A 115,343-nucleotide genomic window follows, 5' to 3' on the forward strand; every position below is an offset into this window, starting at 1 on the left:
GGTGATACTTATACTATTGCAGATATTGCGATATGGTCTTGGTACGGACGTTTAGCTTTAGGAAAATTGTATGAAGGCTCATATGAATTTTTAAACATGGAGGAATATACCCATCTCTTGGAATGGTCTCATCGCATTGCGAACAGACCAGGCGTTCAAAAAGGTCTTGCCGCAGAGTATCAGTCGCTTGGGGAGTAGTTTCTTAAAAAACAATGTATGAAGGATTTTCTCCTTAAAAATACAATTAAAACCTTATATAGACCTATCAAAGAAAATGGTATCGTAAATAGGAAGAGTGGTTTAATTAGCAAAAGGGCGCATTTATTGAGGAAGCTTCTCTGAAGTCGGTTAGTTGTTCTTCGCTACAGCCGGCGACTCCCGAGAGGATCAGCGAGAGCTGTAACGAAGAACGGCTTTTGCGAGTGAGGCGAAGCGAGGGGTATGGTTCACCGCCCCGCCCATAAGACACGCGTCCAGCTACAGCGTGGATCAACAAGTTGCAAACACTTAACCCCCTGCCAAAAAGGCCATTATGAAAAACAATCTTTACGAATAAAAATAAAGCACTAGCAGTACACTTTTTAGTGACAGTTCTCACAAGATGACGAAACATCTCACTTCGTTTATTATTTTTTCTTCTTCTGCATCAATATCGCCTGTCGTGCAAGCGTATCCGCCGTCTTGTTTGTGCTGTCCGCAATCCACTTAATAAAGAAAAAATCAAACGTCGCTACGAGTTTCAATGCCGCCTTCAAATAAGGCGCATACTGCTCGTTCTTCACAAACTCTTTCTCCATCGACTGCACGACCACTGTCGAATCAGACCTTACCGACACCATGCCCGTCGTTAGCTTAGAGGCCTCCTCAAGCCCTCTCACCAGCGCTTGAAACTCTGCGTGATGATTGTTCGTTGGCTCAATCGGCTCACTAATCCGAACGTCCTGTCCTTCTCCTTTAATATACACACCAATTCCGCTCAACCCAGGATTGCCTGCGCTAGCACCGTCTATGTACACTTCCAACATGAGATTTATCTCTCCAATCTGGTAATGAATTGTAAAAAATGTAGAAACACTTGCAACATCCCGTCAGCCAACTTAAAATAGAAGGAAGAAAGGTGGGAGTTCTTTTCTAATGGATAAAGTAGTTGTCATGAAAGAAATTAATCAATTGCTCGATATATATTGTGAAGGTTGTTACGTCAAAAAACAACTAACAAACGAACGCGGCAAAACAGGCGCGCATCAATTTTGTATTGCCGACTGTACTGTAGGAGACCAGCTACAATTCCTTGGAAGAGAAATCAACAAGATCAGTACGGCTCCAAATAAATAATGAAAAAGCATCCCGCAACTGCGTGGATGCTTTGTTTATGTTAGAAATTCAGCTGTTTGCGCCGAGATGAGGTTACACTTCATCCTCAAGAGTCGATACGTTAGCCGCCTGTGGACCACGATTTCCTTCAATTACTTCAAAAGAAACTGTTTGACCTTCAGCCAGTGTCTTGAATCCATCCGTAGCAATTCCGGTAAAATGTACAAATACATCTTCACCATCATCCGCTTCGATAAACCCATATCCTTTGTCACTGCTGAACCACTTCACTTTACCTTGGTGCATAATAATTCCTCCTCGGCAATTAGAAATCCATCTCCACACGTAACGTGCAAGCCTATTATTGACAACTTGCCCAATACGGCTTCTTACACTATACATGAGTAGGTTGGAAGTGTCAACGCTAGAATGAATACTCTGAATACTGCTCGGTAATCACAAGGAAAGTATTGGTTTTTATCTGACTATTCCCTATAATGAAGAGGTATTCATTTTTTCTACATATACGAATTAGATAAGGAAGTGTTGGAGTGAAAATTAGTATCACACTTTTGCAAGTAGGATTTTTATACATATTATTTCTAGCAGGAGAGTTTTTACGGGCGAAACTTTCCATTCCGTTGCCGGGAAGCATTATCGGTTTGCTCGTGTTATGGGGACTGTTATCGATCCGAGTCATTCCACTTCGCTGGGTGGAAAAAGGCGCGTATGTCTTTCTATCGACTTTGCCGCTGTATCTAATTCCCGCTACGGTGGGTGTGATGGATTATGGCCATGTATTTGCGGGCAAAGGCAGTCTCCTAATCTTGATCACAATCGGTAGTACATTGATCACGATGGTCGTCGCAAGTTTAGTGAGCCAAGCTATGGCCAAGCGTCATGTGAAAGAGGAGGGAACTCTTTCATGAATACAGTAGTACTGGCTTTGACCATGATCTTGTTGGCAGTTATCCTATATTTTGTAATGAACGCCGTCTACGTCAGGTTACGTTCGCCTTTTCTAGTCCCTATTATGACAACGACTATTGTGGTGATTATCGTGTTGTCGTTATTCAATGCATCCTATGAAACGTATATGGTAGGAGGCAAATGGATCGACGCATTGCTTGGTCCCGCCATCGTCTCACTGTGCATTCCTCTTTATAAACAGAGAGATATTATCAAGAAAAATCTGTTGCCGATCTTTGGTGGAGTCGTAGTAGGAGGAATTGTCGGGATGATGACAGGTGTCTTAGCAGCGAGACTCGCCGGGTTTTCAACCGAACTTTTAGCGAGTATTTTACCGAAGTCTATTACGTCGCCTATCGCTATGCAAATAGCTGAAGAACTCGGTGGCATTCCTTCGCTAGCGACGGTGTTAGTCATTATCGCCGGACTCGCTGGAATCCTTATGGGTCCGTGGATCAATCGCTGGTTGAAGATTGATACAGCCATTGGGCAAGGCATTGGTCTCGGAGTCGGTGCGCATGCTATTGGAACTTCTAAAGCGCTCGAATACGGAGAACAAACGGCTTCCATGAGTTCGGTTGCCATGACGTTATCTGCGATTATCGGTGCACTTGCGGGACCTTTATTCGGTATTTGGTTATTTCCATAAAAAAGCGGAATTCCTATTCGACTAGGAATCCCGCTTTTTTTAATGCTTCTTCTGCATCGTGTAGTTGTTCTGCTCGTGGAGCGGAAATAGCATGTAAATGAATGCCGCCTTCGTCTAAATTCAATAGATAAGGAGCTTGTGCTTGTTGAATTTGTTCAATGAATGTCTTCACTTCTTGTCGGTTCGATACCATGATGGATGCACGCACATCACCATACACAGGATGTTCTACCCGGACATCTCTCACGGTTACGCCGTGGTCGACTAAAATGTGCAACTCTTCTTCCGTTTGACTAGGCGTATGTTTGCAGACGATGATCTTTTCTACGTCTTTTACTTTCTTAGTTGACCGTGTGTATAGGTATCCTTGATTGGTCGCCATGATCGGTTCGTCTTTTGCCTTCAATAAATTAATATCACTGACGATCACTTGTCTGCTGACTTTTGTCAGTTCACCTAATTCTGCACCCGTTACGGGGTGATTTGCTTCTTTTAATGTCTGGAGAATTACATCACGGCGCTGTTCTCCTGCCACTTTTACTTTTTTTCTCAAAACACTCACCTGCTATCTATAAAATATCTATCGGGGTTTGTGCAGATACCGCCACTTCGAGCAACGCTTTTGCTAATTGGGTAACGCTTTCGCTAGTCGACGTCTCGCCAAATGAAATCCGAACAAATCCTTTTGCTACGTGGGCGGGTATATTCATCGCGCTCATCGTCATAGATGACTGTTGCTGACCGACTTGACAAGCACTGCCTGTCGACACCGCAAATCCTCTTCTATTTAATTCTAACATAATGCGCTGTCCTTCTGAGTGTTTGGCGCATAGACCGATAATTTGCGGAAGTTGTTCAGACGACTGCGGACTACTATAGATAGTAAATGCTTTAGGATGTGCAGAGAGTATGTTCAGGAAAAGAGCGCGCAAGGCACGATACTTCTCTACATTAGGATGTGCCAGTTCAGCTGCCGTAACGAATGCAGCAATTCCAGGTACATTCACCGTTCCGCCTCTAAATCCTTTCTCTTGCGTAGCACCTGGAAATAGCGGGACTGCACGAATGCGTGGATCGATATAGACGGCACCAACGCCTTTTGGACCGTGCACTTTATGGCTGGATACCGACAAGCTGTCTACATATGGAGAGATGTCACGCACAGATAATTTACCGAATGATTGTACACAGTCGCTATGCAAATAAATGCCTTTAGGTTTTAGTAATTCCGATATGGATCGGATGGGTTGAATGGTACCGATCTCTGGATTGCAGTGTTGCACGGACACGACAGTCGTTTGGTCCGTAATAGCATCTTCAAGCGCTTGTAAATCGATGATGCCTGCCGTTGTATATGGGATTGTCGTCGTACGGAAGCCTTGTCTTTCCAGATACGCTGCAGCTGAATGCAGAGAAGGGTGTTCCGCGGCCGAAAGAATTATATGCTGTCCGTTGTTCTTTGCCGACTCCGCTAAAGATACTAGGGCAAGCGTGTTGCTTTCCGTCCCGCCTGAAGTAAAGTATAGCCCTTCAGAACGTACACCAAGAAGTGCAGACAAGTTTTGTCTACTATGGGCCAATACGTTTTGTGCAGCCCCTCCTACGTCGTGCAAGCTCGTCGTGTTGCCAAACTGTTGTTGAGAGACTGACACATAGACTGAAGCGGCTTCTTCACGAAGAGGTGTCGTGGCAGCGTAATCAAAGTAATGCAATTGAATGACCTCCTGCAATAAATAATATATTCATCTTGTCATATAACGGCATATATGTAAAGATAGATGTAAAGACACCTGGTGAAAAGGAAGGTTATGAGAATGCAGATGAACAGAATCAAATTGGTCTCGATGCTTGAACAGTTTTTCATTGAAGATGTAGGAGATGGCGATCTATCAGCTCATACATTATTTCCTGCGAACGCAATAGGTGAAATGCACATCATCTCTAAAACTTCGGGTGTATTTTGCGGAGTAGATGTCATCACGACAGGTTTTCACGTGATGGATCCTTCTGTAGAAGTCACGTGCCAAGTAGAGGATGGCGATAAAATAGTAGACAGACAAGTACTCGCGAAAATAAAAGGTTCTGTCAGAAGTCTGTTGACTGCGGAACGTGTCATCTTAAATTGTATCCAGCGAATGACTGCGATTGCGACGAAAACGGCTGACCTCACCGCGTTATTAGCGGAAACGGAAACTAGAGTGTGTGATACACGCAAGACAGCGCCAGGGCTTCGCATGCTCGATAAATATGCGGTTCGTACGGGTGGCGGATTTAATCACCGGAATGGTTTATACGACGCCGTGATGCTAAAAGATAATCACTTAGCGTATGCAGGCTCTATTACACATGCTGTGCAACTGCTGAGGACCCGATTAGGTCATACCGTGAAAATAGAAGTAGAAATCGAATCGCTAGCGCAACTACAGGAAGCTATTGAAGCAAACGTAGATATTATTATGTTTGATAACCGGACGCCCGAACAAATTACGGACTGGTTACCACTCGTACCTCCGCATATCATAACCGAAGCATCTGGCATGATTACGGAGGAGACGATCGCTTCTTACGGCAAGACAGGAGTTGATTACATATCGGTCGGCGCATTGACGCATTCTGTCATTGCGGCGGACATTAGTGCTACTATACAACTCACTACACAGGGGGACTGAAGAATATGTCGATGTTGGAACTGATAAAAGAACAAGCAAACGCTATGTTACCCGAACGATATAAACAGTATACGGTTAGCGAAATGGAAGAAAAGATTCGGACGATTAAGCAAACACTAGGAAATAAATTATTTATTCCTGGCCATCACTACCAGAAAAATGAAGTGATTCAATTTGCGGATGCTACAGGAGATTCATTGCAACTAGCACAAATTTGTGCCGCGAACGAACAAGCGGAACATATCGTGTTTTGTGGCGTGCACTTCATGGCGGAAACAGCGGATATCTTAACAACGGAAAATCAAACCGTCTATTTACCGGATATGCGTGCCGGCTGTTCGATGGCAGACATGGCGGATATCTACCAGACGGAACGAGCGTGGAAAGACTTGCAAGAACGTTTTGGCGATACGATTCTTCCACTAACATACGTGAATTCAACGGCAGCCATTAAGGCGTTCGTTGGTCGTAATGGAGGCGCAACCGTCACTTCGTCGAACGCGAAAGAAATCGTCCAATGGGCTTTCACACAGAAAAAGCGGATTTTATTCTTACCAGATCAGCATTTGGGACGTAACACAGCGTATGGACTTGGTGTGCCTCTTGAGCATATGGGGGTATGGAATCCTGTGATCGATAGACTTGAATACGATGGATTAGACGAAGAGTGTCAAGTGATTTTGTGGAAAGGCCATTGCTCCGTTCATGAAAACTTTACAGTAGAAAATATTCGTCAGCTACGTGAAAATGATCCTGATCGTCGAATTATTGTTCATCCTGAATGTTCACATGAAGTCGTGATGCAGTCTGATGATAATGGCTCAACCAAGTATATTATTGATCAAATTGAAGCAGCCGCTCCTGGTACGAAATGGGCAATTGGCACAGAAATGAATTTAGTTAATCGGTTGATAGAAAATCATCCTGATCTAGATATCATTTCATTGAATCCTTTAATGTGTCCTTGTTTAACGATGAACCGTATTGATTTGCCACATTTACTATGGAGTCTCGAAAGTATAATGGAAGGCGCTGAGCAAAATATTATCAAAGTCGATGCGGCTACTTCGGCGGATGCGATCGATGCACTAGACCGTATGCTACAGCGAAAGTAACGTAGCAGTGCTTGACAATTACTCTGAATATTGTATGATTGGGGAAATGATATGGAACGTTGAAGAAGGATCAGTAGATAAAATAGCATGTGCTAGAGAGCGGAAATCATCGGCTGGAAGTTTCCGTCGCAATGCCTTGTCGAACCTGCCTTTTGAGTCCTGTGTAAACACAGGCGCGCACCTTGGCGTTAGAAGGAAAGCGGGATTTGTGAAAATGAATCCAATGATGGTGGCACCGCGGAAGTTATGTCCTTTCGTCCTGATTAGATCGGGACGATTGGGCTTTTTTTATTGTATATAGGTAGATGATATGTAGAAATGGAAGGCGAATTTATATGAAGAGACAGCGAATTGTTGTGAAAATCGGTAGCAGCTCGTTAACGAATGATAGTGGAGAAATCGATCAGGTAAAATTCAATGACCATGTCGATGCCTTGGCGATGCTAAAAAACGTAGGGCATGAAGTTATTGTCGTCTCGTCGGGAGCCGTAGCGGCAGGCTTTGCGCGTCTCGGCTATTCCTCCCGTCCGCAGACGATCAAAGGGAAACAAGCCGCAGCAGCGGTTGGGCAGAGTTTGTTAATACAGTCTTATATCGAAAGGTTCAGCTCGCATAAAGTCATTCCGGCACAAATTTTATTGACACGTCATGACTTTGCCGATCGTGATCGATACCGCAATGCATTTGCGGCGATGTCTGAATTACTTGACCGTGGCATCATGCCGATCATTAACGAAAATGATACGGTATCCATTGACGAGTTAACGTTCGGTGATAATGATATGCTATCCGCATTAGTCAGTGGCTTTTTGCACGCGGATCAATTGATTATTTTAACCGATGTCAACGGCATCTACACGAGTAATCCACGAACAGATCCAGATGCTGTACGATTGAGTAAGTTGGATGAAATTTCAGATGAACTGCTTGGTGGTGCGGATGACGTCGGCTCGAAAGTCGGTACAGGCGGTATGCGTTCGAAATTACTAGCTGCCCGAACGGCTCATACGCTAGCCGTTCCGGTCTTCATCGGAACAGGTCGCGGCCCATCAAAATTGCTAGATATTTTAAAAGGGTATGGAGACGGCACGTATATTTCCAGTCCGGCTGCCAACACGATCAATACGAATCGCCAATGGATTGCACTTCATTCTGAATCGACAGGCCGTTTGTACGTAGATCAAGGTGCCGAAGAAGCGATTGTCCATAATGGACGCAGTTTATTGCCGGCAGGCGTCTTTAAAGTACAAGGGAATTTTGGAGTTGGAGAAGTTGTGGAAGTATTCGGTTTAGATGGTTTGATCGGTAAGGGCGAAGTCACTTATTCGTCTGAACAATTAAAACAAACGATTTCTAATAAAGATAAATTGGAAGAATTCAAGCCGATGCTAGAAGTCATTCACCGAGACCGCTGGGTACAAGTATAATCAAAGAGGAGAATGGGATATGAGTGAGATTAGAGATAAAGGTAAAGCTGCAAAAGAAGCGAGTATCGTATTGAACGTGGCAACAACTGAAGAGAAAAACCAAGCATTGCAATGGATCGCTGAGCAATTACTAGAAGAACAAGATCAGTTGCTTGCAGAGAATAAAAAAGATATCGATGAAGGGCGCGAAAAAGGAATTGAATCAGCAGTTCTCGATCGAATTTTATTAACACCTGAAAGAATTGAAGCGATGGCGGAAGGCGTTCGTCTACTGATCGACTTACATGATCCGATTGGAGAAACGTTAGAAGAAATCCATAAGGAAAATGGCTTGCATATTGTGAAGAAGCGCGTGCCGATCGGTGTCATCGCCATGATTTATGAAGCGCGTCCGAATGTTACGATGGATGCAGCGTCTTTGGCACTGAAAACAGGCAACGCGGTCGTATTGCGCGGAAGTTCTTCTGCTAAATATTCCAATTTAGCGCTATGGCGTGTTATTCAACGTGGACTTGAAAAAAGTTCATTGCCAGTTGATTCTGTTCAGTTAATAGAAGACACAAGTCGAGAAACGGCGAAAGAATTGTTCACACTCAATGACTATATAGATGTCTTGATTCCGCGTGGAGGAGCCAAGCTGATCCAAACTGTCATTCGTGAATCTACAGTACCCGTCATCGAAACAGGTGCAGGGAACTGTCACGTATTTATCGATGCATCCGCTGATGAGAAAATGGCAATCGATATAGTCGTCAATGCGAAAACACATCGTCCATCGGTTTGTAACGCAATTGAAACCGTTTTGATCGATTCCAACTGGTTAGCGCAACACGGCAAGCGTTTAATCCACGCATTACAAGAGCAAGGCGTTCAATTACAGGGCGACGAAAAACTACAGGCATTTGATCCAACTATCGCAGCTGTTGAGCAAAATGATTGGTCAAGAGAATACTTGGACTTGACAGTACGCGTAAAGAGCGTGGAAAATGTACAGCAAGCACTAGAACATATTGCTACATATAGTACGAAGCATTCGGAAAGCATTATTACCCAGACGGATGCGCATGCTGAGCAATTTTTGAATAGCGTAGATGCGGCAGCTGTTTACGTCAATGCCTCCACTCGCTTTACGGATGGTTTCGAATTCGGGTATGGTGCAGAAATTGGTATTAGCACACAAAAGCTTCACGCGAGAGGTCCGATGGGATTAGAAGCACTGACTTCTTCGAAATTTGTGATTCGAGGAACCGGACAAATTAGATAATATGTAGGAGGGGTTAGGTATGTCAACTGAAAAACATATTTTACACTATGAAACTTCCGCGCCAAAAGACAAGCCGGCAGCGGATGATCCACTTGCTTTCGGAACGATTTTTACTGATCACATGTTTGTGATGGATTATACGGATGGAACGGGATGGCATGATCCTCGTATTGAGCCGTACAAGCCGTTTCTGCTAGATCCAGCCGCGATCGTATTACATTATGGACAAACTGTATTTGAAGGATTAAAAGCGTATGTAAATGAAGACAAGGAAGTAGTGTTATTCCGTCCAGAGGAAAACATGAAACGTTTGAATCGCTCAAATGATAGATTATGCATGCCGATGTTTGATGAAAAATTCGTATTAACTGCCTTGAAAGAATTGATTTCATTAGATAAGGATTGGATTCCGGATAGAGAGGGGACTTCCCTTTACGTTCGTCCATTCATTTTTGCGACACAGCCTTATTTAGGTGTCGCTCCTTCTAAAACGTACCGACTGATGATCATTTTGTCTCCAGTAGGTCCGTATTATAAAGAAGGAGTCAATCCTGTTAAAATTGCGGTTGAATCACAGTATGTCCGTGCTGCAGTAGGTGGTACAGGCTCTGCGAAAACGGCTGGTAACTATGCAGGCGCGATGAAAGCACAAGAAGTGGCGGAAGCGGAAGGGTATTCGCAAGTTCTTTGGCTCGATGCGAAAGAACATCAGTATATCGAAGAAGTAGGCGCGATGAATGTGTTCTTCAAAATCAATGGAGAAGTTATTACGCCAAGCCTCAATGGTAGTATTTTGGAAGGCATCACACGTAAATCAGTGATCGAATTATTGATCGACTGGGATATTCCCGTTACTGAACGTAAAGTGTCAATCGATGAAATTATGGAAGCTAACCGAGCAGGCACATTGGAAGAAGCATTTGGTACAGGAACAGCCGCTGTTATTTCCCCAATAGGAGAACTGTTCTATGAAGGAGAAAAATGCGAGATCAATCATAACGAAATTGGTGAACTTTCATTGAAATTATATGAAACGATTACAGGCATCCAGACGGGTAAAATGGAAGATCCATATAACTGGGTTGTGCCGGTAGACTAATTTCCCCATAAATCAGGTGGAATGGTTCGTGACAACTGCGTTGCTGTGAAGTACACTGTTAATAGTTTTGATTGAAGGGGAGTTTCCTGATGAACAAAAGTTTGATCGTTCTATTCCTGGCGGTACTGCTATTTACAGTGACAGGATGCGGAAAAACGTCTTCTGCCCCGTCGAGCGCGGAAGATTTATTGGAGAAAGCGGAACAAGCGATGAATGAATTGGACTCGGTCCATGCCGATATCGCGTATGATGAAAGTAGCGTCACATCCGATCCTGCAAAACGTACAAGTAAAAATGTACAAGTTCAGGCGGATATTGAACAGAATCCACTGAAGGTTTCAGAAGAAGTCGTCTGGAAAATTCCAAAACAAGGCGCGAAAACTATTCAACTATTCCGCCAAGGTAATCAATTGGCTATGCAAGAAACGTTGGAAGAAGAAAAAAGTGAATGGCAAGAGATGACGGAAGAGCAACGCACGGAATTACTTGGTGTGTGGGTGCCGTTCGTTTCTCCTGTAATGGACTTGTCGCTGTTGAAACCTTTTATCCATGATGCGGAAATAGCGAAAATTGATTACGGCTATGCGGTAGAATTTTCCCTATCTCCTGCAGACTATCGTCAGATGATGGAAGTGATTTCAGTGAATAGCCCACAACCGGAAAATTTTGTACATACGCATAGTGGATTTCCGGTAGTAGAGAAGCTGGATGTTGAGTTGACGGTAAATGAGGAGACGATGTTTGTGACGGGCATGAAAATGTCAGCAAATGTCACAAGTTATTTTGGCCGAGATTATATCCGTTATAAACAAAAACTCGATGCAAAGTATAGTTATTTTAACGATATTGATGCGATCTCCACGCCGAAAGATGCGGAGATGTTCGAGTAATACGAAAAAATCCACGTTGACCTACTATAGGTTGGCGTGGATTTTTGTATCTAGCTAGATGTTTAACGTGGGTTCTTTTTCCCTTTGAATGATTGAAGCCGTTGGTGAATGGCGGCCATTCTAGTTTCCTCGCCTGCTTCTACAGGCGTGTAGAATTTAGAATGTACTAGACTGTCAGGCAAGTATTGCTGATCTGTCCAACCACCGAAAGTACCAACAGGTGTTGCGTGTGGGTAGACGTAGCCCCCATGACCGAGCGCTGCAGAACCGCTATAGTGTGTGTCCCGTAAATGCATCGGAATTTCGCCAGTAGGCTTTTCATGCAATGTTTTGGTGGCGGCGTCGATCGCTTTATAAGCAGAGTTTGATTTGGAAGCCAAACACATCTCGATAATGGCCGTAGCAAGTGGAATACGCGCTTCAGGCATACCGAGACGCTGTGCTGCATCTGTGGCCGCAAGAACACGGCTCCCGACATCGGGTGCTGCCAAACCAATATCTTCATAACTCATGACGAGCATACGTCTGGTAACAGCAGTTAAATCGCCAATTTCGAGTAATTGGGCCAAATAATAAAGCGCTGCATCGACATCACTTCCGCGTACACTTTTTTGTAAAGCAGATAATAAATTAAAATGATGCGAACCCTTTTTATCACCTAGTAAACTAATTCTAGTCAGTAATTGAGCAAGCAATGCATCTTCTACGATAATCTTGCCGTCTTCTTCGTCACTTGCAGCAAGTAATGATTCGAGGAACGTTAGCGCTTTTCGCGCATCTCCATTGACACCTTCTGAAATTTTCTCCAGTTGCTCGGTAGTGATTTCGATCGTTTCCTTACCCAGCCCTTTTTTCTCGTCTTTCAGTGTGCGCTCGAGCAATTCCAGTAAATCTTTTGGCTGCAATCGTTTCAATTGGACAATTTCCCCACAGCGCGAACGAATAGCGGGATTGACGTCGTGAAACGGATTTTCCGTCGTGGCACCGATCAAAACAATCGAACCGCTTTCTACGTGCGGAAGGAGCGTATCTTGTTGTAATTTATTGAAACGATGGATTTCATCTAAGAATAATAATACTTTACCTGTCATTCGTGCTTCTTTCACTACATCTTCTACATCTTTCTTGCCTGCCACGGTCGCATTTAACGCAATAAAAGGTAGTTTTGACGTACCTGCAATTGCGTAGGCTAGTGACGTTTTTCCGATACCTGGTTCACCATATAATAAAAGAGACGGGACATGCCCGTTCTTGATCATCCGATATAAGGGAGTAGTGTTGCCGATGACGTGGTCTTGTCCGATCACTTCATCAATCGTCTCGGGCCGCATGCGAAAGGCCAAAGGTTCGTTATGCATGTACATCCTCCTAGCGTACGTTTGTTCTTTCATTATACCGTAAAACATTAGTGAAGTCATTTGCAAGAACCAGTGATACAATTATGCTATACTGATTTCAGCAATTTTAGTAAAGGACGATGCCCAATGAAAATATCCACTAAAGGACGATACGGACTTACAGTAATAGTAGAATTAGGACGAAAATATGGAGAAGGTCCAGTGCCTTTGCGTCTGATCGCAGAAGAGCAAGATCTCTCTGAAGCATATCTGGAACAACTGATCCCGCCACTACGCAACAGCGGAATGGTGAAGAGTGTTCGCGGGGCCTACGGTGGCTATAAACTCGCAAAAGATCCTTCCGAAATTATGGCAGGAGACGTCATCCGTTTGCTTGAAGGACCCATTCAATTAGTCGAAGGATTGGATGACGACGATATTCCGCAACGAGAACTATGGAAACGAATCGGAGACGCAATCCGAGGGGTATTAGATCATACGACGATCAAAGATTTAATTGAATTCGAAGATACGTCCACTACTGATGAATACATGTTTTATATTTAAAGGAGTTTAGTTATGAAACCAGCTATATATTTAGACTATGCCGCTACGACACCGATGCATCCAGCTGTATTGGAGCGATTCACCAATGCGTTGCAAGATACATACGGGAATCCTTCAAGTACACATCAATTTGGTCGTCACGCAAAAAAAGTGCTGGAAGATGCACGCAAAACCCTAGCCTCCTCGATCAATGCGTCACCCAATGAAATCATAGTGACTTCTGGAGGGACAGAAGCGGATAACTTGGCGATTTTCGGGTACGTACAGTCGTTGAACTCAAAAGGTAAACATATTATTACAACGGAAATCGAACATCATGCAGTGTTAAACCCGTGTAAACAACTGGAGTCACAAGGCTATAACGTGACGTACCTTTCACCTGACAATCATGGAGTCATTACAATGGAACAAGTTCAGGCTGCGTTAACGGATGAAACGATTTTAGTGTCTATCATGTATGGAAACAATGAAGTGGGAACGGTCCAACCGATTGCAGAAATCGGCCAGTTGCTCTCTACACATCCATGCGTATTCCACACAGACGCGGTACAAGCTTACGGGACTTGCTCACTTGACGTAGAAGAACTGCAAGTCGATTTATTATCCGTTTCAGCACATAAACTGAATGGACCTAAAGGGATCGGCTTCCTTTATCAGCGAAATGGTAAGTTACTATCGAGCCAAGTACTTGGAGGTTCGCAAGAGAAAAAGCGACGTGCAGGTACTGAAAATGTGCCAGCAATCGTTGCGTTTGCAGAAGCGGTCTCCATTGCCGAGCAAACCAAACTAGAAAAGCAAACAGACTATTCAACGTATAAACAAAAAATGGCGGACGTCTTTGAAAATCATCAAATCGATTTCCAACCGACCATTCCCCCCGCAGTAGCATCTTTACCACATATTTATCATGTATCGTTTCCAGGCACTGATGTGGAGACATTTTTGATGAGTTTAGATTTAGAAGGGGTAGCTGTATCAAGTGGTTCGGCTTGTATGGCGGGATCATTTGAACCGTCACATGTCGTAACGGCCATGTTCGGTACAGAATCAGATAAAGCTAGAAACTCGATCCGCATCAGTTTCGGCTATAACTTGGATGAATCTATGGTAGAAGAAGCAGCCAATCGAATTGCGAATGTAGTGAAACGACTAGTGAAATGAATTAAGAAAAGGATGAACAATATGACAACGAAAAAAGCACCTGCCGATACACGTGTAGTCATTGGAATGTCAGGCGGAGTGGACTCTTCGGTTGCAGCATTACTCTTGAAACAGCAAGGCTATGAAGTGATCGGAATCTTTATGAAAAACTGGGATGACACGGACGAATCCGGACATTGCACCGCGACAGAAGACTTTGAAGACGTACGTAGTGTCTGTGATCAGATCGGCATTCCGTATTACTCTGTTAATTTTGAAAAACAATATTGGGATAAAGTATTTACGTATTTCTTAGATGAATACAAAAAAGGCCGCACGCCGAATCCAGATGTCATGTGTAATAAAGAAATCAAATTCAAAGCATTCCTCGAGCACGCCAAAAGTTTAGGTGCCGATTATTTGGCGACTGGACATTATGCACAAGTCGTAGAACGGGAAAACGGAGTAGCAATGCTTCGTGGCGTGGACAATAACAAAGATCAAACGTACTTCTTGAATCAATTAACGCAACAACAACTTCAGCAAGTATTATTCCCTCTAGGTCATATGGAGAAAAGTGAAGTCCGCGAAATCGCGGAACAAGCAGGACTTGCCACAGCGAAGAAAAAAGATTCAACAGGAATCTGTTTCATCGGTGAACGTAATTTTAAAGAATTCCTAGGGGAGTACTTACCAGCACGTCCAGGCGAGATGCAGACAATGGCTGGAGTGAAGATGGGTAATCATGACGGATTGATGTATCACACAATTGGTCAGCGTCACGGTCTAGGTATTGGCGGAGCCGGAGAACCTTGGTTTGCGGTCGGTAAAGACTTGGAGCGCAATGTATTGCTAGTTGAGCAAGGCTTTTATCACGACACACTGTTCTCAACGAGTCTACAAGCAACGGATATGAATATTTGTACACCGAAAGAATTACCGGAGACGTTTACGTGCACAGCTAAATTCCGTTACCGTCAACCCGATACGAAAGTAACTGTGCAATTATCCGGTGACGAAGCGACCGTAACTTTTGCTGAACCTGTTCGCGCAGTCACGCCAGGACAAGCGGTCGTGCTATATGACGGGGATGAGTGCCTAGGTGGCGGAACCATCAATGAAGTATTCAAAGACGGCAAGAAACTGACATACGTAGGATAAGGAGGCAACAGCATGTCGATTCATCAAGATGCGATTAAAGAAATGCAAGAAGGCAATTATGAGAAAGCCATTGAGCTTTTCATGAAGGCAGTAGAAGAAAATCCAGAAGAGCCTACAGGCTATATCAATATCGGGAACATTTTTGCATCACTTGGAGATGCTGAGCAAGCGGAGCCATTTTTCCAAAAAGCATTGACGCTTGACGAAAATGCCGGAACCGCTTTTTACGGACTGGCGAATCTATATTACAATCAAGAACGCTTTGAAGAAGCGGCAAAATTATATGAAAAAGCGATTAACGCGGGATTGGACTCCGCTGACGCTTATTTCATGCTCGGTAAAAGTATGGAACAAACAGGGAATGACCGCTTAGCATTACCCTATATACAGCGTGCTGTTGAATTAAATTCTGACGATCAGGAAATTGCGTTGTCCTACGGAATTTTACTAGCTAAGCTCGAGCTATTTAAAGAGGCGAAGCCTGTATTTGAATCCATCTTGGCGGTAGTTCCGGACCATGCAGATAGCCACTATAATTTAGGCGTTTTATATGCCGTTTCAACAGAAGACAAGGCGAGTGCACTGTCACACTTAGAGCAAGCATTCACTGCGGAACCTGACCATACACAGGCGCGTTATTTATTCGATATGATCAAGCTCGGAGAACAAGGCGAGTAATACATCAGCTAAAAAGGAGGGAATCCTTCGATGAGTGAAACAGAACCATATATTATCGGCAGGCCGGTCGTGACGATTTTTCATAATACGACGAACTTATTTTCCATCGTCAAATTGAAAGTCACTTCCACCAATACCGATTACCGCGACAGTGAAATAGTGATCAAAGGGTCATTCCCTCCTTTAGTGGCGGAAGAAGATTATAAATTTACAGGTCGACTTGTCAACCATCCGGTACATGGCCAGCAGTTCGATGTGCAGACGTTCTCAAAAGAGTTACCTGCGACAGAAGCGGGTCTGATTCATTACTTATCCGGAGATTTATTTCCTGGCATTGGAAAGAAAACCGCCACGGACATCGTCAAGACACTCGGCAATAACGTAATTCAGAAAGTGCTCGAAGACCGTAGTGTTCTTGACCAGATCCCGCGCTTGAGTGACGAGCGGAAAGATACGCTTGTTTCGGTCTTGCAAGAAAATCTAGGCCTTGAACGTACAATGGTGCAACTGAATGAATGGGGCTTCGGTCCACAAGTAGCTATGCGGATTTATCAAGCTTATCAAGACGACGCCATCACGATTCTGACGGAGAATCCCTATCGTTTGATCAAAGAAATTGAAGGCATCGGCTTTCAACGTGCAGACGATCTGGCGAAGCAACTCGGGCTTGTAGGCGATCATCCCGCGCGTATTAAGGCAGCTGTTTATTACAGCGTACATAATGAAGTACAGTCAGCAGGGCATGTCTATGTCGAGTCAGAAGTGATTTTGCCACAAGCGAAACAGTTACTTGAATCAAGTCAATCACACATCATCTCGTACGAAGCAATCACCCAAGCAGTAATTGAACTCGTTGAAGAAGGCGCATTGTCTGCTGAAATGCAGCGTCTTTACTTGCCCTCTCTGTATTTTTCAGAAATCGGCATTGCCACTAAAGTGAATAAAATTCTCGAAAGTGAAGTCGCTGAACAATTTCCGGCTTCTGAAATTAGAAAAGCAATCGGTGAAATTGAAGAACGTTTGGAAGTGCAATATGCCGAAACGCAAGTCGAAGCGATTGAACGTGCGCTTCATTCTTCATTGCTCGTACTAACGGGTGGACCAGGGACAGGGAAGACAACCGTGATTAGAGGCTTAGTTGAGGCGTACGCAGAACTGCACGGTATTTCACTTGACTTGGAAGAATATGCTCGTAAAAAAGAGCCGTTCCCGATTATTTTAGCAGCACCTACTGGACGCGCCGCGAAGCGGATGTCCGAATCGACTGGATTACCTGCCATGACGATCCACCGTTTACTTGGTTTTACGGGGCAGGAAGACGAAGAAGAGACAGAGCGGGAAGTGGATGGAAATCTCATTATCATTGATGAAACGTCTATGGTAGATACTTGGCTCATGCATCAGCTGTTAAAAGCTGTCCGCGACGACGCACAGTTATTATTCGTTGGAGACCAAGACCAACTACCTTCTGTTGGACCCGGACAAGTGTTGCATGACTTTATGCAGTCAGGGAAAATTCCCGTCGTGGAATTGACCGATATTTTCCGCCAAAGTGAAGGCTCGACAATCATTGAAATGGCGCATATGATCAAGCAAAAAGAATGGACGATGGACGTCACAAAGAAAACGTCTGATCGCTCATTTATTAAAGCATCGAGTGAACAAATTTTACCTGTAGTCAAACAAATCGTCCAAAATGCGACATCAAAAGGGCATTCCATTAAAGACATCCAAGTGCTGGCTCCGATGTATAAAGGTCCGGCAGGTATAGATGGCTTGAATAAAATGATCCAAGACGTGACGAATCCACCTGCAGAGGGAAGAAAAGAAATGGTTTTCGGTGAAACGACTTATCGCGTCGGAGATAAAGTACTGCAACTCGTCAATCAACCGGAAAGCAATGTTTTTAACGGAGATATGGGGGAAGTCGTCGCGATCATGCTAGCGAAAGAAACTACTGACAAAAAAGCGATCATGGTCGTTTCGTATGATGGCAATGAAGTGCAGTATGAACGGAGCGACTTAAATCAGCTGACACTTGCATATTGTTGTTCTATCCATAAATCCCAAGGTAGTGAATTTCCGATTGTCGTCATGCCGATCGTCAGAAGTCAGCGGAAAATGTTACGTCGTAATCTACTGTACACAGGAATTACACGAGCGAAGAATTTCTTAATATTGTGCGGGGAAGCGGAAGAATTTAAAGCAGGGATTGCGCGCACAGACGAAACAGAACGACAGACGACGCTACAAGAACGCATTACAGGAGAAACACAAGAAGTTCAAACATCAACGCTTAAGGAAACCAGTACGCGCCATACAGCACCTGCAAAAGAGACAGTTGAACCACGTGATACGTCGCAAGCAAAGTTAACGATGGACAATTTTACTGGAATCGATCCCCTCATTGGCATGCACAACGTATCGCCATTCGACTTTCTTGAAGTGACGGATTGACAAAGCGAAAGAACTTTCCTATAATTCGTTTAGAAATAATGAAAAACGTTGAAGGAACAAGTACCTGTTTACTCTGTGTTATAGAAAAGAGCTTCTTGGCTGAAAAAGCTCTCTCAGATTTACAGCGAACGCTATTCCGAAGTTGCAGGTTAATCCCTGCCGTCTTGCCGCGTTAAGGCAACTCGAGATACCGCGTCATGCGGTAATTAGGGTGGTACCGCGATCAATAAAATCTTCGCCCCTTTATACAAGGGGGGGAGTTTTTTTAATTTTAGGAGGAACAAAACGATGAGAAAACTTACGGCATCTGAAATTCGCCAAATGTTTTTAGACTATTTTCAAGAGCACGGACATACTGTAGAACCATCAGCTGCATTAGTGCCAGTTGATGATGCATCACTACTATGGATCAACAGTGGAGTCGCCACATTGAAGAAATACTTTGATGGACGAGTGATTCCTGAAAATCCGCGGATTACGAATGCACAAAAATCCATCCGCACAAACGATATTGAAAATGTCGGCTACACAGCACGTCACCATACGTTCTTTGAAATGCTCGGCAACTTTTCTATTGGTGATTATTTCAAAGAAGAAGCCATTGTGCGTGCGTGGGATTTCCTGACAAATGAACAATGGATTGGTTTTGATCCAGAACGATTATCCATTACTATCCATCCGGAAGATGAAGAAGCGTACGCAATCTGGAAAAATCAGATCGGTATTCCAGAAGAGCGTATCATTCGTCTTGAAGGAAACTTCTGGGATATCGGCGAAGGTCCGAGTGGTCCGAACTCTGAAATCTTCTACGATCGTGGCCCCACTTACGGCGACGATTTCTCAGATCCTGAATTATATCCAGGTGGAGAAAACGAACGCTATTTGGAAATTTGGAACTTAGTATTCTCTGAGTTCAATCATAATCCTGATCACACGTACACACCGCTTCCGAAGAAAAACATCGATACAGGAATGGGTCTTGAGCGTATGGCATCGGTGATCCAAGACGTGCCTACAAACTTCGATACAGACTTGTTCTTGCCGATCATTGAAGCCGTTGAAAATGTATCAGGCAGAAAATACGGTGAATCTACGCAAGTAGACACAGCATTTAAAGTAATCTCGGATCATATCCGCACAGTAGCATTCGCTATCGGAGATGGAGCACTTCCATCCAATGAAGGCCGCGGCTATGTTTTACGTCGTCTATTAAGAAGAGCAGTTCGTTTCGCGAAACAACTAGGCATTGATAAGCCGTTCATGTACATGCTGGTGCCAATTGTCGGGGATATCATGAAAGACTTCTACCCTGAAGTCCATGAGAAACAAGCATTCATTATGAAAGTCGTGAAAAACGAAGAAGATCGTTTCCACGAAACCTTGCATGATGGTATGGCGATTCTAACGACAATCATTGAAAAGGCAAAAGCTTCAGGCTTGCCAATCGTTTCAGGCAGCGACGCATTCAAACTCTATGACACATACGGCTTCCCGTTTGAACTGACAGAGGAATTCGCTCTTGAAGAAGATGTGGCAGTCGATCGTATCGGATTTGACGAAGAAATGGCTGCACAACGAAATCGTGCACGTGCTGCGCGTGCTGCTTCAGACTCTATGCATGTTCAATCGGGCGTACTTGGTGAAATTCATGAAGCAAGTGAATTCATTGGCTATGGTCAACTAGAAACAACCGCGATCGTCAACGTCCTAGTTCAAGATGGTCAACGGATCGCGCATGCATCTGAAGGAGAAACCGTACAACTTATGCTAGACCAGACGCCTTTCTACGCGGAAAGTGGCGGTCAAATAGCTGATAAAGGAACGATCTCCAACGAATCGTTTATAGCGGAAGTTCGCGACGTGAAAAAAGCACCGAATGGACAGAACTTGCACACGGTCTTCATCAGTTCAGGTGAATTGAATGAAGGCGCATCAGTTAGCGCAAAAGTGGACGAGTATTCACGAAGTCTGACAGTCAAAAATCATACAGCTACACACTTATTGCATCGCGCTTTGAAAGATGTTCTAGGGGAACATGTCAATCAAGCAGGGTCATATGTTGGACCGGATCGCCTTCGCTTTGACTTCTCCCATTTTGGACAAGTGACAAAGGAAGAACTGGAGCGCATTGAATTCCAAGTGAATGAACAAGTTTGGGCAGGTACTCCTGTCAATACGATCATTTCACCTATTGCGGAAGCGAAAGAAATGGGTGCGATGGCATTGTTCGGCGAAAAGTACGGCGATATCGTTCGCGTAGTCAAGGTCGGAGACTACTCTGTAGAGCTTTGTGGAGGTTGTCACGTTCGCAACACGTCCGACATCAACGTATTCAAAATCGTTTCAGAAAGCGGTATTGGAGCGGGCACGCGACGTATTGAAGCCTTCACGGGCGGACAAGCATTCCGTTCATTTAAAGAAGATCAAGCGATCATCGATGAGATAGCAGCAACTGCGAAAGCGACTCCGAAAACAGTCGTGACGAAAGTCGAATCAATTCTCGCTGACTTCAAAGAACTTCAACGGGAAAATGAATCGCTACAAGCGAAGATGGGCAACAGCCAATTGGCGAGTGTCATGGAAACGGCCCAGCAGATCGAAGACGTGACAGTCATTTCTGCACATGTTGAAGTGAAAGACAATAACGGTTTACGTCAATTGATTGATGAAATGAAACAAAAAACTTCCAAAGGCGTCATTGTACTTGGTACAGTAACGGATGGGAAAGTAATGCTGGCGGCGGGTGTGACCGATGATTTAAAAGGCGGCAACTACCACGCAGGCAAAATCGTCAACCATGTTGCGTCGCTTTGTGACGGAAAAGGCGGCGGACGTCCTGATATGGCGATGGCAGGAGCGAAAGACGCGTCAAAACTTGATGAAGCGCTTCAATCCGTGTATGATTATGTAAAATCTGTTTAACCATTATGTAGAGCGATAAATCATAAAATATAGATACATGTTACTAGTGAGTTTGCATTTGGATGCCCATAGTATACGTCCAGTTGTAAGAGCCAGACTAGAAATGGATATGAACGGCGGTTGATCCACCACTCTATGTACTATGTAGATCGTAACGGTAGATCGTTGCAGACATAAATGGAAATCGGAAAGCGGGGTGTCGAGTATGAATTCGTCCGATGAAACGATGAAGTTTAACTTTCCTGAAGAGTCGATGGAGGAAGAAGTCAAAACAGTCATGCTCCACGTTTACAAATCATTAGAAGAAAAAGGTTACAACCCAATTAATCAGATGGTCGGCTATTTACTATCTGGAGATCCAGCCTACATTCCACGACACGAAGACGCACGCAGTCTGATTCGGAAACTGGAACGAGACGAAATTCTAGAAGAATTAGTCAAGTTCTATATCCGAGAAAACAGAGGGAATACAAAATGAGAATTATGGGCTTGGATGTGGGTACGAAAACCGTAGGCATTGCGATCAGCGATAGTCTTGGTTGGACAGCCCAAGGAATCGAAACGATCAAAATTGATGAGGCGGTAGGTTCTTTCGGGATGAAACGAGTTAAACAGCTGACAGAAGAATATGCGGTGACGGAGTTTGTCGTCGGGTACCCGAAGAATATGAATAATACGATTGGGCCCCGTGGGGAGGCGTCCGAACAGTACGCGGAAAAGTTACGCGAAAAGTTTGGACTACCTGTCGTTTTATGGGACGAACGATTAACTACCATGGCTGCTGAACGCGTTTTAATTGATGCAGATGTCAGCCGTAAAAAACGTAAATCCGTCATCGATAAAATGGCAGCTGTTATGATTTTACAAGGTTATTTGGATTCACAAAAAAATTAGAGGTGATTACACAATGGAACACGGACAAGAGACAATGACAATCGTAGATGAGAACGGCGAAGAGCACGTATGTGAGGTAATTTTAACATTTGATTCAAAAGAATATGAAAGATCTTATGTGCTTTACCACATTTTAGATGGCGAAGAGAGAGACGATGACGAGGAAGTTGAAATCCATGCATCCGCCTTTATTCCAACTGAAGAAGGACAAGACGGTGGATCACTTCTTGAAATCGAATCCGATGAAGAATGGGATATGATTGAAGAAGTATTGAACACATTCCTTGAAGAAGAAGACGAGTAAGCGATAATATCATGGGACGGGCGGAATGGTGCTGACCGTTCCGTCTTTTTCATGGACTGATCTTTAGTGGAAGAAGAGGTGAGGCTTGTGGAAAAAGAGCCCCAGAGAAAAAAAGATGTCATGTTTGAACGCATGTTAGAACAGAAGGAAGAAGTGAGGACCGTTAGAAAAATAGTGTTTTGGATTGTAGCAGTTGTATTAGTTGTTGGGATAGTTGGAGGCTTTTCGGCCTATACATACATAAAAAGTGCGTTAGAGCCTGTTGATCCGGACTCGGAAAAAATAGTAGAAGTGGAAATTCCGATCGGTTCAGGTTTGGATTTGATTTCAGAAAAACTAGAAGAGTCAGGTATTATTAAGAATGCACGGATCTTCAAATACTATGCAAAAGTAAATAATGAAGCAGACTTTCAGGCTGGAACGTATGGTTTAACGCAGGCTATGACGCCAGATGAATTGATTAAGAGCCTAAAAACAGGCGTCGTCTATCGCACGCCGGAATTTACATTAACCATTCCCGAAGGTTTAACAATTGATCAAATTGCAGAAAGAACAAGCGAAAAGACGACGATTACGAAAGAGCAGTTTATGGAGTATGTGACGAATGAACAAGTCATTCAAGAATATATAGCCAAGTATCCAGAAGTTATTACAGAAGAAATTCTTAATGAGAATATACGCTACGCACTAGAAGGCTATTTATTCCCTGCTACGTATCCATTTTATGAGGAAAAGCCTACAGTTAAGGAAGTAGTCGATACGATGGTGGATGCCACTGTGCAAAACGTCATACCATATAAGGCGTATTGGGCGGAAGAAGGCAAGGACCGTTCTGTTCATAAAATGCTAACATTTGCTTCACTGTTAGAAAAAGAAGCAACTGAGCAATCAGATCGCGATACAATTGCGAGCGTCTTCAATAACCGTATTGAACAAGGCATGCCATTACAGACCGACCCAACCGTTTTATATGCACTTGGGGAACACAAAGCCCGTGTCATGAATGAGGATCTGAAAGTGGATCATGTCTATAATACGTACAAAAATAAAGGATTACCGCCAGGTCCGATTGCGAATGCTGGAACTGCTTCGATCCAAGCAACAGTAGAACCATCGAAAACTGGATACTTGTTCTTCTTGGCTGATAAAGATGGCGTCAATCACTTTGCTAAAACATATGAAGAACACTTGAAAAACAAAGCAGAATATATTGATAGCCAGCATAAATAATAGGTCGTAAAGGGGGAAGTGAATATGACGGACTACCATACGTATATTCGTCGCTTTGTAGAAGAAAAAGAGCCCCTCATCGTAGAGATGGAGCACTACGCTGCAGAGCATCGTGTGCCCATCATGGACGATACAGGTTTATATACGTTGATCGGCCTGCTGCAAATTCAACAGCCGAAACGCATTCTTGAAATCGGAAGCGCAATTGGCTATTCAGCTATTCGATTAGCGCAAGCTTTTCCCGACGCTGTCATTTATACAGTCGAGCGTGACGCAGAACGGTATGAGAAAGCGGTCGAATATATTGAACGTAGTGGACTACAAAAGCGTATTACCATCATTCGTGATGATGCACTCGAGTTAGATGAAAACAAGTTACCAGAAGAACCATTTGATACGTTGTTCATCGATGCGGCAAAAGGCCAATATCGAAAGTTCTTCGATAAATATAGCCCGCTCATCGGTCGTTCAGGTGTAATTTATTGTGATAATATGTTTATGCATGGTATGGTGCTGTTGGAAGATGCAGATATACCAAAACGCAACCGGACGATGATTCGAAATTTGCAACAATTCACGAGCTGGGCGATGCATAACGATGACTATGAAACGTCTTTAGTACCAATAGGTGATGGAATATTAATAGCTGTGAAAAAGTAACAAACAGTAGGCTACAAAGGGGAATTGCTGTGAAGAAAAAACCTGTTGTGATTGGGATTACCGGTGGTTCAGGCTCCGGTAAGACAAGTGTCACAAAAAAGATACATGAAGTATTCCAAGGTCATTCGGTCGTTGTAATTGAGCAAGACGACTATTATAAAGACCAATCACATCTAGCGTTTGAAGAAAGATTGAAAACGAATTACGATCATCCATTGGCATTCGATACCGACCTACTGATTCAACATATTCATCAGCTGATCAATAGACAGGCGATCGAAAAGCCGACATATGACTATACTTTGCATACGCGTTCGGATGAAAAAGTACTGGTCGAGTCACAAGATGTCATCATTCTTGAAGGAATCTTAGTACTAGAAGATGAACGCTTGCGGGATCTTATGGATATTAAGCTATTTGTTGATACGGATTCTGATATACGCATTATTCGTCGGATTTTACGAGACATTCATGATCGTGGACGTACAGTGGATTCTGTCGTCGAGCAATACGTAACCGTTGTGCGTCCGATGCATAACCAGTTCATTGAACCGACAAAAAAGTATGCTAATATAATCATTCCCGAAGGCGGAGAGAACGAGGTCGCTATCGATTTGATGGTAACGAAGATCAAAACAATTCTTGCTTCTGTTGACGAAGTATAATATGATGATGACATAATTTTAAATTAATTCAGCATCCGCCAGTGATTGTATAAGTAAACTAGGATGCGCGCAAGACAAGCAAGGGCTTTTTTCGTTCAGATCAGAGTGAGGAACGAAGTAAAGTATAGTCAAAACTAAAATAGTTCCGCTATGTCACATAATTGAAGTTTGTGTGACATAGTATTTTTTATGAACAGACATATGAGGAGTGTTAGTACATGGTTTCAGAAAAGAAATTCCCAATGACAGCTGCAGGTAAAGCAAAGCTAGAAGAAGAACTAGAGTATTTGAAAACGGTTAAACGTGTAGAAGTAGTAGAACGCATCAAAATTGCACGTAGTTACGGTGACTTATCGGAAAACTCCGAGTACGATTCGGCAAAAGAAGATCAAGCATTTGTTGAAGGAAAGATTTCTTCTATAGAAGGAATGATTCGTAATGCGGTCATTATTACAGAGGATGAATTGAATACGGATGAAGTACATTTAGGCAAGACAGTTACTTTTAAAGAAATTCCTGATGGTGAACAAGAGACGTATACGATTGTTGGTTCTGCTGAAGCGAACCCGATGGAAGGTCTGATTTCGAACGACTCTCCAATTGCGAAAGCACTAATTGGTCGAAAAAAAGATGAAATAGTTAAGATTCAGACTCCCGGCGGTGAAATGTCAGTAGAAATTCTCGAGATAAAATGACACATGTACCGTCTTCTCACTAGCAGAAGACGGTATTGTGATTTTTATTTCATTCCACCGTTGTGTATGTGTTTCATTTCATAGTAAGGGAGATGTCTAATATGGCAGATCAAGATCCGAAATATTCGAGAACATCAAGAAAGCAAGGCAGTAAAGCTAGCAAAGTGAATAGAGCGTTGAATATTTCGATTGGTGTAGTGGTTTTTCTCATTGCAGTGGTTGCTATAATCTTTATCACGGGTGATGACGAGAAGGAAGAAGTGGCAATTGACAAGCCCGAACAATCCACGCAGTCCGATACAGCTCCAATTGAACCAATCGTTTTAGAAGATGAGGACAAGTCTGAAACTGAAGAGGCGGAGCCGGAAGAAGCAGATGATGCTGAGGTCCAAGCTCCTGAAGAAAATAACGAAGTAATAAATGAAGTGGTTGAAGAACCGGAAGCGCCAACAGCAGAAGAACATAAAAAGGAACATTCAAAACAGGACAAGCCAAAGAAAGATACTTCGTCGGATTCCGGCAAGAAAGTCGTGGTAAATCCTGACTGGAAACCTATCGGAACCAAGCAAACAGGCGAGCATGTGTCGAAGTATGATGGTCAGTCTGATGACTGGCATGAGAAAAAGAAAGCTATTTCTTATGCGACAGGCATGTCTGAAGATCAATTGTATTTTGATCGTATTCAAAACGGCGGTAGTCCTCAAAAATCAGAAGGGATTGTCCGAAGTACAGATAATTCCAAGAAATTCAAAGTGTATCTTGAATGGGTGGATGGCCAAGGTTGGAAACCTGTAAAGATGGAAGTATTGAAGTAAGCGAATCAACCTACCGATGTGCTGCGCAATAGGCAGCACATTCTAGTAAGTGAAAAAGAGGAGAGGGCGTACATGAAAATAGCAATCGTTGGTGCAATGGAGGAAGAAGTTGAAATATTACGCAGAGAAATCGGAATTGGAAAAATCACAACTATTGGAAACTGCGAGTTTATTGAAGGAAAAGTAGGCAAGCATCAAGTAATCGTGACGAAGAGTGGCATCGGAAAAGTAAACGCTGCCATGGCAACCGCGATCTTGTTGCAAAACTACAAACCTGACGTAGTGTTAAATACAGGTTCTGCAGGTGGAACTAATCCTGAACTCGAGGTTGGCACGGTTGTCATATCTGATTATGTCCTGCATCATGACGTCGATGCTACTGCATTCGGCTACGAGTTAGGCCAAGTGCCACAACTTCCTGCAAGCTTTCCTTCAGATTCACAACTGATCGATTTTGCTAAAGAAGCTGTAATGGAGTTAGATACATATACACATGCCGTAGGAACAATTGCATCAGCTGATACTTTCATGGCTGATCCTGAAAAAGTATTACAAGTTAAAAGTAGATTCCCTCGCGTAATCGCTGTCGAAATGGAAGCGGCCGCTGTTGCGCAAGTCTGTTATCAATTCAACACGCGATGTGTGGTCATCCGTGCGCTATCTGATATTGCCGGGAAAGAATCTACTGTCAGTTTTGATGAATTTTTACCGCTGGCTGCCAAACACTCGTCACAGATTGTTTTGCGCGTCATCTCGAAACTTTGATCGTTCTATGATAAAATGTCTATGTAGACAGACTAGCAGTTCGTTTGGTTGAGAGGAGGGACATTCAATGGAATACTTAATGGGTGGAGTATTTATCGTCACAGCCCTATTGGCAGTAATTATTTTACGTGAGGTTAAAGCTGACTGATAATAGAAACAAAGCGTTTCCGATGTGCGGGGGGCTATGGCCCTCTGTTGCATAATCGGAAACGCTTTTTGTATTATTGATATTCGTGCTTGAACGATTGGTACAATTTGACGATTGCCCGTTTCTCGATACGTGAAACATAACTCCTAGAAATGTTTAGTTGCTCGGCAATTTCTTTTTGTGTCATTGGCTGATCGTCTAGCAAGCCATAGCGTCTTTGAATGATTTCCAGCTCGCGTGAATCGAGCTTATCCAAATGACGGTAGAGACGCTCTTTTTGTTCATTTTGTTCTACAGTTGTTTGTGGGGGTATGTCGTTTGTTTGAAGGAGGTCTGCGATTTCTAGGGATTGGCCATCTTTATCCATGCCGATTGGTTCGTAGAGGGACACATCTTTTTGTACCTTTTTCTGTGTTCGTAAATACATAAGAATTTCATTTTCAATACAGCGTGCAGCATACGTTGCAAGCTTCGTTTTACGATCTGGCGTAAAGCTGTTGACGGCTTTCATCAGACCAATCGCTCCTATAGAAATATAATCATCAAGTAGTTCGTGCTTTGGCTGGAACTTCTTGACGATATGAGCGACCAAACGCATATTGTGTTCAATAAGTTCATCACGTGCACTTACATCGCCTTCAGCTAATCGTTTCAGGCACTCTGCTTCTTCTTTCTTGGATAACGGACGAAGGAAAGCTTGCCCTCTGATATAACCGATTAGCGCGGGGATCTCTAACCATAATTGCATGACGGCCAGGAAAAACCCGCTCATATGACCACCTCCGATTAGTAGTAGTTTACTCTATGCAAAAGACAGATGGTCTACCACTGACAAGAAAAGCGATAAAATCAGACATAGTTGTGCGTGCATGCTACACAACTATGTTATAATCAGACGAGAATTTGTTGTAGGGCGGAGAGGATAATGTGTTAAATCATTTTTTACCGAGTGCTTATGTAAAATCCGTATTACTGATCAAACCAGAAGACCTTCTGGAAAATGGTTTTAAGGGTATTATTACAGATTTAGATAACACACTCGTTGAATGGGACCGTGCGGATGCTACGCAAGATATTGTGGCGTGGTTTAAATCTATGCGCGATGCCGGTTTGCAAATTACAGTTGTTTCCAATAACCATATAGAACGCGTCAGTCACTTTTGTGATCCATTGGGCATCCCATATATTTGCGAAGCACGGAAGCCGATGAAAAAGTCATTTCTTCAAGCACTTGCTACATTAGGCTTGCCGAAAGATGAAGTCGTCATGATTGGCGATCAATTGCTAACGGATGTCTTAGGTGCGAATCGGGTAGGGCTGAAGACGATATTAGTCGTCCCTGTAGCCAGTTCCGATGCGACGATTACGAAATTTAACCGTGCGATTGAACGACGGATTATGGCAAGGTTTAAAAGAAAAGGATTACTTACGTGGGAGGACTAAATTTGGAATTGATCAAGTGTATTGGATGCGGTATTACCATCCAAACAACGGATAAGACAATGGAAGGCTATGCGCCACCAGCTTCATTGGAAAAAGAAGATGTCATATGCCAGCGTTGCTTTAAATTACGAAACTATAACGAATTACAGCCAGTGTCCTTATCAGGAGACGACTTTTTAGCAATTTTAAATGGAATTGGTGAAAAACAAGGCTTGATCGTAAAAGTGGTAGATATTTTTGATTTCAACGGCAGTTGGATCAATGGCTTGCATCGCTTTGTAGGCAAGAAAGATATTTTATTAATTGGTAACAAGGCAGATATCCTGCCAAAAGCGATTAATCCGCAGCGAGTGAAAAATTGGATGAAAGCGGAGGCTGCAAAGCTAGGTCTGAAACCCATCGATGTATTGCTCGTTTCCGCTGTAAAAGGCAACGGCATGAGTGATGCGCTCGACGCGATTGAGAAGTACCGTAAGGGCAAGGATGTCTACGTAGTCGGTTGTACGAACGTAGGAAAATCTACTTTTATTAATCGAATCATTAAAGACGCGACCGGTATGCAAGACGTGATTACGACGTCTTACTTCCCTGGGACCACTCTTGACGTAGTAGAAATTCCACTAGATGATGGGAAAATGCTGATGGATACACCTGGTATTATCAATGATCATCAAATGGCCCATCACTTAGATCCGCATGATTTGAAGTTGATTACGCCGAAAAAAGAACTGAAACCGAAAGTCTATCAGCTGAATGCTGAACAGACATTATTTATAGGCGGACTGGCACGTTTTGACTTCATTCAAGGCGGACGTTCCTCTTTCAACATCTATGCAGCAAATGGTTTACCGGTTCACCGGACGAAGTTGGAAAATGCTGATGAATTGTACAAAAACCATTTGGGCGACATGTTATCTCCGCCTGGACCCGCATCACTTGAGAAGTTGCCGTCACTTGTGCGTCATGAATTTTCAATTAAAGAAGCAAAGACGGACTTAGTGATTTCAGGACTTGGCTGGATTACAATTCAGCACGCCAATGTAAAAGTAGCTGTACATGCACCAAAAGGTGTGAATGTCGAAGTCAGACCTTCATTGATTTAAGAAGGACAGGAGGAAAGACCAAATGAAAAAATGGTATGCGGTAATAGGCGACCCCATCGCGCAATCGATGTCACCGGTCATGCACGATCAGTGGTTTAAAGAAAACACAATGGACGCAACGTATATACCGATTCATGCAACAGCGGGAAGCTTGGAACAGACGATAACCAGTTTGCGTTCACTCGGATGTAGTGGTTTCAACGTAACGGTACCTCATAAGCAAGTGATTCTTCCTTTCCTTGACGAAGTGGACGAATCGGCAACGGTTATGAATGCGGTGAATACAGTGTATCAAACAGATGAGGGTAAACTCATCGGTGCGAATACCGATGGAGCGGGTTTCGTGAAGTCGTTGGAAGAGTTTTCGGACGCAGTTACAGGCTCTGTCTTACTTATTGGGGCTGGCGGCGCAGCTAGAGGCATCGCCTTTGCACTGCAATCAGCTGGCTATGGACCTCTCTATTTCACGAATCGGACCGCTTCAAGAGCCGCAGAATTGGCAGCGGATATGAAGGATGGGCATGCGATTTCTATCGAAGACGCGGAAAATCGTCTCGGTGAGTTTGGACTTATAGTGCAAACCACATCAGTCGGTATGAACTTTGCACAAGAAGGAATACCGCTTGATCCAAAGAACGTTGCAAGCGGTGCAATAGTCGCGGACATTATTTACAATCCGCTCGAAACAGAATTTTTACGACAAGCAAAACAAGCAGGAGCTAAGACGATGAACGGTGTAGGAATGTTCGTTCATCAAGGAGCCCTCGCTTTTGAAAAGTGGACAGGCGTCTATCCTGACACGAAAAAGACAATCGATATGATTACAATGAAAGTTGGCGGGTAAACATGTTAACAGGTAAACAAAAAAGATTTTTACGTAGCGAAGCACATCATTTGGATCCATTATTCCAAATTGGAAAAAGCGGTTTAACTGAAGCGATCCTCGTGCAAATTGACGAAGCGCTTGAAGCACGTGAATTACTTAAAGTAAACGTACTTCAAAATTGCGACGAAGACAAAAATGAAATTGCCGAAAAAATCGGTGCATATAAAGGTATTCACGTAGTCCAAGTCATCGGTAACACAATTGTTTTATATAGAGAATCGACAGAGAAAAAACGCATACAATTACCGTAAGGAGAATCAGATGAAACGAATCGGCATTTTGGGCGGAACTTTCAATCCGCCACACACTGGACATTTATTGATCGCCAATGAAGTGCGTTACGCACTGCAGTTAGATGAAGTATGGTTGATGCCTACTGCAGTCCCGCCACATAAGATGGCGATAGGCGATGCGACAGCCGAACAGCGCCTGCAAATGGTGAAACTGGCGGTAGATGAAGTGGATGGCTTGCGTGCGTCGTCATTTGAAATTGAACGTGGCGGAGTATCTTTTACATATGATACGATGGCACAACTCGTACAAGACGAAGCGGATGTTCACTTTCATTTCATTATTGGTGGCGATATGATCGATCAGTTACCGACATGGTACCGGATTGAGGATTTACTTGATATGGTGACATTTATCGGAGTAAAACGTCCAGGTGCTGATAACGCTTCTGCAATTCCGGTACAATTGGTAGAAACACCACAACTTGATTTGTCATCCACATTGATCCGCCAACGTTTTGTAGAAGGAGGAACCGTGCAGCTTTTGATTCCCCCGGCTGTCGAGGCTTACATTCGAGAGGAGAGATTATATGGATCTTCAACAAGTTAAAAATGACCTAGAACAACGCTTACCTAAAGCGCGTTATGAACACGTATTGCGTGTCACAGAAACAGCGAAGAAACTAGCTGAAGAAGTGGGTGTGTCAGTAGAAAAAGCGGAGATTGCTGGTCTTTTTCATGATTATGCCAAGTTTATGGATAAAGACGAATTACTCGACTTACTAAAACGAGACGAAGAATATGAACTTTATGCACAATATCACGCAGAATTATGGCATGCACCGGTTGGAGCTATGCTGGCTAAAGAACGTTATGGAGTAGAAGATCACGACATTTTGCAGGCCATCCGTTTTCACACAACGGGACGTGCAGAAATGAGCGAGCTAGAAAAAGTGATCTATATTGCTGATTTAATCGAACCAGGAAGAAAGTTTCCGGGTATCGAGGAGTTACGTCAACGTATTGACGGAGAACCGCTGGAAGATCAAATGACGGAATGCATCCAGCACACATTTAAATTTTTAGTTCAGCGATACGCAGTCATCTTTCCGCATTCATTTGACTGCTATAATGAACATGTACGTAGAAGAAAGGAACAGTGAAATATGCCGACATTATTGGAATTAGCTTATGAAGCAGTAGATAGTAAGAAAGCAGAAGACATCGTAGTATTAAATATGGAGGGCATCTCACTAATTGCTGATCAATTCATCATTTGTCATGCGAACTCTGAGAGACAAGTGCAAGCCATCGCACGTGAAGTAGCGGATGTTGCTTCTAAAGAAGGCTACACTGTGAAACGTTTGGAAGGATTCGACGCAGGCCGCTGGATCTTAATCGATCTTCTAGATGTAGTCGTTCATGTATTCCACAGAGACGAACGTGGATTTTATAACTTGGAAAAGCTATGGGGAGACGCACAGTTACTAAACGTTGAGGATGAACTATGAGTTCTTCCTATTCAGCGTTCGCATCTATTTATGACGAACTAATGAATGATATCCCGTATGACGCCTATGTCGAGTTACTCGATTTGGCGTCTGCTGGCGTTGTAGGGAAAAAAATATTGGATATAGGTTGCGGAACGGGCTTACTTTCTGCCATGCTGGCGAAAAAAGGGGCACACGTTACCGGCGTTGATCTTTCCGCTGATATGCTGGAGGTCGCATCGCATCGCGCACAGTCACTTTCTTTAGATATTCAGTTTATCGAACAACCTATGCAACGACTGGAAGTGGAAGATACATTTGATGCGGCCGTTATCTCAATCGATTCATTGAATTATGTACTAAAGCAGCAAGATGTCATAGAAACGTTCCGCCGGATTTATGGCGTACTTGCTACAGGTGGCGTGTTGCTCTTTGATGTCCATTCAATAGGTAAAATGGATGAAATCTTCCTGGAAGGACCTTTTGTCTTTGATAATCGACGCATTGCATATATTTGGCAAACGGCCCCAGGAGACGAGAATCACTCAATTTATTCCGAGCTAGCGTTTTTCGTAAAACAAGAAGATGATTCCTATCAACGTTTTGACGAAGTACATATGCAACGATCATTTGCCGTACCGGACTATGTGCAAATGCTTGAAGAAGTTGGCTTTCATATTGAACGGATTTTTGCGGACTGGGAAGATGAAGCACCTGAAGAAGAGAGCGAAAGAATATTTTTCCAAGTTCGAAAATAGGGCTACCATAGTATTTCGGAATCAGGTATAGTAAATAGGACTCCATACGGTGCTGAAAGAAAGGGTTGTAGCTTATCCGTTCATTCCTTACCGAAAAATGGCGTACATTGATCATTCCTATTGCAGCGTTCGCTGTACTTTCCACTGTTTTGTTCTTTCCCCGAGAACAACCGGATCCACTTTCCGAAGAACAGGGACAATCCCTATTTGAACCAATCGAATCTAGTGAAATTGCTGAACAAAATATTGAAGTGGAAGCGCCTGTCGAATTAGTAGCAGAAGCTGTCTCCGTCGCTATTTTAGTAGACGTGAAAGGTGCTGTGAAACATCCTGGACTTTATTCGATGCAAGATGGCGACCGATTGCTTGATGCGGTCGACAAAGCAGGAGGCTACACAGAGGCCGCTGACACGAAGTTATTGAATCATGCGCAAAGACTTCAAGATGAATCTGTCGTCTATGTACCGATCGCAGGAGAAGAGCCACCGGTATACGTGCAACCGGCTACAGCGGCATCTTCATCATCTGACAGTTCCACTTCAAAAGTAACCATTAATACAGCGAATGAAAGCGACTTTCAGACGCTTCCTGGCATTGGCCCAGCAAAAGCTACGGCAATAGTCCAATACCGTGAAGAGCACGGAGCTTTTTCACAATTGGACGAAATCAAGAATGTGTCAGGTATTGGCGACAAGACATTTGAAAAATTAGAACCATATATTATTCTTAACTGATGGAGGCAACCGTATGGAGCGAATTACTTGGGATCAGTTCTTCATGGCGCAAAGTCATTTGCTGGCGATGCGCAGTACGTGCACGCGACTCTCGGTAGGATCCGTTTTAGTACGCGATCAACGCATTATTGCTGGCGGCTACAATGGTTCGATATCGGGTGGAGACCACTGTATCGAACACGGCTGTTATGTCGTCGATAATCATTGCGTCCGTACGATACACTCAGAAATGAACGCATTGCTGCAATGTGCTAAATATGGCATACCTGTTGCAAAGGCAACGATTTATGTCACGCACTTCCCGTGTTTACAATGTAGTAAGGCATTGATTCAGGCCGGTATTGAACGCGTCAAATATGCGAAAGATTATCGAAACAGCGAGTATGCACTCGAGCTATTTGCGCAAGCAGGTGTGGAAATTGAAAAAGTACCGTTTGATGAGCGTTCAATTGACTTCGCCAGTGAAGAGAAATTTTCCTTATTCAACGAGATGTTGACGAAAATGCAGCAACTTGGCGCTGAACCTGAAGAACTGGATACCCTTTTGCAAAGGGTGAATCATTTATTTGGCAATTAATCCGATCGATACGATGGATGTATATAGCGATTCCTGTTGCGATCTCTGCATTTGCAGCTGAGCTTTCAGGATCGCTTTTATTTTTACATGCGCTATTCCTCATACCCTTCTACTTTTTACGCAAAGATTATCTACACCTCTTTCTTTGCACACTTCTAGCAAGTCTCTCTTTTTTCTATTTCTCCAGTCATTCTACAACTCTTCCTGGCGACTCAGTCGTGACCTTCCATTGGAAAGATCAAGTGAAAATCGATGGTGCTAAAGTGAAAGGTTTCGCTACTCTGTCTGACGGTACCATTGTCTATATGATGTATCCATTACATTCCGAAGAAGAAAAAATCCGGTTTCAGTCTGCGCGACTATCGACGTATCAATTCACGGCGGAAGTGGAGCCGAAAGAAATAGAACCAGCAGCCCATGACTATGCATTCGATATGGCACGCTATTTACGAATGAATGGTGCAGCAGGCATTCTAGAAGTCACTCGTATCACATCTAGTCAGCCCCTCACAACTCTTCGAACGCGATTATCGCACTATCGCTTTTCTATCAAACAACATATTCACGAGCAGTTCCCGTCTTCACTTGTCACCGAAGCAGAGGCTTTGTTGATCGGCGACCGTTCTGGCATGGATCGCCTCATGCAGAAAGAGTATCAAACGCTTGGTATTACACATTTATTCGCGATATCTGGATTGCATGTCGGTTTATTGACGTTTTTCATTCGAGCAATTATGCTACGTATCGGTTTTCGAAAAGAATGGGTGACGTACGGATTACTCTTATTTTTACCAACTTACGCATGTATTGCTGGCGGAGCACCGTCTGTCTGGCGTGCTGCGACGGTGACGATGATTGTATTGCTAGCTGTTTCAAGCAATTTGAAATTACGCCTAGACGATGCTCTTGCTTTAAGCGCAATTTTCTTCATCGTCATGCAACCTTATATCGTGTTCCAACCGGGATTTCAGTTGTCTTATTTAGCTGCATTTTCTTTATTGTATTCGTCAGCTATTCTTAGCCAAGCGAAAAACGGTTTGGTTGTTTCGTTTCTCGTCACCGTCATTACACAAGTAGCGCTCTATCCTATTTTGCTATACCACTTCTACGAGTTATCGATATCTTCTTTTATTGCGAATTTGCTCTATGTTCCGTTATATTCCTTATTTATCCTACCAGCCAATTTATTGTTATTGATCTGCACGTACATTGCACCACCGCTGGCACGTATTCTCTTTCACATCTATGAGCCAGCGAGGCTATGGATTGGTAGTATGACGACTTGGTTTGCCTCTTTTCCCTATCAAATGTGGACGCCGGGACAACCGGATGGGGTAGGTTCAGCAATGGCTGTTGTAGGTATTCTGATCTTTTTCGTCTGTCTAGAAAGAAAGAAGTGGATCGCTTTCGGTCTAATCTGCTTGTTGCTTCCAGCACTCTATTTGGAGGTGAAACCGATACTTCATCGTGACGTGATCATTTCCTATATAGATGTCGGACAAGGGGACAGCACGATGATCGAAATGCCATATCGCAAAGCGGTGTATTTGATCGACACGGGTGGAGTTGTCCATTTCGGTGATAACGATTGGAAAACGCCTGAGCAGCCATTTGAAATCGGACGAAATATTGTCGTGCCATACGCAAAAGCAAAAGGAATCACGAAATTGGATCGGCTCATTATCTCTCATGCCGATATGGATCATATGGAGGGGGCCGATGAAGTAGTAGAAGAGTTGCGTGTAAAAGAAATTCATCTGTCCCCTGGAAGTGAACAGGAGATCGCGATGGATGATATGTTACAGTTGGCCAAAGAGCAAAATATTCCCGTGCACCTAGTTAAAGAAGGGGCTAATTGGGAAGTAGGGGATTATCAATTCCAATATGTAGCACCTGAAGAGCGTATATATGACGGGAATGACAGTTCACTAGTGCTTGTGATGAAGGATGAAGACCTACATTTCATGTTTCCAGGAGATCTCGAACAAGAGGGAGAGCAGCGGTTTTTGCAAAGATATATTTCCGCTGATTTTCAACGTGTCGTACTAAAAGCCGGTCATCATGGAAGCAAGACGTCCAGTACAGAACCGTTTATCAGTTTTCTTCAACCCGAGTTTATTATTGTATCAGCAGGGAGGAATAGTCGTTACGGGCATCCACATGCAGAAGTCCTTGACCGTTTCCATGCACATCGTATACCCGTTTGGTCGACAGCTGAACAAGGGACGATTGAATTGCGCGTAAAAGACGGAGTGTATAGCGCTACTTCAAGTCGTTAGAAAAACAAATAGACACATCCGCCTAGGTGGTGGATGTGTCTATTTTATACAACAGTTGATTAGAGAGCGACGATATCGATGATCGTAGCAACAACAAAAATTGCAGAAAAACCGATAAACGCTACTATAAAGCCGATGCCGCTGTCAATCGCATCATTACGCTTGGATTGGACATCATGTTCAAATTCATTCATTGCTACACCTCCTAATTCCATACTAAGTATAGATGAAAGTGAAAGAAAAATCCATTAAAATCGCAGTTTTTAGGAGTAGCCACGTATGTTGACACAATTTGTTCATAGAGTAAATGCGTGATCAGTTCAAATAGCGGAATTGCTTATAGCAAATTCCGCTTCGTCTTTTCGAATTAATAGTATTTGTCCTTTTCAGCTGTCTCTCGATGGTTCGGAGTCATTGGTTCTTGCTTTGGCGCTAACTGCTCGAACTCTGCTAACTCTAGTGATATTTCTTCTTTTCCTTCTTCCTTCGATTTTTCACGGGAATTTAGTTGTTGACGATTAGAATTTTTCATCAAATAAACCTCCTTTACTTGCTAGTATGGAGAAATGATTGATTTTCATGTATAGTTATCACAGGTTTTTAGTAAGAAGCAATCGGTAATTGAGGTGAAGAAAATGGTTACAAAAATTTGGAGTCAAATTGAAAAAGGTGATATCCAGCCCGTTTATTTACTGACAGGCACGGAGCAACACTTACTAGACGAAACAATTAAGAAATTAATCAAAGCAGTCCCAGGGATGACAGCATCTGAAGTGAATCGTTTTGATTTAGAAGAGATTCCAATCCAAGCTGTGCTCGAAGTGGCGGATGAACTTCCATTTTTAGTGGACCATAAATTGATTGTCGCAAAAAACTGTTCATTCTTGAAAGCGACCGATCAATCGAAAGAAAAACAGAATCATCAACTAGAACTGTTGGAAAAGTGGTTGGAGAATCCATCTCCTACTGCAACCGTAGTATTTGTGGCACCTTATGAAAAATTAGATGCACGTAAGAAAATTACGAAAAAAATAAAGAAGCATGCAGTAGTTGTAGAAGCTGTTGCTTTGCAAGGGCAAGATATATCTACGTGGATTATGCAGCAAGGCAAGGATAAAGGGATTGAATTCGATAAAAAAACAGCCGAATTTCTTATGGAGATGTCAGGAACCGATTTACTGACGTTGGCGACAGAAGTGGACAAGCTCGCTGGCTACTTGGCGTTTAACGGCATAGTGGACATCGATATGATTGAGCAATTGGTCGCAAGGACACCAGAGATGGACGTATTTCGCTTGACGGATTCATTTGTCAATAATAAACGAGCAGAATCGATCGCTGTCTATCATGACTTACTGCGTAACGGTGAAGAACCCATTATGTTGGCGTCTCTTATTGCGAGTCAGGTGCGTTTAATGATTCATGTGACAAACTTGCGAAAAAAAGGCTATCAGCAACAACAAATCGCGACAACGCTTCGTATCCATCCATATCGTGTGAAATTGATGATGCAAAGAAGATTGCCACCTTTGCAAGTATTACTGAAAGCATTGGATGATTTAGCGACGATTGATCTGCAACTTAAAACTACAAGTGGTAATCGCCAGCGCAAACTGGAATTATTTCTAATGAATGGTCTATAATATGCAAAAAAAGACTGCCGTCACGAAGAGGCAGTCTTTTAACATATCATTATTGAGCTTTTTTAGTTAGACGTGATTTTTGACGAGCAGCAGTGTTTCTTGGGATAAGACCTTTACGAGCAGCAGTATCCAATTGTTTCACAGCATTTCTCAACAGTTCTTCAGCGTTCTCATCATTATTCATAAGAGCCGCATCCGCTTTACGGATTGCAGTACGCATAGAAGCTTTTACGTTAGAGTTTTGCTCGTTAGCAGCAGCACTTTGTCTCACGCGTTTGATAGCACCTTTAATGTTTGGCATTTCATTCACCTCCAGCTTTCAGGTAAGGCAAGAGTGTTTCCACAATCATCCGGACATCTCTTTACAACAAGCATTATTTTATCAAAGCTACCGACAGATTGCAAGAAAAAAAGTAAAGTGATTCATCTTTACAGCCATCTATTCTAGAATAAATGCCGATAAACTGCACAAACTGGCTAGTAGAGGTGAAGAAAATGAGCGAAATCAACTACTACCGCACGGATTTAATTGATGAAAGTGACGAGTTCGTCAGACATCAGACAGAGTCAGAAGAAAAGAAATTGAAGGAAATGTCCGGAATACGTGTCGAAGAACAAACCATTGGTCGAATTAAGGCAACGACTGTAAAAGTGACAGCAGAAGGTGAAGAAGAAATCGGGAAAGCGAAAGGTACATATATTACGCTGACGATTCCGACACTTGCTGTTCACGAAATCGATGAGCTTCAAGCGTTATGTGAACTGGTGGTCGAAAAAATGGATGCATTAATTAAGGAAAAGTTACCGGGCGAAGTAAAAAAAGTATTGTGTGTCGGTCTCGGCAACCGCGAAATTACGCCAGACGCTGTGGGGCCTGCTGTTATGGATTATGTGAAGGAAGTAATACCCGAATATTACGAAGCGGACGAGAGTGGTGTGATGGTCTATGCGCCGGGCGTAACCATTCAGACGGGTTTAGAAACTGCTTCATTCGTTCAAGCGATTGTGGATCAAAGTAAACCTGATCTGTTGCTCGTCGTCGATGCACTTGCCGCGAGGAGTAGCGCAAGACTTTGCCGCACGATCCAGCTGACGGATACCGGCATTCATCCAGGCTCGGGTGTAGGGAACAGCCGCAAAGAGTTATCGGAAAAAAGTCTCGGCATCCCTGTCATTGCATTGGGCGTGCCAACCGTTGTGGACGGACCTGTTCTAGTAGCGGATGCAATTGACACCATGTTTGGCTATATCGCAGCGAAAATAGAAGAAGATGGTATGCCTTCATCCAAACTTTCCACCGGACGATTTCCACAACGCTCAACCAAAGATGCGGATCGCACAGCGCTAGGCCCTATATTCGGTGATTGGTCATCATGGACGCATGAAGAACGAATTCAATTATTTGAAGAAGTGCTGACTAATCAGGAATTAGCGACATTTATCTCCCCGAAAGAAATTGATTCATGGGTAGCAAACTACGCAAATGCATTATCTTCTTCATTAATAAGTTGGATTCATAAAGTAAATGCATGAACTAGTCATTGACCTTTTTTCTTCCGCATAGTGTGGAAGATGGAGGGATTACTATGAAAAAAACTTTGCAAATCTGGATGAGCGTTATTTTTGTATTGTTCATCTTTCCTGTCGTACTGCAGTACGTTCCCAAACAGCCGACCATACCTGCTGCCCTCTCGATAAAGGAACCGGGGATGATTGTCTATGCATCTAATGTGTTGGAAGAGGATATTAAACCGAAAGTACAAGGAAATGTGTTGATTTATTCGACTCACGCGCATGAAGCGTACGAACCTATTACGAAAGCAGCGAACGGGAAAGTAGCCGTATCTCATCATTCCGAGAATATTGTAAAAGTGGGCGCGCGACTGAAAGAAAATTTACTTGCACATGGTCTTGCGGCAGAACAGCTTGATATTGATATTGTGAAAATCATGCAACAAAAAAAGATACCGTATCATCGCTCGTACGCTGCGATTCGGCCGTATGTAGAGAAGAAGGTCAACGAAGGGTCGTATGATTTAGTCATCGACATGCATAGAGATTCACTCGGACCTTCTAAAACGACGATCACACACGACGGGCAACGCTATGCAAAAGTAGCGTTTGTTATCGGAAGGGACCATCCGTATTACGAACGGAACTTGGCTAAAGCGAAGCAATTGAAAAATGAAATGGAAAAATTAGTGCCGGGTATTACGCGCGAGATCATTATTAAAGGTGGCCGTGGAGTAGACGGTAAATACAATCAAGATCTAAATACAAGCATCATTTTAATCGAAATGGGTGGCGTAGGTAATACGGAAGCGGAGATCAACCAAACGGTATCTGTCGTCGGAGAATCTATTTCCGCTATGATGATCGTGCAATAATCTTTCAAATATTGAAGTCTGAACCGTTCACTGCTATAATTCAAGTAGCTTAAATAGGTACGTACATGTAGGAGTGAACAGTGATGAATCAAGAGCAGAGAACAGCACGTCAAAAAAACATCCGAAATTTTTCTATCATTGCCCATATCGACCACGGGAAGTCCACGCTGGCTGATCGGATTTTGGAAAAAACGGAAATAGTGAAAACGCGTAATATGAAGTCACAATCATTGGATTCGATGGACCTAGAACGTGAACGTGGTATTACCATTAAATTGAATGCCGTTCAGTTAGTCTATACGGCAAAGAATGGCGAAGACTATACGTTACACTTGATCGATACACCAGGACACGTCGATTTCACATATGAAGTATCCAGAAGTTTAGCGGCTTGTGAAGGTGCTATTCTTGTAGTGGATTCTGCGCAAGGTATCGAAGCGCAAACATTGGCGAACGTTTACTTAGCGCTAGACAATGATTTGGAAATATTACCTGTTATCAATAAAATCGACCTTCCGGCAGCTGATCCCGATCGTGTGAAACAGGAAATTGAAGATGTAATCGGATTAGATGCATCGGAGGCAGTGTTAGCTTCTGCGAAATCTGGAATTGGGATTGATGAAATCTTGGAACAGATCGTAGAAAAAGTGCCGGCACCTCAAGGTGATCCAGAAGCGCCATTAAAGGCATTGATCTTTGACTCTCATTATGATCAATATAAAGGAGTTATCGTCAATATCCGTATCGTAGAAGGAAAAGTAAAACCAGGCGATAGAATCCGTATGATGGCGACGGGTAAGGAATTTGAAGTATTGGAGATAGGTGTTTTCACTCCTAGTATTTCTCCGCGTGACGAATTGACTGTAGGTGATGTAGGGTTCTTGTCCGCTTCCATTAAAACGGTCGGCGATACACGAGTAGGGGATACTATCACGCTTGTCGATGATCCTGCAGAGGAAGCATTGCCAGGTTATCGTCGTATGAATCCAATGGTATTCTGCGGACTGTATCCAATCGATACATCTAAATACAATGATTTGCGTGAAGCGCTTGAGAAATTGGAGCTAAATGACTCTGCACTTGAATATGAGCCAGAGACATCCCAGGCATTAGGGTTCGGTTACCGTTGTGGTTTCCTTGGCTTGTTGCATATGGAAATCATTCAAGAACGAATCGAACGTGAATTCAACATTGATTTAATTACAACAGCACCAAGCGTTATTTATAAAGTAAACTTAACAGACGGCACGACGATGAGCGTAGATAACCCGTCGATGATGCCTAGCGCACAAAAGGTAGACTATGTGGAAGAGCCTTACGTTAAAGCATCCATCATGGTACCGAATGATTATGTTGGAGCCGTCATGGAGCTCTGTCAGCGTAAACGTGGAGACTTCCTGACAATGGATTACATGGATGCATCACGTGTCAATATTATATATGAACTGCCATTAGCTGAAATTGTCTATGACTTCTTTGACCAATTAAAATCCAGTACAAAAGGGTACGCGTCACTGGATTACGAATTAATTGGCTATAAGCAGTCGAAACTCGTTAAGATGGACATTTTGTTAAACGGCGAAACTGTGGATGCGTTGAGCTTTATCGTGCACAATGACTTTAGTTACGAACGTGGAAAGGCAATCGTTGAAAAACTGAAATCGTTAATTCCAAGACAACAGTTTGAAGTGCCTGTCCAAGCAGCAATCGGTCAAAAAATTGTGGCACGTTCAACGATTAAATCTATGGGTAAAAACGTTTTAGCGAAATGTTACGGTGGGGATATCTCCCGTAAGCGTAAATTGCTTGAGAAACAAAAAGAAGGTAAGAAGAAGATGAAGCAAGTTGGCTCGGTGGAAGTTCCACAAGAAGCGTTCATGGCAGTATTGAAGATGGATGAAGATTAATTACACTCAGTGAAAAGGGGGCAAACCGCCCTCTTTTTGCCGTTTACCTATTTACATAAAGGATGTGACAGCATGCGGGGAGTATATATCCACATACCGTTTTGCCAGCAAATTTGTCATTATTGCGATTTCAATAAAGTATTTCTTAAAAACCAACCGGTTGATCAATACATCGAATCAATCGGCAAAGAGTTTTCTTATATGAAAGAAGCGGGATATTCATTTGATGAAGTGGAAACCGTCTTTTTAGGCGGTGGCACACCGACAGCACTGAACGTTCCGCAGCTCGATCGGTTACTAACGATCGTTTCACAATATATCGACGTCACGGCATTAAAGGAATTCACAACAGAAGCAAACCCTGATGATTTATCAGAAGGACAACTTGCTATATTGAAGGAAAAAGGCGTAAACCGCTTGTCGATCGGTGTACAGACATTTAATGAACGACTACTGAAACAAATTGGGCGTACGCATTCCAATGAAGACGTGGAGAACGTGATCAAAGCAGCACGTAAAGTTGGCTTCGAAAATATTAGCATCGATTTGATGTACAGCTTACCTACGCAGACGGTGAAAGAATGGGAAGAGACGCTTGATCGGGCATTGGCGCTTGATTTGCCTCATTACTCGGCTTATTCATTGATCGTGGAGCCAAAGACGGTCTTTTACAACCGAATGGTCAAAGGGAAGCTACCCTTGCCAGGAGAAGACATGGAAGCAGAAATGTTTGCGATGGTGATCGATCGCATGAACGCAGCAGGACGCGATCAATATGAAATCAGTAATTTTGCTAAACCTGACCATCTTTCGTTTCATAACCTGATTTATTGGGAAAACTCCCACTATGCAGGAATTGGGGCAGGTGCGCACGGTTATATCGGCAAAGACCGTTATGCGAACGTCGGACCGTTGACACATTACATTAACTTATTGGATGAAGGAAAGTTGCCCCATAAAGAAGTACATGAAGTAACTCTTGCGGAAGCGATGGAAGAAGAAATGTTCCTCGGTTTACGAATTATTGAAGGAGTATCGATAAAAGAATTCGAGCGGAAATTCCAACGCCCGATGCGTGAAGTATTCGGCAAACCGATAGAAAAATTACAGCAGCAGGGGCTTTTGCAAATCGATGGAGACCATCTCCGTTTGACTAGAAAAGGTGTTTTCCAAGGGAACACCGTATTTCAAGAATTTTTATTAGGAGATTGAGTTTGTTTCGTTGACATGTAAAATAGAATTTGATAAATTATGAGTAGTATTAGCACTCGATGTTAAAGAGTGCTAACAGGAGTGATGATCATGTTGACAAACAGACAATTGCTCATACTACAATTGACAGTGAAAGATTTCATCGAGTCTGCTCAACCGGTTGGTTCCAGACAACTGTCGAAAAAGCCGGAAGCGCCATTTAGTTCGGCAACCATTCGGAATGACATGGCGGATCTGGAGGATATGGGTTATTTAGAAAAGACTCACACATCATCTGGAAGAGTACCTTCCGAAAAAGGCTATCGGTTCTATGTGGATCATTTATTGAAACCACAAGCTCTAGGCCTGGAAGATAGCTTACAGTTGCGTACGATGTTTCAGGAAAGAGTAGGAGAGTCTGAAGAGTTAATTCGGAAATCCGCAACCATACTCTCCGACTTGACGAATTACACGTCGATCCTTCTCGGACCTGACACGTCTACGCATGCCGTCAAGAAATTCTCTATTGTTCCATTGGACCAACAACGGGCAGTGGCGATTATCGTAACGGATAATGGACATGTGGAAAACCGAATTTTTGATGTGCCACCTGGACTCACTGCTTCGGAAATTGAGAAGACGGTAAACATTTTAAATGAACGCCTAATCGGCACATCGCTTGTGCAGTTGCAGCAAAAATTGCAACTCGAAGCGAAACATGTATTTGAACAGCATATTCACCAAGCCGAACAACTATTCAGCTCGTTGCAGCAAGCAATGGCAGTGGAGCCTGAAGAGCGATTGTACTTTGGCGGCAAATTGAATATGTGGAAACAACCGGAATTTCACGACTTCCAGAAGATGCAATCATTTTTTGAGTTGATAGAGAAAGGCAATCCTGCCATGGGACTTTTCCATAAAAACGAACAAGGAATTCAAGTTCGTATTGGCTCTGAAAACAATGTGATTGAAATGGAAGACTACAGCGTGATTACTTCCACGTACTCGGCAGGAGAGAATATGGAAGGTTCCATTGCAATTATCGGTCCGAAGCGGATGGATTACGGAAGAGTCATTACATTGCTCGATATACTAAGCAGTGATTTATCTTCTGCACTTCATCGGTTAACCATCGGAAAAGACGGGAACGGGAGGCAAGACACGTGAAAGAAAACCAAGAGTTCGAAGAGCAGCTAGATGAAAATCTTTCCGACCAAGAGCAAGAACAAAACGATGCGGCAGATCAACCAGAAGTTGAAGTTGTCGAAGAGCTCACTACAGAACAAGAACTTGAGAAAAAAATAGATGAATTAACGAAAGCTCTTGAAGAAGAAGAGGGTAAGAAATTACGCGTAATGGCAGATATGGAAAACGTCAAGAGACGAGCTTCACTCGATTATCAAACATTGCAAACATACCGTGCACAAAACGTCATGGTGAATATTTTGCCTGTACTTGATAACTTCGAACGTGCACTATCTGTTGAGGCGAAAGAAGAAGAAACAAAAGCCCTCTTAACGGGTATGGAAATGGTTTACCGTTCATTAGTAGAAGCTTTAAAATCTGACGGACTGGAAGAAATCGAAGCGCTTGATCAAGAATTCGATCCGAACTTCCACCAGGCAGTCATGACAGGCAATGAAGAAGATAAAGATTCTGGAATTGTTTTGGAAGAACTGCAAAAAGGATATAAGCTAAAAGAACGTGTACTACGACCATCCATGGTTAAAGTAAACGAATAAAAATTAAAGCATTCACATTTTAGGAGGAAAACCACACATGAGTAAAATTATCGGTATTGACTTAGGAACAACAAACTCAGTAGTAGCAGTATATGAAGGCGGAGAAGCAAAAGTAATTCCGAACCCTGAAGGTAACAGAACTTCACCATCTGTTGTCGCATTCAAAAACGGCGAACGCCAAGTAGGGGAAGTAGCAAAACGTCAATCGATCACAAATCCTAACACAATCATGTCAGTTAAAAGACATATGGGTACGGACTTTAAAGTAGAAGTGGATGGCCAAGAATATTCTCCACAAGAAGTGTCTGCTATGATCCTTCAATACATGAAGGGCTATGCTGAAGAATACTTAGGCGAAAAAGTAACGAAGGCTGTTGTTACAGTTCCTGCGTACTTTAACGATGCACAGCGTCAAGCTACGAAAGATGCTGGTAAAATCGCTGGTCTTGAAGTAGAGCGCATCATCAACGAGCCAACAGCAGCAGCACTTGCTTATGGTTTGGATAAAACAGAAGAAGATCAAACTATTCTAGTCTATGACCTAGGTGGCGGTACGTTTGACGTATCGATCCTTGAACTAGGTGACGGAGTATTCCAAGTACGTTCAACAGCAGGTGACAATAAACTTGGTGGAGACGACTTTGACGATATTATTATGGATTACCTAGTACAGGAATTCCGTAAAGAAAACTCTATTGATCTTTCTAAAGATAAAATGGCTATGCAACGTCTAAAAGATGCAGCTGAAAAAGCGAAGAAAGATTTGTCTGGTGTTACATCCACTTCAATCTCACTTCCGTTCATCACAGCTGGAGAAGCAGGACCATTACACATGGAAATCACATTGACTCGCGGAAAATTTGATGAATTGACAGCGAACCTGGTAGAACGCTCTATGATTCCAACTCGTCAAGCATTAAAAGACGCAGATCTTTCAGCATCTGACATCGATCGTGTCATCTTAGTTGGTGGTTCTACACGTATTCCAGCTGTACAAGAAGCAATCAAAAAAGTAACAGGTAAAGAGCCGTTTAAAGGCGTAAACCCAGACGAAGTAGTAGCAATGGGTGCAGCAGTTCAAGGTTCAATCCTAACAGGAGACGTAAAAGACGTAGTACTTCTTGACGTAACGCCTCTATCACTGGGTATTGAAACAATGGGCTCTGTGTTCACAAAACTAATCGACCGCAATACGACAATCCCTACTAGTAAGTCACAAGTGTTCTCTACAGCAGCTGACAACCAGCCAGCAGTAGATATCCATGTCTTGCAAGGTGAGCGTCCGATGGCGACTGACAATAAAACACTAGGTCGCTTCCAATTGACGGATATTCCACCAGCACCACGTGGCGTTCCACAAATCGAAGTAACATTCGACATTGATAAGAACGGTATCGTCAATGTTAAAGCGAAAGATATGGGTACACAGAAAGAACAGAATATCACGATCCAATCTAGTTCAGGTCTTTCGGATGAAGAGATCGATCAAATGGTTAAAGATGCAGAAGCACACGCTGAAGAAGATAAAAAGCGTAAAGAAGAAGCAGAACTTCGCAACGAAGCGGATCAGTTAGTATTCATGGCTGAAAAGACACTTAAAGATATCGAAGGCAAAGTGGATGAAGCAGAAGTGAAAGATGCGGAAGCAGCATTGGAAGAATTGAAAGCTGCGAACGAATCTGGAGATCTTGAAGAAATTCGTACGAAGAAAGAAAAACTTGACGAATTAGTCCAAGCTCTATCTGTAAAACTATACGAGCAAGCTGCTGCTGAAGCACAAGCTGCACAAGGCGATGCACAACCTGGTCAAGAAGACGACAGTGTAGTAGATGCAGATTTCGAAGAGGTAGAAGACGATAAAGATAACAAAGATACTAAATAAGTAATTCGAAATAGCTATTGACGGAAAAGTCAAAGTCCGAAATTCCGGCTTTGACTTTTTCGTTTGTTAACTCAACAAAATTCGATAGCAACGTGTTACAATGGACAACAGGTAAAATGCGATGAGGGGTGCAATGATGAGTAAACGAGATTACTATGAGGTGCTAGGCGTATCTAAATCTGCTACAAAGGAAGAGATCCGCAAAGCATACCGTACACTTTCTAAAAAGTACCATCCGGATTTGAACAAAGAAGCGGATGCAGAAGTGAAATTTAAAGAAGTAACAGAAGCATTTGAAGTCCTAAGCGATGAGAATAAGAGAGCGGAATATGACCAATATGGTCACAACGGCCCGGGTGCAGGTTTTGGAGGATTTGGTGGCGGAGGTGCAGATGGCTTCGGTTTCGAAGATATCTTCAGCACGTTCTTCGGTGGCAGTGCAAGAAGAAGAGATCCAAATGCTCCACAAAAAGGTAACGACTTGCAATACACGATGACAGTCGACTTCATGGATGCTATTTTCGGTAAAGAAACAGAAATTGATATCCCGCGTGAAGAAGAGTGTGACACATGTGACGGTACAGGTGCCAAAAAAGGTACTAGCGTCAAAACATGTACGGAGTGTAATGGTTCGGGTGAGGTTTCTTTCGCTCAAAACACGCCATTTGGTCAAGTTGTGAATCGCAGAACATGTCCTACATGTCAAGGTACAGGTAAAATTATTCCTGAAAAATGTGAAACATGCCGAGGCAAAGGTCGCGTAACGAAAAACAAAGTGATTAAAATCACGATACCTGCTGGTGTAGACCAAGGTCAACGTCTACGTGTAGGCGGTCAAGGCGAAGCGGGTATTAATGGAGGACCTCCTGGAGACTTATACATCGTCTTTAACGTGCGTCCACATAAACGTTTCATTCGTGAAGAAGACGATATTATATTGGAATTGAACTTGACGTTCCCACAAGCATCACTTGGAGACGAACTCGAAGTCCAAACAGTACATGGAAAAGTGAAGCTAAAGATTCCGGCTGGTACACAAAACGGCACAACTTTCCGTCTACGTGGCAAGGGAGTTCCAAACGTACACGGACACGGAACAGGTGATCAGCACGTCATCGTTAAAGTGCTTACGCCGAAAAAGATGACCGAGCGACAAAAGGAATTACTACGTGAGTTTGCATCAATTGAAGGAGAATCACCAGATGAGTATTCCAGCTCATTCTTCGATAAAATCAAACGCACTTTTAAAGGTGAATGAAAGGATTGACTAACTGTGAAATGGTCTGAAGTTTCCGTGCACACGACACATGAAGCAACTGAGGCAGTAGCGAACATCTTGCATGAAGCAGGCGCGAGCGGAGTCGTTATTGAAGACTCTGAAGAACCTGGTAAAGAACGAGTAGACCAGTATGGCGAAATATATGCACTAGATAAAGAAGACTTCCCAAGTGATGGGGTCATTATCAAAGCGTATTTGCCTGTCACTAGTTTCATCAACGAAACAGTTGAAAACCTTGAATTGGAAATTGAAGGTCTTCGTCAATTTTCATTAAATCCTGGACGCTTTACTATAGGCATCACAGAAGTGGATGAAGAAGATTGGGCTAACTCCTGGAAACAATACTTCCATCCGGTCAAAATATCGAAGCGTTTTACCATTGTTCCTACATGGGAAGAGTATACACCTGTGGAATCTGATGAATTGCTCATCGAATTGGATCCAGGTATGGCTTTCGGTACGGGTACACACCCTACGACAGTCCTCTGTTTACAAGCACTAGAGAAGTATCTCGAACCTGATCAAACGATTGTCGATGTTGGAACAGGTTCAGGCGTACTAGCAATCGGCGCTGCCTTACTAGGTGCCAAACACATTACCGCGCTTGACTTGGATGAAGTAGCTGTACGCGCTGCACAGGAAAATGTCGCGTATAACCAAGCAGATGATCGCATCACAGTTTTGAAGGGGAATCTTCTCGATTCAATTGAAGAACCTCCTGACATGATCATTGCGAATATATTGGCGGATGTCATTATGTCATTCTCCCAAGATGCTTACCAACTCGTCAAACCAGGCGGACTATTCATTACATCAGGTATTATCGGTGCGAAACGGGACGAAGTACGTAACGACCTGATAGCACAAGGTTTTGAAATTGTGGAAACGGTGCTTATGGAAGATTGGGTAGCGATCATTGCGCGTAAGGGTAGTGAATAATCATGCAACGTTATTTCTTGAATCAGCCATTTAATGAGCAACGTCAAGTAGCAATTAGCGGAGATGATTATAAACATATTGTGAAAGTGATGCGTATGACGCCGGGTCAGGAAATACTGACAGTTTATGATGGTGTTGCGTCGGTAGCGATGATTGACAGTATTTCTGAAGACTTTGTTACTGTTTCAGAGCAGCGACAATTGGACCAATATAATGAGTTGCCGATTTCTGTAACGATTGCTTGTGGATTGCCTAAAGGCGATAAACTCGATTTGATCACGCAAAAAAGTACTGAACTTGGTATGAGCCGATTGATTCCCTTTGCGGCGAAACGGTCGATTGTCAAATGGGATGCTAAAAAAGGCGACAAACGTATAGAACGTTTGCAAAAAATTGCCAAGGAAGCTGCTGAACAATGTCATCGCAATCAAGTGCCAGAGATTTTATCCGTCCAAAGCGTCAAGCAACTGATCATGTATACAGATTCCTTTGATGTCAAATTATTTGCGGATGAAGAAGATGCGAAAAGCGAAGTTCCGCATAAGATTGCAGACCGTCTGAAAAACATGTATCATGGACAATCGATAGTAATTGTTTTTGGACCGGAAGGCGGATTAGCGCGGGAAGAAGTTACTCAGCTTCAAGAAGCAGGTTTCCATCCAGTGTCGTTAGGGCCTAGAATCTTGCGCACGGAAACAGCTCCTTTATATGTATTATCCGCAATGTCTTATGAATTTGAATGAAAGAAGTGAACAACCTATGTCTTCAGTTGCTTTTCATACACTAGGCTGCAAAGTGAATCATTATGAGACAGAAGCGATTTGGCAACTGTTTCAAGAAGCAGACTATGAAAGAGTAGAGTTTGACAAGAATTCTGATGTCTATGTTATAAATACATGTACCGTAACAAATACAGGTGATAAAAAGAGCCGACAAGTAATCCGTCGTGCCATTCGTAAAAATCCAGATGCAGTAATCTGCGTAACGGGTTGTTATGCACAAACATCCCCGGCAGAAATCATGGCAATTCCTGGCGTGGATATTGTGGTCGGTACACAAGATCGTTCAAAATTACTTGGGCTGATCGAACAATTCCGTGAAGAGCGCCAGCCGATCAATGCGGTGCGCAATATTATGAAAAACCGTGTATATGAAGAACTTGATGTACCTTCATTTACAGACCGCACGCGTGCTTCGTTAAAAATACAAGAAGGGTGTAATAACTTCTGTACGTTTTGTATCATTCCGTGGGCTAGAGGATTGATGCGCTCACGTGATCCTGAAGAAGTTATTCATCAAGCACAACAACTCGTCGACGCGGGTTATCTTGAAATCGTTTTGACAGGCATTCATACAGGTGGGTACGGTGAAGACCTAAAAGGTTATAACCTAGCTCGTCTATTGCGTGATTTGGAACAACAAGTAAAAGGGTTAAAACGACTTCGTATTAGTTCAATCGAAGCGAGCCAATTAACAGATGAAGTGATCGATGTATTGCGCGAATCCAATATAGTCGTACGTCATTTGCATATTCCGATTCAATCGGGTTCAGATACTGTACTAAAGCGGATGCGTCGTAAATACACAATGGAATTCTTCTCTGATCGTCTCAAGCGTCTGAATGAAGCGTTGCCGGATCTTGCGATTACATCCGATGTCATTGTAGGATTCCCAGGTGAAACGGAAGAAGAGTTCATGGAAACTTATCACTTCATTCGTGACCATAAGTTTTCGGAACTTCATGTGTTCCCTTATTCAAAGAGAACGGGCACACCTGCCGCTCGCATGGAAGATCAGGTGGATGAAGAAGTCAAAAATGAACGCGTGCATCGTTTATTAACATTGAACGATCAATTAGCAAAAAATTATGCTGCGCGTTTTGAAGGTGAAGTACTCGAGGTTATTCCAGAAGAAAGCTTTAAGCACGACACTGAGCAAAATCTCTATGTAGGCTATACAGATAACTACTTGAAAGTAGTTTTGCCTGCAGATGAAACGATGATCGGACAAATTGTAAAAGTAAAAATCACAAAAGCGGGCTATCCTTACAATGAGGGTCAACCTGTTCGTGTACTTACAGAGGAAAAAATCACGATGTAATAGGGACCACCTGTGATGGGTGGTCTTTTTCGTGCAACAAAATGCAAGCTTTGATATACTGAAAAAAACAGTATGTAAAAAAGGAGCGCTTTCATTGACTACAAATTATGCCGCTTATATCGATCATACGTTGTTAAAGGCAGAAGCAACAAAACAGCAAGTGCTGGAATTATGTGAAGAAGCCAAAAAATATTCCTTCGCTTCTGTTTGTATTAATCCGACTTGGGTGAAAACAGCTGCAGAAGCCTTACAAGGCACAGATGTAAAAGTATGCACTGTGATCGGCTTCCCTTTAGGTGCGAGCACTTCCGAAGTTAAAGCTTTTGAGGCTAAAGACGCAATTGCTAACGGTGCAACAGAAGTAGATATGGTCATCAATATAGGTGCATTACAAAGTGGAATGCTTGAACAAGTCCAAAATGATATCGTAGCCGTCGTACAAGCGGCACAAGATCAGGCTTTAGTAAAAGTGATCATCGAAACGTCCTTGCTGGATGATATCCAAAAACGTACAGCCTGTGAATTGGCGGTACTCGCAGGAGCGGACTTCGTCAAAACATCGACTGGCTTTTCTACTGGCGGCGCGACTCCAGAAGACGTGAAGCTAATGCGTGCAGTTGTAGGGCCCGCAATTGGAGTTAAAGCAAGTGGCGGTGTTCGCAGTGCAGAAGACGCAGATCGTATGATCGAGTCAGGTGCAACGCGCATCGGTGCGAGTTCAGGTGTGGCGATCATGCAAGGTCTCTCATCGTCAGCCGATTATTGATCACTTCAAAACAGTAAATCATAAAATTTATCATGATATTCTAATAGTTTTTATTGACCAAACAGAAAATATACGTTATAATTCTATAGTACATAGCAAAATGCTATGTTTCGAAGTGTGTGTTTGGAGGGAGGGACAAGAGATATGACTAAGACAGTCGTTCGCAAAAATGAATCACTTGAAGACGCTCTTCGCCGCTTCAAACGTACTGTATCCAAGAGTGGTACAATACAAGAGAGTAGAAAGCGTGAATTCTATGATAAGCCAAGCGTAAAACGTAAAAAGAAATCAGAAGCTGCACGTAAGCGCAAGTTCTAATTTCTGCCTACATTGAATTTTGACATTACCTACTAATGTAATTTCTTATAGACCGAAGATCCTTCACTGGATTTTCGGTTTATTTTATTGTGTGGAATGTAAATTGATACGTACCCAAGTTATCCTTAACTGCCTGTATGGATACGAATTTACTCTCGTGAATCACCCGTTACTCCTCTACAAATCCGAATTCAACTTCAACTATTTAGCTCATTTTTATTCATAAATAAACCATATACCATCAAGCGATGACACAAGAAAAGAAAAACTTTGATTTAATTGCGATTAAATGAAACCAAATGCTTCTTCAAACGTAAATAGTAAGTATAATAGGCAGTAGAGAGAGGTGAGAAAATAATGACTAAAATGATTAGGTCAGTTTTTCTGCTCATTTTATTCATCGGTACAATCGCATTGCCTTTTATACACTCAGACGCAGCTGAAACAAAAGTATATCAAGTACCCCTTCACCAAGAAGTAGAAAAGGGGCTGCATGCCTTCTTGCAGCGTTCATTTAAAGAAGCCAAAGCTGAAGGCGCAGAGACGATTGTGTTGGATATAGACACTCCTGGAGGCTTTGTAGATGCTGCCGATCAAATCGCAAAGCTGATGAAAACAACTGACGATGTCAAGATTGTCGCATTCATTAATGATCGAGCACTATCTGCTGGTGCTTTTCTTGCGCTTTATGCAGATGAAATTTACATGACACCAAATGGTTCGATCGGGGCTGCACAAGTCATTGACGGATCTGGAAATGCAGCAGAAACAAAAGCCAATAGTTATTGGTTGGCGCAAATGAAAAATGCCGCAAAACACTCAGGTCGTGATCCACAATATGCATTGGCGATGGCAAATCCTGAAATTGATCTGCCGGACTTGCGTGCACAAAAAGGAGAACTTTTGACACTCACTGCTGACGAAGCCGAACAGGTGGAGTACAGTGAAGGAACAGTGGCTTCATTTGATGAATTACTGAAGAAGCTAGACTTGGAAGATGCACAAGTCATTTCTACAGCGGAAACGTTTACAGAGAAAATGGCTCGATTCATCACCAATCCGGTCGTTGTACCGATTTTACTTTCCGTTGCGAGTCTCGGATTGATTGTAGAATTATATTCACCAGGCTTTGGTGTGCCGGGAAGCATGGGGCTAACCGCTTTATTCTTATTCTTCTACGGACATACAGTAGCAGGTCTCGCAGGTTATGAGACATTGATATTGTTCTTGCTCGGTGTCGCGCTCATCATTGCTGAATTCTTTGTTGCGGGAGGAATAGCAGGGATTTTCGGGATCTTGGCTATCATAGGAAGTATTTTACTGGCAGGCACAAATTTAGCATTCATGGCAATCTCGGTACTAATTGCGATAGCCGTAGCATTGATAGGAGCGGTGGTTATTATGAAATTCTTCGGTAAAAAACTCCATCTATTGAATAAAATCATTTTAATGGATACTATGGATACGGAAAGCGGTTACGTCTCCAATAAAAATCGTAAGGAGTTATTGCAGAAAGTTGCAACAACCATTACACCACTTTATCCATCCGGTGTCGCTGAAGTAGATGGTGAACGGATCGATGTTGTATCAGAAGGTCGTTACATCGAAAGTGGTAAAGAAGTAGTGATTGTAGAGGTAGAAGGCTTTAGAATCGTTGTTAGAGAGAAGAAGAAAGAGGAGGAACAAGGCTTATGATGGGACTAGGAACAATTGGACTGGTAGCAGCAGTCTTTATCATCATCATCGTACTGGCGATATTCTTTACATTCGTTCCAGTGACGCTGTGGATTTCCGCAATTGCGGCAGGCGTACGAGTAAGTATCTTCACATTAATCGGTATGCGTTTACGTCGAGTTATTCCGAATCGAGTCGTGAACCCGTTGATCAAAGCACATAAAGCGGGTCTGACAGTATCGATTAACCAATTGGAAAGTCATTACCTTGCTGGTGGTAACGTAGACCGCGTAGTGAATGCGTTAATCGCTGCGCAACGTGCAAACATTGAATTGACGTTCGAAAGAGCACAAGCGATCGATTTAGCAGGACGTGACGTACTAGAAGCAGTTCAAATGTCCGTTAATCCGAAAGTAATTGAAACGCCATTTATCGCAGGTGTTGCGATGAACGGTATCGAAGTAAAAGCAAAAGCGCGTATCACAGTTCGTGCCAACATCGACCGTCTTGTCGGTGGTGCGGGTGAAGATACAGTTGTTGCTCGTGTTGGTGAAGGGATTGTATCTACAATCGGTTCTTCTATCAGTCACGCGAAAGTACTAGAAAATCCAGATCTGATTTCCCAAACGGTACTGAAAAAAGGGTTGGATTCAGGTACAGCGTTTGAAATCCTCTCCATTGATATTGCCGACGTAGATATCGGTAAAAACATCGGTGCAGAACTTCAGACTGAACAAGCGATGGCAGATAAAAATATTGCCCAAGCAAAAGCAGAAGAACGTCGCGCAATGGCTGTCGCGAACGAACAAGAGATGAAGGCGAAAACTCAAGAGATGCGTTCGAAAGTTGTGGGTGCAGAAGCTGAAGTACCTTTAGCTATGGCTGAAGCATTGCGCTCAGGCAATATCGGGATTATGGATTATATGAATTATAAAAATATCCAAGCAGATACAAGCATGCGGGATTCGATTAGCAAAACAGGCTCGGATCAACAACCAAAGAAAGATCAATAATAACAAGATGAATTCCCGGGAAGGGGATGCATAATGGAACAACTGATAATTTTGGTCATTATGTTGGCTTTAGGATCTTTATTCGGTAAAAAGAAAGACCAAGAGAAACCAGATCAACAACCGAAGCGACCGCCAAGTCAGCAATGGCCAGCTCAACCCACTCAGCGACAAATGAGTCAAAGAGAACCACAGCGTACAAATGCTGCTCCTGTAGAGAAGCCGCGTTCGTTGAAAGAGTTATCTCGAAACCTATTTGAAGATATTCAAAAGGAATTCCAAGATGTCCAACAAGAAACGTTAGAACCTGAGCAACCTGTCAAGACACAGGCGCCTCAGTCGGAAATCTTCTATGCAGAGCCCAAGAAACCGGTTAAACCTGCTTCTACGGCCCGTCCAGAGCGTCAAACGGGCAGAGGTAGACTCCGTGGAGATCAACAGTCCGGTACATTTGAAGACGAACAAATTTTGCAGGAAGACTTGATTCCAAGAACGTCTCAGCAGGTCATGCAAGGGATTGTGTATGCAGAAATTTTAGGTCCACCAAAATCAAAACGATAATCATGCCGCCCCCTGTCTTTTCATAGGATGAGACAGGGGGTTTTTTTATGAAAAAATTATTCGCACTTCATCCATCCATTATTCTAGATGAATTCAACTCATTGCGGATTACTGGTAACTATCGTTTGCTTGCATTAAGCGAACAATCCGTATCCTTTCAAACGAATGACTATGTCATGACTGTCAAAGGAGAAGATGTAACGGTTCTAATGCTGACTGAACAACACGCCCACATATCGATTGATGAACTACAGGAAGTGACGGTACGCTATACGCCTGATGAAGGAAACAGCTATGAGTCCTAAACGATTTGAAGTTCAGGTGAAAAATGTTCGTAACGGTTCTGTTTTTCTAAGTAGATTACAGAGAGAGCATGTTAAGATCAGTAGCTTGTACGTTTCCGGAAGCGCTATATTTTTTGAAACGGACACAAAGGGAATTCAGATCATCCGTCGTTACAGGAGGAAATACCATGTAAAAGTACAAATCAGGCGTAAAGGGTTGGATACTGTTCAGCATCGATTATTCGCTTCTTTATTATTTTTAATCGTCTGTTTCATTCCGCTAGTAGCCTCGTTGTTTCTGTGGAATATCACTGTGGAAAGTGATGTGCCCGAAATTGCGCAACGAATGGAGACAAAGATGGAAAAAGCACAAATTACAGCACCCTCTTTATTATCCAAATTACCAGAGGAGGATGAAATTCGTCGGCTACTGATGCAAGATGAACCTTCTCTATCCTGGATCCGGTTTTCTAGCGTAGGCACTTCATTAATTATTTCACCGATGCTAGCGCCATTGTCGACCGAAGTGAAAGAAGAAGTGAAAGAAAAGCCATCTCATCTAGTAGCAAAAACAGGAGGGGTGATTACACGCTTTGCATTAACAAGAGGAGAAAGAGCGAGCATCATTCATCAAACGGTAAAAAAAGGCGATATGCTGGCGACAGGGATTTTAGAACAAGGAGAAAAAACAACAGTGGTAGGGGCGGACGGAGAAGTGTTTGCTGACTACTGGTTAGAATGTCATTTTGAATTACCGCGGACGATTAGTTATTCCATTCAAGGGCAGGAAAACCTAAATATCAGTTGGCAAAAGCCATGGAACGGTAATCAATTAAAAAATATTAGCTTTAGAAATCCGATTATCATCGATAAGACGAAAGAAACTCACATTCAGGAAGTGTTTTTGGAAAAAGGAATGGAAGAGACCATCATCTTGCCACTGATCAAGTATGAATTATTGTCAAAGAAAACAAATGAGCGCATAATTAAGGAAGAAAACATTTTACATGTATCCTTCACTAATGATAAAGTAAGTGGGACTATACTATTTTTACTTAATGAAAACATTGCTGAAAAACGACCTATAACTCAAGGAGACTGAAAATATTGAGCGAAAATGTACTTCAACTTCATATTGAAGAACCGAATGAAGCGATTATGCTTCTTGGCATTTCCGATCAGAACATGAATCTGATCGAAGAAGAATTGAAAATCTCAATCCACACACGAGGCGAAACCATCTCGATCAGTGGAGAAGAAGAACAAGCGGTAGTCGCGAAAACATTGCTTGAGCAGTTACTAAAAGTTATCCGTAAAGGCATTAATATCAATTTACGCGATGTAGCAACGGCGATTGAAATGGCAAAGAACGGCACGATTGAATATTTCTCTTCTTTATACGAAGAAGAAATCGCACGCAACACAAAAGGAAAAGTTATTCGGGCAAAGACAATCGGACAAAGAGAATACGTCCAGGCGATTCGTTCAAAGGATCTGGTATTTTGTATCGGACCTGCCGGAACAGGGAAAACGTATCTCGCTGTCGTGATGGCAGTGCAGGCAATGAAAACAGGTTCAGTAAAACGAATCGTGTTGACTCGTCCTGCTGTTGAAGCTGGAGAGAGCTTAGGATTCCTTCCAGGCGACTTGAAAGAAAAAGTAGACCCATACCTTCGCCCGCTCTACGACGCGCTACACGACGTGCTAGGTGCCGAACATACAGAACGTCTTATGGAACGCGGTGTCATTGAAATTGCGCCTTTAGCGTATATGCGTGGTAGAACGCTTGATGATGCATTCGTTATTTTGGATGAAGCCCAAAATACCACGAAAGCACAAATGAAAATGTTTTTAACTCGTCTCGGTTTTGGATCGAAGATGGTCATCACAGGTGATAAAACACAAATTGATTTACCACGCGGTGCGGAATCGGGTCTCAATGTCGCAGAACATATTTTGAAAAAAGTGCAAGATATCCAGTTTATGTACTTGGAACAAGGTGACGTAGTCCGACACCCAATTGTAGCGAAGATCATTGATGCATATGAGAAAGAGCAGTCAACTAATTAATTGACTGCTTTTTTTGAATGATGAAGATACATAGTTCATCCATCATGTACAGAACATTTGCTGAAAGGAGGCAATTGCATGACAGCTTTAAAGGAACTTCTTTCACAACTCCGAAAAGTGAAATTTACATTTCTTTTGCTTCTTGTCGTCTCTCTTTCTAGTATCCTGTTGTTTTTTCTGATGTATAGCAGTACGCAGAACGAAACGTACGAAATTTCGGCTTTTGAGATTTCACCAAAAACCATACGTTCACCGAAAACAATAGAAGATATCGAGAAAACCGAATTCGAACGTGTACGGGCGGAACAGGCAGTACCGAATTCCTATCGTTTCTCGGAAGATATTATGAAAAATCGTCAAGCCATCCTTGGTTCGATCTTTACTGCAGTAAGCGACGTGAAAGTCGAAGTGAAAGAAGACCCTGACATGACTTCGAGTACTAAAATGAAGTTACTTCATAAAAAATTGGAAGGTCTTGAAAAAGAACAGACTTTATTACCTGTTACAGATGACCAACTGAAACAACTACTTTCGGCTGAACAAGCTGATTTGAATAATTTGCATGAGTTGTTGACACATGTCGTGGGAAGAGAATTATCGAAGCCATTTAAAGCGGAACAGGTGCCCATGCATCGCTACGAGGTGGAACGCAACATTCGAGAAACGAATACCTTACCAAGAGATTTGGTTGAGGTGGCATTAGCGCTCGGACGAATGGCAGTAGTGGAAACGGAAATAATCGATGAAGAATTAACTGTTAAGAATAAAAGGGATGCGCGAGCTTCAGTTGAAGCAATCCGGATTTTACAAGGACAAGTCATCGTGCGTGAAGGACAGTTAATCGACCGTGATGTATATCACCAACTGGAACTTTCTGGAGTTCTTACTAATCAATCTTCACGTAAACTGACACTTGGCATTATCCTGTTTATATTGTTCGTTTCCAGTTTGATTGTCTTACACTTTGGCCAGTCCAAAAGAGATGAGACATTCAAAAAGAAAGCGCTCGGTATATTCTATATTATTTTACTGTTGGCAGTCGTATTGATGAAAATTGTCAGCTACATTGATTATGAATTTGATGTCCTTATTGCATTTATATTTCCGACGGCTCTCGTACCGATGCTGATTAAGTTATTGATTAATGAGCGATCAGCGGTACTGGCGACGATTATTACTTCCGCGACAGCTGGCATCATGTTGCAAGAAGGTTTGGTCGCCATCATGCAAATGGAAGTAGCACTGTATATTTTATTTGGTGGGATCGTAAGTGTTTATTTACTAAGTGAACATGGCAGACGCTCAACGATTCTACAGACGAGTATTGGCGTTGCGGGATCAAACATGATGTTCATCATATTTTATTTATTGATGACACAAACTAGTTATACAACGTCAGAGTTGATTTTTTATGCGGTGGCGGCCATTTCGTCTGGCTTGTTGTCCGGGGCTTTAACGTTAGGGGTATTGCCGTTTTTTGAGTCAAGTTTCCATTTACTTTCTAATATGCGTTTAGTGGAGCTTTCGAATCCTAATCATCCGTTACTAAAGAAAATCTTAGTGGAGACACCGGGTACATACCACCATAGCATTATGGTTGCGAATTTAGCGGATGCAGCGTGTGAAGCAATTGGCGCTAACGGATTACTCGCGCGTGTCGGCAGTTATTATCATGATATTGGGAAGACGATTCATCCGGGATTCTTCATTGAGAACCAACATAATGGTCGGAATCTGCATGATGCACTGACACCCGAGAAAAGTCGTGATATGATTATAGCCCACGCGGAAGATGGAGCAAAAATTTTGGAGAAACATCGGATGCCAAAAGAACTCATAGCGATCGCAAGACAGCATCACGGAACGAGTAGCGTCAAATTCTTTTATTTGAAAGCGAAAGAAACCAATCCGGATGTAAATGAAGATGATTTCCGATATCCTGGTCCGAAACCCCAAACGAAAGAAAATGCGGTGATTATGATTGCGGATAGTGTGGAAGCGGCAGTGCGTTCCATGAAAGAACCGACACCTGAAAAAATTGCTACGCTTGTCAATGTAATTGTGCGTGGCAAATTAGAAGACGATCAATTTGATGAATGTGATTTGTCGTTAAAGGAAATTAAACTAGTCAAACAAGCAATTAATGAAACGTTAAACGGGATCTTCCATAATCGTATTGAATATCCCGATAAGTAAAGGAGCAGAGCCATTATGATAGATTTTTATTTCGAAGATGAAACAGAAATCGTGGACCCAAGTTCGGAGACATTGATCAAGGATTTGCTGACTCACGCATCCATCATGGAGAAAATGGAAGGTTTATATGAGTTATCTATTACATTTATGGATGATGAATCCATCCAAGCGGTGAATGCTGAATACAGAGGCAAAGACCGTCCAACTGACGTCATTTCATTTGCGCTAGAGGAGTTGTCTGAGGGTGAAGTGGCGATTGTTCATGAAAGCGATATGCCGGTTGTTCTAGGAGATATCATTATTTCTATTGATACTGCTAAACGTCAGGCTATTGAATATAATCACTCGTTCGAGCGAGAACTCGGATTTCTTGCATTGCATGGATTCTTACACTTACTCGGATATGATCATCTTGATGAAGAAGAAGAACGTGAAATGTTCGGCAGACAGACAGAAATTTTAACTGCATTCGGTTTGGAACGGCAGTGAGTCTATGAAAAAATTCTTGAAATCATTCATTTATGCGTGGGAAGGCATTACAGACGGCTTTACGCATGGTCGGAATATGAAATCCCACGGTTTATCAGCGATGATCGTGTTGATAGCAGGCTGGTTCACCGGTCTTTCGCAAATAGAATGGATGATTATTTGTATCGTCATTGCAGGTGTGATGGCACTCGAATTAATGAATACAGCAGTGGAATACGTTGTAGATCTCGTCACAACAGAATTTCATCCGCTAGCTAAAAAAGCAAAAGATATTGCAGCCGGATCCGTTTTCGTGTTTGCTATAGCGAGTGCGATCATCGGCGGCATAATTTTCTTTCCAAAGTGGTTTGGATAATACAATCGAATGAAGAGGTGGTAAGTACATGCAAGTAGAACAATTAATGAATGAAGCGAAGCAAGCGATGAAGACAGCCTATGTTCCTTATTCAAAATTTCCAGTAGGGGCTGCATTAGAGACTACAGATGGCACCATTTATCGTGGATGTAATATTGAAAACTCTGCTTACGGATTATCCAATTGTGCAGAAAGAACGGCTATTTTCAAAGCTGTATCTGAAGGCATCACATCGTTCAAGTCGATCACAGTAATTGGCGATACAGATGGTCCCATCGCGCCATGTGGGTCGTGTCGCCAAGTGATTGCGGAATTTTGTGCGCCGGATATGCCGGTGTACTTGACGAACTTGAAAGGTCATCTACAAGAAACAACAGTAGACCAACTATTGCCCGGTGCTTTTTCCAAGGAGGATTTAGATTATGCAGAAGAACAACTTTAAGTCAGGCTTTATTTCCATCATTGGACGACCGAATGTAGGGAAATCTACATTCATCAACCGTATGGTCGGTCAAAAAATCGCAATCATGAGCGATAAGCCGCAAACTACACGAAACAAAGTACAGGGAATCGTCACAACGGATACATCTCAAATGATTTTTATAGACACACCAGGTGTCCATAAACCGAAACACCGTCTTGGCGACTTCATGTTGAAAGTGACGCGCAGTACGTTAAGTGAAGTCGATGTCATCATGTTCATGATCAATGCGGATGAAAAAATCGGTACAGGCGACCGATTCATTATGGAATGGCTTGTGAAATCCGAGACGCCTGTATTTTTGGTCATCAATAAAATTGACCTAGTGCATCCTGATCAATTACTCGAGATCATTACAACCTACACAAATGAAATGAAGTTCGCAGAAGTAGTTCCGATCTCTGCGCTAAATGGCAATAATATTGAACGACTGGTAGAAACACTGGAAAGTTACTTAGAAGAAGGACCACAATTTTATGATGCGGAACAAGTAACCGATCACCCGGAACGTTTCATTATTTCCGAAATGATCCGTGAAAAAGTATTGCACACAACACGCGAAGAAATCCCACACTCCATTGCAGTAGCGATTGAAAGTATCGAGCAAGATCCAGTAACCGATAAAACGCATATCCGCGCGACCATTATAGTGGAACGTGATTCGCAAAAAGGGATTGTCATCGGAAAAGGTGGAAAGCTTCTAAAAGAAGTCGGCGTGAAAGCTAGAAAAGATATCGAGATGTTGCTTGGACACAAAGTATATTTGGAGCTATGGGTAAAAGTCCAAAAAGACTGGCGTAACCGTCCAAGTCGTTTGAAAGAGTTCGGATTTAACGAGGAAGACTACTAAGCTGTCTGTCCTGCTAAAGGAGAGAGCGCGTTGCTGAATAAGTTGGAAGGTTTCATTATCAAAAGTATCCCTTACGGAGAATCCAATAAAATCGTGACGATCTATACGAAGGAAGCAGGGAAGATCACGACGATGGCGAGAGGTGCGAAAAAGCCTGCTAGTCGCTTAGCCGCCATTACACAAACGTTTACGCACGGTTATTTTCTCGTTCGTGCGAGCAGAGGCATGGGATCGCTTGAACAAGGCGAGTTGATTAGCAGTGTCCGTCACATTCGCTCTGATTTAGAGATAACGGCATATGCTGGATTGATTGTAGAGTTGCTTGATCGTCTAACCGAATCCGAACAGCCCAATGCAAGCATATTCCGTTTGCTAGCAGAGTCATTTAATGCTATGGAAGAAGGTTATGATGCAGAAGCCATCTCACTGTTCGTTCAGTGGAAGATGCTGCCGGTTGCAGGCATACATCCTATACTTCATGAGTGTGCGAGTTGCGGCGCGACAGAAGGCGAATTCGCTTTTTCCTTCCAACAGATCGGTTTTCTTTGCCATCGTTGCTTTCACGTGGATCCATATATCATTCGTCTGTCACCTACACAAATCAAATTGATCCGGATGTTTTACACTGTTCCGCTCGATCAGATTGGTAAGCTGACGTTGAAGAAACCAACGAAGACATTTATGGCGAAACTTGTTTCAACGATTTACCAGGAGCAAACAGGGATATTTCTTAAATCCAGAAAGTTCATTGAACAACTGGAACGTACACCTGAATTGCAAAAACCAAAAGGACAAACTAAAGAAAGCCCAGAAGAGGAAGGCTGATGCCAACTTCTCCTGGGCTTTTCTATAATTAAAATTGTAGGTGCTTTTGGATATATGCTGTAACGTCTGCAATTGGCATACGTTCTTGCTCCATAGAATCACGGTGACGAACAGTGACTTGTTGGTCTTCCAGTGAATCGAAGTCAAATGTAATACAGAATGGTGTTCCGATTTCATCTTGACGACGGTAACGACGTCCGATAGATTGGGAATCATCATATTGTACTGGGAAATGCTTGGAAAGCTCCGCATATACTTTCTGTGCATCATCTGAAAGTTTTTTAGACAACGGCAGTACAGCTGCTTTGATCGGTGCTAAAGCCGGGTGGAAACGAAGAACTGTACGTGTATCGCCATCTTCAAGTTCCTCCGTATCGAATGCATCACATAAGAATGCCAACGTGACGCGGTCCGCACCAACTGAAGGTTCAATACAATATGGTACGTATTTTTCATTCGTGATTGGATCTTGATAGTGGAAGTCTTCGCCGGAATATTCCATATGACGCTTCAAGTCGAAGTCCGTACGGTTCGCGATTCCCCATAGCTCACCCCAACCAAATGGGAATTTGTATTCAATATCTACAGTTCCTTTAGAATAGTGGGATAGCTCATCTTCATTGTGTTCGCGAAGACGGATGTGATCTTTGTTTAACCCAAGGTTCAATAACAAGTTTTCTGACTGATCAATCCAGTACTTATACCACTGCTCATCTTCACCTGGCTTACAGAAAAATTCAAGTTCCATTTGTTCGAATTCACGAGTACGGAATGTGAAGTTACCCGGTGTGATTTCGTTACGGAAACTTTTTCCGACTTGTGCGATACCAAAAGGTACTTTCTTTCTCATGGAGCGTTGAACATTCTTGAAGTTCACGAAAATCCCTTGTGCCGTTTCTGGACGAAGGAAAATTTCGTTAGCAGATGAATCCGTCACTCCTTGGCTCGTTTTAAACATTAAGTTGAACTGACGGATTTCTGTATAATCCAACGCGCCACATGTAGGACATTTGATTTCATGTTCTTGAATCAAATCGAACATTTTATCAAACGGCAGGCCATCCACAACCATTTCAATTCCTTTTGCATCCAATGCTTCTTCAATTAATTTATCTGCACGGTGGCGGGTATTACATTTTTTACAGTCGATCATCGGATCATTGAAGTTTCCAATATGACCAGATGCTTCCCATACTTTCGGGTTCATCAGAATAGCAGAATCAAGACCTACGTTATAAGGGGACTCCTGGATGAATTTCTGCCACCAAGCACGCTTGATATTGTTTTTAAGTTCGACACCTAGTGGACCATAATCCCAAGTGTTCGCCAAACCACCATAAATATCAGATCCTGGGAATACGAATCCCCGTTGTTTTGAAAGATTGACTACTTGTTCCATAGATAACATTCTAAACGCCTCCAATTAAAATAAGCACACGTCTCCGGACATAGAATCATGTCCGGGGACGAGTGCATGATAACCCGCGGTTCCACCCCGATTGGTTTTTCAACCCACTTTCACAATGAACATTTCAACTCCCGGCTGCCGTTTTCGTGTAGGTACAGGCTTTCACTATCCCTGTTCGCTCAAAATATACACTACTTATTGACCGTTCTTCGTTTACTTCATTCAAAATTAGTGTAGCATGCTTCTCCTTTCTTCGCAATAGCGAGCGTGTTGATATATAATTAGACAGTAAATACAACTTTGAAGTCTGAAGGCGGTGACATGTTTGGAATTAAATACCCGTCAGAATGAAATCCTCGACATCGTCAAAGGAAATGGTCCGATTACAGGAGAGCAAATTGCTGAGCGTTTGCATTTGGCGCGCGCTACGATCCGGCCGGATTTAGCAATCTTGACGATGGCTGGATTTTTGGATGCACGACCGCGTGTAGGTTATTTCTATTCTGGCAAGAAACCTATCAAATCCGTTGCGGATGGCATGGTAGATATGATTGTAGCTAATTATCAATCAAGGCCAGTCGTTATCACTGAAAATCTATCTGTATATGATGCGATTTGCCAGTTGTTTTTAGAGGACGTAGGTACACTATTCGTAGTGGACCAGCAGTCGTTATTGACTGGCGTTGTGTCACGTAAGGATTTACTAAGAACAAGCATTGGAAGAACAGAATTAGAAAAGATCCCCGTGCATGTCATTATGACAAGGATGCCGAATGTCACATATTGCAAAAAAGAAGATACACTCATTTCCGTCGCTAAAAAAATGATGGACAGTCAAATTGATTCATTACCTATAATTCAAGAGCGTGAAAATGGGTTGGAAGTTATGGGACGAGTGACAAAAACAAATATTACTGCCGCTTTTCTTTCATTAGTGGAAGATCAAGATGTATGAGGAGTGACTGCATGACAAAATTCACATTATTCATTGTCTCGGATTCTGTCGGGGAAACTGCAGGTCTTGTGACGAAAGCAGCCGCAAGTCAGTTTCGTCATGATGTAGAAACCGTTTCTATAAAAAGATTTTCGTATATAGAAGAGAATTCGCAGTTGGAAGAAATTGTGTTCTTGGCGAAACAACAACAAGCATTGATTGTGTTTACATTGGTTAAAAGCCAAATGAGAGAGCAATTACATCTACTTTGCGAAGAATTGAAAGTGCCTGCCGTAGACTTACTTGGTCCATTGATTGAAAAGATGGGAGACCAGCTGAAACAAGTACCGTTTGAAGAGCCTGGTCTTGTCAGAAAGTTGGACGATGATTATTTCAAGAAAATCGAAGCGATTGAGTTTGCGGTTCGCTATGATGATGGAAGAGACACACGTGGAATTTTAGAAGCGGACATTGTGTTAATCGGTGTTTCGCGAACTTCCAAAACGCCGTTATCCCAATTCCTTGCGAATAAAGGTTTTAAAGTGGCCAATGTGCCGCTTGTGCCTGAAGTAGACCCGCCATCGGAACTGTTTTCCATTGATCCTGCCAAGTGCTTCGGCCTATGTATTTCCGCAGAGCAATTGAATTCGATCCGAAAGTCTAGATTGGAGACATTAGGCTTGAAAGATGATGCAAACTATGCGAAAATAGCACGTATTCAACAAGAAATCGACTATTTCAATGAAATTACTACACGTGTCGGTTGTAACGTGATCGATGTGACGAATCGCGCGGTAGAAGAGACAGCCAATACGATTCTAAAAGCATTTTCAGCAAGGAAGGCCAACTGAACGAACTAGTTGGGTCTTCTTTTTTCTGTGTGTCTCCACTCAGCTAATATGTCATAAATGTGACATAAATACAGATACTGAAAATATTTATAGCGAAAATTGTCGATAAAGAAGGGTTTTTAGAAAACGTCTAGAATTTATGTATATAGAGTGGAAATGGTGATAGAATGACAAGAATATCTGACGAAACAATTGAGGAAATCCGTTCAGGAACGGACATTGTCGATTTAATCAGTGAATATGTCCAATTAGCGAAAAGAGGTAAAAACTGGTTTGGACTTTGTCCATTCCATGAAGAAGGTAGTCCGTCTTTCTCTGTTTCCGAAGACAAGCAACTATTCCATTGTTTTGGTTGTGGAGCAAGCGGTAATGCCATCACATTCATGATGGATATGGAAAACCGTTCATTCATCGATTCAATCGTCAAACTAGGTAGCCGAATGGGATTGGAGTTGGAAAGTTCCCAAACAGATAACCAAGCGTCAACATCCTCATCAAATCATAAGATGCTGAAGGCCTATACACTAGCTGCTAACTTTTACAGCCATCTGCTCTTAAACACCATAGAAGGCGAAAAAGCATTAGAATATCTAGAAAAAAGAGGATTTACGCGTGACGAGATCGAACAGTATGAAATAGGATGGTCTCCTGTTCAGTCAGATGCCTTATCGGCACTGCTAAAGAGACAAGGTTTTGATATGAAGGAAATGGAAACGGCAGGGCTTTGTTTCCATAAGGAAGATGGCTCAGGTTATTTTGACCGTTTCAGAGGAAGGATCATGTTTCCGATTCAGGATGATAATGGTGCAACCATCGCATTCTCCGGCAGAAGGATGGAGGATTCTTCTTCTGACGCTAAATATATCAATAGTCCGGAAACTCCCGTCTTTGAAAAGAGTAAGGTTTTGTTTAATTTTCACCGTGCACGTCTGAATGTTCGAAAAACGGGTAAAGTAGTACTATTCGAAGGTTTCATGGACACGATTGCAGCAGATCGTGGCGGAATAGGAAATACGGTGGCTGTTATGGGTACTGCATTATCCGCGCATCATATCGTGAAATTAAAGCGAATGGCAAAAAAAATAGTTATTTGCTGTGATGGTGATTCGGCTGGCTGGGGGGCAGCCAAACGATTTGCTGACCAACTAATGGATAGCGGAATGGATGTACTCGTTGCCACTTTACCGGATAAAATGGACCCTGATGACTATATCAGTCAACATGGTTCAGATGTATTTTCAGAAAAGGTGCTTGATCAAGCGCTATCTTATATTTCTTTTGTAGCGGCCTACTATAGAAGAGATAAGAACTTATCCGTTGATCATGACATCAAACAATACGTACACGAAGTATTTGACGAACTGGCTCACCGTTGTTCTCCTATCGAGAAAGACTTATTGATCCAGCAACTCCACAATGAAACACAGGCTTCAAAAGAATCACTTGGTCAAGAATTTACCAAGTCGATTGCAAAAAAGGCGAAACAATCGCGAGATACAAGTCCTGAAGAAAGCAGAACTGTGCATGTAACTAGAGCTCCGGCGAATCGTGCAGAAACAGATCGTGCGGAACAATTACTTCTTGCGCATCTGCTGATGGATGCAGATCTATTCGAAGAAAAACGACTGGAACTTCAAGACTTATTTGTAAGAGATGACGTTATCAAAATATTTTTTAAGTTAGCAGCGTTTTATGAGCAATATGATTTGCCAAACTATCAGCGGTTTGCAGAAACGTTGGAAGACCGGCAACTGAAAAAAGTAGTCATGGAAGCCATCTTAACTGAACGTTCACAGGAGCATACCACACAAGAAGTAAATGACTGTATCCGTCATTTAAAAAGAAATCAAATTAAACGTCTAATTGATCAAAAACGATACGAATCAAAAGAAGCAGAAAAAAGGAACGACCTACTGAAAGCAATGGAGTTGGCCTCGGAGGTAATCCAGCTTGTGAGATCGTTAAAGGTTCTGTAAGGAGGTATAGTCACTATGACAAAAGAAGAACAAACGGGTGAAGTAGAATTGACTCTTGAAGAAGCAAAAGCGGCTATTATTGAAGCAGGTAAAAAAACAGGTGAACTAACACTAGAGGATGTAACAGAAAAACTGGCATCCTTTGAAATGGAACCTGAGCAATTCGAAGAGTTTCTTGACCAGATAGAAGCGCAAGAAATTGAAATGGATAGAAAAGAAGAAGCTGATCCCAAGGCTGAAAAAGAAGAGCAATTTGATTTAAATGACTTAAGTGTACCGCCAGGCGTCAGAATCAACGATCCAGTCCGTATGTATTTGAAAGAAATTGGGCGAGTGGATTTATTGACGGGTAAAGAAGAAGTAGATTTGGCAATCCGTATTATTGATGGCTTGGCTTCTGAAGCAGAGTTTGAAGAAACAGGAAAAATGACACCTGAAATCGAAACAAGTATTATACGTGGTGAGAATGCCAAAAAGAAATTAGCTGAAGCGAACTTACGTTTAGTTGTCAGTATCGCGAAACGCTATGTTGGTCGCGGCATGCTATTCTTAGATTTGATCCAAGAAGGAAATATGGGTCTTATTAAAGCTGTTGAGAAATTTGACCATACCAAAGGCTTTAAATTCAGTACGTACGCAACTTGGTGGATCCGTCAGGCGATCACTCGCGCAATCGCGGACCAGGCACGTACGATCCGTATTCCAGTGCACATGGTAGAAACGATCAATAAATTGATCCGTGTTCAACGTCAATTGCTTCAAGATTTAGGACGAGAGCCTTCACCTGAAGAAATTGGGGAAGAAATGGAATTGACTCCAGAAAAAGTTCGTGAAATCTTGAAGATAGCTCAAGAGCCGGTATCATTGGAAACACCAATTGGTGAAGAAGATGACTCACATCTAGGCGATTTTATCGAAGACTCGGAAGCGCAGTCTCCTTCAGACCATGCAGCTTATGAATTGTTGAAGGAGCAGTTGGAAGATGTGTTGGATACGTTGACAGATCGCGAAGAAAATGTATTACGCTTACGCTTTGGTCTAGATGATGGACGCACGCGTACGCTCGAAGAAGTGGGTAAAGTATTTGGTGTTACGCGTGAGCGTATTCGTCAAATCGAAGCAAAGGCACTTAGAAAGTTACGACACCCATCACGCAGCAAACGACTTAAAGACTTCTTAGAATAATAGGCGCATCGGCTTGATATAGCCGATGCTTTTTATTCTTTAGCGAAAAAAAGAAGATTGATACTATTGGAGGAGAAAGGATGGCTATCGATAAAAAACAGATCATCATTTCTGAAATTCGGTATTGGAAAGCCAATAAACTTCTTCCTGAACATTATTGCGATTTTCTGATTACCTTATATGCGCAAGGAGAAGATCCGGATGAAGTGGCAGAGCAAGAATCGTCCACACTTCAAATTGAACGCAGAAAGTTACGAACTAAACAATTGTTGATTTTACTCATCAGTTTGTTGCTTGCAAGCGTAGCATCAGTTGCTATGTTCGTACTGACAGAGTATCCTGTTGCTACATTGACTGTGGCTTCTGTTTTAGCTATGATTTTCCTAATCCTGGTATCAGGAAAAATGTTCATCAAGAAAGGTTTTGCACCTTTTCTCTACATATCGATGGCATTTCTTTTATTGATGATGTCATTGAAGATTTGGACTGCATTTTTTGATGGGGACACGGCATTACTGATCGGACTTCTCGTGTTAAATTGCGGTTTATGGTTATTTACTGGGAGAGTATTAAAGTTATTATACTTCACTATTTCAGGATCACTTGGTTTATTGACAATCGTCGCATTTTTACTATTATCTATATAATCGAACGGAACGTATGGCTACATTCCGTCCGTCCATTTCCCGAGAAATACGGTGAGGTGGAGCCGACAGGATCAGTTTTGCCATTGTCACAGAGAAATGGAGCCGTGCATGCGCACCGAAGAGTATTACATATTCTGCTTGTATTTCACTAGGACTGAGCTGTACTGGCGATTCAATGGGTGCTTTCGGTTTGATAGCGCCCGATCCACGCTGGCGGAACAGAAACGTCTGCAGTGCTTTCTAACAGTCAGTATACGATTAATGGATCAAAAGACTATATACCAATACAAGCTACGCTAAACACCTAGCATTGGCTGCTGTGACGAATATGGTGATGAAGATCGAACTTGCTCGGACTATGGCGTACCAAGCAGCATAGTTAAAGACCGAGTCAGAAAGTTTCCGATGAAGCAACACAAATACACGGTGGCTATATGCGCGGAAATGAAGTCAAGTGTTATTTTCGTGATGCCAAGTTCCTTGAAATTAAAGAAGATACTTTGGAAGTACAACGGATGGTCATCGCTAGGCAACTAGGTGATTGACCTGCGAATTATGGCGATTCTGTCACAAAAGACGAAAAGTCATCCAATAACACTTTCAGTTTTCTTATAGATACAGTACAATGTTAATTGTATACTGTATCTTTTACAGAATAGATTCTGATGAAGGAGGGTAATCCAATGAATAAAAATCCTGTTGTACCATTTCTTTTGATTTTCGCACTTGGAATTGGACTTGTATTCTTCATGTCACTTTATGGCCTAGATCAGAAAAAAGAAATTGCTGGAGCTAACGAAGAAGGCACTGAGCAAGGAACTGAAGAAGAAAGTGCAAACACTGGCGAATTTGACGCAGAAGCTGTTGCGCAGCAGAAGTGTATTAGTTGTCACGGAGATAACTTAACTGGCGGAATGGGGCCAGCACTAAATAGCTCACTTGACTCAGAAGAAGCACATGATGCAATTAAAAACGGTGTGGCTGGAACTGCAATGCCAGCTGGACTAATTCCAGATGAGAACATAGATGAAATGGTTGATTACATTTTATCATTAGACTGATTGTCTACTTAATTTAAAGAGCCAGTAAACCAGAGTAACTCTCGGTTTACTGGCTCTTTTGAATTGCATGAAATGAGAAGCGATTATACAATAGATAAGAATGAAAGGCGGGGAACCATGAATACCAATCAATTATCGGAACGGCTGTCGATGGTGGCTAGTTTTGTTCCAAAAGACACTGTACTCGCGGATATCGGTAGTGATCATGCCTATCTACCATGTTATTTAATGAACAAAGGAAAAATTCGTAAAGCCATTGCAGGAGAAGTCGTGACAGGTCCATTTGAAGCAGCGACACGCAATGTAGCTCTGAATGGTTTTGCGGACCATATTGAAGTGCGTCTAGCAAACGGTTTGCAGGCGATAGAAGACGCCGACAATGTAGAGACGGTAACCATTGAAGGTATGGGAGGTACATTGATTACATCGATCTTAGAAGCCGGTAAGGATCGTCTGTCGCATGTACAGCGAATCATCGTACAACCCAATCTGCATGCGATCGCGATTCGGGAATGGGCTGTAGCGAATGGGTTCTGCATTGTAGACGAAGAGATATTATTAGAAGACAATAAAATTTATGAAGTACTAGTATTAGAAAGAGGAACGGCTAATTATTCAAAAACGGATTTACTTGTCGGACCCGTTTTACGCCATAAACAATCTGACGTATTCCGAGCCAAATGGGAACGAGATATGCTTGAATGGCAGCGAGTCATAAAAGCGCTTGAACACGCAGAACAAACAGAAGAAATTAAGCGAAAAAAAGCAAATATACAAGAAAATATGGATATAGTCAGGAAGGTGTTAGCGCATGAAGAAAAGTAATGGACATCAGATCATTGAACTATTCGAAAAGTGGTCACCGAAGCGACTTGCATTTGAAGGGGATCCGATTGGACTGCACATCGGCCAACTGAATCGTCCTGTAGATAAAGTTCTTGTTACGCTTGATGTCAACGAACAAGTGATTGATGAAGCAATTGAAAATGGGGCAAGCCTAGTCATTGCACACCATCCTCCATTGTTTCGTCCAGTTAAATCCATTATGACGGATACACCACAAGGGAAAATGATCGAGAAATGTATTAAACATAATATTGCGGTCTACGCTGCTCATACCAATCTCGATATTGCGGCAGGTGGTGTCAATGATATGTTAGCGGAACGTCTTGGCATACTGGAAACGGAACCGATTGATATTACTAACTCCGAGTATTTGATGAAACTAGCGGTCTTCTGCCCGGTAGACGATGCGGATGCATTACGTCAGAAATTGGCGATGGCTGGAGCGGGTGCGATGGGTGATTACCAGGCGTGTAGTTTCAGCTCACAAGGCACTGGTCGATTCACACCGGTTGCTGGAGCAAATCCGACAATCGGAGAAGTTGGCGAACCGACACGGGTAGACGAGGAGCGAATTGAAGTCGTCTTCGCGGAAAGTCAGCAGGCTAAAATTATCAAAGCAATGTTTGCCGCGCACCCTTATGAAGAACCTGCATTTGATATAGTCAAGATGCAGCGGAAAACGAATGAACAAGGGATTGGACGTATCGGGAAAATTGCCAATGCGATGACACTGAAGGAATTTGCACACCATGTGAAAGACGTATTCGAAGTTCCCGCTTTACGTTTTGTAGGGGATCCAGATACAAAAATCCATAAAGTGGCGGTTCTTGGTGGGGATGGAAATAAATACATTACGGCTGCCAAGAGAAAAGGAGCCGATGTACTTGTGACTGGGGATATGTATTACCATGTCGCGCAAGACGCGCAGGCACTCGATCTTGCTATTGTGGACCCTGGCCATAATATCGAAAAAATTATGATTGCTGGCGTTGCGAATAAAATGACCGAACTTTGTGGAGAAAATAAATTAGCTGTGGAATTTATTGAATCCAAAATCATTACGGAACCCTTTCAATTTTTATCGTAGACATAAGAAAACCGTCGAGCTTTTTACTCGACGGTTTTTCTATACTTACGGTTCAATCCGGACTACAGGAGTTGGGTTCTTGACTTTCGGCAAGATTTTCTCGAGCTTGAACTTTCTTTCCGGATGATGTGTTGTAGGGTCTTCTTGATCAAATTCGTTCAGGAACGAAATAACTTCTCTAACGATTATAGTAGGTGTAGAAGCACCTGCTGTTACCGCTACTGTCTCAATGCCCTTTAGCCATGCAGGATCGATTTCTGAGACGTCTGAAACGCGGTATGAAGGGGTGTTGGCAATTTCTACAGATACTTGCGTTAAACGGTTAGAGTTATTACTTTTTGGATCTCCAACAACAATCAGCAACTCTGCTTCGCCTGCTTGTTCTGCTACAGCTTCTTGGCGTACTTGTGTAGCTAGACAAATTTCTTGGTGTACTTCGATGTGAGGGAATTTACGCTCCAACTCTTCCATGAGATGTGCAACATCCCATTGGCTCATCGTGGTTTGATTGGTAACCAATAATTTTTCATTAGTAATCTCTAGTTTATCAATGTCTTCAAGGCGTTCAATTAAATGAACAGAATCCGGTGCCACACCGATTGCGCCTTCAGGTTCTGGGTGATGCTTCTTACCGATATACAGAATGTCATAGCCTTCTGCAACTTTTTCTTCAATTAAATAATGTGTAACAGAAACGTCAGGACATGTTGCGTCGATTGCAACCAATCCTTTGTCCTTCGCTAATTGGCGAACTTCAGGAGAAACACCGTGTGCTGTGTAGATCACTGTTCCTTTCTCCACTTTACGTAAGATTTCCAGACGGTTTTCTCCGTCCAATGTAATGATTCCGTCTTCTTCGAATGCGTCTGTGACGTGTTTGTTGTGGACGATCATGCCTAATATATAAATAGGTCTCGGCAGGGTAGGATCTAGCGCAGCATTCCTCGCAATGACCATCGCATCAACTACACCATAACAATAACCTCTTGGTGATATCTTGAGTACTTTCATTTAATCCACTCCACTCCTCTACTAACTTCTCTTTCATTATAGCGGAGATTCGTGAACGATTCAAAGAGTTCAGAAGGGCGGTTGAAAAATCCGCGGAATAGATGGCTGATTAGTGGCTTGAGAAGGTGCGGATCTAGGTGTTTGTGGACTACTTGGTCTTGAAGAAGCAGAGGCAGTCGGCGCGTCCGGCATAGATTGCACCCCTTTATATAATCTCCACATGGCAGGTATATTTTGGATAAGTGGTGCAAACTGCTGAACTAAAGGTGCGAATTGTTGAGCGGTATTGAAAAAACGATTAGCAGTTTGCATGTATTGATCAGCCCGTGAAGGACCAGTTTCTTGCATACTTGCCTGCTGTTGTGGAGCACCGCCACGCATTTCTTCAAAACCCCTGGTATTGCCCGGCATGCCTTGAGGAAACGGCGTGGGCGCCCTGTATTGAACAGGCGGAATATCAGGTGTCATCCTAGACTGAGGTGGCTGATTACTAAACGGATAAAATGATTGATATCTCATCACGAACTCCTTTCTAATTTTTTTGTTGTTTCCCCTATATCCTATGCGAAAATAACCACTGATGGCACCGAATCATGGTACAATAAGATTTATCTAGAGGAGGAACGATATGTCGAAGTTTACTGATTACCAATTCAAACCATTTTTGAGGGAAGCCATTCAAAAATTAGGGTTTGAAGAACCAACACCTATTCAAAAAGAAATGATCCCATTGATTATGAAAAATACTAGTGCAATTGGACAAGCCCATACAGGAACAGGGAAGTCACATAGTTTCCTAATTCCACTTGTTGAAAAACTCAAGCCAGAGCAAGACGAACTGCAAACTGTCATTACAGCACCGACACGTGAATTAGCTGTTCAGCTTCATGATGAATTGAAAAAGCTAATTGAGGGAACAGAGATCAAAAGTGCGATTCTGATTGGTGGAACAGATAAAAAACGCTCTGCTGAACGGTTGAAGAGCACACCGCACATCATCGTCGGTACACCAGGACGTATCCAAGACATGTCAGAAACCGGCGCTTTACCGATCCACACAGCTTCTCAGCTTGTCATTGACGAAGCAGACCTTGCATTTGATATGGGCTTCATTGAAGATATTGATAAGTTTGCTTCAAGAATGCCGGAGAAGATCAGCATGTATGTATTCTCTGCAACGATTCCTGAGAAACTTAAGCCGTTTTTATCGAAGTATATGAACTCACCGGTTCATGTGCGGATGGATGATAAGAAACCATTGACGGAGAATATGCGTTATTCATTGGTGCCTGTCAGAAGTATGGATAAAAACAAGAAACTACTCCACGTGATGGACGCCCTTCAGCCGTATCTTGCGATTATCTTCATGAATACTAAGCAAAACGCTGATCGTCTAGCTGCTTATTTAGCAGAACACGGCCATAAGCCTGGAAAAATTCATGGGGATTTAACACCTCGTGAACGTACACGTGTTATGAAGCAAGTGCGCGATCTAGAGTATCAATACATTGTAGCGACTGATTTGGCTGCGAGAGGGATTGATATTCCTGGTGTTAGTCACGTCATTAATTTTGAATTACCAGAGGATCTAGAATTCTTCGTTCACCGCGTAGGACGTACTGCACGTGCAGGCTTGCAAGGTCATGCGATCACATTATACGAACCGTCTGATGAAGACGCAATTAATCAAATTGAAAAGCTGGGTATTCCTTTCATTCACGAAGATGTTAAAAATGGTGAATGGATTGAAGTAAAAGAGCGTCAAGCACGTAAGAAACGTGTACGTGAAGTGGATGAAATTGATAAAAAAGCGGATTCCTATGTTCGTAAACCAGATAAAGTAAAGCCGGGTTACAAGAAAAAGATGGCAGAACAAAAAGAGAACTTTAAAAGAAGACAAAGGAGAATTAAGAAGAAATCATGATACAAAATGATATCCTTCTAGGTTCTCACGTATCCATGAGTGGTAAAAAGATGCTGCTAGGCTCGAGTGAAGAGGCTCTAAGCTATGGAGCCAATACATTCATGATCTATACGGGAGCACCTCAGAACACGAGACGTAAACCCATTGAAGAATTAAATATTGAAAGTGGCATACAGAGCATGGAGCATAACGGTCAATCCAATCTCGTCATTCATGCACCATATATTATCAACCTTGCAAATACTACGAAACCTGAAACGTTTCGTTTAGGCGTAGACTTTTTGCAACAAGAAATCCAGCGTACTGAAGCGCTTGGTGCCAACCAAATAGTTCTCCATCCAGGTGCCCACGTGGGTGCTGGAGCGGAAACAGGCATCAACAAAATTATTGAAGGCTTAAATGAAGTGTTATCAGAAGACGCGGATGTACGCATCGCACTTGAAACAATGGCTGGTAAAGGGACTGAGTGTGGTAGAAGTTTTGATGAAATCGCGAAGATCATCGACGGTGTGAAGCATAACGAACGTTTATCCGTATGTTTTGATACATGCCACGTCCATGATGCAGGTTATGATATTGTCAATGACTTCTCAGGTGTCTTAGACCAATTTAACCAAATTGTTGGGTTGGATCGTATTTCTGTCATCCACGTTAACGATAGCAAAAATATTTGTGGTGCTGGAAAAGACCGCCACGAAAATATCGGCATGGGCCATATTGGCTTCGAACCGTTAGCTTATATCGTCCACCATCCGACATTTAAAGATGTTCCAAAAATCTTGGAAACGCCATTTATCGGAACTGATAAAGCGAATAAAAAAGCACCGTATGCAGTGGAGATTGATATGTTGAAAAATCATCAATTCACTCCTGCTCGATTAGAAGAATTGAATAACTGAACATGTTAGGCGTTGCATACGTGCAACGCTTTTTTATTGTAGTTTGTATTGTTCCATATATAGCATAGTTTTCTCATACCCAATGACCGAAATGACTTTTTCAATAAATACGGGTGGAATGCCTGTAAATAGCCAAGTGAATGAAACCTCATCAAGCAAAGGGCGTAACTGTTGCACTTCTTTAATGGATAACTCTACACCGTAACTAGCCGCGTAATGCACGGCTTCCTGATCTGGCAGTTGTTTAATTTCCTGAATTAACTGAAGTAAATCCATCTTCATCAATTCCTCTCAATTGGTTGTATCCCTTCGCATCTTACTATATAATTCATAAAGTAATCGGAATGATTCCGAATTAAAGGAAGGGATATGTATATGACAAATTCCATTATTAACTTAGAGCATATTACGCATAAATTTAACCACTCCATTGCGCTTTCTGATGTCAGTTTAGAAGTGAAACAAGGAGAGTTTTGGGCATTAATCGGTCCAAACGGTTCGGGTAAATCTACATTATTAAAAATCATATTAGGATTGCTGAAACCATCACAAGGAACGATTGAATTGTTTGGCGGCCCTATAGATTCTTTTAACCAACAGCAACGAATCGGCTACGTCTCTCAAAAGTCCAACGCGTTTACGACGCAGTTCCCAGCTACGGTATTGGAAGTCGTAAAAAGTGGTCTAACGAGTAAAAAGGGACTGTTCAAGCGATTCAATAAAGAGGATGAACAGCAAGCTATCGACGCACTGCATGTAGTGAAAATGGCGGACCGTAAAGACGAAAGTATAGGTGATCTGTCAGGAGGTCAGCAACAGCGTGTGTTTATTGCGAGAGCGCTCGTGAGCCAACCGGATTTACTGATTATGGATGAACCGACAGTCGGGATCGACAGACAGAATGTTGAATCCTTCTATTCTATGCTTAGCGAATTAAATCGTGAGTACGGAATAGCGATTTTACTCGTAACACATGAAATCGACGTCGTGACAAAGCTTGCCACTCATATCGCGTGCTTGAACCGTTCTATCCACTTCCATGGAGTTCATGCAGATTATGAAAAAATGAGTGAGGCGGAATTATCCGGCTGGTACGGTCATCCTATTCGTCGGCTTCATCAAAAAGAAACGGAGCCGGTTAGATGATTGAAGCTATTTTCACTTATGAGTTCTTACAGAATGCTGTATTATCGGGGCTGATCATCGGCTTAATCGCACCGATGCTCGGATTGTTTATCGTTGTGCGTCGTATGTCGATGATTTCAGACGCGCTCAGTCACGTGGCGCTTGCAGGGATTGCAGGTAGTCTCTATTTAAGTCAGCAAGTATTGTTTTTTGCCGCGCTGAATCCAGTGTATTTAGGAATGGGTGCAGCGGTAGTCGGGTCTTTATTGATTGAGCGATTACGCAGGGTGTATAAAAGCTTTGAAGAACTAGCAATTCCAATTATTTTATCTGCAGGAATTGGCTTTGGTGCAATATTCATATCTCTTGCTAAAGGGTTTGGTACAGACTTAGTTGGTTACTTATTTGGCTCAGTGTCTGCTGTGAGCCGGCAAGATTTATACATTGTCATTTTAATCGCTATTATAGTGATTGCATTTATATATTTCTTATATAAAGAGTTATTTTCTTTAGCATTTGATCCCGAGTATGCGAGAGTCTCGGGGATAAATGAACGCATCATTCAAGCGGCATTTATGATGATCACAGCGCTAGTCATTGGTGCATCGATGCGAATTGTTGGAATTTTGCTTGTCTCTTCGTTGATGACATTGCCAGTGGCAGCTGCTATTCAAGTGGCTAAAAGCTACAAGGGTGCACTAGTATACTCCATAATCTTCGGAGAAATCGCCGTAGTCATCGGACTGATTTCTGCGTATTACTTAGATATTGCGCCTGGTGGGACGATTGTAGTTACATCGGTGTTCATTTTACTGTTAGTACTTTTCGGAAAAAAAGTACGGTCATGAGAAGCAGGAAAGGTGGCGTTACAGCATGTCGATAGATGAAGCATGGGACATTCTATTGAAATATGATTATAAGCGGACAAAAAATCGGGAAATATTATTGCGCTTTTTTGATGAAATGGATCGCTATGTGACAGCTATGGAGGTTCGCGTGGCAGTGGAGCAGGATAATCCAGGCATTAGTTTTGATACGATCTACCGGAATCTAGCTATGTTCTCGAAGCTTGGCATTTTAGATGAAACAGAGTTGAACGGCGAGCGACTTTTTCGCATGCAATGCGCAACGGATCATCATCACCATCATTTCATTTGTACAGCATGTGGTAGCACGAAATCCATTCCGGTTTGCCCAATGGATAATGTAACAGTCAATTTGTCGGATTATGAAATTGAAGGGCATAAGTTCGAGATTTATGGCAGATGTCCGAAGTGTAAAGTAGGGTAGTTTGAATGATAAAGGCGGTACATCATGTAGTTCATGATGTGCCGCCTTTTGTATTGAATAGTATTCAAATGGAAGTAAGTAATAATAAGGCTCCAAGCAGTGTAAGGAGGAGAAATACATAGCGAATAAATCTTTCATTTGGAATACGACGCTGTATAAAGATACCGAGCCATACTGCGAGTAGTAGAGTTGGGAAAGAGTAGCCGTATAATACAAAGACATCTTTTGACCAAAGTCCTCCTAAAGCCTGTCCAGCTACTATCAAAGCACCTGTAATAAGAAAATGAGCTTGCAAAGTACCGCGAAAACGCTGAGGCTCCCATCGTCTTACTGTACCATACACTACTACTGGCACACCGTGAGTATTATAAGCACTTCCGAGAACACCCGATATAAATCCAACTGGTAATGACCAGAACTTCGCCTTCAGTCTTTCTGTAGTAAGTGTATTATGTACTAAACTCTTGCCGAATGAATATGTACCATAGAGAATTAAAAAGATCCCGAGTGCAATGGTGATTAGCGTATCGGGCAGTTCGACGACTAATACAATACCTACAGGGATACCAGCAAGAGCACCTATAATTAAACGAAGTAACGCTTGACGTTCCACATGATGCCATTCTGAGACTACTGTAAATAAAGCGACAGTGAGTCCAACTAAACCTATTAGAGCGATAGATGTATACAAATCTATGGATAACAATGCGAGCAACGGCATGCTGACAACTGCTTCACCGAAACCAAATGTGGCACGCGACAAAGCACCAATAAATACAGCAAGTATTATTAATATAATAAGACTGACAGACATAAATAAAAACCTCGATCTACTATTTTACATAATAATTGTCTACTACATTTTACTATACAGAAGTAATTCAAAGTAAGATGATGATGTACAAGAATACTATGAAAAAAAGAGCACCGCCATATGCGATGCTCCACCAATTATTTATTCTCAGTCATTTCCGTAGCATGAAACAACTGTCTAACGTACTGATCAGCTTGTTTCCAATTGGCTACTCGTATGACACCTTCGGGAATTGGATTCTGATTATAAGGGGTATCAAACAAGAATACGGGAATATCCAGCTCTTCGTGAATGCCTACCGCATTGTCATGCTTGTCTTCGAAAAATGCATCCACGTTGAATTGCTTGGCCGCCTCAATTTTATGGTGCGTGCCAATCAACTCCACGTGATCATACGGAATTTCCTGCTCAACGAACCAGTTGGTCGTACATTCCAAGACGTTGTTACCGCGTGCTGAAATATAGAATAACTCATACTGCTTTTTCCAGTTCGTTAGTACTTCTTTTGCGAACTGTTGGGCAGGGGATGTCTGATAGATTAGTTCTTCCGTTTCCTTATACCATTGTCCAAACAGTTCAGGATCTACATCAAACGCTTTCGTCAAATCATACTCCTTAATGTCATCGAGTGTCAGATTAGAACCAAAGCGTTTATTGATATGAGGAAGAAGTGCTGTAGGGCAGGTTACGGTGCCGTCAATGTCGATCCCGAAACGAATGTCCCTCATTCAGAAACGCTACCTTGTGCTGCAAGTGCTTCTTCTTGTCTTTTCTTCTCGAAATATTCTTCAGCCAAAATATCGATTTCTTTTTTCAATTCTTCGACCATTGTCTCTTCAGGAACTTTTCGTACGGTTTTACCGTGCATGAATAGCAATCCTTCACCACGAGCACCAGCAATACCGATATCCGCTTCACGTGCTTCCCCTGGGCCGTTTACCGCACAGCCAAGAACAGCTACTTTTAACGGAGCTTTAATGTTCGAGATATATTCTTCTACTTCATTGGCAATAGAAATAAGGTCGATTTCAATACGGCCGCATGTCGGACAAGAAATTAATGTTGCAGCGTTAGATGATAAGCCGAATACTTTCAGTAACTCTTTCGCTACTTTGATTTCTTGAATTGGGTCTGCACTTAACGATACGCGCAGCGTGTTGCCGATACCTGCTGAGAGAAGGGAACCCAGTCCTGCTGCACTCTTAATCGAGCCTGCGAATAACGTACCGGATTCTGTAATTCCTAAGTGCAATGGATAATCGAATGCTGCAGCTGCAAGCTTATACGCTTCGATCGCCAAGTTCACGTCAGATGCTTTAAGCGATACGATAATATCATGGAAATCCAAGTCTTCAAGGATTTTGATATGATGCAATGCACTTTCAACCATACCTTCTGCAGTAGGGTAGCCATACTTCTCGAGAATTTTTCGCTCTAGCGAACCTGCGTTGACACCGATACGAATCGGAATGCCTTTTGCTTTTGCTGCGTTCACGACAGCTTCGACTTTTTCTTTACGGCCAATGTTACCTGGGTTGATGCGAATTTTATCTGCACCTTGTTCTATAGCAATCAATGCTAATTTATAGTCAAAATGAATATCCACTACTAACGGGATATTGATCTGCTTTTTGATTTCACCAATCGAATACGCTGCACGCTCGTCGGGACATGCTACACGTACGATTTGGCAGCCAGCGTCCTCCAAACGTTTAATCTCTGCAACTGTTGCTTCGACATCATGTGTTTTTGTCGTCGTCATGCTTTGCATAAACAGCTCATTGCTTCCCCCGATAGTTAAATTACCAACTTTTACGGGACGGGTATTGGAACGATGAATCATTTCAGTCATTATGTCTCTCTCCTTCAAATGAGTAAATACCATCAACTAGATGGAATATAAAATTATCTTTTTTCGTCTTCTTCGCAAACAGATTCTACCTGTTCACCAATTGGTAGCTTAATTCGTTCGCCAGCTACAAATTGTTGGCGTTCGAGATGAGGGTTCATGGAATAAAATTGCTCCAACCTCTCAAGAAAGTTTTGTGTTGAATCTGGGTATAATGCGAATAACGACTCTATTGTATCACCTTCAACCACTCGAATGACAATTGAATGATTCGGCGTTTCTTCTGTACAGGACGATTCATCTTCAAAAAAGGCTGCAAGAGGGATTGTCCCTTCTGTTAAATCCATTCGAACAAAGTGAACAGTGCAAAACACAGCAAGTGCGATCAGTAAAATTCTCATCATGCATCCCTCCTGCACTACACTATGCAGACAAGAGGAAAACTATTCATCTTGGTTGTTTCGGATAGTAGACTGCAGCTCCCCACACGTAGAGTAGATGAACTAGCGATGCAATCCACAAGCTATACGGTTGCATAGAAGGAACAAATTCAAATGCCATCGTCAGCAAGATGGGGAATGTTGCAGCAATCGCTGCCGTTCGCCACATAAAGCGGAATTCGCCTCGGCGATGCAATAGTTTCAATAGCAATACCCCTATGATAGCAAAAAAACTGATGCGAATAAATAAATACGACGTAATAATGACCAATTGCAAGACAAATGCGATTGGATAGATCAAAAAGCCGATTGTTTTGCCGATTTCCGCTAATTCAGGTGACGACTGGAACAGTGTGTGATCACCTATGACAAATTGCAAAAACGACACACCAGTGTAAAGAAAGATAAACATGAATATGTATTGAATGACTTTTCCGATCGATAACAAGCGGAATGCTGCAAGTTTTTTCGGTTCATGTAAAGATGCTTTGAAAAGTTGATGGAATTTCACTAAGCCGGCCTCCCTTTCTACATATAGTCTACCATTTTTTTAAAACATACTGCTTTGCAGAAATTTCGACATTCTTATGACATTTCATTGCTGCATTGTTAAGGTGATGTAAAGATTGCAGTTGGACACTTTACAATTGACGTATACAACTCTCATAATAGGTTGAAACTTCACGCCAAGAACAACAGGTGAAGGGTAGTTAGAAATCATACATAAAACGTTTGATGGAGGTTGACAATTAAATGGAAGTAAACTGGCAAGAATTGGCGTTCCAATTTCTTGGGGGCTTAGGAATTTTCCTATTCGCAATTAAGTACATGGGGGATGGATTGCAAAAGGCTGCAGGGGACAGACTTCGTGCGATCCTAGACCGTTTTACTACCAATCCATTTATGGGGATTCTTGTCGGTATTATCGTAACAGTGCTAATTCAGTCTAGTTCTGGAACAACTGTTATTACTGTCGGTCTAGTTAGTGCTGGATTTATGACACTCCGTCAGGCAATCGGTGTTATCATGGGCGCCAATATTGGTACGACTGTGACTGCGTTTATTATTGGTCTAGATGTCGGTGCATATGCATTACCGATCATGGCATTCGGTGCTTTCTTAATTTTCTTCGTTCGTAAAGCTAAAATTAAGAACCTAGGAGAAGTCATTTTCGGCTTCGGTGGATTGTTCTTAGGACTTGAATTAATGAGTGATGGAATGAAGCCATTACGTTCATTAGAAGCATTTGCTGATTTCACACTCGCAATGAGTGAACATTCATTGTTAGGCGTCGTAGCAGGAACAATTTTCACGCTAATCGTTCAAAGCTCCAGTGCGACTGTCGGCATATTACAAGGTCTCTTCGCTGAAGACTTAGTTACAATGAAGGCTGCATTGCCGATTTTATTTGGTGATAACATCGGAACAACCATTACTGCAGTACTTGCGGCACTAGGTGCATCCGTTGCGGCAAGACGAGCGGCAGCTGTACACGTGCTATTCAATATCATCGGTGCCATCATCTTTATGATCTTACTCATACCATTTACAGCGTATGTCGAATGGATGGCAAGTGTATTGAATCTCGAAAGTAAGATGCAAATCGCATTTGCGCACGGTTCGTTTAACATTGCCAATACCGTCTTGCAATTTCCGTTCATCGGTGCTTGGGCATATTTAGTCACGAAGATGATACCGGGCGAGGATGTAACCATTGAGTATAAACCGAAACATCTCGACCGTCGCTTCATCACACAATCACCAGCTGTCGCAATTGGACAAGCTAAAGAAGAAATCGTCCGGATGGGTGATTTCAGTGTCCGAGGTCTTCAAGAATCGTTCGAATATTTGAAGACAGGTCAGAAAAAATATGCAGAAACAGCTTATCAAATTGAAGATGCCATCAACAATCTCGACCGTAAAATTACAGATTACTTAGTAGAAGTATCCGTGGTAATCGTTTCGCCAGCTGAATCTGGACGTCACGTCTTATTGATGGATACGGTCCGAGATATCGAGCGAATTGGTGACCATTTCGAAAACATCATCGAGCTAATCGATTTACGTGAAACTAATAAATTGAAACTAACAGATGATGCAATGGACGATCTATCAGAAATGTTCACATTGACAATCGAAACCGTTCAAAAAGCGATTGAATCATTAGATTCAGACGACACAGATCTAGCACGTGTCGTTTCAGAGAAAGAAGATTTAATTGATAACATGGAACGTCGATTCCGTAAAAATCATATCGTCCGTTTGAATGAAGGACATTGTAGTGCGCAAGCTGGCATGGTATTCGTCGATATCGTTTCGAACCTTGAGCGAATTGGTGACCATGCAGTAAATATTGCGGAAGCAATTTTAGGCAAGCACGCATAATGAAATAAGGAGTGACAGCTATGTTATGGATCGGTTGGACATTGGCCATTATCATGTTTGCGATCGCGTTTGTCGGATTGATCTACCCTGTCATTCCATCTGTTATTTTTATCTTGGCGGGTTTCCTGCTTTATGGCGCGTTCGTTTCATTTGAAGAGTTAACGTGGTTATTTTGGGCGATTCAAATCTTATTCGTTTTATTGTTGTTCGGAGCGGATACATTCGCCAATCTTGTCGGGGTTAAACGCTTTGGTGGGAGTAAAGCGGGAATGTGGGGAAGTACGATTGGACTGTTAATCGGACCGTTCGTCATACCCGTCATTGGTATTCTAGCAGGGCCTTTTCTTGGTGCGATCATTGCGGAGATGATTTTTGCTCGTACAAGTATTAAACAAGCTTTTCGCACAGGAGTCGGTTCTGTTGTTGGTTTTCTGACATCAGTTGTTGTAAAAGGTACCCTTATGGTGGTCATGATTGTCATTTTTCTATTTTTTCTCCGTTAACAGTCCATTTTCTTTGAATGCTGACTCATATTTTGATAATGTGAAGTAGTAGGGCAAAACAGAGATAATTTAGAGGAGGAATGGAAAATGGCTTATACTTTACCAGAACTACCATACGCATATGATGCGTTGGAGCCACACATCGACAAAGAAACGATGAACATCCATCACACGAAACACCACAACACGTACGTAACTAACGTGAACAATGCACTAGAAGGTCATGAAGAACTTCTGAACATGCCTGTTGACGAGTTAGTTGCAAACTTGGACAAAGTTCCAGAAGACAAGCGTACAGCAGTTCGCAATAACGGTGGTGGGCACTCTAACCACTCATTATTCTGGACAATCCTTTCACCAAACGGTGGCGGCAATCCAACTGGGGAAGTTGCAGAAGCAATCGACAAGAAGTTCGGTAGCTTTGACGCTTTCAAAGAAGAGTTTGCTAAAGCTGCAACAACTCGCTTCGGTTCAGGCTGGGCTTGGCTTGTTGTAAACAACGGTGAACTTGAAGTAACATCAACTCCTAACCAAGACTCACCTTATATGGATGGTAAAACACCATTGCTAGGTTTGGACGTTTGGGAGCATGCTTACTACTTAAACTACCAAAACCGTCGTCCAGACTACATTTCAGCATTCTGGAACGTAGTAAACTGGGATGAAGTAGAAAAGCGTTACCAAGACAATAAATAATTGAAACCTGACACACATCTAGTTCGTCTAGATGTGTGTTCTTTATTATTTTCATGCTATAATTCTTATACATAAACATTCTAAGAAAGGAGATTCCTGTTGAAGAGAAACCAGAAAAAGGCGGAGCCGCTCAAAACGGGTCAACGTCAACATATTGCATTTCGAATGAATTTTTTATTTGTAGCGATTTTTGTCTTTTTTTCCTTACTCATTTTTCGTTTAGGTTATTTGCAAATCGTCAAAGGGGAAGATTATACACGCAGTCTTGAACGAACGGAGGAGATTGCAGTCAACACGAGCACACCGCGTGGTAGAATCTTCGATCGTTCTGGAAAAGTACTTATAGATAATGAAGCAAAAAATGCTATAACGTATACAAAAACATCCTCCACGACAACAAAAGAAATGCTGGCGCTTGCAAGAAAAATGGCCAAGTTGATAGATCAGGATACTCAACGTGTCACTATGGGTGACAAACGAGATTTTTGGATTTTATTGAACCCTGTAGAAGCAGCAGAGAAAGTACCGAAGAAAGAGCAAGCAGAGCTCAGTAAAGATGACAATAAATCTCAAAAAGATATCCAACGAGAGATTAACCAGCTGACGCGCGACCGGATCACAGACGAAGAACTAGCTACCTTGTCAGCGGAAGATTTGGAAGTGCTCGCCATTTACCGTGAAATGATGGCAGGTTACGCTTATTCACCACAAGTTATTAAAAGCGATGGCGTGACAGACGAAGAATTTGCCGTCGTGTCAGAAAGGTTAGATCAACTGCCAGGTGTCAATACAACTACTGACTGGGACCGAGTGAAAAAATCGGATAGTGCGATTCTAGGATCTACAACGAGTCCAGTAGAGGGTATTCCTCGTTCACACGTAAACTATTTCCTGGCGAGAGATTATTCGCGTAATGATCGCGTTGGGCGAAGTTATTTAGAATCGTATTATGAAGATTTACTGAAAGGTCAAAAGACGATTGTGAAAAATGTCAAAGATCGCACAGGAAAAGTGGTTGAGACGAAAACGGTAAAAGAAGGACAGCCTGGTAAAGACCTAGTGTTGACTACAGATACAAATTTGCAGAAGGCGCTCGAAGATGTGGTGTCCAATAAATTATTGCGTCTAAAACAAGGCCCGAATACGAGTGCGTTAGAATCAGCATTCCTTGTCATGTTGGACCCGAATAACGGGGAGATCTTGTCACTCGTCGGTAAGAAAGTAGTAAAGGACGAATCGACAGGACGATGGGCGATACAAGATTACACATATGGTACGTTTACTTCAGCATATGAAGTCGGATCCACAGTGAAATTGGCGACGATGCTTACCGGTTATAATGAAGGAGCCGTGAAAATCGGTGAAGTAAAAATTGACCAACCGATCAATATTGGTGGCCGATACAAACGGTCGTTGTTTAATCCGAATGGTCGAGTGGCATTAAATGATATTGCCGCTATCGGTCGGTCATCTAACGTATATATGTTCCGCATTGCGATGGGATTAGGAAAAGCAACATATCGACCAGGTCAAGGTTTGCCAATTGACAAGAAGGCCTTTGACACATTCCGTGAGAATTTTGCTGCATTTGGATTAGGTGTTAAAACAGGAATAGATCTACCTGGTGAATATACAGGGGTAACCGGTACTGAAACAATTCCCGGAAAACTTCTAGACTTCTCGATTGGACAGTTTGATACGTATACTCCTTTGCAGATGGCGCAATATGTTGCAACCATTGCAGCAGATGGCAACAGAATTGCACCGAAGATTTTAAAGGAGATTAGAGAACCTTCTCCGGATGGGGAGGTACTTGGGGAATTGATTGAGGAAACGCCCGTAAACGTGTTGAATCGTTTAAAAAACTCACAAGTGGAAATCGATCAAGTAAAGAAAGGTATGCATTACGTATACTATGGCGCGAACGGTACAGCTTCTGGATTATTAGCGGGAGCGCCATACACGGGAGCAGGAAAGACGGGTACCGCGGAATCATTTTATTATACGGGTAATAAATCCAACCCAGTTATTCCGACAATCAACCTATCTCATGTAGGGTACGCTCCTGCGGACAAACCGGAAGTTGCGTATTCAGTTATTGTCCCTTATATTTCAACGAATACAAAACGCTATCCATCCGCAACGGCAAGTGAAATTGCTAAAGAAGCACTCGATGTATACTTTGAACAGAAAAGACAGAAAAACGCAAAAGCAGACAATGCATCTCCGGATGTAAGAATACAGAAGTAATATAGCCAATCGATACAAAAAGACGAAAACCACTTGGTTTTCGTCTTTTCATATTATAAGTGTAAAAAGATTCCAGCAATTTCAGGAAACCGCATATCGGAGCGTAATTCGTATGTACCTGGTTTGATTTTTCGTGTATATTCATTTTCTATTATATATAGTTCAAATGCATCGGCATCTTGTATCAACTTCTCTTTTTTTAATTCACGTGATAACTTGGCGGGTGTAATGCCTGCTTTCACGGTAAAACGTTTTGTGATGATCTCATCCGCTTCATTTACAGCTGGAATCGTTTCTTGTTCGGATTCCGGTTTACGAATACTTTCTTTCCGCGACAATGTCTGGGAAATGGCTAGTTCTTTTTTTAGAATAGCTACTTCTTCTTTGGAATCAGCTAATTGTTTTTGTAACGCACCTTCAGTTGTTTGTTGCTGTACAAAATACAAAATACCGCCAGCTATCAAACAACCAATACCTACGGCGCGCAATATTTCCTTGATCATGACAACCGCACTCCTTTAGAATGTAGCACTTCCGTTACTTCCCTTTCACTGAGTGAAGCGCGTTTTGCAATCTCAGGGATGGTATAGCCTTGTTTGTGAAGTGAAGTAATTTGATTAACAATAATTGCGTGTATTGGTTTTTGAGGCGCTGCTGCACTGGGTTCTGGAGCAGGAGAAGCGACCATCAATTCTTCTTCAAGCAATCGCACTCTCTTTTTCAGATTACTTGTTTCATGATGAAGGCTGATTGATACGCTTTCCAACTCATCATCTATTGCACGAGTCTTATTTCCCACAAAAAATGAAAGAATGACAGCCAATACACCAATGCTAAGTAAGATTAAGGGGATATCCATACTATTTCCCTCCAAAATAACTAGATTTTCCTTCATAATACCATAAGCACATGATGAATGATATTTGAATATTTTTTGCTGTACAATGAATAAAACTATGGTATAATATATTAGTCGTATAAATCATGCTCATGTTTTACTTATATCTATAGCTATTGAGTGGGAGGGACAGTAATGCGCGTAAACGTAACACTCGCTTGTACAGAATGTGCAGAGCGTAATTATATTACTAAGAAAAACAAGCGTAACAATCCAGAACGTATTGAAATGATGAAATATTGCTCACGTGAAAAAAAGCAAACTTTGCACCGTGAAACGAAATAATCATTAAAACCAAAACCTGCTTCGGTTTTGGTTTTTTCTTACGGGAGGTAATACAGTGGAAAAGCAACATCTTCGGAAACAGGTTATACAGAAATTACATCAATTAACTCCATCTGATCACGAACGAAAATCAGCTATTATAACAGAAAAAGTTCTTGCTTCGGATGAATTTAAGTATGCAACGACCATCGGAATCACGTTATCCAGGTTTCCGGAAGTGGACACGCATCGTTTGATAGAAACCGCCTGGCAAGCTGGAAAGCGAATTGCGATTCCACGATGTATTTCTTCAACGAGAGAAATGGATTTTCGGGTGATCGATTCATTCGATCAAACAGAAGTGGTGTATATGGATTTAAAAGAACCAAGAATGGATTTGACAGACTCGGTAAGACCCGAAGAAATAGACTTGCAAATTGTTCCAGGTGTCGTGTATTCAGAGACTGGTTACCGCATAGGTTTCGGTGGCGGTTATTATGATCGCTATTTGATAAATTTCCCATTTGAAACGATATCACTGGCATTTGACTGTCAAATCCGCCATAATATAATGAGGGAGCCGCACGATGTTCCGGTGTCCTATATTTATACAGACGAACATATTATAGATTGTCAGAAAGCCCGTGAAACGAATGAATGAATTTTATGATGTGATGAAATTACTTAAACGTTTTGGTGTAATCATCTATACAGGCGATAAACGACAGGACAGCATGGTAATGGAATCTGAAGTAAAAGAACTGTATGACCACCAATTTATTGATCAACAAACATATATTCAAGCATTGCTTGTTTTGAGAAGAGAACAAACGAGCTAATAATTAACTAAAATATACGAACTACTCATTCCTCGTCTTATGTGAAACTTTTCACGCAGTCAAACGTCTAAATATATGATGACTATATAACAGTATCTAAACGAAACGAAAGGAAGAGATGGAATGAGAAAATTTTCATGGCCTAAGCATTCCGTACTCATTATCGCAGTAATCGCAACTTGGTTGACTACCTACATCGGGTATTTCACCAGTTTCAATATGAAAATCGATAATGCTATGCAACAATTTATTCTACTAATTAATCCCCTAGCATTTCTATTGTTTATTTATGGGGTTGCTTTATTTATTAAAAAGACGAAAACGCGTAACCGATATATTTTAGCAGTAAGTGTAATCACATCCTTTATCATGTTTGCCAATGCCGTGTTCTATCGTTTCTTTACGGACTTTATTACACTGCCTCTATTGTTCCAGACAAGTAACTTTGCAGATTTAAGTTCTTCAATCACTGAGAATTTGCGACTTCTGGATCTATTCTTTTTCACTGATGCCTTGATAATTTTAGTTGCTATACGCTTCTTTAAGCAAGGACCGATCCAAGAATCAAATCGTAAAATGGGACGTAAAGTGTATTTCGCAGCAGCCGCTACATTGATGATGTTCAACTTGGCACTTGCTGAAGCACAGCGCCCGCAGTTATTGACAAGAAGTTTTGACCGTGAATTACTCGTTAAAAACATCGGTACGTATAACTACCATTTATATGATTTATTCGTTCAATCCAAATCCCATGCACAGCGTACATTTGCTGATGGGACGGAATTGACGGAAATAGAGAACTACGTCAAAGCCAACCACGCACAACCGGATCCAAAAATGTTCGGTACAGCAAAAGGCAAAAACGTTATTATCGTTTCTCTTGAATCGTTACAGAACTTTGTGATTAACAATGATATGGATGGACATGAAATCACTCCATTCTTGAATGAATTAACAAACGATAAAGATACATTCTACTTTGACAACTTCTATCAACAAACTGGATTAGGAAAAACATCTGACTCTGAGTTTATCGTAGAGAATTCATTATATGGACGTAACGGTAGTGCGGTATTCTTTACGCACAGCGGTAACACATATAACTCGCTTTCTGAACGACTAGGCGAGAATGGTTATGCTACAAGTGTCATGCACGCTAACAGCAAGAGCTTCTGGAACCGCGACATTATGTACAAAGCACTTGAAGTACAGAAGTTCTATGATGTAGATAGCTACACAATCGGTGAAGACGAAGCAGTCAACTGGGGAATGAAAGATATTCCGTTTTTCCATCAATCTGTTGATTTAATGAAAGACATTCAGCAACCATTTGCTACACGAATGATCACATTAACAAACCATCATCCATTCGATTTGGATGAACAGGATAAATTAATTCCTGAATACACATCAAATTCTAACACGTTGAATAAGTATTTCCAGACGGTTCGATATATGGATGAAGCGGTTAAGGAGTTCTTTGAAGACTTGAAAGAAAGTGGATTGTACGAAGACTCGATCATTGTGATGTATGGAGACCATTATGGTATTTCTGAAAACCACAATAAAGCAATGGGTATGTATATGGATAAGGACATTACACCATTTGATAATGCGGAACTTCAAAAAGTTCCATTGTTCATTCATATGCCGGGGTATGGTGAAGGTAAGCAAATGCATGAGCTTGGCGGGCAGGTAGATATTCGCCCAACCATTCTTCATCTGCTCGGAATTGATACAAAAGCAGACATGCAATTCGGTTCTGATTTATTCTCACCAGATCGTGAACCATTCGTCATCTTCCGTGATGGCCGTCTTGTCACAGACAAAAATATTTACGCACAGGAAGTTTGCTATGATATCGAAACAGGAGAACCATCATCAGATGCAGCCCAATGTGAGCCGTATATTGAGCGTGCCAATACTGAATTAAATTATTCAGATACCATCATCAATGGTGATTTGCTTCGATTCAAAGAAAGACCAGATGGCAGTCCTGAACTAAAAGAAAGTAAATAACGTGATGAGCTGCACGGCTGCCTATGCCGTGCAGCTTTTTTTATTAAAGTAGAGGAAGTGAAAAAGTGAAGAGAATACTCGTCCCGTTAGCATGCTCAGTTTTTTTAATAGCATGTACGCAATCTGAAGATATTGAAACCGAAGAACAACCAGTAGAGAACGAAGTCGAACTAGTAGAAACTCTTACAGCTTCGCAAGATGAAATTCGTTTTGTCGTAGGCTGGTTAAATGAAACGGAGATTTTATTCGTCGACAACAAAGATACTGAAGACCGTCTGTTGTCGTTTGATTTGCAAACCGGAGACATACATACAATATTTAGCACGTCCGCAACAATCTCTGAAGTACAAGTTCATCCTTCTGCTTCGCAACTGCTAGTCAAAACAGCTGATGACTCAACGGAAGCCATCTTACATATACTTGATCATGCAGGTACTCCACTTAATGAAGTGTCGGTAGCATCCTCAGAGCTTGAAATACGGTGGAATGGTTCCGACGCTTCACAAATACTGATTACTGCTTTCTCTGATGACTGGAGTTACGAAATTTTGTGTTATGACGCTACTGACGATACATTGGTAGCGGTAGAGCTGCCTGATCCATTTCCTCATTGGTTAGGTACTGAAGAGTTGGTGTTTATAGAAGACGCTGATGTATTGAAACAATCACTGATTACAGGAGAGAAAACTCTACTTGCGAATAATGCCAACCAATTGTATTCAGCTACAGATCAAGTATTGATTGAATCATTTGAAGGTGAACAAATACGGTATGCAATAGTAAATTCGGCTGGAGAAGAGAAAAACTCTTGGCTTGTTGAAAATGATGGTTTTGTGATGGATCGAGCTGTTTTATTAAATGATAATACATGGATGATGACGGTTACTAATCAAACCGAGATGATGCCAACCAGTTTTCTTGTGAAGATAGAAGAGGGTAAGGAAGTGATGCGCCAGGAGTTGCCAGAAGGTGGGACACTAGATTGCGAAGGCGACAAGTGTCTGACGGGATATAGTCTGGATACTTGGATTGATATTGAGACCGGCGAGACGGTAAAGTGGTTAGAGATTGGGCGCGTGGAGTAATCTTTACTATAGAGAAGGGTACTTCATTACTGATCACTCTCGGAATCATAGCATAAAAAATAAGGACATCCCCAAAGAAGGGGTGTCCTTATTTTTTGGAACTTATTTGTGTAGTTGTGGTGGGTATCCAGAATATATGACAGTAGCGATCGTAAATCCTCCGATCACTACAACCGTAACCACATTGAAAACTATACTTAACAGATTCCGCTCTTTAAAAGCTTGGACCGTTCCAAAGACTGCTAAAATTGCAATCAATCCAAAAATGATGACTAATAAATTCATTGAGTAGACACTCCTTTCAACATTGAAAAAATGAATGCCATAAAGCGATATTCCTCTTCTATTGTACTGTTAATGAATCGTTTTGTCGAGATTAAATAATGACGATTATTTGAAGTTTGTGTCCATATTCATTAATATTAGACAAAGAGGTGAATTAAATGAGGATACATATACATCCATTAGGTCCAATTCAGACGAATTGTTACATAGTGGAAGACGAAAAGAAAAATTGTTTACTATTTGATCCGGGTGAAGATGGTGAGGCATTATTATCGGAGATACGAAAGTTATCGCTGAAGCCTGTCGCTATTTTACTAACGCATGCACACTTTGATCATATTGGGGCGTTGGAAAAGATCCGAACGGTTTATGAAATTCCCGTATATTTGCATGTGGCGGAAAAGAAATGGCTTGCAAGCCCCGAGTTAAATGGTTCAGCTAAGTATCCAGTATTTCCTGACGTCATTTGTAATCCTGCTGACGTGCTGCTCCACGATGAAAAGCAATTGGAAATAGGTCCATTTAAAATGGAGACGCGTCATGTACCAGGACACTCCCCAGGAAGCGTTTGTTATATCTTTGAAGAAGAAGGGTTCGCAATCGTAGGAGATACACTGTTCCAAGGTAGCGTCGGTCGTACCGACTTGCCAGGCGGCGATACGGAAACGTTGCTTAAAGCAATTCACGAGCAGTTATTGACGCTTGATGACGAAATAGTAATTTACCCAGGGCACGGACCTGCGACAACACCAGGAATCGAAAAAGACCAAAATCCATATTTGCATGGATTTTGATCAAATAGCATACAAAAAAACAGCTTTCCATTGTGGAAGCTGTTTTTTGTGTGCGGATTAGTGTCCTCCGCCAGGTACGTGAATGAAAATTGAATAGTAACTGAAACCAACCATGAAGATCATCAGGTATGCTCCGAATAAGTAAATATACATACGCTCTGAAAGCTTCAAGTATCCAAGTAGAATAAAGAAGATTGTGCCTGCTACCATAAGTAAAGCAGCTGGAATCATATTTCCTACATAGAACATTACCGCAAAAATACCTGACCAGAATCCTAAAAGTTTAAACATATTATCCATCTAAGAATCCCTCCTTCACAACATTACAATAAGCTCTTATCCATTATAATAGAACGTCAGCCTAAAAGTAAACTCCAATCGATTTCACATTGTGTCAAAAGAGTGTACTTGTACGAACGGATTAAGATAGTAGCTGATTACAGTATAACAGAACCTGTGATAAAAATAATATGAAAATTGAATTTTGCTATCGAATTACCGTAAAGAAATGAATTATGATTCCATATCCACTATGAAAAATGAATTCACACAAATGTAATGCATTTTCAAACAATTTAATTCCCGTATATACTTTTTTCAAGATAAAAAGTGGTCTTTTGTCGAATGGAGAAAGGAGAGAACTATGGAAACTGAAAAGAACCCTATAGAAAGAACTTGTGTACAACTGCTTGAGAAAGCTATTAAGTCTGAAGCGACAGATATTCATTTTGTGCCTACGTCAGAAGGATATGACGTGGCGATTCGCAAAGACGCGCATTTTTCGAAAATCGGTCAATATCCTCATACATTAGGTGGTCGATTAATTTCATTTTATAAATTTTTATCTTCTTTGGATATTAGTGAACAACGTCGTCCACAAAGCGGTTCCTTTCATCGGTCCTTTTTCGACTGCAACTTCTCTTTTCGCGTCTCGACGATTCCATCTATTCAATTGAGGGAAAGTGTGGCGATCCGCATTCAGAAACATGATAAAATTGTGCCGCTCAACCAACTATGTCTCGATCCTGAATGGACGCAGCAATTGGCTGAAGCCGCTGCTTGCAAACAAGGATTATTTCTTGTCACTGGACCTACGGGTTCTGGTAAAACGACTACATTATATTCTTTGACATCCCATTGTGTATCCAAACTCAAGCGTCACGTCATTTCGCTCGAAGATCCTGTAGAAAATAATCATAGTCACTTATTACAAATTCAAGTGAATGAACGTTCTGGAATTACGTACTCTGCAGGATTGAAAGCAATTTTACGCCATTCTCCTGATGTCATCATGATTGGAGAAATACGTGATGCAGAGACAGCCAAAATTGCAGTAGAAGCAGCGTTGACTGGACACTTAGTTCTTAGCACAATCCATGCAAAAGATCCTGTAGGTTGCTTATATCGTTTACTGGACCTCGGCATTCATGTAGAAGAGCTTAGACAGACCGTTATCGCGATATCCGCTCAGCGATTGATAACACAACAGTCTGGAGAGACGGCAGCGGTTTTTGAAATATTGCAGGAGTCAGATCTGCAATTAGCTACGGAATCAATGGTGAATGGTCTGCGGTTTTCGACTCCTATTCACAAGAAAATTGAAACACAGCAAGCTTTGTATGAAAAGGTGCTATATGATACGGATTAAATTATTCCAATCTGCTTCCGATAAGAAATTGATAAAGCCAGCGGAGTTTTTAGTAAGACTCTCAGCGCTGCTTCAAGAAGGATATACCTTTCATGAAGGACTGATTCTCATATTGCCTTATCATACGAAAGAGTTTGAAGAGAAACTTCGGCAAGTAGAAGATGAGTTGAAAATGGGGTATGGTGTTTCGCATATTTTAAAGAGTTTAGGTTTCCGTAAAAGTATGATGTTGCCAATTATTATAGCAGAAGTAGACGGCAACTTGATACGCGCGTTGAAAGAAGTGGCGGACCGTGTCAATCGGAAGACGGAAAAGCAGAAACAGATACGAAAGCTATTGGCGTATCCAAGTGTTTTGTTTTCTTTTTTACTAATTTTATTAATTGCATTTCGACAATTTTTCTTACCGAATTTCGAAGCATTAACTGTAATACGGGCGAATAACGAAAGTGGGATTGTTCAATTCTTACCAAAGCTTGTCTCTTCCATACCGGATCTGTTGCTTACCGCATCCATTATATTTGTTGTTGGTTTTCTATTAGTCCGAATGTGGTTAAAAAGGTTGTCTTCTCTTGAAGTTTTACATTATGTACTAAAAGTCCCCGGCATCAATACTTTCTATAGTGAAATGAAAACTAGGGATTTTGCCAATGAGCTCGGAAGTTTATTGCAGTCAGGTCTTTCCATGCAAAGCGCATTAGCTGTCCTATCGGAGCAAACGGAAGATCCTATATTATCGGTAATCACTAATGAATTAAGCGGGCATGTTATGTATGGTGAATCTTTACATGAAGCAATTCATTTAACAGATGGTTTATCATCACGTCTGGCAGATTTTGCAAAACACGGGGCAAATACTGGTTACTTACCGAAAGAACTTTTGCTGTATGGCGAACACACGAATGAACAGTTGGAGGAAAAGATCAATCAATGGTTATCGATCCTACAGCCTGCCTTATTTGGCGTTCTCGCAGTTTGTATTTTATTGTCCTACTTATCTATTTTATTGCCTGTTTATAAAATGATCGACAGTATTTAAAAGGAGGAAAAGAATTGCTGAAGAATGAAAAAGGTTTTACGTTAATTGAAATGATGATCGTGCTATTGATCATTACTGTGTTGATCTTAATCGCAATCCCGAACGTCACAAAGCATTCTAAATCGATAGATGAAAAGGGCTGTGAAGCATATGTCAAAATGGTAGAAGGCCAAGTGCAAGCATATAAAATGGATAAAAAAACAATTCCGTCGATTACAGCGTTAACAACAGATGGGTATTTACCAGAAAATCCAGCATGTCCGAACGGTAACGCGATTTCAATTGCAGGAGACGGTAAAGTGACGGCGTCAAATGGTGGTGGATAAGAAAACTGTCAAAGATCAGCAAGGGTTTACTTTCTTGGAACTTTTGCTTGTTCTGTCTATTACGATGATTTTAACAGCCGTTATTCTTCCATTTAGTGATCAACGCCTGCAAAGAATAAGTGAAGAAGATGCGTTGAAACAATTCATGACAAAGGTTCATGAAACGCAATTATATGCGATCACAAATCAGCAAAGAGTCACTTTGAGATTTGAAGAAGATGGAAGAATTTACAAAGCGATTTTAAATGATATGTTTGAAGTATTGCACGGGGAATTTCCTGAAGGGATGCGCCGGACGAAACAATCTACACTTCAAAGATTAGATTTTGCTGAAACAGGTTATTTGACTACTACAGGCAAGATGTTTTTTTCTACACAAAGCAAAGGGATTATATCAATTTCATTCCAATTTGAAAGAGGAAGGATAATCATCAATGAATGAAAAAGGGCAATCGTGGCCAGAAGCTATGTTGTCCCTGGTCATCATCATGGTGATTTTCTCATCTCTTTTGCCATTGGCTACTACCGTTACATCATCCGTCATGGCGAAAAAGCAAGCGATGATCGCAGCTCAAACTACCTATCAAGCGGCTATTTTGTATAAATCGTCGGGACAAACAACGGGATACAGATCTCATGAGGATGTGCACTATCATTGGAAAGTTAGTGATCAACAGATTTGCGTTGCATATGAAATACAACAAATTGAACATAATAAATGTGTGAATCTATGAAGAAAACGAATGAAAAAGGATATTCATTAGTTGAGAGTATTGTTCATTTACTTATATTCATGATGTTGATTCAATTTGCGGTACTATTTTTTTACTGGCAAGCACCCACAGAAAAAGTCTATCAAGGGGACCTATTAGGTGAATGGGAGTTATTTTCTTTGGAATTACAAGAGTTATTGGAAGAAGTAAGTGTAGTGGAGGAAGTGAAACCTACGCGCATCACGTTTCATACGGAAAGAGGAATCATAACTATTCAGCAATACAATAAAATGCTTCGTAAAGTGGTCGATGGAACAGGTCATGTCCCTTTATTAATGAATGTAAATTCCAGTACATTTACTGTGAAAGATAGCGAATTGAAGCTTACTGTCGAAATGCAGGATGGGATGCGAAAAGAAAGGACGTTTGCTATTGGTTTATACCAAGAATGAGATGGGAGGATCATTTATTTTCGCGATTGTTTTATTATTTTGCGTAAGTCTCTTTCTTTTCTCCCTCGTTTCATGGCATGATAGTATCTACAGAATATACGACTGGCTCGAAACCTATTATGAGCATAAAGCAGTTGAATTAATGAAACGGGATGGATGAAAATGAAAAGGATTTATTTAGTGGGATTTATGGGATGTGGAAAAAGCGCAATCGGTAAACGGCTGCATACGTTGACAGGTATTCCGTTCTTTGACATGGATCATGAAATTTCAGAACAAATGCAGATGACGATTCCTGAAATATTTGATCAGTACGGTGAGTTATATTTTCGACAGTTAGAGACAGAATTCCTTGAAAAATTCCCTGAAGAATATTGTATTGTAGCGACTGGTGGAGGCGTTGCAGTAAAAGAAGAAAATATTCAACTGATGCGCGAAACAGGCATCGTATTTTTCCTCAATGCATCATTCCGTGATATTTGGCGAAGAATCTCGACTGATATCAATCGTCCAATTGTACAGCAATCTTCGCGGCAAGAATTAGAAGCTCTTTATAAAAAACGCAAGCCGAAGTATTTACATTCTGCTCATTTCACAGTGGAGACAACGGGCAAGTCTTTAACAGATATTGCGGAATATATTATCTTTCAAATCGAAAGATATCAATAACTCATTACAAAAGCGAATGATATAGTTTGTAGTTAAATTATCATTCGCTTTTATCTACTTTTAATAAATAGATTGCGCTTACTTATGTAAAATGTTAAGATATCAGTGAAGAAAAAATTAATTGAATCATGCGAATGATTGTATGGGGAGAGCGCGCATTAGGCGCCGCCGAAGGAGCAAGTAACGAAAGTTATGAATCTCTCAGGTAACAAAACGCATACATGACGCATCTCTGGACAGTGCTGAGTCATCAGCGGCCGAAGGAAGTATGGAAACTGTAAAGTTTTCGGCAAAAGGACAGGGGTTCTCTTTTATAGGAGACTCCTGTCCTTTTTTTGATGAATTACATACTGATCATTCCTTGATCAGGACAAAAAGGAGGAAACAGTTTGACGAACCAATTATTACGTACACCGCTATTTGAAAGTTATAAAGAGTACGGGGGTAAGACGATCGACTTTGGCGGCTGGGAATTACCTGTGCAGTTCTCTAGTATTAAAGCAGAACACGAAGCCGTTCGTACAAAAGCTGGTTTGTTTGATGTCTCGCATATGGGAGAAGTGTTTGTTAGTGGTAGCGGGGCACTCGACTATTTGCAGAAGCTTGTGACGAATGATGTTTCCAAACTGAAGATCGGCCAAGCGCAGTATACAGTGATGTGTAACGAGCAAGGTGGAACAATCGATGACTTCTTAATTTATAAATTGGAAGAAGAGCGCTATTTATTAGTCGTCAATGCATCGAATATCGAAAAAGATGTAGCTTGGATGAATGAGCAAAAACTCGACCATGTCGTCATCGATAACCAATCTTCCAACTACGCGTTACTTGCACTGCAAGGCCCGGTGGCGGAGTCGGTATTACAGAAACTGACCGATGGGCCACTCGAAGAGATCAAGTTTTTCCGTTTTAAAGAACATGTTCAAGTAGCCGGAGAAGATGTACTCGTTTCACGTACTGGTTATACAGGAGAAGATGGATTTGAAATCTACGGTACACCGGAAGCGATCCAGAACTTGTGGGCAAAGATTTTGCAAGAAGGTAAAGAAGAGGGCGTTGTACCTGCAGGGCTTGGTGCGCGTGACACATTGCGCTTTGAAGCGGGACTACCACTTTACGGTCAAGAACTGAGAGAGGACATTTCTCCATTAGAAGCAGGACTTGGCTTCGTCGTAAAAGTGAATAAAGAAGATTTCGTTGGTAAAGATATTCTTGTGAAACAAAAGGAACAAGGCGTGGAACGTAAGCTTGTCGGACTTGAGATGATCGATAAAGGAATTCCACGTACTGGTTATAAAGTATTTAATGGTGACAAAGAGATCGGTGAAGTCACAACGGGTACACAGTCACCAACGTTAAAGAAGAATATCGGTTTTGCGCTTCTATCTACAGAGTTCGCAGAGCTCGGCACAGAAGTTGAAGTGGAAATCCGTACGAAACGTCTTAAGGCAAAAGTCATTGCAACACCTTTCTATAAAAGATCATAAGTGAAAAGGGGTAAAATTATTATGAAGCATCGTTATCTACCTATGACGGAGCAAGACCAGAAAGATATGCTTGACACAATCGGAATTGCTTCCATTGAAGAACTATTTTCGGACATTCCGGAAAAAGTACGATTCAAAGGTGAATATAAGATCAAACCTGCGAAATCTGAAACGTCACTTTTAAAAGAACTTGGACGTATGGCTGCGAAAAACGTCAACGCTCAAGATTATGCTTCATTCTTAGGCGCGGGAGTCTATGATCATTATCGCCCGGTCATTGTAGACCATGTTATCTCACGTTCTGAATTCTATACAGCGTACACGCCATACCAGCCCGAAATTTCACAAGGAGAATTACAAGCAATTTTTGAGTTCCAGACGATGATCTGTGAATTGACAGGTATGGAACTAGCGAACTCTTCTATGTATGACGGGGGGACATCACTTGCTGAAGCCGGAACCCTTGCCGCAGGTCACACACGTCGCAAGAAGTTATTGGTATCTTCCACTGTTCACAACGAATCGCGTGCAGTAGTGAAGTCATATGCTGACGGGCAATACGTTGAAATGGTGACAATCCCACATAAAAACGGTGTAACGGACCTTGATAAGCTGAAAGAAATGATGGATGACGAGACTGCAGCGGTGCTCGTACAATATCCTAACTTCTACGGGCAAGTGGAAGATCTTCAAGCGATTAGTGATATCGCACATGAAAATGGTGCATTATCGATCGTTTCAGCGAATCCACTTGCACTAGGACTACTGACACCACCTGGGGCGCTTGGGGCGGATATTACAGTTGGTGATGCACAGCCATTCGGAATCGCAGAATCATTTGGCGGACCACACTGTGGATATTTTGCCGTATCGAAGAAATTGATGCGTAAAGTTCCTGGCCGTCTCGTTGGTGAAACGAATGATGATGAAGGACGTAGAGGATATGTACTGACATTGCAAGCGCGCGAGCAACATATTCGTCGTGACAAGGCAACATCTAATATCTGTTCAAATCAAGCGCTGAACGCTCTTGCAGCATCCGTTGCGATGACAGCTCTTGGAAAAGAAGGAATTAAAGAAATCGCCTATCAGAATATCGCCAAAACAGCTTATGCGAAACAAGCATTTGAAAAAGCTGGCTTCGAAGTGAAGTTCGGACCTGCACATTTCAATGAACTCGTAGTAGATTGTAAATCACCTATTCAAGATGTCAATAAACGCTTGCTTGAACGAGGAATTATTGGTGGATATGATCTAAGTTTAGTAGATGAAGATCTGGCGAATCACGCACTGATCGCTGTTACAGAACAACGTACGAAAGAAGAAATCGATGCATACGTGCAAGAATTGGAGGCTATCCATGCATAAAGACAACCAATCACTCATTTTTGAACTTTCCAAACCTGGACGAATCGGTTATAGCTTACCTGAATTAGATGTACCCGAAGTAGATGTTACGTCCATTTTGTCTCAAGGCGTAATTCGTACGGAAGAGGCGGAACTGCCAGAAGTATCGGAGTTGGACATTATGCGTCACTATACTGCATTGTCCAATCGTAACCATGGTGTCGATACAGGGTTCTATCCATTAGGCTCTTGCACAATGAAATACAACCCAAAAATTAACGAAGCGGTTGCCCGTTTCCCAGGATTTTCACGTGTTCACCCACTACAAGACGAATCTACTATACAAGGTGCACTTGAAGTAGTATACGATCTGCAAGAGCATTTGGCTGAGATCACGGGTATGCCACAAGTCACATTGCAACCGGCAGCAGGGGCGCATGGTGAATGGACAGCTTTGATGATGATCCGTGCCTTTCACGAAGCGAACGGTGATACACAGCGTACGAAAGTGCTGGTTCCCGACTCCGCTCACGGAACAAACCCGGCTTCTGCAACGGTTGCTGGTTTTGATACAGTAACAGTTAAGTCAAATGAAAAAGGCTTGGTAGATCTGGAAGATTTGAAATCAAAAGTAGGGCCTGATACAGCTGCTTTAATGTTGACGAATCCGAATACGCTTGGACTTTTCGAAGAAGATATTTTAGAAATGGCAGCAGCGGTTCACGGAGTCGGCGGGAAGCTGTATTACGACGGAGCAAACCTGAACGCAGTTATGTCAAAAGCACGTCCTGGCGACATGGGCTTCGATGCGGTTCACTTGAACTTGCATAAGACGTTCACAGGTCCTCACGGTGGTGGTGGACCAGGTTCCGGTCCGGTAGGCGTAACAGATGAACTAGCTGCATTCATGCCGAAACCTATTGTTGAAAAAGTAGATGATCGTTACCTATTGAACTATGACGTACCACAATCCATTGGTCGTGTAAAACCGTACTACGGTAATTTTGGTATTTACCTACGTGCCTATACGTATATTCGTTCAATGGGTCCAGACGGCTTAAAAGCTGTGACGGAATATGCAGTACTCAATGCGAACTATATGATGCGTCGTCTAGCGCCATACTTCGATTTGCCATATACACAGCATTGTAAACATGAGTTTGTTTTATCTGGTCGTCGTCAGAAGAAACTTGGCGTACGGACACTCGATATGGCGAAGCGTTTGCTAGACTTTGGCTACCATCCACCAACAATCTATTTCCCTTTGAATGTGGAGGAGGCTATGATGATCGAGCCGACAGAAACAGAATCAAAAGAAACATTGGATAACTTCATTGAAGCTATGATTCAAATTGCCAAAGAAGTAGAGGATCATCCTGAAATTGTTCAAGAAGCACCACACACAACAGTCATCGGTCGTTTAGATGAAACAAAGGCAGCACGTAAGCCTGTATTGCGTTATGTAAAAGAACAATCAGCAGTAGAAGAAACCGTACAATAATAAAATTAGTTGATAAAGGCACCGCTAATAGCTAGCGGTGCCTTTTGATTTGTAGATAATCTAGAAATCCACTCGTAATACATAGCATATATGGAGAATAATATAGTAGGAAGGGATAGATCGTTGGAAAGAAATAACTGTTTATTCCATGTTTTACGCAATACAGATGGACATAACCAAGTTACTAAACGTGAGTGTTTTCCGAGAACTACACAATTAAGAAAGGCATTGACTATTATGGGGAAGCATTCAAATATATTATATACAACTCCATCCAGTCGCTGTATCGACGATAGGAAAACATCATCAGCATGCAGCGAATGAGAGTTACATATGGAAATCACCAGGAATAAAACTAGTACTATACACAGTCTTGTAAAATTAGAATCGTATATTATACGATAAACAAATGTTCATTGTCAACCATAAATTTGAGAAATTTCTGATTATGTGTTATACTGTATAAGTACAAGTAAACAGGACGGCAAGTAACAATCCTGCGCAGCTTATTCCGGACGGGAATGAAGGGCGCACTTTTTTAAATTTTAAAAATGGATTGTTTTATTTCAATGAAATAAAATGTAGCACCTCACATTGTTTTAATCAGTTAACTGTTAGGCTTTAGTTAAAAAAATTTATAGGAGGAGATTTTCTAGTGAACTTAATTAATGAAGAAATTACTCATAACGTGTTTGGTGAAGGTAACATTGTTGAACACGAGGAGTCATTCATCACGGTTGATTTCAATAAAAACCTTAAAAGGTTTGTCTATCCCGATGCATTTGAGAACTTTATTACGTTAAACAATCGGAGCATGGCAGAGTCTTTAGAAAAGGTTTTTGTGGAAAGAAAAGCAGAAGAGAAAATTCTGGAAAAGAAGCGGAAAGAAGAAAAGGCTATCCAGGTGTTAGAACAGCAACGTAGAGAAATATTAAAAAACCATAAAATTCACGAAAGTTCACAAATTGTTTTCTGGTTAGATCAGGAAAGACAGTCAGATGTGTTTACTGATTGGGAAGTATCGACTGGAAGCATTCAAAGCGGGAAGAATAAAGGTTTACCTAACCCAGTAACTCGTTTGCGTCCAAACAGTGCAGGTGTTTTAACAGTAAGAACTCCTGATCAAAAAGAAACCGAAAGAACGATTCGAGGTCTCTTTATGGTTGATGATACATTTACTGGAAGCATTGGCGAGGATGGATTGGTTCCTACCCACCCTAAATACAGAATTCAACTTACAGAAGAAGAAGCTGAGAAAATGCTTTTCTGGAATTACTATAAAAATAAAAACTATCCAGACCGTACTTCATGGAATTCGGGTACATTCCGTTACTTTGATAATATTTGGACTGCTCAAATTTTACAAGATATCATCGCTTTAAAGGCTGATGAAGAACAGATCAAAGAAGCGGAAGAATTTATGGACTATTTCTGTAAATTGAACGCGATTGATATAAATAATATCCCGGAAGCAGAAGGCGCGTTACGTTAACAAGTGGAAAGCCTTTTGCTGAAGTGTATTACAAAGTCGTTCATTACACTGTAAGCTGCCAGGTACGAGCACATGATGACTGTGTTGGTACCTGGCAGTTTTTTGTTTATTTCTGGATGTACTCATGATTTTGTATTCAGGAAGATTTGTGATGCTTGACTACTTTCTTAGTAGATTTCATTTTAAATGTTTGATTCCATATTATATAATTCATTAGATTGGACAAAAATAGTACTAGCGAAGTGCATACATAGAATTGAATATCATGGTAAAGGAATGAATGAATATGAGGGAAACCGTAACAGCGATGGATGTCGCTAAGTTGGCAGGTGTTTCACAATCGTCTGTTTCACGAGTATATTTTGAGGGTGCATCTGTTTCCGATAAGACAAGGAAACGGGTTCTTGAGGCAGCGGCAGAGCTCGGCTATCGTCCCAATGTATACGCGAGAAGTTTAATCACAAACCAAACTAAAATTATTGGCCTTGTAATGAAGAGTGTTCAGAATCCATTTTACGCACACGTATTGAACCGATTTAGTTCGATCTTCAAACAGCAAGGGTATAGTATTTTATTTGTTTCAACTACTAATGATGAGATACAAGACGAGGATGTTGAAACATTACTGAATTATCATGTGGCGGGCGTAATTGTGACTGATGCTACGATTTCTGAAAAAGTTGGAAATGAGTTCAAAAAGAATCACATACCTTTAGTCTTCTTTAATAGAAAGCCTCATACGGACGTGTTTCATTCAGTAAGTTGCAATAATTTAGAAGCAGGACGCTCTATTGCGCACTTTTTAGTATCTTCAGGATCTACGGAATTAGTATTGGTCACCGGGAACGAAGATACCTCTACAAGTATCGAACGTAAAAAAGGTTTTTGTGAAGTACTCGACCAGCAAAACATTACGTATCGTACGTACAATTCAAACTATACGTATGAAGGTGGGTACGACACAGCCATCGCATTACTTGAAGAAAATCAATTACCATCTGCAATTTTTGTGGCGAACGATATCATGGCACTTGGAGTATTAGATGCTCTCCGTAAGTATGAAATTCGCATACCCGAACATACTAGGGTTGTTGGATTTGATAACATCGGCATGGCTTCTTGGCCTGCTTACGATTTGACGACATGGGAGCAACCAATCGAAGAAATGATTGAGGCAACAGTAACGTATTTGATGGAAGAAATGACATCTTATACAGGATTTGTTCAAACCATTGAAGTGGACGGGAAATTGATAGAAAGAAAAACAACATAAAGTTGTTGACTTTGATGAATATTTAGACTAGTATTTTCACGTAGAGTCTGTTGCATACGTATGCAAAGTGAAAATTACTCTGGTATTCCAACTATTCATGAAATGAGTATGCAGATCAATCAGAATGTAAGCGGTTAAAAATAGGAGGCGTAATGATGGTAAAAGTAATTAAAGCAGGTAAATCACAAGAAGAAGTAGCAGCAAACGACACGAAGGTATCCGAAATTGTTTCTGGTGCATTACAAGATATAGAAACTCGTGGAGATCAAGCAGTCCGTGAACTTTCCGAGAAATTCGATAAATGGACTCCAGAATCCTTTAGACTTAGTGAAGCAGAAATAAAAGAAATTGTGGCGCAAGTGCCGGATAGTGTCATCGAGGACATTAAATTTGCACAGACGAATATTAAAGCGTTTGCAGAAGCGCAGCTTGCTTCATTGCACGATGTAGAAGTAGAGAATATTCCTGGTGTAGTTCTTGGACATAAAAATATCCCTGTAAACAGCGTAGGTTGTTATATCCCAGGTGGGCGCTATCCGATGGTAGCATCTGCGCATATGAGTGTGTTGACTGCAAAGGTTGCAGGAGTAAAACGGGTTATTGCCTGCACACCACCCATCAAGGGTGAAATTCCGAAAGCGACTATTGCAGCAATGTATTTAGCGGGAGCAGATGAAATTTATTTACTTGGCGGCATTCAGGCGATGGGGGCAATGGCTATCGGAACAGAAACCATTGAATCGGTCGATATGATTGTCGGACCTGGTAATGCATTTGTTGCCGAAGCGAAGCGTCAATTGTACGGCCGTGTAGGAATTGATTTATTTGCAGGTCCGACAGAGACATTAGTTGTAGCGGACCATACAGCAGATGCGGAAATGATCGCAATTGATCTTCTTGGTCAAGGAGAGCATGGACCGACGTCTCCTGGAGCGTTGATTACGACTTCTGAAGATCTAGCACACGAAACCATTAAAGAAATCGCACGTCAGTTGGAAACACTTCCAACAGCGGATGTAGCCAGTGTGTCATGGGAAGATTATGGTCAAATTTTAGTCGTGGATTCAATTGAAGAAGCACGAATTGAAGCCGACCGTTTAGCATTCGAACACGTGGAGATTTTAACAGAGAATCCGGATTACTTCCTCGAGCACATGACAAACTACGGTTGCCTGTTCTTGGGGCCAGAGACGAATGTTGCTTACGGAGATAAAGTAATTGGTACAAACCATACATTGCCAACTAAGGGAGCAGCTCGTTACACAGGTGGATTATGGGTCGGTAAATTCATCAAAACGGTTACTTATCAGAAAGTTACTCCTGAAGCCTCCGCATATATCGGTGAGTACGCAGCGCGACTTTGTCTACTAGAGAACTTTGAAGGGCATGCTCGACAAGCACAACTTCGAGTAGATCGATATGGCAAAAAGTAAAGCAAGTTTGGCGGCAAGGTAATTAGGAGGAATGACTATGTTAGGGATGATCGGCCTTTTTGGGGGACTTGCGATCTTAATATTTTTGACAATGAAGGGGATGAACCTTCTCATTGCGGCGCCCATTACCGCATTATTTATTGCGATTATGAATGGCATCCCGCTTTTCCCGCAGTTAGTAGAAGAGGGCGCAGTGAACTTCTTAACTAACTATATGGGTGGATTTACAGGATTTATTGCCTCTTGGTATTTAATGTTCTTAACGGGAGCGATATTCGGTAAGGTGATGGAAGACAGTGGCGGTGCGGATAGTATTTCGCAATGGATTGTCAGTAAAATTGGTATGAAAAGAGCAGCCTTGGCGGTTGTCATCGCGTGTGCAGTGTTAACGTATGGCGGAGTAAGTTTGTTTGTAGTTGCGTTCTCGGTCTATCCGATGGCGTTAAGTCTTTTCAAACAAGCTGATTTGCCGAGAAGGTTCATTCCAGCTGCACTCGCATTTGGTTCTACTACATTTACAATGACGTCTGCAGGATCTCCTGAAATCCAAAACTGGATTCCGATTGAGTTTCTTGGAACGAGCCCGTATGCAGGATGGGAAGTCAGTATTTTCGTAGCCATCTTCATGTTCTTGTTCGGTTATTGGTGGCTGAAGCGGATGATTTCAAAAGCGGTAGCTAAAGGGGAAAGGTTTGTTGCAAGGGATACAGATAAGGAAGTAGATAGGCAAAGATCTCTTCCAAATCCGATACTGAGCATGATTCCATTAGTAGTAGTTCTTGGCATCACATTATTACTACACAACTATCTTGGAACTTCTGCATTAATTATTTCTTTAACCGGTGGTATATTGGCCACGTTTATTTTGAATAAAAAATACTTTCAAAACTTTGGTCATGCAGTAGGAGAAGGTGCGATGGGCGCAGTCATTGCGATTGCCAATACAGCTGCGGTCGTTGGGTTTGGTGGAGTAGTAAAGGCGACACCGGCTTTTGATGCCGCGGTAAGCGTCATGACAGATATTCCAGGAAGTCCACTGATCGGTGGAGCGCTTGCAGTAGCCGTTATTGCTGGTTTGACTGGATCATCTTCAGGTGGACAAGCCATCGCATTGCCACTATTAGCACCACATTATTTGGACTTAGGTGTAGATCCAGAAGCACTGCATCGAACGGTAGCCATATCTTCAGGTTCGTTGGATTCACTTCCTCAAGGAGGATATGTTGTCACAACGATCCGATCTATTGCTGGTGAAACGCATAAAGATGCGTATCCGGCATTTGGAGCATTGTCTGTTGTCGTGCCTATACTAGGCGCAGCGGTAGCAGTCATTCTGTTTTCGATTGGACTATAAAAGTGAAAACCTAACGAGCTGAATATTTGGCTCGTTGGGTTTCTAAATTTCCCAGGTAATGAAAAGGAATAGATAATAGGCATAAGTGTATAGAAGTAAAATAGTGGAAGATGAGCAGTATCTCTGGGTTGATAATAGGGGTTCAAAGCACTTGAAAGTCCCACTGTTGCAACAAAGAGCAGTTGACCTCGACATCTATTGGTTGGCGTTTTTCAATGATGACGGATTAAATGGTGTGACAGTTGATTAGATAGAAAAATAAAGAAGGGTCACTTTACAAATGAGGTGATCCTTCTTTGTTTTTTTATTTCTAATCAGCTCTATTTCAGGCATAACAGTAAAATGATAAAAAGTGCCCATAATTAAATGAAGTCCTTCATAATAATATTTGCATAATCTTCATGAAAACTCGATGGCGAAATAGATTGAGAATTCTAACTGTTCCTGATATCTTTAATAAAATATGATAAGAGATAAAGGTATAAAAGCAGCGGACGCGTGAAGGTTTAGGGATTATTAGGGGCCTGGCATAAATCCACAACACAAATTAGTAGAATGGAGTGTACGTGATGTACGAATTAAAAACTAAAGAAACCGATAGTAGTGTCATTGAATTTATTGAGAACATCGATCAACTTAAAAAACGTGAAGATGCTTATAAATTAGTAGATATCTTTACTGAAGCAACGGGTTATCAAGCAAAAATGTGGGGGCCAAGTATTATAGGGTTTGGAACATATCATTACAAATACAGGTCTGGTCATGAAGGAGATGCGCCAATCGTTGGTTTTTCCCCACGAAAAGCGAAAATCAGTTTATATTTAACACTGGGTAATGAACAGCGAGAACAATTGTTAAAAGGTTTCGGGAAATACACTACAGGTAAATCCTGTATATACATCAACAAACTTGCGGATATTGAAATAGAGATATTAAAGAATTTAATAGAACAATCTGCATGCTTTATAAATGAACTCTATCCAAATCAAGAATAACTAGGTAGTAAAGTACTTGGAATAAGTGTCATTGCCAGTTATTAAGCCATGCTATTTTACAAGAGAACGGGAAAGGTGGGGATTTGCTTGACGATAGATGACATGAGGAATGATTTATCGATCAAAGGGAAAAATGGAATTTCATTTCTTTTGTCTGCCAGCGTAATTTGGTTAATCATTACGATTATATTTATGCAGTCAATAGAAATAGCTCAGAAGAATATATGGATGCTTTTTTCGACTGGTTTGATGTTTCCTCTTTCAATTGGAATTTCATATGTATTAAAGGCCGAGTGGAAATTTGATAATAATGCTTTAGGGAGTCTAGGGTTATATTTAAATTTGGCTCAGATTATCTATTTTCCAATCCTCTTCTGGAGTATGTTAAAAAGCCCATATGACGCAATCATGATCTTTGCTATTATTACAGGGGCGCACTTTTTCGCGTATGGATGGTTGTATCATGCAAAGCCTTATTATATCGCGGCTCCGGTTATTGCGATCAGCATGATGTTTTTAGGCCTGTATACACATGCAGACAATTTATGGCTGATTCCTCTCTTGATGGCAGGGTTTTTATTGATTTTAACTATTGCACTTAATATGGACTATAGAAAGACAGGGAAGCGAATGTAAGTTGTATGTAATAAGGTACAATTCCATGCGTAATTGGAAATCTATATTCTGTCAATAAAGCCACATATTTTGAATGATTAAAGATTAAAAGACAGTTCCCATTTCGGAACTGTCTTTTTGCTTAGAAGCTATTGTGTTGTCATAGAATTAGTTACTTTCATTACGGGCAAATCCCTTGTACTTTGTTTAATAAAGTGTCTAGACTATGGCTGCTTTTTACGACGCTTGGATGTGTACGTCCTAAAAAATCAGCTTTCTTATACATCACTATTCTTTTTACTTCAATTCTACATAACAGTAAATTTCTTTGGATAGTTTTCAACATATGTATTCCTCCGCATTATATACTACGCTTCAAATCATGTAGCTGTTTTCTTGCTAGTATGGAAGCAACTTTCTTATCATATACAACGCGAAATGAAAAGTGTGTCGCATTTTGACTGACTTCTATATTGTTGTTGAATTGTGACGTAAGTGTGTATAATGATTGATAATTCAAACAAACAGCATAAAATTTTCTTTGGATTGGGTCTATTATACTTTCATTATGCTGAATAAGTACTATATATATAAACTACTGTGGCCTATGAATTTATTCACTTCTATTTAGCTGTTTTTTCATAAACTAGTTGTGGCTTTATGTAAAGATAGAAGTTCTAAAATGTAAACTAGGAATACGATGCGTAATTACTTAACTGGGATTGGATGAAAATGAATAAATCGACGCAGTGATTCAGTGTGAAAAATATATAAATAAAAAGAGATTGCCTTAAAATTGTAAGGCAATCTCTTTTGCGGATTAATAACCAATTGTCGAATCGGTTTCCCAGTCATGCCGAGTAGCTTGTCTATGCTGTTTCTGCAGCTGGCGGATCCGTTCTTCGTATTCAATGTTCGCCTCATAATGGTAGGTGAGTGCAATTGACATATATAATTCATTCAGTTGTGAAACCGAAAGGCCTTTTGTCTGTTTCGCTATTGCTTCAACTTGTTCTGGAGATAAAATCTTTTTGCGGTCTAGTTTTTCCATATATAGTTTACGGACTGCTTGTGTCGGAGACTTGATTTCATAAGTGCTGTCAAAACGGCCTGCACGGTTGATGAGAGCAGGGTCGATACGTTCGGGGTAATTGGTCGTCCCGATGATGAATAAGCCGTCACGGACATGCACGCCATCCAGGATGTTCAGAAATGTGCTTCTCATATGTTCTGGCATGGAGTCGATGTCTTCAATTACGAGAATGGCAGGTGCCAGGCGTTCGACTGTATTGAACACTTCTTGTACTGAATGACTTCCTGTAAATTCTGTGATTTGCCAGTAGACGACTGGTGCGTCGGTTGTCCCGGTGATAGAACGCACGAGCGTTGTTTTGCCGTTACCGGGAGATCCATACAGCAAGATCCCCCGTTTATACGGCAGTCCGTATTCTTTAAAGAAAGCCCCGCCATCTCGAAAGAATTCATCTATAGAACGAAATAGATCGTTTTTTAAATTTTCATCTAGAAGGACGTCACTACGCTCAATTTGTGTGCCAGCGCCATATGTCTTTTTTTCCATGCCTTCTTCGGTGTCCACTAAATACGTAATATTCGTTTTCATCGCTTCCCGTTGTAGTTGATTCAATACTTCGATGAAATTTTTTACGTGAGTAGCAGATGGTGCAAATACAGTATGTTCCGACCAAGTAGAACCTGTTGCGACATAATAACTGATGTTTGCGATAGCGATTTGGTGTTCTGGAAAGAAAAGTAACTGATTGTCGATTGTCTCAGCGTCTTGGAGAGAGAACGTAGTAGCAGATTCGTCTTGTTGGATTTTTTGTGTCGGTAATGTGGCGTATATATGACTAAGTGATTCGTATGGCAATTGTTTGCGATGAATCAACTCAGGGAGCATGGTTTCTGTGTAAGAAGCGAATTCATCTACTTGGATAATTTGCCAATCAGCTGGTGAACGTTGTTGAAGTGCGTCTAGAATGGCTTCAATGACCGCGCCATAATATTGATAATGTGTCAGTTTTTCGTATTGTGCGGACTGTAACGGAATTAAAAAAGATGGTTTCATTAATAGAACACTCTCCTTATAAATAAGTAGATCCTCCTATTAAAGGAGGATCTATGATTATTATTTGGTTTTGATTTTACCTGACCACTGTTTAAATCCACCGCGTAGCTGGTAGATTTCTGTACAACCTTTTTTCTTCAAGAATAACGCGGCACGGCCTGTCCGGCTTGTGTTTTGGTCATAAAGATAAACGGGTTTGTCGGGGCGAATTTCCTTATAGCGTTGTGAGAACTGCGTAAATGGAATATTACGTGCACCTAAAATATGTCCAGCATCGAAATCTTTTGGTTCGCGCACGTCGATCAATTGTGCTTTGCGATATCCTTTAATAAACTCTTCTTGCGTTAAAGTAGTCAATGCTTTTCCGACCCGTATGTATGTGATGACGAAATACAAGATGACCGCGAGCACAGCTGCTCCCAAAATATAATAACTCAAAAAACTTCCCCCTTTATCAATATCTCCATTATAAAGATTATCTGGCATCAGTTCAATCCTAATGATAAAATGAAATGCGTTATTGTTTTTTTCGTTGACGATTTCCTATACTATAAGTGGAGTATTAATGACGAAGGAGAATGGATTATGACAAAAGCAGTATGGCATTATGTAGACTCTGGAAAATGTAGTCCTTCCTTCAACATGGCGCTAGATGAAGCGCTTCTTGATTTACATAGCCGAGGAGAAATCGGACCAGTTCTACGTTTTTATGAGTGGGAACCCGCTACATTATCCATCGGGTATTTTCAGCGTATTGAAAAAGATATCGATATGGAAAAAGTACAAGAACTTGGACTTGGATTTGTCCGAAGACCAACAGGGGGCCGAGGTGTCCTACATGAACATGAGCTTACATACAGTGTGATTGTTAGCGAGCAGTATCCTAATATGCCAGAAACAGTGACAGAAGCATACCGTGTAATTTCTGGTGGATTGTTGCAAGGATTCCGTAATTTAGGACTTCAAGCAGAGTTCTCGATTCCTGACCATGACGTCAAGGAGCAATTAAGAAGCCCAAAGAGCGGTGTGTGTTTTGATGCACCGAGCTGGTATGAACTTGTTGTCGAAGGGAAAAAGGTTGCTGGCAGTGCGCAAACACGTCAAAAAGGCGTGATATTACAACACGGAGCCATCTTGATGAGCTTGGATGTTGATAAATTAACATCTATTTTCACGTATTCCTCACCTGCACTGAAAGAGCGCGTACGTAGAACGTTGCCGGATCGTGCCATTGCGATTGACCGATTGACGGACCGAGAGATTTC

Annotated in this window: 126 protein-coding genes, 3 pseudogenes, 1 riboswitch and 1 other annotated feature (1 of these 131 running past the window's edge); of the genes and pseudogenes, 104 read left to right on the forward strand and 25 right to left on the reverse strand. The window is 41.8% G+C overall.

Annotation, left to right across the window (positions count from 1 at the left end):
- A pseudogene (locus tag CSV61_RS17035) lies at positions 1-198 on the forward strand (glutathione-dependent disulfide-bond oxidoreductase); the annotation flags it as partial.
- A 428-nt stretch (positions 199-626) separates the two neighbouring features.
- On the opposite strand, the gene CSV61_RS00010 reads toward CSV61_RS17035, so the two are convergent.
- Positions 627-1,025: a reverse transcriptase-like protein gene (locus CSV61_RS00010; RefSeq protein ID WP_083035677.1), complete on the reverse strand. Its 399-nt coding sequence runs from the start codon at positions 1,023-1,025 to the stop codon at positions 627-629.
- A 109-nt stretch (positions 1,026-1,134) separates the two neighbouring features.
- Between CSV61_RS00010 and CSV61_RS00015 the strand changes: the two genes are divergently transcribed.
- Positions 1,135-1,335: a zinc-finger domain-containing protein gene (locus CSV61_RS00015; protein WP_099637618.1), complete on the forward strand. Its 201-nt coding sequence runs from the start codon at positions 1,135-1,137 to the stop codon at positions 1,333-1,335.
- Positions 1,336-1,407: 72 nt separating this feature from the next.
- Here the strand turns inward: CSV61_RS00015 and CSV61_RS00020 are convergent, their stop codons facing one another.
- Positions 1,408-1,620: a cold-shock protein gene (locus tag CSV61_RS00020; protein ID WP_083035681.1), complete on the reverse strand. Its 213-nt coding sequence runs from the start codon at positions 1,618-1,620 to the stop codon at positions 1,408-1,410.
- A gap of 245 nt (positions 1,621-1,865) precedes the next feature.
- Here CSV61_RS00020 and CSV61_RS00025 point away from each other — a divergent pair, with 245 nt between their 5' ends.
- Complete coding sequence (locus tag CSV61_RS00025) at positions 1,866-2,243, forward strand: CidA/LrgA family protein (RefSeq protein ID WP_099637619.1); 378 nt, start codon at positions 1,866-1,868, stop codon at positions 2,241-2,243.
- Positions 2,240-2,932, forward strand: a complete 693-nt coding sequence (locus CSV61_RS00030; protein ID WP_099637620.1) for an LrgB family protein — start codon at positions 2,240-2,242, stop codon at positions 2,930-2,932. The genes CSV61_RS00025 and CSV61_RS00030 overlap by 4 nt, the downstream gene beginning before the upstream one ends.
- 13 nt (positions 2,933-2,945) lie before the next feature.
- On the opposite strand, the gene CSV61_RS00035 is transcribed toward CSV61_RS00030, so the two are convergent.
- Both CSV61_RS00035 and CSV61_RS00040 read right to left on the reverse strand, forming a co-directional pair.
- The gene (locus CSV61_RS00035; RefSeq protein ID WP_083035687.1) at positions 2,946-3,485 is read right to left on the reverse strand and encodes a transcription repressor NadR; all 540 of its coding nucleotides are present in this window, start codon (positions 3,483-3,485) and stop codon (positions 2,946-2,948) included.
- 16 nt (positions 3,486-3,501) lie between these two features.
- Entirely contained in the window at positions 3,502-4,644 is a 1,143-nt protein-coding gene (locus CSV61_RS00040) for an IscS subfamily cysteine desulfurase (protein ID WP_099637621.1), read from the reverse strand.
- Between the two features lie 108 nt (positions 4,645-4,752).
- Here CSV61_RS00040 and nadC point away from each other — a divergent pair, with 108 nt between their 5' ends.
- From nadC to CSV61_RS00070, 6 genes are all read left to right on the forward strand, one after another.
- Positions 4,753-5,601, forward strand: coding sequence for a carboxylating nicotinate-nucleotide diphosphorylase (nadC, locus tag CSV61_RS00045; protein ID WP_099637919.1), 849 nt, complete (start codon positions 4,753-4,755; stop codon positions 5,599-5,601).
- 5 nt (positions 5,602-5,606) lie between these two features.
- Positions 5,607-6,716: a quinolinate synthase NadA gene (nadA, locus tag CSV61_RS00050; RefSeq protein WP_099637622.1), complete on the forward strand. Its 1,110-nt coding sequence runs from the start codon at positions 5,607-5,609 to the stop codon at positions 6,714-6,716.
- A gap of 335 nt (positions 6,717-7,051) precedes the next feature.
- On the forward strand, positions 7,052-8,143 hold the full coding sequence (proB, locus tag CSV61_RS00055; RefSeq protein ID WP_099637623.1) for a glutamate 5-kinase: 1,092 nt from the start codon (positions 7,052-7,054) through the stop codon (positions 8,141-8,143).
- 19 nt (positions 8,144-8,162) lie between these two features.
- Positions 8,163-9,407: a glutamate-5-semialdehyde dehydrogenase gene (locus CSV61_RS00060; protein ID WP_099637624.1), complete on the forward strand. Its 1,245-nt coding sequence runs from the start codon at positions 8,163-8,165 to the stop codon at positions 9,405-9,407.
- Positions 9,408-9,426: 19 nt separating this feature from the next.
- Positions 9,427-10,506 (forward strand): branched-chain amino acid aminotransferase, encoded by a 1,080-nt coding sequence (locus tag CSV61_RS00065; protein WP_083035695.1) that lies wholly within the window; start codon positions 9,427-9,429, stop codon positions 10,504-10,506.
- Between the two features lie 89 nt (positions 10,507-10,595).
- On the forward strand, positions 10,596-11,396 hold the full coding sequence (locus tag CSV61_RS00070) for a DUF6612 family protein (RefSeq protein WP_099637625.1): 801 nt from the start codon (positions 10,596-10,598) through the stop codon (positions 11,394-11,396).
- Between the two features lie 62 nt (positions 11,397-11,458).
- On the opposite strand, the gene CSV61_RS00075 is transcribed toward CSV61_RS00070, so the two are convergent.
- The gene (locus CSV61_RS00075; protein ID WP_099637626.1) at positions 11,459-12,754 is read right to left on the reverse strand and encodes a replication-associated recombination protein A; all 1,296 of its coding nucleotides are present in this window, start codon (positions 12,752-12,754) and stop codon (positions 11,459-11,461) included.
- Positions 12,755-12,880: 126 nt separating this feature from the next.
- Here CSV61_RS00075 and cymR point away from each other — a divergent pair, with 126 nt between their 5' ends.
- The 15 genes from cymR to mtnN all read left to right on the forward strand — a co-directional run bounded on the left by cymR (position 12,881) and on the right by mtnN (position 27,686).
- On the forward strand, positions 12,881-13,300 hold the full coding sequence (gene cymR / locus CSV61_RS00080) for a cysteine metabolism transcriptional regulator CymR (protein ID WP_083035701.1): 420 nt from the start codon (positions 12,881-12,883) through the stop codon (positions 13,298-13,300).
- A 12-nt stretch (positions 13,301-13,312) separates the two neighbouring features.
- Complete coding sequence (locus tag CSV61_RS00085) at positions 13,313-14,461, forward strand: cysteine desulfurase family protein (protein ID WP_099637627.1); 1,149 nt, start codon at positions 13,313-13,315, stop codon at positions 14,459-14,461.
- A gap of 21 nt (positions 14,462-14,482) precedes the next feature.
- Complete coding sequence (gene mnmA / locus CSV61_RS00090; RefSeq protein WP_099637628.1) at positions 14,483-15,601, forward strand: tRNA 2-thiouridine(34) synthase MnmA; 1,119 nt, start codon at positions 14,483-14,485, stop codon at positions 15,599-15,601.
- A 12-nt stretch (positions 15,602-15,613) separates the two neighbouring features.
- Positions 15,614-16,279, forward strand: coding sequence for a tetratricopeptide repeat protein (locus CSV61_RS00095; protein ID WP_099637629.1), 666 nt, complete (start codon positions 15,614-15,616; stop codon positions 16,277-16,279).
- Between the two features lie 30 nt (positions 16,280-16,309).
- Positions 16,310-18,736 carry an SF1B family DNA helicase RecD2 gene (gene recD2 / locus CSV61_RS00100; protein WP_099637630.1) on the forward strand — a complete coding sequence of 809 codons (2,427 nt, stop codon included), beginning with the start codon at positions 16,310-16,312 and terminating at the stop codon, positions 18,734-18,736.
- 39 nt (positions 18,737-18,775) lie between these two features.
- Positions 18,776-18,982 (forward strand) — a binding site (T-box leader).
- Positions 18,983-19,024: 42 nt separating this feature from the next.
- Positions 19,025-21,658, forward strand: coding sequence for an alanine--tRNA ligase (alaS, locus tag CSV61_RS00105; protein WP_099637631.1), 2,634 nt, complete (start codon positions 19,025-19,027; stop codon positions 21,656-21,658).
- Positions 21,659-21,863: 205 nt separating this feature from the next.
- Positions 21,864-22,136: an IreB family regulatory phosphoprotein gene (locus CSV61_RS00110; protein WP_083035713.1), complete on the forward strand. Its 273-nt coding sequence runs from the start codon at positions 21,864-21,866 to the stop codon at positions 22,134-22,136.
- Positions 22,133-22,552 carry a Holliday junction resolvase RuvX gene (gene ruvX / locus CSV61_RS00115; protein ID WP_099637632.1) on the forward strand — a complete coding sequence of 140 codons (420 nt, stop codon included), beginning with the start codon at positions 22,133-22,135 and terminating at the stop codon, positions 22,550-22,552. Before CSV61_RS00110 ends, ruvX begins: the two co-directional genes overlap by 4 nt.
- Before the next feature lie 13 nt (positions 22,553-22,565).
- A complete protein-coding gene (locus CSV61_RS00120) occupies positions 22,566-22,856 on the forward strand; it encodes a DUF1292 domain-containing protein (RefSeq protein WP_083035717.1) in 291 nt (96 codons plus the stop codon).
- Between the two features lie 120 nt (positions 22,857-22,976).
- Positions 22,977-24,086, forward strand: coding sequence for an endolytic transglycosylase MltG (gene mltG / locus CSV61_RS00125; RefSeq protein WP_099637920.1), 1,110 nt, complete (start codon positions 22,977-22,979; stop codon positions 24,084-24,086).
- A gap of 24 nt (positions 24,087-24,110) precedes the next feature.
- Positions 24,111-24,746 carry an O-methyltransferase gene (locus CSV61_RS00130; RefSeq protein ID WP_099637633.1) on the forward strand — a complete coding sequence of 212 codons (636 nt, stop codon included), beginning with the start codon at positions 24,111-24,113 and terminating at the stop codon, positions 24,744-24,746.
- Between the two features lie 29 nt (positions 24,747-24,775).
- A complete protein-coding gene (gene udk, locus CSV61_RS00135) occupies positions 24,776-25,411 on the forward strand; it encodes a uridine kinase (RefSeq protein WP_083035720.1) in 636 nt (211 codons plus the stop codon).
- Positions 25,412-25,629: 218 nt separating this feature from the next.
- Positions 25,630-26,106, forward strand: a complete 477-nt coding sequence (greA, locus tag CSV61_RS00140) for a transcription elongation factor GreA (RefSeq protein ID WP_083035722.1) — start codon at positions 25,630-25,632, stop codon at positions 26,104-26,106.
- A 101-nt stretch (positions 26,107-26,207) separates the two neighbouring features.
- Positions 26,208-26,921 (forward strand): DUF1510 family protein, encoded by a 714-nt coding sequence (locus CSV61_RS00145; RefSeq protein WP_158233735.1) that lies wholly within the window; start codon positions 26,208-26,210, stop codon positions 26,919-26,921.
- 72 nt (positions 26,922-26,993) lie between these two features.
- The gene (gene mtnN, locus CSV61_RS00150) at positions 26,994-27,686 is read left to right on the forward strand and encodes a 5'-methylthioadenosine/S-adenosylhomocysteine nucleosidase (protein WP_083035726.1); all 693 of its coding nucleotides are present in this window, start codon (positions 26,994-26,996) and stop codon (positions 27,684-27,686) included.
- Between the two features lie 221 nt (positions 27,687-27,907).
- On the opposite strand, the gene sigK is transcribed toward mtnN, so the two are convergent.
- Positions 27,908-28,606 (reverse strand): RNA polymerase sporulation sigma factor SigK, encoded by a 699-nt coding sequence (sigK, locus tag CSV61_RS00155; protein ID WP_083035728.1) that lies wholly within the window; start codon positions 28,604-28,606, stop codon positions 27,908-27,910.
- 155 nt (positions 28,607-28,761) lie between these two features.
- Here sigK and CSV61_RS00160 point away from each other — a divergent pair, with 155 nt between their 5' ends.
- The 11 genes from CSV61_RS00160 to CSV61_RS00210 all read left to right on the forward strand — a co-directional run bounded on the left by CSV61_RS00160 (position 28,762) and on the right by CSV61_RS00210 (position 37,334).
- Positions 28,762-29,277: a YqeG family HAD IIIA-type phosphatase gene (locus CSV61_RS00160; protein ID WP_099637635.1), complete on the forward strand. Its 516-nt coding sequence runs from the start codon at positions 28,762-28,764 to the stop codon at positions 29,275-29,277.
- A gap of 2 nt (positions 29,278-29,279) precedes the next feature.
- Positions 29,280-30,380 carry a ribosome biogenesis GTPase YqeH gene (gene yqeH, locus CSV61_RS00165; RefSeq protein ID WP_199173560.1) on the forward strand — a complete coding sequence of 367 codons (1,101 nt, stop codon included), beginning with the start codon at positions 29,280-29,282 and terminating at the stop codon, positions 30,378-30,380.
- Between the two features lie 22 nt (positions 30,381-30,402).
- Positions 30,403-31,224 carry a shikimate dehydrogenase gene (gene aroE / locus CSV61_RS00170; protein WP_099637637.1) on the forward strand — a complete coding sequence of 274 codons (822 nt, stop codon included), beginning with the start codon at positions 30,403-30,405 and terminating at the stop codon, positions 31,222-31,224.
- A gap of 2 nt (positions 31,225-31,226) precedes the next feature.
- The gene (gene yhbY / locus CSV61_RS00175; RefSeq protein ID WP_099637638.1) at positions 31,227-31,517 is read left to right on the forward strand and encodes a ribosome assembly RNA-binding protein YhbY; all 291 of its coding nucleotides are present in this window, start codon (positions 31,227-31,229) and stop codon (positions 31,515-31,517) included.
- Between the two features lie 10 nt (positions 31,518-31,527).
- A complete protein-coding gene (locus CSV61_RS00180; RefSeq protein WP_083035737.1) occupies positions 31,528-32,106 on the forward strand; it encodes a nicotinate-nucleotide adenylyltransferase in 579 nt (192 codons plus the stop codon).
- The gene (gene yqeK / locus CSV61_RS00185; RefSeq protein WP_099637639.1) at positions 32,087-32,659 is read left to right on the forward strand and encodes a bis(5'-nucleosyl)-tetraphosphatase (symmetrical) YqeK; all 573 of its coding nucleotides are present in this window, start codon (positions 32,087-32,089) and stop codon (positions 32,657-32,659) included. The genes CSV61_RS00180 and yqeK overlap by 20 nt, the downstream gene beginning before the upstream one ends.
- 3 nt (positions 32,660-32,662) lie before the next feature.
- Positions 32,663-33,007: a ribosome silencing factor gene (gene rsfS, locus CSV61_RS00190; RefSeq protein ID WP_083035740.1), complete on the forward strand. Its 345-nt coding sequence runs from the start codon at positions 32,663-32,665 to the stop codon at positions 33,005-33,007.
- Entirely contained in the window at positions 33,004-33,744 is a 741-nt protein-coding gene (locus tag CSV61_RS00195; protein ID WP_099637640.1) for a class I SAM-dependent methyltransferase, read from the forward strand. The genes rsfS and CSV61_RS00195 overlap by 4 nt, the downstream gene beginning before the upstream one ends.
- A gap of 107 nt (positions 33,745-33,851) precedes the next feature.
- The gene (locus CSV61_RS00200; protein ID WP_099637641.1) at positions 33,852-34,478 is read left to right on the forward strand and encodes a helix-hairpin-helix domain-containing protein; all 627 of its coding nucleotides are present in this window, start codon (positions 33,852-33,854) and stop codon (positions 34,476-34,478) included.
- Between the two features lie 13 nt (positions 34,479-34,491).
- Positions 34,492-35,055: a ComE operon protein 2 gene (locus CSV61_RS00205; RefSeq protein ID WP_083035746.1), complete on the forward strand. Its 564-nt coding sequence runs from the start codon at positions 34,492-34,494 to the stop codon at positions 35,053-35,055.
- Positions 35,056-35,273: 218 nt separating this feature from the next.
- Positions 35,274-37,334 (forward strand): DNA internalization-related competence protein ComEC/Rec2, encoded by a 2,061-nt coding sequence (locus tag CSV61_RS00210; protein ID WP_158233736.1) that lies wholly within the window; start codon positions 35,274-35,276, stop codon positions 37,332-37,334.
- A 59-nt stretch (positions 37,335-37,393) separates the two neighbouring features.
- On the opposite strand, the gene CSV61_RS00215 is transcribed toward CSV61_RS00210, so the two are convergent.
- Together CSV61_RS00215 and CSV61_RS16900 are read right to left on the reverse strand one after the other, a co-directional pair.
- Positions 37,394-37,528: a YqzM family protein gene (locus CSV61_RS00215; protein ID WP_029054667.1), complete on the reverse strand. Its 135-nt coding sequence runs from the start codon at positions 37,526-37,528 to the stop codon at positions 37,394-37,396.
- Between the two features lie 173 nt (positions 37,529-37,701).
- Entirely contained in the window at positions 37,702-37,866 is a 165-nt protein-coding gene (locus tag CSV61_RS16900; RefSeq protein ID WP_167693459.1) for a hypothetical protein, read from the reverse strand.
- A gap of 103 nt (positions 37,867-37,969) precedes the next feature.
- Between CSV61_RS16900 and holA the strand changes: the two genes are divergently transcribed.
- Positions 37,970-38,977: a DNA polymerase III subunit delta gene (holA, locus tag CSV61_RS00220; RefSeq protein WP_099637643.1), complete on the forward strand. Its 1,008-nt coding sequence runs from the start codon at positions 37,970-37,972 to the stop codon at positions 38,975-38,977.
- Between the two features lie 49 nt (positions 38,978-39,026).
- Here the strand turns inward: holA and rpsT are convergent, their stop codons facing one another.
- Positions 39,027-39,278, reverse strand: a complete 252-nt coding sequence (gene rpsT, locus CSV61_RS00225; protein WP_083035750.1) for a 30S ribosomal protein S20 — start codon at positions 39,276-39,278, stop codon at positions 39,027-39,029.
- Between the two features lie 194 nt (positions 39,279-39,472).
- On the opposite strand from rpsT, the gene gpr reads away from it, so the two are divergent.
- From gpr to recO, 25 genes are all read left to right on the forward strand, one after another.
- A complete protein-coding gene (gene gpr / locus CSV61_RS00230) occupies positions 39,473-40,510 on the forward strand; it encodes a GPR endopeptidase (protein WP_099637644.1) in 1,038 nt (345 codons plus the stop codon).
- Between the two features lie 53 nt (positions 40,511-40,563).
- Positions 40,564-41,364 carry a stage II sporulation protein P gene (gene spoIIP, locus CSV61_RS00235; protein WP_233193464.1) on the forward strand — a complete coding sequence of 267 codons (801 nt, stop codon included), beginning with the start codon at positions 40,564-40,566 and terminating at the stop codon, positions 41,362-41,364.
- An 83-nt stretch (positions 41,365-41,447) separates the two neighbouring features.
- Positions 41,448-43,271 (forward strand): translation elongation factor 4, encoded by a 1,824-nt coding sequence (gene lepA / locus CSV61_RS00240; RefSeq protein WP_099637645.1) that lies wholly within the window; start codon positions 41,448-41,450, stop codon positions 43,269-43,271.
- Positions 43,272-43,343: 72 nt separating this feature from the next.
- Entirely contained in the window at positions 43,344-44,483 is a 1,140-nt protein-coding gene (hemW, locus tag CSV61_RS00245; protein ID WP_099637646.1) for a radical SAM family heme chaperone HemW, read from the forward strand.
- A 90-nt stretch (positions 44,484-44,573) separates the two neighbouring features.
- Complete coding sequence (gene hrcA / locus CSV61_RS00250) at positions 44,574-45,629, forward strand: heat-inducible transcriptional repressor HrcA (protein WP_083035757.1); 1,056 nt, start codon at positions 44,574-44,576, stop codon at positions 45,627-45,629.
- On the forward strand, positions 45,626-46,204 hold the full coding sequence (grpE, locus tag CSV61_RS00255; protein WP_083035759.1) for a nucleotide exchange factor GrpE: 579 nt from the start codon (positions 45,626-45,628) through the stop codon (positions 46,202-46,204). Before hrcA ends, grpE begins: the two co-directional genes overlap by 4 nt.
- Positions 46,205-46,241: 37 nt before the next feature.
- Entirely contained in the window at positions 46,242-48,086 is a 1,845-nt protein-coding gene (gene dnaK / locus CSV61_RS00260; protein WP_099637647.1) for a molecular chaperone DnaK, read from the forward strand.
- 136 nt (positions 48,087-48,222) lie between these two features.
- Positions 48,223-49,344 (forward strand): molecular chaperone DnaJ, encoded by a 1,122-nt coding sequence (gene dnaJ, locus CSV61_RS00265; RefSeq protein ID WP_083035763.1) that lies wholly within the window; start codon positions 48,223-48,225, stop codon positions 49,342-49,344.
- Between the two features lie 15 nt (positions 49,345-49,359).
- A complete protein-coding gene (gene prmA / locus CSV61_RS00270) occupies positions 49,360-50,304 on the forward strand; it encodes a 50S ribosomal protein L11 methyltransferase (protein WP_083035765.1) in 945 nt (314 codons plus the stop codon).
- Between the two features lie 2 nt (positions 50,305-50,306).
- Entirely contained in the window at positions 50,307-51,047 is a 741-nt protein-coding gene (locus CSV61_RS00275; RefSeq protein WP_099637648.1) for a 16S rRNA (uracil(1498)-N(3))-methyltransferase, read from the forward strand.
- 16 nt (positions 51,048-51,063) lie between these two features.
- Entirely contained in the window at positions 51,064-52,404 is a 1,341-nt protein-coding gene (gene mtaB / locus CSV61_RS00280; RefSeq protein ID WP_083035768.1) for a tRNA (N(6)-L-threonylcarbamoyladenosine(37)-C(2))-methylthiotransferase MtaB, read from the forward strand.
- Positions 52,405-52,498: 94 nt separating this feature from the next.
- A complete protein-coding gene (deoC, locus tag CSV61_RS00285) occupies positions 52,499-53,170 on the forward strand; it encodes a deoxyribose-phosphate aldolase (RefSeq protein ID WP_099637922.1) in 672 nt (223 codons plus the stop codon).
- A 144-nt stretch (positions 53,171-53,314) separates the two neighbouring features.
- Positions 53,315-53,488: a 30S ribosomal protein S21 gene (rpsU, locus tag CSV61_RS00290; RefSeq protein ID WP_029054680.1), complete on the forward strand. Its 174-nt coding sequence runs from the start codon at positions 53,315-53,317 to the stop codon at positions 53,486-53,488.
- A 357-nt stretch (positions 53,489-53,845) separates the two neighbouring features.
- Positions 53,846-55,183 (forward strand): NfeD family protein, encoded by a 1,338-nt coding sequence (locus tag CSV61_RS00295; RefSeq protein WP_099637649.1) that lies wholly within the window; start codon positions 53,846-53,848, stop codon positions 55,181-55,183.
- Positions 55,183-56,175: a flotillin-like protein FloA gene (gene floA / locus CSV61_RS00300; RefSeq protein ID WP_083036183.1), complete on the forward strand. Its 993-nt coding sequence runs from the start codon at positions 55,183-55,185 to the stop codon at positions 56,173-56,175. The genes CSV61_RS00295 and floA overlap by 1 nt, the downstream gene beginning before the upstream one ends.
- Positions 56,176-56,208: 33 nt before the next feature.
- Positions 56,209-56,733, forward strand: a complete 525-nt coding sequence (locus tag CSV61_RS00305; RefSeq protein ID WP_099637650.1) for a hypothetical protein — start codon at positions 56,209-56,211, stop codon at positions 56,731-56,733.
- Positions 56,734-56,780: 47 nt separating this feature from the next.
- Positions 56,781-57,038 carry a YabP/YqfC family sporulation protein gene (locus tag CSV61_RS00310; RefSeq protein ID WP_099637651.1) on the forward strand — a complete coding sequence of 86 codons (258 nt, stop codon included), beginning with the start codon at positions 56,781-56,783 and terminating at the stop codon, positions 57,036-57,038.
- The gene (locus tag CSV61_RS00315) at positions 57,028-58,119 is read left to right on the forward strand and encodes a sporulation protein YqfD (protein WP_158233737.1); all 1,092 of its coding nucleotides are present in this window, start codon (positions 57,028-57,030) and stop codon (positions 58,117-58,119) included. Before CSV61_RS00310 ends, CSV61_RS00315 begins: the two co-directional genes overlap by 11 nt.
- Positions 58,120-58,175: 56 nt before the next feature.
- Positions 58,176-59,087 carry a PhoH family protein gene (locus CSV61_RS00320; RefSeq protein WP_083036185.1) on the forward strand — a complete coding sequence of 304 codons (912 nt, stop codon included), beginning with the start codon at positions 58,176-58,178 and terminating at the stop codon, positions 59,085-59,087.
- A 78-nt stretch (positions 59,088-59,165) separates the two neighbouring features.
- Positions 59,166-61,283 (forward strand): HD family phosphohydrolase, encoded by a 2,118-nt coding sequence (locus CSV61_RS00325; RefSeq protein WP_099637653.1) that lies wholly within the window; start codon positions 59,166-59,168, stop codon positions 61,281-61,283.
- A gap of 15 nt (positions 61,284-61,298) precedes the next feature.
- Positions 61,299-61,772, forward strand: coding sequence for an rRNA maturation RNase YbeY (gene ybeY, locus CSV61_RS00330; RefSeq protein ID WP_099637654.1), 474 nt, complete (start codon positions 61,299-61,301; stop codon positions 61,770-61,772).
- A 4-nt stretch (positions 61,773-61,776) separates the two neighbouring features.
- Positions 61,777-62,127: a diacylglycerol kinase family protein gene (locus CSV61_RS00335; protein WP_099637655.1), complete on the forward strand. Its 351-nt coding sequence runs from the start codon at positions 61,777-61,779 to the stop codon at positions 62,125-62,127.
- Positions 62,128-62,155: 28 nt separating this feature from the next.
- On the forward strand, positions 62,156-62,569 hold the full coding sequence (locus tag CSV61_RS00340) for a cytidine deaminase (protein WP_099637656.1): 414 nt from the start codon (positions 62,156-62,158) through the stop codon (positions 62,567-62,569).
- A complete protein-coding gene (gene era / locus CSV61_RS00345; RefSeq protein ID WP_083035785.1) occupies positions 62,550-63,458 on the forward strand; it encodes a GTPase Era in 909 nt (302 codons plus the stop codon). The genes CSV61_RS00340 and era overlap by 20 nt, the downstream gene beginning before the upstream one ends.
- A 30-nt stretch (positions 63,459-63,488) precedes the next feature.
- The gene (gene recO, locus CSV61_RS00350; protein ID WP_099637657.1) at positions 63,489-64,283 is read left to right on the forward strand and encodes a DNA repair protein RecO; all 795 of its coding nucleotides are present in this window, start codon (positions 63,489-63,491) and stop codon (positions 64,281-64,283) included.
- A 28-nt stretch (positions 64,284-64,311) separates the two neighbouring features.
- On the opposite strand, the gene CSV61_RS00355 is transcribed toward recO, so the two are convergent.
- Positions 64,312-65,691 carry a glycine--tRNA ligase gene (locus CSV61_RS00355; protein WP_083035789.1) on the reverse strand — a complete coding sequence of 460 codons (1,380 nt, stop codon included), beginning with the start codon at positions 65,689-65,691 and terminating at the stop codon, positions 64,312-64,314.
- A 316-nt stretch (positions 65,692-66,007) separates the two neighbouring features.
- Here CSV61_RS00355 and ccpN point away from each other — a divergent pair, with 316 nt between their 5' ends.
- From ccpN to CSV61_RS00400, 10 genes and pseudogenes are all read left to right on the forward strand, one after another.
- A complete protein-coding gene (gene ccpN, locus CSV61_RS00360) occupies positions 66,008-66,646 on the forward strand; it encodes a transcriptional regulator CcpN (protein WP_083035790.1) in 639 nt (212 codons plus the stop codon).
- An 11-nt stretch (positions 66,647-66,657) separates the two neighbouring features.
- The gene (locus tag CSV61_RS00365) at positions 66,658-67,476 is read left to right on the forward strand and encodes a pyruvate, water dikinase regulatory protein (RefSeq protein WP_099637658.1); all 819 of its coding nucleotides are present in this window, start codon (positions 66,658-66,660) and stop codon (positions 67,474-67,476) included.
- 167 nt (positions 67,477-67,643) lie between these two features.
- Entirely contained in the window at positions 67,644-69,452 is a 1,809-nt protein-coding gene (gene dnaG / locus CSV61_RS00370; protein WP_099637659.1) for a DNA primase, read from the forward strand.
- Positions 69,453-69,467: 15 nt separating this feature from the next.
- The gene (gene rpoD, locus CSV61_RS00375; RefSeq protein ID WP_083030590.1) at positions 69,468-70,637 is read left to right on the forward strand and encodes an RNA polymerase sigma factor RpoD; all 1,170 of its coding nucleotides are present in this window, start codon (positions 69,468-69,470) and stop codon (positions 70,635-70,637) included.
- A gap of 80 nt (positions 70,638-70,717) precedes the next feature.
- The gene (locus CSV61_RS00380) at positions 70,718-71,284 is read left to right on the forward strand and encodes a hypothetical protein (RefSeq protein ID WP_099637660.1); all 567 of its coding nucleotides are present in this window, start codon (positions 70,718-70,720) and stop codon (positions 71,282-71,284) included.
- A 32-nt stretch (positions 71,285-71,316) separates the two neighbouring features.
- Positions 71,317-71,612: pseudogene (locus CSV61_RS17395) on the forward strand (acyl-CoA dehydrogenase); the annotation flags it as partial.
- 76 nt (positions 71,613-71,688) lie between these two features.
- A pseudogene (locus CSV61_RS17400) lies at positions 71,689-71,829 on the forward strand (acyl-CoA dehydrogenase family protein); the annotation flags it as partial.
- Between the two features lie 138 nt (positions 71,830-71,967).
- Positions 71,968-72,345, forward strand: coding sequence for a cytochrome c550 (cccA, locus tag CSV61_RS00390; protein ID WP_167693344.1), 378 nt, complete (start codon positions 71,968-71,970; stop codon positions 72,343-72,345).
- Positions 72,346-72,462: 117 nt separating this feature from the next.
- Positions 72,463-73,170 (forward strand): tRNA (adenine(22)-N(1))-methyltransferase, encoded by a 708-nt coding sequence (locus tag CSV61_RS00395; protein WP_099637661.1) that lies wholly within the window; start codon positions 72,463-72,465, stop codon positions 73,168-73,170.
- Positions 73,157-74,278 (forward strand): Nif3-like dinuclear metal center hexameric protein, encoded by a 1,122-nt coding sequence (locus CSV61_RS00400; RefSeq protein ID WP_099637662.1) that lies wholly within the window; start codon positions 73,157-73,159, stop codon positions 74,276-74,278. Before CSV61_RS00395 ends, CSV61_RS00400 begins: the two co-directional genes overlap by 14 nt.
- Positions 74,279-74,323: 45 nt before the next feature.
- Here the strand turns inward: CSV61_RS00400 and CSV61_RS00405 are convergent, their stop codons facing one another.
- Together CSV61_RS00405 and vrrA are read right to left on the reverse strand one after the other, a co-directional pair.
- On the reverse strand, positions 74,324-75,289 hold the full coding sequence (locus CSV61_RS00405) for a 4-hydroxy-3-methylbut-2-enyl diphosphate reductase (RefSeq protein WP_099637663.1): 966 nt from the start codon (positions 75,287-75,289) through the stop codon (positions 74,324-74,326).
- A gap of 69 nt (positions 75,290-75,358) precedes the next feature.
- Positions 75,359-75,808, reverse strand: coding sequence for a VrrA/YqfQ family protein (gene vrrA, locus CSV61_RS00410; RefSeq protein WP_099637664.1), 450 nt, complete (start codon positions 75,806-75,808; stop codon positions 75,359-75,361).
- A gap of 109 nt (positions 75,809-75,917) precedes the next feature.
- Between vrrA and CSV61_RS00415 the strand changes: the two genes are divergently transcribed.
- Together CSV61_RS00415 and CSV61_RS00420 are read left to right on the forward strand one after the other, a co-directional pair.
- Positions 75,918-77,213 (forward strand): DEAD/DEAH box helicase, encoded by a 1,296-nt coding sequence (locus CSV61_RS00415; RefSeq protein ID WP_083030606.1) that lies wholly within the window; start codon positions 75,918-75,920, stop codon positions 77,211-77,213.
- 11 nt (positions 77,214-77,224) lie between these two features.
- On the forward strand, positions 77,225-78,112 hold the full coding sequence (locus CSV61_RS00420) for a deoxyribonuclease IV (RefSeq protein ID WP_143561048.1): 888 nt from the start codon (positions 77,225-77,227) through the stop codon (positions 78,110-78,112).
- Positions 78,113-78,145: 33 nt separating this feature from the next.
- Here CSV61_RS00420 and CSV61_RS00425 read toward each other — a convergent pair whose 3' ends face one another.
- Positions 78,146-78,394: a hypothetical protein gene (locus CSV61_RS00425; protein WP_233193465.1), complete on the reverse strand. Its 249-nt coding sequence runs from the start codon at positions 78,392-78,394 to the stop codon at positions 78,146-78,148.
- Positions 78,395-78,487: 93 nt separating this feature from the next.
- On the opposite strand from CSV61_RS00425, the gene CSV61_RS00430 reads away from it, so the two are divergent.
- From CSV61_RS00430 to CSV61_RS00440, 3 genes are read left to right on the forward strand one after another with little or no spacing between them, the layout of a single operon-like run.
- A complete protein-coding gene (locus tag CSV61_RS00430; protein ID WP_083030612.1) occupies positions 78,488-79,258 on the forward strand; it encodes a metal ABC transporter ATP-binding protein in 771 nt (256 codons plus the stop codon).
- Entirely contained in the window at positions 79,255-80,085 is an 831-nt protein-coding gene (locus tag CSV61_RS00435) for a metal ABC transporter permease (protein ID WP_099637667.1), read from the forward strand. Before CSV61_RS00430 ends, CSV61_RS00435 begins: the two co-directional genes overlap by 4 nt.
- Positions 80,086-80,110: 25 nt before the next feature.
- Entirely contained in the window at positions 80,111-80,527 is a 417-nt protein-coding gene (locus tag CSV61_RS00440) for a Fur family transcriptional regulator (protein ID WP_099637668.1), read from the forward strand.
- 64 nt (positions 80,528-80,591) lie between these two features.
- On the opposite strand, the gene CSV61_RS00445 is transcribed toward CSV61_RS00440, so the two are convergent.
- From CSV61_RS00445 to CSV61_RS00465, 5 genes are all read right to left on the reverse strand, one after another.
- A complete protein-coding gene (locus CSV61_RS00445; protein WP_099637669.1) occupies positions 80,592-81,341 on the reverse strand; it encodes a sulfite exporter TauE/SafE family protein in 750 nt (249 codons plus the stop codon).
- A 137-nt stretch (positions 81,342-81,478) separates the two neighbouring features.
- Positions 81,479-82,069, reverse strand: a complete 591-nt coding sequence (locus CSV61_RS00450) for a 5' nucleotidase, NT5C type (RefSeq protein ID WP_099637670.1) — start codon at positions 82,067-82,069, stop codon at positions 81,479-81,481.
- Complete coding sequence (gene ispG / locus CSV61_RS00455) at positions 82,066-83,193, reverse strand: flavodoxin-dependent (E)-4-hydroxy-3-methylbut-2-enyl-diphosphate synthase (RefSeq protein WP_037562033.1); 1,128 nt, start codon at positions 83,191-83,193, stop codon at positions 82,066-82,068. The genes CSV61_RS00450 and ispG overlap by 4 nt, the downstream gene beginning before the upstream one ends.
- A 53-nt stretch (positions 83,194-83,246) precedes the next feature.
- Complete coding sequence (locus tag CSV61_RS00460) at positions 83,247-83,591, reverse strand: hypothetical protein (protein ID WP_099637671.1); 345 nt, start codon at positions 83,589-83,591, stop codon at positions 83,247-83,249.
- Between the two features lie 46 nt (positions 83,592-83,637).
- A complete protein-coding gene (locus CSV61_RS00465) occupies positions 83,638-84,141 on the reverse strand; it encodes a DUF1189 family protein (protein WP_099637672.1) in 504 nt (167 codons plus the stop codon).
- Between the two features lie 242 nt (positions 84,142-84,383).
- Here CSV61_RS00465 and CSV61_RS00470 point away from each other — a divergent pair, with 242 nt between their 5' ends.
- The 4 genes from CSV61_RS00470 to CSV61_RS00485 all read left to right on the forward strand — a co-directional run bounded on the left by CSV61_RS00470 (position 84,384) and on the right by CSV61_RS00485 (position 89,464).
- Positions 84,384-86,015 carry a Na/Pi cotransporter family protein gene (locus CSV61_RS00470; protein WP_099637673.1) on the forward strand — a complete coding sequence of 544 codons (1,632 nt, stop codon included), beginning with the start codon at positions 84,384-84,386 and terminating at the stop codon, positions 86,013-86,015.
- A 20-nt stretch (positions 86,016-86,035) separates the two neighbouring features.
- Positions 86,036-86,518 (forward strand): DUF456 domain-containing protein, encoded by a 483-nt coding sequence (locus CSV61_RS00475; protein ID WP_099637674.1) that lies wholly within the window; start codon positions 86,036-86,038, stop codon positions 86,516-86,518.
- A gap of 87 nt (positions 86,519-86,605) precedes the next feature.
- A complete protein-coding gene (locus tag CSV61_RS00480; RefSeq protein ID WP_083030623.1) occupies positions 86,606-87,214 on the forward strand; it encodes a superoxide dismutase in 609 nt (202 codons plus the stop codon).
- A 99-nt stretch (positions 87,215-87,313) separates the two neighbouring features.
- Complete coding sequence (locus CSV61_RS00485; RefSeq protein ID WP_099637675.1) at positions 87,314-89,464, forward strand: peptidoglycan D,D-transpeptidase FtsI family protein; 2,151 nt, start codon at positions 87,314-87,316, stop codon at positions 89,462-89,464.
- A 53-nt stretch (positions 89,465-89,517) separates the two neighbouring features.
- On the opposite strand, the gene CSV61_RS00490 is transcribed toward CSV61_RS00485, so the two are convergent.
- Both CSV61_RS00490 and CSV61_RS00495 read right to left on the reverse strand, forming a co-directional pair.
- On the reverse strand, positions 89,518-89,967 hold the full coding sequence (locus tag CSV61_RS00490) for an endolytic transglycosylase MltG (RefSeq protein ID WP_099637676.1): 450 nt from the start codon (positions 89,965-89,967) through the stop codon (positions 89,518-89,520).
- Positions 89,964-90,323 (reverse strand): hypothetical protein, encoded by a 360-nt coding sequence (locus CSV61_RS00495; protein WP_099637677.1) that lies wholly within the window; start codon positions 90,321-90,323, stop codon positions 89,964-89,966. The genes CSV61_RS00490 and CSV61_RS00495 overlap by 4 nt, the downstream gene beginning before the upstream one ends.
- Positions 90,324-90,497: 174 nt before the next feature.
- Here CSV61_RS00495 and rpmG point away from each other — a divergent pair, with 174 nt between their 5' ends.
- The 5 genes from rpmG (at position 90,498) to CSV61_RS00520 (ending at position 94,569) form a co-directional block, all read left to right on the forward strand.
- Entirely contained in the window at positions 90,498-90,647 is a 150-nt protein-coding gene (rpmG, locus tag CSV61_RS00500; RefSeq protein ID WP_029054517.1) for a 50S ribosomal protein L33, read from the forward strand.
- A gap of 55 nt (positions 90,648-90,702) precedes the next feature.
- Entirely contained in the window at positions 90,703-91,287 is a 585-nt protein-coding gene (locus CSV61_RS00505) for a 5-formyltetrahydrofolate cyclo-ligase (protein ID WP_099637678.1), read from the forward strand.
- Positions 91,280-91,465, forward strand: coding sequence for a YqgQ family protein (locus tag CSV61_RS00510; protein ID WP_083030629.1), 186 nt, complete (start codon positions 91,280-91,282; stop codon positions 91,463-91,465). Before CSV61_RS00505 ends, CSV61_RS00510 begins: the two co-directional genes overlap by 8 nt.
- Positions 91,466-91,588: 123 nt before the next feature.
- On the forward strand, positions 91,589-93,484 hold the full coding sequence (locus tag CSV61_RS00515; protein ID WP_099637679.1) for an LTA synthase family protein: 1,896 nt from the start codon (positions 91,589-91,591) through the stop codon (positions 93,482-93,484).
- Positions 93,485-93,549: 65 nt separating this feature from the next.
- A complete protein-coding gene (locus tag CSV61_RS00520) occupies positions 93,550-94,569 on the forward strand; it encodes a YqgU-like beta propeller domain-containing protein (RefSeq protein WP_099637680.1) in 1,020 nt (339 codons plus the stop codon).
- A 102-nt stretch (positions 94,570-94,671) separates the two neighbouring features.
- Here CSV61_RS00520 and CSV61_RS00525 read toward each other — a convergent pair whose 3' ends face one another.
- A complete protein-coding gene (locus CSV61_RS00525) occupies positions 94,672-94,854 on the reverse strand; it encodes a DUF2759 family protein (RefSeq protein WP_029054522.1) in 183 nt (60 codons plus the stop codon).
- A gap of 158 nt (positions 94,855-95,012) precedes the next feature.
- On the opposite strand from CSV61_RS00525, the gene CSV61_RS00530 reads away from it, so the two are divergent.
- Complete coding sequence (locus CSV61_RS00530; RefSeq protein WP_099637681.1) at positions 95,013-95,648, forward strand: MBL fold metallo-hydrolase; 636 nt, start codon at positions 95,013-95,015, stop codon at positions 95,646-95,648.
- Positions 95,649-95,705: 57 nt separating this feature from the next.
- Here the strand turns inward: CSV61_RS00530 and CSV61_RS00535 are convergent, their stop codons facing one another.
- Entirely contained in the window at positions 95,706-95,948 is a 243-nt protein-coding gene (locus tag CSV61_RS00535; RefSeq protein ID WP_083030636.1) for a DUF2626 domain-containing protein, read from the reverse strand.
- A gap of 343 nt (positions 95,949-96,291) precedes the next feature.
- Here CSV61_RS00535 and comGA point away from each other — a divergent pair, with 343 nt between their 5' ends.
- From comGA to CSV61_RS00610, 16 genes are all read left to right on the forward strand, one after another.
- Positions 96,292-97,296 (forward strand): competence type IV pilus ATPase ComGA, encoded by a 1,005-nt coding sequence (comGA, locus tag CSV61_RS00540; RefSeq protein ID WP_099637682.1) that lies wholly within the window; start codon positions 96,292-96,294, stop codon positions 97,294-97,296.
- The gene (comGB, locus tag CSV61_RS00545; RefSeq protein WP_158233738.1) at positions 97,283-98,335 is read left to right on the forward strand and encodes a competence type IV pilus assembly protein ComGB; all 1,053 of its coding nucleotides are present in this window, start codon (positions 97,283-97,285) and stop codon (positions 98,333-98,335) included. Before comGA ends, comGB begins: the two co-directional genes overlap by 14 nt.
- Before the next feature lie 14 nt (positions 98,336-98,349).
- Positions 98,350-98,661, forward strand: a complete 312-nt coding sequence (gene comGC / locus CSV61_RS00550) for a competence type IV pilus major pilin ComGC (protein WP_099637684.1) — start codon at positions 98,350-98,352, stop codon at positions 98,659-98,661.
- On the forward strand, positions 98,654-99,103 hold the full coding sequence (gene comGD, locus CSV61_RS00555) for a competence type IV pilus minor pilin ComGD (RefSeq protein WP_158233739.1): 450 nt from the start codon (positions 98,654-98,656) through the stop codon (positions 99,101-99,103). The genes comGC and comGD overlap by 8 nt, the downstream gene beginning before the upstream one ends.
- Positions 99,096-99,395 carry a hypothetical protein gene (locus CSV61_RS16525; protein ID WP_143561044.1) on the forward strand — a complete coding sequence of 100 codons (300 nt, stop codon included), beginning with the start codon at positions 99,096-99,098 and terminating at the stop codon, positions 99,393-99,395. Before comGD ends, CSV61_RS16525 begins: the two co-directional genes overlap by 8 nt.
- Positions 99,392-99,826 (forward strand): competence type IV pilus minor pilin ComGF, encoded by a 435-nt coding sequence (gene comGF / locus CSV61_RS00560; protein ID WP_158233740.1) that lies wholly within the window; start codon positions 99,392-99,394, stop codon positions 99,824-99,826. Before CSV61_RS16525 ends, comGF begins: the two co-directional genes overlap by 4 nt.
- Before the next feature lie 162 nt (positions 99,827-99,988).
- Positions 99,989-100,495, forward strand: a complete 507-nt coding sequence (locus CSV61_RS00565) for a shikimate kinase (protein ID WP_099637687.1) — start codon at positions 99,989-99,991, stop codon at positions 100,493-100,495.
- Between the two features lie 134 nt (positions 100,496-100,629).
- Positions 100,630-100,722, forward strand: a riboswitch (glycine riboswitch).
- Between the two features lie 162 nt (positions 100,723-100,884).
- Positions 100,885-101,982, forward strand: a complete 1,098-nt coding sequence (gene gcvT, locus CSV61_RS00570; protein ID WP_099637688.1) for a glycine cleavage system aminomethyltransferase GcvT — start codon at positions 100,885-100,887, stop codon at positions 101,980-101,982.
- Positions 101,983-102,003: 21 nt separating this feature from the next.
- Entirely contained in the window at positions 102,004-103,350 is a 1,347-nt protein-coding gene (gene gcvPA, locus CSV61_RS00575; protein ID WP_083030658.1) for an aminomethyl-transferring glycine dehydrogenase subunit GcvPA, read from the forward strand.
- The gene (gene gcvPB / locus CSV61_RS00580; RefSeq protein ID WP_099637689.1) at positions 103,343-104,830 is read left to right on the forward strand and encodes an aminomethyl-transferring glycine dehydrogenase subunit GcvPB; all 1,488 of its coding nucleotides are present in this window, start codon (positions 103,343-103,345) and stop codon (positions 104,828-104,830) included. Before gcvPA ends, gcvPB begins: the two co-directional genes overlap by 8 nt.
- A gap of 655 nt (positions 104,831-105,485) precedes the next feature.
- Positions 105,486-106,322: a malate synthase gene (locus tag CSV61_RS00585; RefSeq protein WP_099637690.1), complete on the forward strand. Its 837-nt coding sequence runs from the start codon at positions 105,486-105,488 to the stop codon at positions 106,320-106,322.
- A 286-nt stretch (positions 106,323-106,608) separates the two neighbouring features.
- Positions 106,609-107,595, forward strand: a complete 987-nt coding sequence (locus CSV61_RS00590; protein ID WP_158233741.1) for a LacI family DNA-binding transcriptional regulator — start codon at positions 106,609-106,611, stop codon at positions 107,593-107,595.
- Positions 107,596-107,750: 155 nt separating this feature from the next.
- A complete protein-coding gene (gene hisD / locus CSV61_RS00595; RefSeq protein ID WP_099637692.1) occupies positions 107,751-109,028 on the forward strand; it encodes a histidinol dehydrogenase in 1,278 nt (425 codons plus the stop codon).
- A 37-nt stretch (positions 109,029-109,065) separates the two neighbouring features.
- On the forward strand, positions 109,066-110,382 hold the full coding sequence (locus tag CSV61_RS00600) for a GntP family permease (RefSeq protein ID WP_099637693.1): 1,317 nt from the start codon (positions 109,066-109,068) through the stop codon (positions 110,380-110,382).
- Positions 110,383-110,951: 569 nt separating this feature from the next.
- Complete coding sequence (locus CSV61_RS00605) at positions 110,952-111,377, forward strand: DUF1801 domain-containing protein (protein ID WP_099637694.1); 426 nt, start codon at positions 110,952-110,954, stop codon at positions 111,375-111,377.
- An 87-nt stretch (positions 111,378-111,464) separates the two neighbouring features.
- Positions 111,465-112,013 carry a DUF7010 family protein gene (locus CSV61_RS00610; RefSeq protein WP_099637695.1) on the forward strand — a complete coding sequence of 183 codons (549 nt, stop codon included), beginning with the start codon at positions 111,465-111,467 and terminating at the stop codon, positions 112,011-112,013.
- 160 nt (positions 112,014-112,173) lie between these two features.
- On the opposite strand, the gene CSV61_RS00615 is transcribed toward CSV61_RS00610, so the two are convergent.
- The 3 genes from CSV61_RS00615 to CSV61_RS00625 form a co-directional block, all read right to left on the reverse strand.
- A complete protein-coding gene (locus tag CSV61_RS00615; protein ID WP_099637696.1) occupies positions 112,174-112,338 on the reverse strand; it encodes an aspartyl-phosphate phosphatase Spo0E family protein in 165 nt (54 codons plus the stop codon).
- A gap of 474 nt (positions 112,339-112,812) precedes the next feature.
- Positions 112,813-114,078: an ATP-binding protein gene (locus tag CSV61_RS00620; RefSeq protein WP_099637697.1), complete on the reverse strand. Its 1,266-nt coding sequence runs from the start codon at positions 114,076-114,078 to the stop codon at positions 112,813-112,815.
- Between the two features lie 60 nt (positions 114,079-114,138).
- Positions 114,139-114,564 (reverse strand): rhodanese-like domain-containing protein, encoded by a 426-nt coding sequence (locus CSV61_RS00625; protein ID WP_083030688.1) that lies wholly within the window; start codon positions 114,562-114,564, stop codon positions 114,139-114,141.
- A 99-nt stretch (positions 114,565-114,663) separates the two neighbouring features.
- On the opposite strand from CSV61_RS00625, the gene CSV61_RS00630 reads away from it, so the two are divergent.
- Positions 114,664-115,343: the 5' portion of a lipoate--protein ligase family protein gene (locus tag CSV61_RS00630; protein WP_083030690.1), read on the forward strand. Its footprint extends 154 nt past the window's final position; the window shows 680 of its 834 coding nt (coding positions 1-680); the start codon lies at positions 114,664-114,666; the stop codon falls past the right edge of the window.

The organism is Sporosarcina sp. P3 (assembly GCF_002743415.1).
In the GTDB taxonomy this organism is placed as follows: domain Bacteria; phylum Bacillota; class Bacilli; order Bacillales_A; family Planococcaceae; genus Sporosarcina; species Sporosarcina ureae_A.

What these genes read in the sequence shown, in the direction of transcription:
- CSV61_RS00415 (WP_083030606.1), top strand. Translation starts at nt 75,918, where the DNA reads ATGTCGAAGTTTACTGATTACCAATTCAAACCATTTTTGAGGGAAGCC.
- CSV61_RS00110 (WP_083035713.1), top strand. Translation starts at nt 21,864, where the DNA reads ATGAATTCGTCCGATGAAACGATGAAGTTTAACTTTCCTGAAGAGTCG.
- rpmG (WP_029054517.1), top strand. Translation starts at nt 90,498, where the DNA reads ATGCGCGTAAACGTAACACTCGCTTGTACAGAATGTGCAGAGCGTAAT.
- cccA (WP_167693344.1), top strand. Translation starts at nt 71,968, where the DNA reads ATGAATAAAAATCCTGTTGTACCATTTCTTTTGATTTTCGCACTTGGA.
- lepA (WP_099637645.1), top strand. Translation starts at nt 41,448, where the DNA reads ATGAATCAAGAGCAGAGAACAGCACGTCAAAAAAACATCCGAAATTTT.
- CSV61_RS00405 (WP_099637663.1), bottom strand. Translation starts at nt 75,289, where the DNA reads ATGAAAGTACTCAAGATATCACCAAGAGGTTATTGTTATGGTGTAGTT.
- CSV61_RS00205 (WP_083035746.1), top strand. Translation starts at nt 34,492, where the DNA reads ATGGAGCGAATTACTTGGGATCAGTTCTTCATGGCGCAAAGTCATTTG.
- CSV61_RS00525 (WP_029054522.1), bottom strand. Translation starts at nt 94,854, where the DNA reads ATGAATTTATTAGTCATCATTTTTGGATTGATTGCAATTTTAGCAGTC.
- yhbY (WP_099637638.1), top strand. Translation starts at nt 31,227, where the DNA reads ATGTTAACAGGTAAACAAAAAAGATTTTTACGTAGCGAAGCACATCAT.
- CSV61_RS00490 (WP_099637676.1), bottom strand. Translation starts at nt 89,967, where the DNA reads ATGATCAAGGAAATATTGCGCGCCGTAGGTATTGGTTGTTTGATAGCT.
- spoIIP (WP_233193464.1), top strand. Translation starts at nt 40,564, where the DNA reads ATGAAAAAAACTTTGCAAATCTGGATGAGCGTTATTTTTGTATTGTTC.
- alaS (WP_099637631.1), top strand. Translation starts at nt 19,025, where the DNA reads ATGAGAAAACTTACGGCATCTGAAATTCGCCAAATGTTTTTAGACTAT.
- CSV61_RS00535 (WP_083030636.1), bottom strand. Translation starts at nt 95,948, where the DNA reads ATGGATAATATGTTTAAACTTTTAGGATTCTGGTCAGGTATTTTTGCG.
- CSV61_RS00320 (WP_083036185.1), top strand. Translation starts at nt 58,176, where the DNA reads ATGCTTCTTGGCATTTCCGATCAGAACATGAATCTGATCGAAGAAGAA.
- nadC (WP_099637919.1), top strand. Translation starts at nt 4,753, where the DNA reads ATGAACAGAATCAAATTGGTCTCGATGCTTGAACAGTTTTTCATTGAA.
- cymR (WP_083035701.1), top strand. Translation starts at nt 12,881, where the DNA reads ATGAAAATATCCACTAAAGGACGATACGGACTTACAGTAATAGTAGAA.
- CSV61_RS00355 (WP_083035789.1), bottom strand. Translation starts at nt 65,691, where the DNA reads ATGTTATCTATGGAACAAGTAGTCAATCTTTCAAAACAACGGGGATTC.
- CSV61_RS00425 (WP_233193465.1), bottom strand. Translation starts at nt 78,394, where the DNA reads ATGAAGATGGATTTACTTCAGTTAATTCAGGAAATTAAACAACTGCCA.
- CSV61_RS00530 (WP_099637681.1), top strand. Translation starts at nt 95,013, where the DNA reads ATGAGGATACATATACATCCATTAGGTCCAATTCAGACGAATTGTTAC.
- CSV61_RS00335 (WP_099637655.1), top strand. Translation starts at nt 61,777, where the DNA reads ATGAAAAAATTCTTGAAATCATTCATTTATGCGTGGGAAGGCATTACA.
- aroE (WP_099637637.1), top strand. Translation starts at nt 30,403, where the DNA reads ATGAAAAAATGGTATGCGGTAATAGGCGACCCCATCGCGCAATCGATG.
- comGA (WP_099637682.1), top strand. Translation starts at nt 96,292, where the DNA reads ATGGAAACTGAAAAGAACCCTATAGAAAGAACTTGTGTACAACTGCTT.
- CSV61_RS00445 (WP_099637669.1), bottom strand. Translation starts at nt 81,341, where the DNA reads ATGTCTGTCAGTCTTATTATATTAATAATACTTGCTGTATTTATTGGT.
- gpr (WP_099637644.1), top strand. Translation starts at nt 39,473, where the DNA reads ATGAGCGAAATCAACTACTACCGCACGGATTTAATTGATGAAAGTGAC.
- holA (WP_099637643.1), top strand. Translation starts at nt 37,970, where the DNA reads ATGGTTACAAAAATTTGGAGTCAAATTGAAAAAGGTGATATCCAGCCC.
- CSV61_RS00065 (WP_083035695.1), top strand. Translation starts at nt 9,427, where the DNA reads ATGTCAACTGAAAAACATATTTTACACTATGAAACTTCCGCGCCAAAA.
- gcvPA (WP_083030658.1), top strand. Translation starts at nt 102,004, where the DNA reads ATGAAGCATCGTTATCTACCTATGACGGAGCAAGACCAGAAAGATATG.
- CSV61_RS00380 (WP_099637660.1), top strand. Translation starts at nt 70,718, where the DNA reads ATGGCTATCGATAAAAAACAGATCATCATTTCTGAAATTCGGTATTGG.
- CSV61_RS00440 (WP_099637668.1), top strand. Translation starts at nt 80,111, where the DNA reads ATGTCGATAGATGAAGCATGGGACATTCTATTGAAATATGATTATAAG.
- CSV61_RS00275 (WP_099637648.1), top strand. Translation starts at nt 50,307, where the DNA reads ATGCAACGTTATTTCTTGAATCAGCCATTTAATGAGCAACGTCAAGTA.
- CSV61_RS00015 (WP_099637618.1), top strand. Translation starts at nt 1,135, where the DNA reads ATGGATAAAGTAGTTGTCATGAAAGAAATTAATCAATTGCTCGATATA.
- CSV61_RS00310 (WP_099637651.1), top strand. Translation starts at nt 56,781, where the DNA reads ATGAAAAAATTATTCGCACTTCATCCATCCATTATTCTAGATGAATTC.
- CSV61_RS00010 (WP_083035677.1), bottom strand. Translation starts at nt 1,025, where the DNA reads ATGTTGGAAGTGTACATAGACGGTGCTAGCGCAGGCAATCCTGGGTTG.
- CSV61_RS00075 (WP_099637626.1), bottom strand. Translation starts at nt 12,754, where the DNA reads ATGCATAACGAACCTTTGGCCTTTCGCATGCGGCCCGAGACGATTGAT.
- dnaJ (WP_083035763.1), top strand. Translation starts at nt 48,223, where the DNA reads ATGAGTAAACGAGATTACTATGAGGTGCTAGGCGTATCTAAATCTGCT.
- dnaK (WP_099637647.1), top strand. Translation starts at nt 46,242, where the DNA reads ATGAGTAAAATTATCGGTATTGACTTAGGAACAACAAACTCAGTAGTA.
- CSV61_RS16900 (WP_167693459.1), bottom strand. Translation starts at nt 37,866, where the DNA reads ATGAAAAATTCTAATCGTCAACAACTAAATTCCCGTGAAAAATCGAAG.
- hemW (WP_099637646.1), top strand. Translation starts at nt 43,344, where the DNA reads ATGCGGGGAGTATATATCCACATACCGTTTTGCCAGCAAATTTGTCAT.
- CSV61_RS00030 (WP_099637620.1), top strand. Translation starts at nt 2,240, where the DNA reads ATGAATACAGTAGTACTGGCTTTGACCATGATCTTGTTGGCAGTTATC.
- CSV61_RS00085 (WP_099637627.1), top strand. Translation starts at nt 13,313, where the DNA reads ATGAAACCAGCTATATATTTAGACTATGCCGCTACGACACCGATGCAT.
- proB (WP_099637623.1), top strand. Translation starts at nt 7,052, where the DNA reads ATGAAGAGACAGCGAATTGTTGTGAAAATCGGTAGCAGCTCGTTAACG.
- hisD (WP_099637692.1), top strand. Translation starts at nt 107,751, where the DNA reads ATGGTAAAAGTAATTAAAGCAGGTAAATCACAAGAAGAAGTAGCAGCA.
- CSV61_RS00510 (WP_083030629.1), top strand. Translation starts at nt 91,280, where the DNA reads ATGAATGAATTTTATGATGTGATGAAATTACTTAAACGTTTTGGTGTA.
- mtaB (WP_083035768.1), top strand. Translation starts at nt 51,064, where the DNA reads ATGTCTTCAGTTGCTTTTCATACACTAGGCTGCAAAGTGAATCATTAT.
- CSV61_RS00460 (WP_099637671.1), bottom strand. Translation starts at nt 83,591, where the DNA reads ATGAGAATTTTACTGATCGCACTTGCTGTGTTTTGCACTGTTCACTTT.
- CSV61_RS00020 (WP_083035681.1), bottom strand. Translation starts at nt 1,620, where the DNA reads ATGCACCAAGGTAAAGTGAAGTGGTTCAGCAGTGACAAAGGATATGGG.
- rpoD (WP_083030590.1), top strand. Translation starts at nt 69,468, where the DNA reads ATGACAAAAGAAGAACAAACGGGTGAAGTAGAATTGACTCTTGAAGAA.
- CSV61_RS00430 (WP_083030612.1), top strand. Translation starts at nt 78,488, where the DNA reads ATGACAAATTCCATTATTAACTTAGAGCATATTACGCATAAATTTAAC.
- ybeY (WP_099637654.1), top strand. Translation starts at nt 61,299, where the DNA reads ATGATAGATTTTTATTTCGAAGATGAAACAGAAATCGTGGACCCAAGT.
- mnmA (WP_099637628.1), top strand. Translation starts at nt 14,483, where the DNA reads ATGACAACGAAAAAAGCACCTGCCGATACACGTGTAGTCATTGGAATG.
- rpsT (WP_083035750.1), bottom strand. Translation starts at nt 39,278, where the DNA reads ATGCCAAACATTAAAGGTGCTATCAAACGCGTGAGACAAAGTGCTGCT.
- yqeK (WP_099637639.1), top strand. Translation starts at nt 32,087, where the DNA reads ATGGATCTTCAACAAGTTAAAAATGACCTAGAACAACGCTTACCTAAA.
- gcvPB (WP_099637689.1), top strand. Translation starts at nt 103,343, where the DNA reads ATGCATAAAGACAACCAATCACTCATTTTTGAACTTTCCAAACCTGGA.
- CSV61_RS00515 (WP_099637679.1), top strand. Translation starts at nt 91,589, where the DNA reads ATGAGAAAATTTTCATGGCCTAAGCATTCCGTACTCATTATCGCAGTA.
- CSV61_RS00475 (WP_099637674.1), top strand. Translation starts at nt 86,036, where the DNA reads ATGTTATGGATCGGTTGGACATTGGCCATTATCATGTTTGCGATCGCG.
- CSV61_RS00605 (WP_099637694.1), top strand. Translation starts at nt 110,952, where the DNA reads ATGTACGAATTAAAAACTAAAGAAACCGATAGTAGTGTCATTGAATTT.
- CSV61_RS00470 (WP_099637673.1), top strand. Translation starts at nt 84,384, where the DNA reads ATGGAAGTAAACTGGCAAGAATTGGCGTTCCAATTTCTTGGGGGCTTA.
- dnaG (WP_099637659.1), top strand. Translation starts at nt 67,644, where the DNA reads ATGACAAGAATATCTGACGAAACAATTGAGGAAATCCGTTCAGGAACG.
- CSV61_RS16525 (WP_143561044.1), top strand. Translation starts at nt 99,096, where the DNA reads ATGAATGAAAAAGGGCAATCGTGGCCAGAAGCTATGTTGTCCCTGGTC.
- ruvX (WP_099637632.1), top strand. Translation starts at nt 22,133, where the DNA reads ATGAGAATTATGGGCTTGGATGTGGGTACGAAAACCGTAGGCATTGCG.
- hrcA (WP_083035757.1), top strand. Translation starts at nt 44,574, where the DNA reads ATGTTGACAAACAGACAATTGCTCATACTACAATTGACAGTGAAAGAT.
- CSV61_RS00600 (WP_099637693.1), top strand. Translation starts at nt 109,066, where the DNA reads ATGTTAGGGATGATCGGCCTTTTTGGGGGACTTGCGATCTTAATATTT.
- vrrA (WP_099637664.1), bottom strand. Translation starts at nt 75,808, where the DNA reads ATGAGATATCAATCATTTTATCCGTTTAGTAATCAGCCACCTCAGTCT.
- CSV61_RS00305 (WP_099637650.1), top strand. Translation starts at nt 56,209, where the DNA reads ATGGAACAACTGATAATTTTGGTCATTATGTTGGCTTTAGGATCTTTA.
- comGF (WP_158233740.1), top strand. Translation starts at nt 99,392, where the DNA reads ATGAAGAAAACGAATGAAAAAGGATATTCATTAGTTGAGAGTATTGTT.
- floA (WP_083036183.1), top strand. Translation starts at nt 55,183, where the DNA reads ATGGGACTAGGAACAATTGGACTGGTAGCAGCAGTCTTTATCATCATC.
- recD2 (WP_099637630.1), top strand. Translation starts at nt 16,310, where the DNA reads ATGAGTGAAACAGAACCATATATTATCGGCAGGCCGGTCGTGACGATT.
- CSV61_RS00625 (WP_083030688.1), bottom strand. Translation starts at nt 114,564, where the DNA reads ATGCCAGATAATCTTTATAATGGAGATATTGATAAAGGGGGAAGTTTT.
- CSV61_RS00450 (WP_099637670.1), bottom strand. Translation starts at nt 82,069, where the DNA reads ATGAGGGACATTCGTTTCGGGATCGACATTGACGGCACCGTAACCTGC.
- mltG (WP_099637920.1), top strand. Translation starts at nt 22,977, where the DNA reads ATGTTTGAACGCATGTTAGAACAGAAGGAAGAAGTGAGGACCGTTAGA.
- CSV61_RS00615 (WP_099637696.1), bottom strand. Translation starts at nt 112,338, where the DNA reads ATGTTGAAAACTATCCAAAGAAATTTACTGTTATGTAGAATTGAAGTA.
- CSV61_RS00365 (WP_099637658.1), top strand. Translation starts at nt 66,658, where the DNA reads ATGACAAAATTCACATTATTCATTGTCTCGGATTCTGTCGGGGAAACT.
- sigK (WP_083035728.1), bottom strand. Translation starts at nt 28,606, where the DNA reads ATGAGCGGGTTTTTCCTGGCCGTCATGCAATTATGGTTAGAGATCCCC.
- ispG (WP_037562033.1), bottom strand. Translation starts at nt 83,193, where the DNA reads ATGACTGAAATGATTCATCGTTCCAATACCCGTCCCGTAAAAGTTGGT.
- CSV61_RS00340 (WP_099637656.1), top strand. Translation starts at nt 62,156, where the DNA reads ATGCAAGTAGAACAATTAATGAATGAAGCGAAGCAAGCGATGAAGACA.
- comGB (WP_158233738.1), top strand. Translation starts at nt 97,283, where the DNA reads ATGATACGGATTAAATTATTCCAATCTGCTTCCGATAAGAAATTGATA.
- mtnN (WP_083035726.1), top strand. Translation starts at nt 26,994, where the DNA reads ATGAAAATAGCAATCGTTGGTGCAATGGAGGAAGAAGTTGAAATATTA.
- nadA (WP_099637622.1), top strand. Translation starts at nt 5,607, where the DNA reads ATGTCGATGTTGGAACTGATAAAAGAACAAGCAAACGCTATGTTACCC.
- CSV61_RS00195 (WP_099637640.1), top strand. Translation starts at nt 33,004, where the DNA reads ATGAGTTCTTCCTATTCAGCGTTCGCATCTATTTATGACGAACTAATG.
- rsfS (WP_083035740.1), top strand. Translation starts at nt 32,663, where the DNA reads ATGCCGACATTATTGGAATTAGCTTATGAAGCAGTAGATAGTAAGAAA.
- CSV61_RS00565 (WP_099637687.1), top strand. Translation starts at nt 99,989, where the DNA reads ATGAAAAGGATTTATTTAGTGGGATTTATGGGATGTGGAAAAAGCGCA.
- CSV61_RS00130 (WP_099637633.1), top strand. Translation starts at nt 24,111, where the DNA reads ATGACGGACTACCATACGTATATTCGTCGCTTTGTAGAAGAAAAAGAG.
- CSV61_RS00620 (WP_099637697.1), bottom strand. Translation starts at nt 114,078, where the DNA reads ATGAAACCATCTTTTTTAATTCCGTTACAGTCCGCACAATACGAAAAA.
- CSV61_RS00395 (WP_099637661.1), top strand. Translation starts at nt 72,463, where the DNA reads ATGAATACCAATCAATTATCGGAACGGCTGTCGATGGTGGCTAGTTTT.
- CSV61_RS00590 (WP_158233741.1), top strand. Translation starts at nt 106,609, where the DNA reads ATGAGGGAAACCGTAACAGCGATGGATGTCGCTAAGTTGGCAGGTGTT.
- CSV61_RS00325 (WP_099637653.1), top strand. Translation starts at nt 59,166, where the DNA reads ATGACAGCTTTAAAGGAACTTCTTTCACAACTCCGAAAAGTGAAATTT.
- rpsU (WP_029054680.1), top strand. Translation starts at nt 53,315, where the DNA reads ATGACTAAGACAGTCGTTCGCAAAAATGAATCACTTGAAGACGCTCTT.
- CSV61_RS00295 (WP_099637649.1), top strand. Translation starts at nt 53,846, where the DNA reads ATGACTAAAATGATTAGGTCAGTTTTTCTGCTCATTTTATTCATCGGT.
- CSV61_RS00060 (WP_099637624.1), top strand. Translation starts at nt 8,163, where the DNA reads ATGAGTGAGATTAGAGATAAAGGTAAAGCTGCAAAAGAAGCGAGTATC.
- CSV61_RS00435 (WP_099637667.1), top strand. Translation starts at nt 79,255, where the DNA reads ATGATTGAAGCTATTTTCACTTATGAGTTCTTACAGAATGCTGTATTA.
- CSV61_RS00095 (WP_099637629.1), top strand. Translation starts at nt 15,614, where the DNA reads ATGTCGATTCATCAAGATGCGATTAAAGAAATGCAAGAAGGCAATTAT.
- CSV61_RS00070 (WP_099637625.1), top strand. Translation starts at nt 10,596, where the DNA reads ATGAACAAAAGTTTGATCGTTCTATTCCTGGCGGTACTGCTATTTACA.
- CSV61_RS00315 (WP_158233737.1), top strand. Translation starts at nt 57,028, where the DNA reads ATGAGTCCTAAACGATTTGAAGTTCAGGTGAAAAATGTTCGTAACGGT.
- CSV61_RS00145 (WP_158233735.1), top strand. Translation starts at nt 26,208, where the DNA reads ATGGCAGATCAAGATCCGAAATATTCGAGAACATCAAGAAAGCAAGGC.
- era (WP_083035785.1), top strand. Translation starts at nt 62,550, where the DNA reads ATGCAGAAGAACAACTTTAAGTCAGGCTTTATTTCCATCATTGGACGA.
- CSV61_RS00180 (WP_083035737.1), top strand. Translation starts at nt 31,528, where the DNA reads ATGAAACGAATCGGCATTTTGGGCGGAACTTTCAATCCGCCACACACT.
- CSV61_RS00495 (WP_099637677.1), bottom strand. Translation starts at nt 90,323, where the DNA reads ATGGATATCCCCTTAATCTTACTTAGCATTGGTGTATTGGCTGTCATT.
- CSV61_RS00480 (WP_083030623.1), top strand. Translation starts at nt 86,606, where the DNA reads ATGGCTTATACTTTACCAGAACTACCATACGCATATGATGCGTTGGAG.
- CSV61_RS00120 (WP_083035717.1), top strand. Translation starts at nt 22,566, where the DNA reads ATGGAACACGGACAAGAGACAATGACAATCGTAGATGAGAACGGCGAA.
- CSV61_RS00400 (WP_099637662.1), top strand. Translation starts at nt 73,157, where the DNA reads ATGAAGAAAAGTAATGGACATCAGATCATTGAACTATTCGAAAAGTGG.
- greA (WP_083035722.1), top strand. Translation starts at nt 25,630, where the DNA reads ATGGTTTCAGAAAAGAAATTCCCAATGACAGCTGCAGGTAAAGCAAAG.
- CSV61_RS00215 (WP_029054667.1), bottom strand. Translation starts at nt 37,528, where the DNA reads ATGAATGAATTTGAACATGATGTCCAATCCAAGCGTAATGATGCGATT.